Here is a 115,343-nt window from a genome sequence, read left to right as displayed (position 1 = left end):
TGTGGAGCGTGCCGGCGGCCTCGGCTAGAATGCTCCACGCAGGACGCGGACGCCGGTTCCACCCGCTGGACCCCGGATGATCGCTGTCCGGTGGGGTATGGTGTAATTGGCAGCACGACTGATTCTGGTTCAGTTAGTCTAGGTTCGAGTCCTGGTACCCCAGCGCAGTACAGATCACCGCAGCAGATACAATTCAACAGCCTGGCCCCGTCGTCTAGCGGCCTAGGACGCCGCCCTCTCAAGGCGGTAGCGCGGGTTCAAATCCCGTCGGGGCTACACCCAGAAATGCCGGACTCCTTCTCGGAGTGCGGCATTTCTGCGTTCGCGGCCTCGGGGCCGCAGGCCCTCGGGTGCGCGGCCATTGGCAGCTCCCATCAGGTGGTGGGCTCGGTGGTCGTGGGCTCGGTGGTGGTGGACTCGGTGGTCGGTGTCGGCTCGGTGGTCGGTGTCGGTTCCGTGGTCGGTGTGGGCTCGGTCGTGGGAGCCGGCGTCGGGGTCGGTTCCACCGGACGGGTCGGGCGGACCGGCTCAACGGGTCCCGGGTCCTGCGTGGGAGCGGGCTCGGTCGATGGCGTCGGGGTCTCCGCGATGCTCGTCTCCACCGGTGCAGCGGGCAGATCGGGCAGGTTGTCGACCGACGCGGACGGCTGCTGCGTCGGCACCAGCAGCACGGTCCCGATCACGGCCAGCGCCGCCGCGATCCCCCCGACCGTGACGAACAGGGTCGGGTTGCGCCGCGCGGGTGGCTCGGGCTGGTCGTAGTCCGCGTGGCCGTACGTCCCGCTGTCGGCCGACCCGCTGTCGGCCGACCGGCCCGGTCGGTCGCCGTACCCGGGCGGGGCCGGACGGGGCGGTGAAACGGCCCGGCTCGGACCGCCGGGCGACATCGGCGTGCGCGGGGCAGGCGGTCCGGCGGACTGCATCCCGCCGGACGCGGTACTCGATGGCCCGCGGGTGCCGGCCGCTGCCGAACCCGCTGCGCCGACTCCCGCAGCGCCGAGACCGGACGCGCCCTTACCCGGTGCACCCAGACCTGTCGCACCAACACCGGGCGCGCCCTTCCCCGGTGCGCCCAGGCTCGGTGCACCCAGGCTCGGTGCACCCAGGATCGGTGCGCCCAGGCTCGGTGCGCCCAGGATCGGTGCACCCAGCGCCGCCCCGACCGGGGCGGAACCGGGCCGCCGGGGCCCGCCCGGCCGCCCGCCCACGCGGGGGGCGGGGACGTGCGGCCCGGTGCCGGTGGACGCGACCGGGTCCAGCGAGAGCGCGGCCCCCATCGCGATCGCGTTCTTGGGGTCGGCGTCGACGGCGACGGGCCGCCCGAGCTGCTCGGACACGAGCTGGGCCACCAGCGGGATCCGCGACGAACCACCCACCAGCAGCACGGCCGTGAGCTGCTCGGGAGCCAGCCCGGCCGAACCGACCGCGCGGCGCAGCGCGGCGACCGTGTCCTCGATCTGCGGGCGGATCATCGACTCGAACTCGCTGCGGTGCAGCCGTACCGATCCCTGCGCCCCGGGCAGCAGCACCGGGATCGACACCTCGGTGTCGCTGCTCAGCGCCTCCTTGGCCTCCGAACACTCCCGTCGCACCCCGGCCACAGCGGCCAGCACGGACGGATCGGTGTCGTCGAGCTCGGCGAACGCCTCGGGCATGCCGGCACGGACGTGGTCGAACACGACCTGGTCGAAGTCGACGCCCCCGAGCCGCTCGATCCCCTCCGGCCGGCCCAGCAGGCCGAACCCGTGCGTGTCCTTGTGCACGACGGCCGCGTCGAACGTGCCGCCCCCCAGGTCGTAGACGGCGATCGTGGAGCCGGGGCCGAGGCGCTCGGTGGAGGCGTAGTGCAGCGCGGCGGCCTGCGGCTCGGCGAGGAACGACACCTGCAGGCCCTGCCCGGCCAGCGCGCCGCCCAGCAGCTCCTTCTTCAGCGCGCCCCACGACGCGGGATGGGTGACGGCCACGCGCGCCGCGGGCCCGCCCTCGCGCTCGGCCACCCGGTCGACGACCCAGCGCACCACCCGCGCCGAGAGCTCCTGCGGCGACCACGGCACCCCCGCGACGACCAGCGGCGTGGGATCGCCGATGCGGCGCTTGAACTCGCGCACCACGCGCGAGGGGTCGGTCAGGGCGCGGCGCTCGGCCGCCTCCCCGACGAGGACGCCTCCCTCGGCGCCCGCGTAGAACACCGAGGGGACGGCACTGGACCGGTCACCGAGGTTGACGACCTCGATCTCGCCGGACCGGGACGGGTGGGAGACCGCAGCCGACGTCCGCGTGGTGCCCAGATCGATCCCGAGCAAGTACGTCATGCGCCATCCGTCCTCGCCTGGCGCCGCGCGTCTCGTGGGTGCGCAGCGGTGCTGGGACACCGTTGCGCACCCACGGGCGCGGCAGCGCACTCACCCTGTGTCGAGACCGGCACACGGTAGCGGTTCGGCGTTCGCCTGCTCGTGCGGCCCTGGCCGCGCGTGTCGATCACAGACGGTGATGAAGCGCCTCCGCCGCGGCGAGCAGGTCGGCGGCCCACCGGACGCCGGGCCGGCGACCGATCCGGTCGACCGGGCCCGACACCGACACCGCGGCGACGACCTGCCCGGCCCCGTCGCGCACGGGGGCCGACACGCTGGCGACGCCGGACTCGCGCTCGGCGACGCTCTGGGCCCAGCCGCGGCGGCGGACGTCGACCAGTACGCGCTCGGTGAACGTGGCGTCGGCGAGCACCGCCCGCTGGACGCCGGGTTCGGCCCACGCGGCGAGCACCTTGGCTCCCGATCCCGCCGTCATCGGCAGCCGCGACCCGACGGGCACGGTGTCGCGCAGGCCGCTGGCGGGTTCCGCGGTCGCCACGCACACGCGCTGGCTGCCCTCACGGCGGTAGAGCTGGACGCTCTCGCCGGTGATGTCGCGCAGCCGGGGCAGGATGGCGGCCGCGGCCTCCAGCAGGGGATCGGCCCCGCCGCCGGCGAGCTCGGCCAGCGTGGGCCCGGGGCGCCAGCGCCCGTCCGACCCCCGGTGCAGGAGCCCGTGCACCTCCAGTCCGACGGCGAGGCGGTGCGCCGTGGCGCGGGGGAGCCCGGTGCGCTCGCACAGCTCGGCCAGCCCGCACGGGTCGGTGGCCACGGCGCGGAGCACACCCACGGCCTTGTCGAGCACGCCTATGCCGCTATGCTGTCTCACACCGCGATACTAGCGTCCCAACTGCTGGGAGAATCAACATGGCACGCACTCTGGCCGAGAAGGTGTGGGATCTGCACCTCGTCCGTACCGGGGACGGTGACGAACCCGACCTCCTCTACATCGACCTGCACCTCGTGCACGAGGTGACCAGCCCCCAGGCGTTCGACGGCCTGCGCCTCGCCGGCCGCACCGTGCGCCGTCCGGACCTCACGCTCGCCACCGAGGACCACAACGTCCCCACCAAGGACGTCGACCTGCCGATCGCCGACCCGGTGTCGCGCACCCAGGTGGAGACGCTGCGCCGCAACTGCGCCGAGTTCGGCGTGCCGCTCTACCCGATGAACCATGCCGAGCAGGGCATCGTGCACGTCGTCGGCCCGCAGCTCGGGCTCACCCAGCCCGGCACCACGGTCGTCTGCGGCGACAGCCACACCTCCACCCACGGGGCGTTCGGCGCGATGGCGTTCGGCATCGGCACCTCCGAGGTGGAGCACGTGCTGGCCACGCAGACCCTGCCGCTCAAGCGGTTCAAGACCATGTCGATCACGGTGAACAGCGCGGACGGCACCCTGCGCCCCGGCGTCACGAGCAAGGACGTCGTGCTGGCGATCATCGCGCAGATCGGCACCGGTGGCGGGCAGGGCTACGTGCTGGAGTACCGCGGCAACGTCATCGAGAACCTGTCGATGGAGGCCCGGATGACGATCTGCAACATGTCGATCGAGGCGGGTGCCCGCGCGGGGATGATCGCCCCCGACGAGACGACGTTCGCCTACCTGAAGGGCCGCGACCGCGCGCCGGCCGGTGACGCATGGGACGCGGCGGTCGCCGAGTGGCGCGAGCTGCGCACCGACGACGACGCCGTGTTCGACGCCGAGGTCACCGTCGACGGCGACGCGCTCACGCCGTTCGTCACCTGGGGGACCAACCCCGGCCAGGGGCTCCCGCTCGGCGACAACGTGCCCGACCCGGCCCGGATCGTCGACGAGAACGAGCGCGTCTCCGCCGAGAAGGCGCTGGCCTACATGGGCCTCACGGCCGGGCAGCCGCTGCGCGAGGTCGCCGTCGACACCGTGTTCGTCGGCTCCTGCACCAACGGGCGCATCGAGGACCTCCGCGCCGCGGCCGACGTGATCAAGGGACGCCACGTCGCCGACGGCGTGCGCATGCTCGTGGTACCCGGTTCGATGCGCGTGCGCTTCCAGGCCGAGGACGAGGGGCTGAACGACGTCTTCACCGCGGCCGGGGCCGAGTGGCGCTCCGCGGGCTGCTCGATGTGCCTGGGCATGAACCCCGACCAGCTCGCCCCGGGCGAGCGCAGCGCCTCGACGTCGAACCGCAACTTCGAGGGCCGCCAGGGCAAGGGCGGCCGCACCCACCTGGTGTCGCCGCTGGTCGCCGCCGCGACCGCCGTACGCGGCACCCTGAGCAGCCCGGAGGACCTTCTCTGATGGACGCCTTCTCCACCCACACCGGCATCGGCGTGCCGCTGCGCCGCTCCAACGTCGACACCGACCAGATCATCCCGGCGGTCTACCTCAAGCGCGTCACGCGCACCGGGTTCGAGGACGGCCTGTTCTCGGCCTGGCGCTCCGACGAGAGCTTCATCCTCAACCAGCAGCCGTTCGACCGCGGATCGGTGCTGGTCGCGGGATCGGACTTCGGCACAGGGTCCTCGCGCGAGCACGCCGTCTGGGCGCTGCTGAACTACGGGTTCCGCGTCGTCATCTCCTCCCGGTTCGCCGACATCTTCCGCGGCAACTCGGCGAAGGCGGGCCTGCTCGCCGCGCAGGTGGCCCAGCCCGACGTCGAGCTGCTGTGGAAGCTGCTGGAGAACCAGCCCGGCACCGAGGTCACCGTCGATCTCACCGAGAAGACGGTGCAGGCGGCCGATCTCACCGTGCCGTTCGAGATCGACGACTACACCCGCTGGCGGCTGCTGGAGGGGCTCGACGACATCGGCCTGACCCTGCGCCACGAGGCCGACATCACCACGTTCGAGTCCGCCCGGCCCGACCGGCTGCCCGTCACGACATAGCGCCTGCGCTACGGGGTGCGCCGGGTGGCCGAGGGGGAGTCCTTCACGGTGACCGTGCACGGGCGGAGGGTCGTCGACCTGGTGCCGTACCAGCGCGAGGCCGCACGGTCGCGGCTGGTGCCCGCGGAGCACGTCGACGAGATGTTCGCCGCGGCGGGGCCGGGCCCGATCCGCAGCAGTGGGAGCGCGACACGGCCGATGTCGGCTCGGCCTCGCGACGCGCAACGTCGAGGGCTTCCGACACCTGCAACGCGTTCTCGACATCATCGAGGTCCGGTGACCACCACCCGATCATCGTTGGGGCGCAACGGATCCGCCGACCCGATCCGGTGGATCCGTTGCCTGCCAACACATTTCTTGCGCGTGTGTGCTGGCGCAACGCCCTGACCGGCCCGTACGGTCGGCTGTCATGAACAAGACGCAGCTCGTGGACGCGCTCGCGGCCAGCCTCGGCGACCGGAAGACCGCGGCTGCCGCGGTGGACGGGATCCTCGCCACCATCGTCGACACCGTGAAGGGGGGCGACTCGGTGTCCATCACCGGGTTCGGGGTGTTCGAGCCCCGCGCCCGCGCCGCCCGGGTGGCGCGCAACCCCCGCACCGGTGATGCGGTGGACGTCCCCGCGACCACGATCCCGGCGTTCCGCCCCGGCGTCGGGTTCCGCACCGCTGTCGGCGGGTCCGCCCCGGCCCCGCGCGCCACCCCCGCCCGCCCCCGCCGCACCGCGGCCGCCTCGGCGGCGACCAACGGCGCGGCCCCGGCCACCACGGCGCGCAGGTCCGCGAAGGCCAAGGCCTCCTTCGCCGCGGAGCCCGCCGCCGCCCCGAAGACCGCAGCCGCCGCGAAGACCGCAGCCGCCCCGAAGCCGAAGGCCGCAGCGGCCCCGAAGAAGGGCACGAAGGCCGCCAAGGAGAAGGCCCCCAAGCCCGCCCCTGCACCGAAGGCTGCGGCCAAGTCCACGGCGAACGCCGACGGGAAGCCGAAGAAGGCCAAGGGCAAGAAGTAGGTCGGCAACGGGAGCGGAAGGCTCCCGGGACGCGGGGGCGACCCGTCCGGCCCGAGAGCCCGTGGACGCGTCTGCCGCCGCCCGCCGGCGTCGGCCTCCGGAGTCCGGTACCCGCCCACCGGGCGCCACGGGTGGGGTGAAGGATGTTGTCCGGTCCGCTGTAGCGTCGGGTCCCGGGTGTCCGGTGCCCTGCTCGTCCGCCCGACCACGAGGAGATCCCTGCCCATGTTCGCCCGTCGTATCGCTGTCGTCGGAACCGGCTACGTCGGGTTGACCACCGGGGCGTGCCTGGCCTCGCTCGGGCACCGCGTCATCTGCGCCGACGTCGACGAGGCCAAGGTCGAGCGGCTGCAGGCCGGGGAGATCGGGATCCGGGAGGACGGGCTCGCCGACCTCGTCGGCGAGGGTGTGGCGGCCGGCCGACTGTCGTTCGTCGTCGGTGCCTCGACCGCGCTGAAGGAGCTGGAGCGGGACGGGGCGCCGGTCGAGGTGATGTTCCTCTGCGTGCCCACACCGATGGGGGTCGGGGGGATCGCCGACCTCGCGGCGGTCGAGGCCGTGATCGAGGAGACGCGCGGCGCGCTGCCCGCGGGATGCGTGGTCGTCAACAAGTCCACGGTGCCCGTCGGGACCTCGCTCCGCACGGCCGAGCTGCTCGACCGCGACGACGTCGGCATCGTCAGCAACCCCGAGTTCCTCCGGGAGGGGTCGGCCGTACACGACTTCCTCAATCCGGACCGCATCGTCGTCGGTTCCGACCGGCCGGACGCGGCCGAGCGAGTGGCGGCGTTGTACGCGCGCCTCGGCGCGCCGACGGTGCTCACCGACGCGGCCAGCGCTGAGATGATCAAGTATGCGGCGAACTGCTTCCTCGCGATGAAGCTGTCCTACGTCAACGCCATCGCGGAGCTGTGCGAGCGCCTCGATGCCGACGTCGCGGACGTCACCGAGGGCATGGGCTACGACCGGCGGATCGGGCAGGCCTTCCTGTCCCCGGGGCCCGGCTGGGGCGGGTCATGCCTGCCCAAGGACACGAACGCGCTGCTGCAGGCAGCCGACTCGGCCGATTTCGAGTTCCGGCTCGTGCGCGCCGCGATCGAGACCAACACGCGGCAGTACCAGCGGATGGTCGAGAAGGTCCGGTTGGCGGTCACCGGCAAGCGCACCGGGTCGCTGTCGCGGCGGCGCATCGCACTGTTCGGACTGACGTTCAAGGCCAACACCGACGACCTGCGCGACTCGCCCGCGCTGGGGGTGGCTGCTCTGCTGAGGCAGGCCGGTGCCGACCTGGTGGCCTTCGATCCCGGGGTGGACGCGGCCACCGCCCGGATCGACACGTCGCTGCTCTCCGTGGTGGACGACCCGTACGAGGCCACCCGCGGTGCGGAGGCCGTGGTCGTGCTCACCGAGTGGGCGGAGTTCCGGGGGCTGGACTGGCCGCGGCTCGGCACCGGGATGAGCGCACGGCTGGTCGTCGACACCCGCAACCTGCTCGACCCCGACGTCCTGCGGCGGGCCGGGTTCACGTGGGTGGGTGTGGGGCGCCGGCAGCGGGAGCGGGCGGCGACCGGTACCGACGCCCCATCGGTGCCGTAGGGCCGGGTCGTGGTCCCCGGGCGCGCCGACCGGGCCGCCGGGCGTCCCACCGTCGCCCGGGCGCTGTGGGTGGGATCAGGCGCTGGGCCGCGCGTAGTAGTCCGCGGTGCGCAGGGCACCCGCCCGGAAGCCGAGCACCCATGTGCTGGCCTTGCGCGACGCGACGTCCGACGGGTCGATGCCGACATCGAACTCGGCGAGCAGTTCCCCCACCACGTCCGGGATCACGCCTCCCTGGCTGCACACCACGGTGACACCGGGGCGGGCGGCGACCTCCCGGAAGCGGGCCAGGCCCACCGCCGGGTGCACCCAGTAGCCGTCCTCCCCGAGCAGCGGCTCCACCGAGACCGGTAGGCCGAGCGAGGTGACGGTGTCGACGCAGCGGATCGGCGGGGCGCTGATCACCTGGTCGGGCCCGAACAGGCCGAGCAGGCCCGCGACGTGGCGCGCCTGCTCGCGGCCGGTCCCCGACAGCGGGCGCTGCTCGTCGGGGCCGTCCCACTGGGAGCGGCTGCCCGCCTTGGCGTGGCGCACGAATAAGACGACCGAGTCCGGGGCGCCGATCCGCAGGAAGTCGTCGAGCACGGCCATGTCGTGGCGGTAGGACAGCAGGCCGGCTGCGCGTTCGGGCGGGTACCAGCGCAGCTCGTCGGTCTCCGCGTTCGGGACGAACGCGCCGTCGCAGGCCTGCGCCGCCCAGTAGCGCACCGTCTTGGGCCCCTCGGGGACCGGGTAGTGCACGTCGCGCAGCCGGGCGCCGAGCCGGGCGGTGAACCCGGTCTCCTCGGCGACCTCACGCACGGCCGTGTGCGCCATCGTCTCGCCGCGGTCGAGCTTGCCCTTGGGCAGCGACCAGTCGTCGTAGCGGGGGCGGTGCACGAGCGCGACCTCGACGCCCGTGGGCGCCCGCCGCCAGAGCACAGCTCCTGCCGCGAGGATCGGCGCGGTCACTCCGACTCGGCCACGACGGCATGGCGCAGCATCATCTCCGCCTGGTGGTCACGGACGGGGGACACCGCGGAGTCCAGCGGGGGAGAGGGTTCCCAGCGGCCGTCGTCCTGCAGGGTCCAACAGCGGGTCGCCGGGTCCAGGCAGCCGTCGAGCATCTCGCCCAGCTGCTTGGCCGGTCCCGGGTCGGCCACCCGCAGCAGCACCTCGACGCGACGGTCGAGGTTGCGGTGCATCATGTCGGCGCTGCCGATCCAGTACTCGCCGACCGAGCCGAAGTGGAACACCCGGGAGTGCTCCAGGAACCGGCCCAGTATCGAGCGGACGTGGATGTTCTCGCTGAGCCCCGCCCGGCCCGGGCGCAGCGCGCAGATACCGCGCACGACGACGTCGACGGGCACGCCCGCCTGCGAGGCGCGGTACAGCGCGTCGATCACCTGCTCGTCGACCAGCGAGTTGACCTTGATGCGGACGCGCGCGTCGCCGTCGCCCTCGCGGTGCGCCTCGATCTCGTCCTCGATGCGCCGCACGATGCCGCGCCGCACGCCGTAGGGGGCCACCAGCAGCGACCGGTAGGAGGTCTGGCGGGAGTACCCGGTGAGCGAGTTGAACAGGTCGGTGAGGTCGGCGCCGATGGTGGGATCGGCGGTGAGCACGCCCACGTCCTCGTACAGGCGCGCGGTCTTGGGGTGGTAGTTGCCGGTGCCGATGTGGCAGTAGCGGCGGATCTGATCGCCCTCCTGGCGCACCACCAGCGAGGTCTTGCAGTGGGTCTTGAGCCCGACCAACCCGTACACGACGTGCACGCCCGCCTTCTCCAGCTCGCGCGCCCAGCGGATGTTGGCCTGCTCGTCGAAGCGGGCCTTGATCTCCACCAGCGCCACGACCTGCTTGCCCGCGGCCGCCGCGTCGACCAGCGCGTCGACGATGGGGGAGTCGCCCGACGTGCGGTAGAGGGTCTGCTTGATGGCCAGTACGTTCGGGTCGGCGGCAGCCTGCTCGATGAAGCGCTGTACCGACGTGGAGAACGAGTCGTAGGGGTGGTGCACGAGCACGTCGCCCTCGCGCAGCGTGGCGAAGATGCTGCGCGGGGTCTCGCCCTCGGCGAACGCGGGGTGCGTCGCCGGGACGAAGGGGTCGTCCTTGAGATCGGGCCGGTCGACCCCGTGCACGGTCCACAGCGCCGTGAGATCGAGCAGTCCCGGAACGGTGACGACGTCGCCGGGATGGACGTCCAGCTCGCGCAGCAGCAGCTCCAGCACGTGCTCGCTCATCGTGTCGGTGATCTCCAGGCGCACCGGTGGGCCGAACCGGCGCCGGGCCAGCTCCCGTTCGAGGCTCTGGAGCAGGTCCTCGTCGCGGTCCTCCTCCACCTCCACGTCGGCGTTGCGGGTGACGCGGAAGGGATGGACCTCGGCCACCTCCATGCCGGTGAACAGGTCGCCGAGGTGCGCGGAGATGAGGTCCTCGATGGGGAGGAAGGTGACGGCGTCGTCCTCGGCGTCGACGCGCACCAGCCGCGGCACGTTGTTGGGCACCTTCACCCGCGCGAAGCGCTCGGTGCGGCCCTCCGGGTCGCGCACGGTGACCGCGAGGTTCAGCGACAGCCCCGAGATGTAGGGAAACGGGTGCGCCGGGTCCACCGCGAGCGGGGTGAGCACCGGGAACACCTGGGCGGAAAAGTACGCCGACAGCCGCTCGCGCTGGGCCTCGGACAGCTCGTCCCAGCGCAGCAGCCGGATGCCCTCCTGGCGCAGCTGCGGTTCCACGTGGTCCAGGAACACCCGCGCGTGCGCGACCGCGATGGCCTGGCTGCGGATGCCGATGCGGGCGAGCTGCTCGCGCGGGGACAGGCCGTCGGCGCTGCGGACGGCGAGACCGGTGTCGGCGCGCCGCTTCAGCCCGGCGACACGCACCATGTAGAACTCGTCGAGGTTGCTCGCGAAGATCGCCAGGAACTTGGCGCGCTCCAGCAGCGGCTGGCTCGGGTCCTCGGCCAGCGCGAGCACGCGGGCGTTGAAGTCGAGCCAGGACAGCTCGCGGTTGAGGTAGCGGTCGTCCGGCAGGCCGGAGGAGGGCACGGGGGTGCGTGCGGGCGGGCTGACCGGTACCGCCGCGGCCGCCGAGCCGTCCGTCCGGGCCCCGGTGGGCGCGGCGGTCGGGCCCGGCTGCGCACCGTTCGGGCCCGCGTCGGTGGTGGCGGTGGCGGTGCCGCTGCCGGCGGACCGGGCTGCGGCGTGCACCCGCCGCGTCGAGGGCCGGGGTCGCGGTGCGCCCTGGGCGCGGGTGGACCGGCGCGTACCGCCGGACGTACCTCTGGAGCCGCTCACGTCATCACCCACGCGGGCATTGTTCCCCACCCACGCCGGTGCTGCGCGTACATCCGGGTGAACTCGGCCGCATCCGTCCTCGGGGGCGGTGTACCCGGTCACGGGGTCAGCGGTTCGGGGCACGGGGCGAGCACCGCGCGGGTGTGCTCGCCGAGTTCGAGCTCCGCCGCCGCGCGCAGGTCGGCGGAGGTGTCGACGTCGCGGCGCAGGCCGGGCCAGGCGCCGGTGAGCGCGACGGCGCCGCCGCGGGCGTGGTCGCGCGCCGATCCGACGCCGAACCGGGGCTCCAGGTGTTCCCCGGCCGCCACCATCAGCAGCGTGGTGCCGGTGCCTCCGGCGTCGGCCACGAACGCCCGGCGGCTCGCGGAGTTCGCGAACGCGGTGAGCGCCTCGTCCAGCTCCGCGGGCCGCAGCGCGGGCAGGTCGGCCTGCAGCGCCCCGATGGGGGTGGTGGGGTCCTCGGCGCGCAGCAGGGCCGCACCGTGGGCGTAGGCCGCGTTGAGGCCGGGTTCCGGCCCGTCCGGCACGACCCGCACGCCGACGGCGGCCAGTTCGGCCGCCACGGTCGGATCCGCGCTGACGACCAGCAGCCGCCGCACGAGGCGGGCCGCCCGCGCCGCGGCCACCGTGTCGTGGGCCAGCGCGAGGGCCAGGCGGGCGTGCGCGGCGGCGTCGCCGCCACCACCGTCGGCCGCCCCGCGCAGCCGCGACTTCGCCTCGTGCAACCGTTTGACCGGCACGACCAGATCCACGTCGGCCATAGTGCACCGGTGACGCCGCGCGCCGCCGCACCCGCCCTGTGGACCTGGTGGACCCGGGCAGGGAGACTGCCGCGGAGATCGGACATCGGGAGGTCCTTGGTGCGGCGTGAGAAGCGGGGATTCTGGATCGCGTTCTGCGCGATCTTCTTCTACCCGATCGGTTGGCTGACCGGGCGGGGCCGGTACGAGGGCCGTGAGCACATCCCGGCGCAGGGCGGCGCCTTGATCGTCGCCAACCACATCTCCCACCTCGACCCGATCTTCTCCGGGCTGATGCTGGACCGATCGGGCCGGGTGCCCCGGTTCCTGGCCAAGCACAGCCTCTGGAGCGTGCCGGTGCTCGGGCAGGCGCTGGCCGGCAGCGGGCAGATCGCGGTCTACCGCGAGTCCGCCGACGCCCAGCAGAGCCTGCGCGACGGCACCGCGGCCCTGCGGGAGGGCAAGACCGTGATCATCTATCCGGAGGGCACGATCAGCCGCGACCCCGACACGTGGCCGATGCACTCGCGCACCGGCGTGGCCCGGCTGGCGCTGACCGCCGACGTCCCCGTCGTCCCGATGGTGCACTGGGGCACCCACCGCGTGCTCGACGGCTACAACAAGAAGTTCCGGCCGCTGCCGCGCGGCCCCATCGTCGTGCGCTGCGGTCCGCCGGTCGACCTGTCCGCCTACCGCGGGCGCCCGATCGACGCCGGGCTGCTCCGCGAGGTCACCGACCTGCTCATGACCTGCGTGCGCGACCTGCTGGCCGACGTCCGCGGCGAGCCGGCACCTGCGACGTTCTACCGGAGGGCGTCATGAGCCGGGACGCCGTGGGACGACCGGGACGCTCGTCCCGTAGGTTCGGACGAAAGTCCCATTCGTCGGATCGGACGGGGTCGTGAACGACGTTCGCAGGGTCGCCGTGCTCGGTGCCGGATCGTGGGGCACCGCGTTCGCCAAGGTCGTCGCCGACGCCGGGCGCGAGGTCGTGCTGTGGGCGCGCCGGCCCGAGGTCGCGGAGTCGATCAATCTCCGGCACGTCAACGCCGACTACCTGCCCGCCGTCGAGCTGCCCGGGCTCCTGACGGCCACCTCCGACGCCGTGGCCGCCCTCGACGGGGTGGACGCGGTGGTGCTCGCGGTGCCGTCGCAGACGCTGCGCGCCAACCTGGCCGGCTGGCGGGGCCTGCTGCCGCCGGGGGCCACGCTCGTCAGCCTGGCCAAGGGGGTGGAGCTGGGCACGCTCAAGCGGATGAGCGAGGTGGTGATCGAGGTCGCGGGCGTCGACCCGAGCCAGGTGGCGGTGGTCTCCGGGCCGAACCTGGCCCGCGAGATCGCGGCCGCCGAGCCGACGGCCACGGTGATCGCCTGCGCCGACCACGACCGCGCGGTCGCTCTGCAACTGGCCTGCACCACCGGCTACTTCCGCTCCTACACCAACACCGACGTGGTGGGTTGCGAGGTCGGCGGCGCGGGCAAGAACGTCATCGCGTTGGCCACCGGCATGGCGGCCGGGATGGGTTTCGGCGACAACACGCGCGCGTCGCTGATCACCCGGGGGCTCGCCGAGATCGCCCGGCTGGGCGCCGCGCTGGGGGCCGATCCCATGACCTTCGCCGGGCTCGCCGGGCTCGGCGACCTGGTGGCCACGTGCTCGTCGCCGCTGTCGCGCAACCGCACCTTCGGTGAGCGGCTCGGCCGCGGCGAGACCCTCGCGCAGGCCGAGGAGGCCAACCACGGTCAGGTCGCCGAAGGCGTCAAGTCGTGCACGTCGATCTGCGAGCTGGGCGCCCGGCACGGGGTGGAGCTCCCCATCGCCGACGCCGTGCGCCGCGTCTGCCACGAGGGCCTGTCCGCGGCGGAGATGGGCAAGGAGCTGATCAGCCGGGCGCCCCGCCCGGAGTAGGTGGGGGCCGCCGGCCGGGTGCGTCGCCCGCGGCCGGTGCCGGGCAGGGTGCCGGCCGGGACGGCCACGGCCGGTGACCGGGCAGGGTGCCGGCCGGGGCACCGTCCGTATCGGCCGGGGTCCCGTCCGATGATCAGCGTTTCGGAACCGGTGGGCGTCCGTGGCCGGGGTTGATCGGCGTCGTGGAACCCGAGGGCGTGCATCCGACGCCTCGTGGTTCCGAGCCGATGATCTCGGGTGTCGGTGGGTCGACCGCAGGGCCCCCGCGGACTCCGTCGGGGATCGCGGGCGGGCCGGTCCGGGGGACTGGTCGATCGCCGTGTCGGAACCGCGGACCGTCCGTGTGCGGCGCCTCGCGGTACCGACACAGCGATCATGGCGGAGGGGCCCGGCACGCGGGCCGCCCCTGACCAGGCTGCGCCCCGCGGCCCCGCGGCCCCGCGGCCCCGCGACCCCGCGACTCTGCGGCCCCGCGTCCCTCCGACCCCGCGCCCCGCGCCTGGACCGGCCGTAGGGTGACCCCGTGATGGGCGACGGGACGCGGTGCGCGCACGGGGGGCACCGGCGGCCCGATCCGGGAGAGCCGCTGCACCCCGGGCCGGTGCTGTCCTCCACGTTCGAGCTGGGGACCGGCGGGTCGCTGCCCGGTGACTTCTACGGCCGCGCCGGCAACCCCACCTGGCGGGCACTGGAGGACGCGATCGGAGAGCTCGACGGCGGCGAGTGCGTCCTGTTCGCCTCCGGCATGGCGGCGCTGGGTGCCGTGCTGCGGCTGCGGGCCGCCCACGGCGCCCTCGTGCTCCCCTCCGACGGCTACTACCTCGCCCGCTCGCTCGCCCACGCGGAGCTGGCCCCGCTGGGTGTCGAGATCCGCGAGGTCCCGACGGCGGGTCCGGGGCCCTTCGGGGGGCGCACGCACACCCCGACTCCCGCGCACGCAGACCCCGCCCCCGACACACCGGGGCCCCGACTGGCGGGCACGCAGGACCCGACCCTCGCGGACGCCGGTCCCGACGCGGGCATACCGGGGTCCCGACTCGGGCGCACGCACACCCCGACTCGCGCGCACGCAGACCCCGACTCGCGCGCAGCGGGACCCCGACTCGCGCGCACGCAGGCCCCGACTCGCGGGGGTGCCGTGCTGGGCGGCGCCGCGCTGGTGCTCGTGGAGACCCCGTCCAACCCGGGGCTCGACGTCGTGGACATCGCCGACGCCGCGGCCGCCGCGCACGCCGCGGGCGCGCTGCTCGCCGTCGACAACACGACGGCCACGCCGCTGGGCCAGCGCCCGCTCGACCTCGGCGCGGACCTCACCGTCGCCAGCGACACCAAGGCGCTGGCCGGGCACGGCGACGTGGTGCTCGGGCACGTGAGCGTGCGCGACCCGGCTCTGGCCGCGGAGCTGCGGGAGGCCCGCTCGCGGGGCGGGGCCGTACCGGGGCCGATGGAGGTGTGGCTCGCCCACCGCGGCCTGGGCACGCTGGACCTGCGGCTGGCCCGCCAGGCCGAGAACGCCCGGGCCGTCGCGTCGGCGCTGCTCGGGCACCCGGGGGTCTCCGACGTCCGCTGGCCGGGCCTGGCGGGCGACCCGGCCCACGCGGTGGCGGCGCGGCAGATGCGGCGCTGGAACGGGGTGCTGCGGTTCACGCTGGCCTCGGAGACGGCGGTGGGGGAGTTCCTCGCCGCGTCGCGCCTGGTCGGCTCGGCCACCAGCTTCGGCGGTCTGCGCAGCTCCGCCGACCGCCGCGCCCGCTGGGGTGACGACGTGGCGCCCGGGCTGCTGCGCCTGTCCGCGGGATGCGAGGACCCCGCCGACCTCGTGGCCGACGTGCTCGGCGCGCTGCGGGCCCGTTCGGTGTGAGATCACACTCGCGCAGCCGGGGCCGTTGTGGTCTGATTCGGCTAGGAGGTGGTCGCGTGAAGCACCGACAACCCGACCCCACCGGTGCCGACCCCGATCCAGGGGAGGTACCGGGGATCGCGCCGAACCCGGGCGTGGTCCCGACGGGGTCCCGGGTCCTGCTCCTCAACGCCACCTTCGAACCGCTCGCCGTCGTCACGGCCAAGCGCGCGGTGGTGCTCATGCTCACCGGCAAGGCCGAGTGCGTCGAGGTGCTCCTCGACAGCGCGTTCCACTCCGAGAACCTCACCGTCCCCGCCCCCGCGGTGATGCGCCTGTCCCGCTACGTCCGTGTCCCGTACCGGCGCGCGGTACCGATGACCCGCTCCGGGGTGCTGCGCCGCGACGGTCGCCGCTGCGGGTACTGCGGCAAGCGTGCCGACACCATCGACCACGTCGTGCCGCGCAGTCGCGGCGGCGCCCACACCTGGGACAACTGCGTCGCGGCGTGCAAGGCGTGCAACTCCAGGAAGGCCGACCGGCTGCTCGAGGAGATCGGCTGGACGCTCGACGTCGTCCCCCGCCCGCCCAGCCGCGCCGCGGGCGGCATCCTCGTGCTCGCCGTCGAGCCGCACCCGGCCTGGGAACCGTGGCTGGGTGTGGCGGCCTGAGCATCGTCTAGCCTCGACCGGGGCGCCGAGCCCCGGACCCGAGGAGGCCTCGTGAGTACCACCGCCGAACCGCGCGTCGGACCGGCGACGCCGCAGCGTGCCGTCCGGCGCGGGATCGTCGACACCGACGTGCACCCCGTGCCGCGCGGCGTCGAGGAGATCAAGCAGTTCCTCCCGATGCCGTGGCGTGAGATGTACGCCGGGGAGCGGCGCGCGTTCTACAACAACCCGGTGCACGGCTCCCGGCTCGACAGCGTGCCGCCCGACGGCGGGCCCAAGGGCTCCGATCCGGACTTCCTGCGCCTGCAACTGATGGAGACCTACGGCGTCAGCCACCCCATCCTGGTGCCGCGCACGTTCTGCAACATCCAGCCCGACCCCGACTACGGGTCGGCCATCGCCGCGGCGTTCAACGAGTGGCTGATGGCCACCTGGCTCACCGAGTACAACCACGACGGCGCGTTCAAGGGCTCCATCACGATCAACCATCACGACCCCCAGCGCGCGGTCGAGGAGATCGAGAAGTGGGCCGGGCACCCGCACATCGTGCAGGTCGTCACCGACTCGGGGGCGCGGTTCCCGTTCGGCCAGCGCTTCTACCACCCGATCTACGAGGCCTGCCAGCGCCACGGCCTGCCGCTCGCGGTGCACCCGGGCACCGACGGGATGGGCGTCAACATCCAGCCCACCCCGGGCATGCCGACGCACTACATCGAGTGGCACTGCTCGATGTCGTTGGCCTTCCAGTCCCACCTGGTCAGCCTGCTCACCGAGGGTGTCTTCGAGCGCTTCCCCGGCCTCCGTATGGCGTTCCTCGAAGGTGGTGTCGCGTGGCTCCCGCCGCTGATGTGGCGGCTCGACGCCTACTGGAAGGCGCTGCGCCGGGAGATCCCGTGGGTGCGCAAGGCGCCGAGCGAGTACCTGCGCGACCACGTGCGCCTGGCGTCGCAGCCGCTGGAACGCCCGGCGAACGACAAGCACCTGCTGTCGATCCTGGACGCGATGGACGCCGAGCACATCCTGATGTTCTCCAGCGACTACCCGCACTGGGACTTCGACTCGCCCACCCGCGCGTTCCCGAAGCTGCCCGACGAGCTGTGGCGCAAGATCTTCGTGGACAACGCGAGCAGCTTCTACGGCCTGCCGACCTGATGGCCACCCACCCGGTCGCGCGGGTGAGCGAGCTCCCCCCGGGAGCCCGGAAGATCGTGGAGATCGACGGGCGCTCGATCGGCGTGTTCAACGTCGAGGGCCGCTTCTACGCGTTGCGCAACGCCTGCCCGCACCAGGGGGCTCCGCTGTGCCAGGGATCGCTGGACGGCACCTACACCTCCACGCGACCGGGGGAGTTCATCCGGGAGCGGGAGGGCGAGGTGCTCACCTGCCCGTGGCACGGCTGGGAGTTCGACGTCACCACCGGGCGCAGCGTGTTCAACCCGCACCGCATGCGGGTGCGCAGCTACGAGGTGAGCGTCGCCGACGCGGAGGACCCCGCGGCTCCCGCGGACCCCACCGTGCCGACGTTCCCGGTCACCGTCGACGACGGTGTGGTGCTGCTGCACGTCTGATCTGACACCTACAGCGTCCGGATCCGCGCGGCCTGCCCGGTGAGGCCGTACTCCGTGCAGAGGTCCGCCAGGTCCTCGAGCGTGGACTCCGCCATCGGCAGCCCGTCGGCCATCCGCTGCCGGGCCCGGGCCTCGCTCCCCTCGCCGGGGAACAGCACCCCGTCCGAGCCCGCGACCGGCAGCAGTGCGTGCAGCCGGTCGACCACGGCCTCCACCCGCGGCTCCGCCCGGGCACGCGCGTTGAGCCGCCAGGGGTCCAGCGCCCAGAAGACCTGGCCGACGTCCTGCGGGCGGTCGAAGTCGCGGTACATGGAGCCGACCTCGTCGTCGAACTGCGCGTCGCCGAGCATCCCGGCCAGCAGCAGCACGGCCAGCCCGAGCCCCGAGCCCTTCGGGCCGGCGACCGGAAGCACGCTGCCGGCCATCGCGGCCGCGGCGTCGGTGGTGGGCGCTCCGTCGGGGTCCAGCGCGACGCCCGCCGGGATCGGCGTGCCGGCCTCGGCTGCCATCCGGATTCGTTCGCGGGGGATGGCGCTGGTGGCCATGTCGAGGACGAACTCGCCGTGGCGGCCCAGCGGGATGCCGATCGCGATCGGGTTCGTGCCGAGGAAGTGGTGCGCCGCGCCGTGCGGCGCCACCCCGCTGGGGCCGTTGGACAGGACGATCGCCACGACCTGGCTCCGGGCGGCCCGGCGCGCGTAGAACCCGGCGGCCCCGAGATGGGTGGTGCGGCCCAGCGCGACGACGCCGGTGCCGTGCTCGCGCGCCAGCTCGACGGCGAGGTCGGTGGCGCGCACCGCGGCCGCCGGGCCGAGCGCGTAGGCGCAGTCGAGGCGGCGCGCCGCCCCGGACCCGCCCACCTGGGTCATCCCGCCCGTGCCGCCTGCGAGACCGGCGCGGACGCGACGCAGGTAGGCCGCGGCGCGGTAGACGCCGTGCGACTCGATGCCGCGCAGGTCGGCGTAGACCAGCACCTCGGCGACGGCGTCCGCGTCCGGGACGGGGACTCCGAGGCCGGCGAAGCAGTCCGACACCGCCGCCTGCAACGCGGGCGGGTCGACGAGCCGATGGTCGGTCACACCGGGACGGTGCCGGGGTCGATCGGGCAGCCCGCCGCGGCGAGCTGCTTGTCCACCCAGGCATTGCTGAACTCGCCCCGCTTCACCGCCGCCAGGTAGTCGGCGTTGCCGTCGACGTACCAGCGCAGGCGGCCGAGCAGCTCGTGGGCGTGGCTCTGCGGCACGACGACCACGCCGGCCGGGTCGGCCACGATGATGTCTCCCGGGTTGACCACGACGCCGCCGACCGCGATCGGGTAGTTGATCTCACCGGGACCGCGGTGCAGCGGGCCGATCGGGGTGGTGCCGCGGGCATAGACCGGCATGCCCAGCGGCTGGATGGCCGGCAGGTCGCGGATCAGGCCGTCGACGACGAAACCACCGATTCCGCGGTGCGTGGCCTTCGTGGAGATGACGTCGCCGAGCACCGCGTAGGAGCGGGAACCGTTGGCGGCGACCACCACGACGTCACCGGGCTTGGCCACGTCGAGCGACTTGTGCACCATCAGGTTGTCGCCCGGGTAGGCCCGCACGGTGCACGCCAGCCCGACCAACGGCCGATCACCCCCGCTCAGGCAACCGATCTCCGAGTCCAGCGCGTAGAGGCGGTTGAGCAGGTCGGAGATGTCGGTGGTGTTGAACTCGGTGAACGCGTTCACCACGTCGGGCGGCAACCGGGGGAATTCCAGCCGTACCCGGAACCCGGGCCCGGCGTGGATCGCGGCGGAGTCCGGGCTCTTGCGCCCGATGTTCACTTCCGGCTCGTTCGACACCGGCCGACCCTACAAGGAGGGTGATGGCTTAGCCTGCGCGGCGTGGAGACGGGTCCTACCAGACGGCTGCGGGTGGCGTTCGTCGAGTTCACCCCGTCGGGTGGCCTCTTTCAGTTCTCCGCGCAGCTCGGCGAGGCCATGGCCGCCGGTGGCGACGAGGTGCACCTGCTCACCGGGGCCGACCCGGAGCTGGCGTCCGGGCACCCGGACTTCCACGTCCGGCCGGTGCTGCGCAGCTGGCACCCCGCCGACCACGAAGCCGTGCACCCGCTGCGGCGCAAGGTCCGCCGGGCCGGGCGGGCCGGGTTGCGGCTGCTGTCCTGGTTCCAGGTGCTCGGGCACCTGCGCCGGATGGCGCCCGACGTCGTGATCTGGTCCAGCTGGAGGTTCAGCATGGACGCGCTGGGCGTGCTCGCCGTCGACCGGATCCTGCCCCGGGCCGCGCTGTCGATCGTCGCCCACGAGCCGCGGCTGCGTCGCCGCGGCGACACGACCGCCGACAAGCGCGGCCCCCTGCTGGACCGCGTGCTCGAGCGGGCGTGGCAGGCGATGGATGCCGTGTTCGTGCTGGGCACCGAGGCCCGCGAGCGGGTCCTGGAGCGGTGGGAACCCGGCGGTCCCGTCATCGTCATCCCGCACGGCGACGAGGCGGCCCTGCGCGGGCCGGACCCGGTGCCGCCCGCCGGGTCCACCGGGCCGGTCGTGCTGTTCTTCGGCAGCTTCACGGCGTACAAGGGCATCGACGTCCTCCTCGACGCGGTGCCGGTGGTGCGTCGCGAGGTGCCCGACGCGCGCTTCGTCGTCGCCGGGGCGGTGGCGGGCGTCGACCTGCCCGCGTTGCAGGCCCGTGCCACGGAGCTCGATGTGGACATCCGCGCGGGGTACGTCCCGAAGGACGGTGTGGCGACGCTGTTCGGGACCGCCCGGGTCGTCGTGATCCCCTACCGCAGGGCGACGCAGAGCGGTGTGGTGCATCTCGCGTACACCTTCGAGCGGCCGGTCGTCGCCACCGCCGTGGGTGACATCCCCGCCGTCGTGCAGGACGGGGAGACCGGGATCCTGGTCCCGCCGGCGGACCCGGAGGCGCTCGCCGGCGGCCTCGTGACGCTGCTCGGCGACGCCGACCGGGCCGAGCGGATGGGCATGGCCGGGGCGAAGTGGCTGGCCGCCGAGTCGTCCTGGGCCAGGGTTGCCTCAGCCGTGCACGGCGCGGTCGATGTGCCATCCTCCGGCGAGTGAGCATCCTCTGCTACCACTCCGTCGCCTCCGGTTGGGACGACCCGGTGTCGGTGGAGCCCGCGGACTTCGAGCGCCAGTGTGCCGTGATCCGGCGTCGCGGCGGCACCGTCCCGCTGAGCAGCGTCGTGGATCGGCTGGCGGCACGCGGCGCGACCCCGCGCGGCAGCACCGTCCTCACCTTCGACGACGGGTTCGCCGACTACGCCGAGCACGCCGTGCCGATCATGGAGCGCCACGGGCTGACGGCCACCATGTACATCGTCGCCGGTTCGGTCACCGGTTCCGGCGTCAGCGTGGACTGGATCACCGGGCTCGACCCGGCGGACGCCCCACCGCTGCTCACCCCCGAGCAGATCCGCGACCTGCACGCCCGCGGCTGGGACATCGGCAGCCACAGCATGGCGCACCGGGACCTGCCGACCCTGTCCGAGGCCGAGTGCCTCGCCGATCTGCGCGACAGCCGCGACCTGCTCTCCGACCTGCTCGGTGCCGCGGTCAGCACGCTGGCCTACCCGTTCGGGCACCACGCGCCGCACGTACGCCGGGCCGCGGAGCGGGCGGGCTACACGGTGGCCCTGGCGCTGCCCGACGGGCCGGAGGAGGCCGGCGCGTTCGCCGTGCCGCGCATCGGTGTCTACCGCGGTAACCCGGAGTGGAAGTTCCGGGTGAAGACCTCCGAGTGGTACCTCCGAACGCGTACCTCTGCGACGTACGGACGACTCCGGTCGAAACGCCGGCAGTAGTTCTGACGAACCTCTGACGTGACATCCCGTACGGCCGCAGCAGCCCGCCTCCTCACCGCCACGAGACTCGACCGACTGGCCCGCCTGAGCTGGCGCGGGCTGCTGGTCCTGAACTACCACCGCATCGGCCGCCCCGGCCCCGCGGACGACCCGGACCTGTTCAGCTGCACCGCCGAGGAGTTCGCCCGCCACGTGGAACTGCTCGCCGAGCGCTTCGAGATCGTTCCCGCCGGCAGCGACGACTGGCAGGTGGGTGGACCGGCCCGCCGCGTCGCGATCACCGTCGACGACGGCTACCGCGACCAGACCCAGGCCGCGGAGATCCTGGCCGCCCGCGGCCTGGCCGGGTCGTTCTTCATCACCACCGGCTTCGTCGACCGCCCCCGGCACGCCTGGTGGGACGAGATCGCCTGGCTCGCCGGCGGGGACCCCGTCGACCTCCCGCCGTCGCGGTGGATCCCCCGCGGTCTGCCGGCCTCGGTGGGCTCCACCCGCTACCGCAGGCGCCTCACCACCGCCTACAAGAACCTGGCCGGCGACGACGGCGAGCAGTTCCTCGACGACCTCGCCTGCTGCACCGGCCGCCCCCGGCTCGGTCGTGAGCAGGCCGCGGACCGGTGGATGACCTGGGACATGGTGCGCGAGCTCGACCGGCTCGGGATGGAGGTCGGGGCGCACAGCGTGACCCATCCCGTGCTCGCCACGCTCAGCGCTGCCCGCCAGCACGAGGAGATCGCCGGGTCGGTGCGCCGCATGCGTGAGGAGCTCGACGGCCCCGTCGACCTGTTCAGCTACCCCGTGGGGGCGCGCACGAGCTTCGACGAGACGACCAGGGCCGAGCTGGCCGAGCTGGGGGTGCGGCGCGCGTTCAGCTTCTACGGTGGCGTCAACGGGCGGGGCCACGACGATCCACTGGACATCGCCAGGGCCGGGGTGTTCCGGGACCACACACCCGAGGTGGTGGCCGCGATGGCGGCCGTGCCGGGCGTGCTGTGCGCGCCCTCCCGGCACGCCTGAACGAGCCCGGCCGGGTCAGGCCCGGGCGAGCCGCTCCAGCACCACCCGCGCGACGTCCACGGCACCGTCCCCGCCGTGGTAGTGGAACGCGAACCCCGGCGTCGTGTTGACCTCCAGGACGCATCCACCGGTGTCGGCGAGGGGGAGACCGGGGTCGGAGGTGACGACGTCCACCCCGACCAGGCGGGCGCCGACCGCGCTCGCCGCCAGCGCCCCCTGCTCGACGACGTCGGGGTGCAGCAGGTGCCGGGCGCTGCGGTTGTCGTCGAGCGCGTTGCCGTTGACGGTGGTCTTGAGACGCACCACGCGACCCGCCTCCGGCACCGATGCGAGCGTGAGCGACTGCAGCCCGAGCGTGCGGACCAGGTCGGTGTCGAGCGAGACGGTGCTCTCGCCGCGGTCGTCGGCGTGGCGCAGGCGACGGGCGTTGAGCCGGGCGACGATCTGGGCGACGGTGTGGGCACCGTCGCCCACGACCGTGGGGGCCATGCGGTGCACGGCGTCGACGAGCACGCCGTCGAGGTAGAGCAGCCGGTAGTCCTCGCCGGTGACCTGGCGCTCGATGAGCAGCGGCACCGAGCGCAGCTCGGCGAACTTCGCCCGCAGCCGCGTCGCGGGGGACCCGGACCGGCTGTTGCGCGCCGCCAGCGCCCCGGCGGCCGCCGCCGCGGCCGCCGCCGCGCGCAGGCCGCGTGCGTCGCCGACGTTCGTGGTCACGCCGTTGCCGGCCGAGGTGTCGCGGGAGGGCTTGACGACGCACGGACCGTCGGCGGCGGCGAGGAACTCCGCGGCGTCGGACAGCGTGGCCAGGGTGAACGAGCGGTGCTCGGTGATCGGGACGCCGCGCGCGGCGAGCAGCCGGTGCACGAGGGCCTTGTCACCCGCCCGGTCGAGCACGTCCTGCGGGTCCAGCGTGTTGGCCGCCCGGTGCACCTCGATCGTGCCCCCGTCCAGCGCGATCTCCAGACCGTCGCCGACGCGGCGGGTGGGGAGCTCGAGCGCGCGGGCGGCGTCGATCCAGAACTGCCGGTAGTGCCGGTCCCGGGCGCGCGTGGAGGCGCGCCGGTCCGGGGAGACCCGGCCGGCGACGAGCAGCCGGGCCAGCTCCGCGACGCCGCGGGCATTCGCGGCCTTCGACCCCGCGGAAGGGGCGGTGGCGGGCCGTGAGCGCTTCGGCGGTTCGGCGGTCAGCGTCATGGATCAAGTGTGCGGTGGCGCAGGTTAGCGGCAGGCAAGCCGATGGCCACCGCACTCCCAAACTTTCTGCCGATCCGGTGACGTCAGTCAAGGCGGTAGCCGAATCCGCGCAGCGTGACGATGCGGGGCGGGTCGGCGGTACCGTCGGCGGCGGCCTCCAGCTTGCGGCGCAGCACCGCGACGTGGACGTCGAGGGTCTTGGTGGGCCCCGACCAGTGCGCGTCCCAGACGTCGGCCATCAGCGTCTGCCGGCTCAGCGCGACGCCGGGCTCGGCGGCCAGCCGGGCCAGCAGGTCGAACTCCTTGGTGCGCAGGACCACCTCGTGGTCCCCGACGGTGACTCGGCGTCGGCCGGTGTCGACGGTGAGCGCGCCGATCGTGAGCGTGTTGTCGGTGGCCGGGCCGGTGCCGCCCCGTCGCAGGTGGGCCTGGACGCGGGCGAGCAGCTCGCCGAGCCGGATCGGCTTGGTGAGGTAGTCGTCGGCCCCCGCGGACAGGCCCACCACGACGTCCATCTCCTCGTGCCGGGCGGTGAGCATCACCACGACGCACGCCGGCTGGACCGCGCGCAGCCTGCGGCAGACGTCGATGCCGTCCATGTCGGGCAGCCCGAGGTCGAGCAGCACGAGGTCGACCTGCCGGGACTCCGCATGGTCGAGTGCGGCACCCCCGGTGTCGTGCCAGGTGACGTCGTGGCCTGCGGACGCGAGGCTGGACTCCAGCACCTTCCCGATGGTCGGGTCGTCCTCCACGAGCAACAGCAGCGCCATGCGCGCAGATTATCTAGGAGGTGAGCGTCGCGGCCTCCGCCTCCGGAGCCGGCCGCGCCCCGGTCGGCAGGAACGCCGTGAGCGTCGTCGGCGCGGAGCAGGTGAGCTGGAGCCGCCCACCCTCGGCCTCCACCAGACGCCGGGCCAGCGCCAGCCCGATGCCGTGACCGTCGGAGTCGGGCTCGCGCCGGTCGAACAGGTCGAACCCCTTCCCGGTGGGGACCCGGCCCTCGTCGGTGACGTCGACACGCACGGCCTCGTCGATGTCGTGCACACCCACCGTCACGGCGCCGGTTCCGTGCTCGACGGCGTTGCCCAGCAGCACGGTCAGCACCTGCCGGATCGCCGCGGTGGACGCCTCCACCACCGGGAGGTCGGGGTCCACGGTGAAGCGCAGCGCGCGTCCGCGGCTGCCCAGCCGGGGGCCCCACACCTGCTCCACCTCGTGCAGCAGGGCCGGCAGGTCGAGCGCGCCGCGTTGCCGGCTGCCACGGGCCAGCGCGAGGAGGTCGGTGATCGTGCGCTCCAACCGGTCGACCTCGGCGAGGCTGGCCTGGATCGCCGCGGTGTGGTCGGCGCGCGGGTTGCGCAGCGCCGCCTCCAGCCGCAGCTGCAGCCCGGTCAGCGGCGTACGCAGCTGATGGGAGGCCTCCGCGGAGAACGCGCGTTCGCGGGCGATCAGGGCGTCCAGCCGCCCGGCGGTGGCGTTGAGCGCGGAGCGGACCTCGTCGATCTCGACGATGCCGACGACCCGTTCCTCGGTGGTGAAGTCGCCCTCGCCCAGCCGCAGCGCCGCCCGGGCCAGCTCCTCCACGGGCCGGGCCAGCCGCGCGGCTTGGCGGCGGGCCACCAGCAGTGTCACGACCAGGACCACGACGGCGAGCGCCAGCATCTGCATCCACCGCTCGACGATCCGTGCGGTGGCCTCCCCGCGGGGCGTGCTGGCGCGCACGACGCCGACGATCTCACCGTCCTCGGAGATGGGGATGGCGACGATCAGCTCGTCCGGCGAGTCGCTCGTGTCGACGTAGCCCTCCTCGACCGCTTCCCGGACGGCGTGGTCGGCCAGCAGGGGCCCATCCCCGGTGAGCTTGGGTCCGGCGGGATCGTAGAGTGCGGCGGTGACGTCGTCCTGTATCCAGTCGGGGTAGGGCACCTCGCCGTCGCGGACCTGGTCGGAGATGTGGTCCACCACGAGGTGGGCCGACCGTTCCAGCTCGGCGAACTCGATCCTGGTGTAGAAGCGCTGGGCGACGACCGCGAGCGGCAACGCGAACAGGCTGATCGCCACCATCGACAGGGCGACGGTCAGCAGGACGATCCGGTTGCGCACGGTGTGATCCCTCCGGGTTGCCCTGCGAGGGTAGCCACCGCGAGTCGAAGGAGTGTCCGTGCAGTACACAGCGGTGCGACCGGCCGAGCTCGGCGCGGCGGAGCTGCGGCGGTGGACCGAGCTGCGCGCGGCCGCCCGGGGACCCCGCAACCCGTTCCTGTCGGCCGAGTTCGCCCGCGCCGTCGGCGCCGTGCGGCCCGCGGCGCGGGTGACGGTGCTGGAGGACGGGGGCCGGATCGTCGGCTTCTTCGCCCACGAGCGGCACGGCCGGGTCGCGCGTCCCGTGGGCGCCGGGCTGGCCGACGCCGAGGGGCTCGTCCTGGAACCCGGCGCCGAGGTCGACGTGGCGGCGCTGCTCGGGCGCAGCGGGCTCGCCGGCTGGGACTTCGACTGCCTCGTCGACGGCCAGGTCCCGCCCGGCGCCTACCGGACGCGGCGCGAGCTCTCGCCGGTGATCGACCTCGCCGGCGGCTACGACCCCTATCTCGCCGCGGTGAAGGAGCGGTCGAAGAAGTGGCTGGCGTCCACGTTCCGCAAGCAGCGCAAGCTGGAGCGCGAGGTCGGTGAGCTGCGGTTCGAGCCGCACAGCGACGATCCCGCGGTGCTGCGCACGCTGATGGGCTGGAAGTCCGCCCAGTACGCGCAGCTGGGGGAGTGGGACCGCTTCGCCGACCCCCGGATCGTCGGGCTGGCCGAGGACGTGAGCGGGTCCGGTGCGGCCGAGTGCACGGGCTTCTGCTCCGCGCTCCACGCCGGTGAGCACCTGGTCGCCGCACACCTCGGCCCCGCGTCCGGATCGGTGCTGTCGTGGTGGTTCCCCGGCTACGACGTGGCGTTCGGCCGCTACTCGCCGGGCATCCTGCTGCTGTTCCACCTGGCGCAGGAGGCCGCCCGGCGGGGCATCGTGCAGCTCGACCTGGGCCGGGGCCGGCACGACTACAAGGACGCGATGATGACCGGCGAGCTGGTGGTGCACACCGGCTCCCTCGACGCCGCCTCGGTCGGCTCGCTGCCGCGCCGGGCCCGCCGGATCGTGCGGGCCGGGCTGCGGCCGCTGGTGCGCGGCACCGGCCCCATCGGGCGGACCCTGCGGGCGGTCCGCTGAACCCTCGACGCCCGACCCGGGCGGGGGAGGCGGCGCCCGGTCGGGGTGCCGGCCCCGGTTAGGGTGACGGGATGTCGAGCCCACCGGTCATCCTCCTCGGTGGTGACACCACCGCGCTGTCGATCGCGCGCAGCCTCGGTCGCGCGGGAGTGGCCGTCCACGGCATCGGCGTCACCCGGTGGGCCGCGGCCTCCCGCCACATCTCGGTCATCGAGGTGCCGCCGGGGGCCGCCCCGGAGGACGCGTGGGCGCAGCTGCTGCTCGGGCCGGCCACCGAGGCCCTGCGCGGCGCGGTCGTGCTCGGCACGAGCGACGTCGGCCTGATGGTCCTGCTGCGGCACCGCACCGCCCTGCTCGAGCGGTTCCGGCTCGACGACGCCGACGTCACCGCGCAGATGGAGATGCTGGACAAGCTCTCCACCTACGAACGCGCCCGCGAGGCGGGGGTGCCCACCCCGCTGTTCTGGCGGATCGACACACCGGAGGACCTGGATCGGCACCGCGAGGCGCTCGTCTACCCGCTGATCGTCAAGCCGCTCCTGTCGCACGAGTTCAAGGCCAGGTTCCCCGGGCAGCGCAAGTTCCTGGTGGCAGCCGACTTCGCCGAGCTGAGGGCGGCCCACGCCGAGCTCGCCGCCGCCGGGCTCGCCGTGATGCTCGTCGAGAAGATCCCCTCCTCCGACGAGCAGCTGTGCAGCTACTCCACCTACATCGACCCCGGCGGGAACCCGACCTACGACTACACCAAGCGCGTGATCCGGCGCTTCCCGCCGAACGAGGGCATGGCCACCTCCCACGTCACCGACCGGAACGAGGAGGTCAAGGAGGTCGCGCTGCGCCTGGTCAAGCACGTCGGCCTCCGCGGGCTGGCGTGTGTGGAGTTCGTGCACGACCTGCGCGACGACCGCCTCAAGCTCATCGAGTGCAACGCCCGTTTCAGCGCGGCCAACCCGCTGGTGCAGGCGGCCGGGCTCGATCTCGCCCGGCACGTGTACGAGCGCGCGGCCGGCCGGCCCCACGAGCTGCCCGCCACGTACCGCACCGGGCTGCGCATGCTGTACCCGGTGGACGACTTCCGCTCGTTCCTCGTGCTGCGCAGGCGTGGGGAGCTGACGTTCGGGCAATGGGTACGCAGCGTCGCGCACCGCCAGGTCCTCCCGGTGTTCCGGGCCGACGACCCGCTGCCCGCCGTCGCCCGGGCGCTGTTGCGGGCCGCGAACATCCTGCGCCTGCCGGTGCGCGGCTGACCCGCGGTCACCGCCCGCCGCCCAGCCCGCCGAGCGTGTCCCCGACGGCCTCGGTCAGGGCGTTGTCGAGGAGCCGGAAGCCCTCGCGCTCGCCCGGCGGCTCGTCACCCCCGGTGAAGATGTTGCCGACGATGCGGTTCTCCCCGGAGAAGCTGTCGGTGGCGAACGTGATCGCCCCACGACCGTTGCCGGAGAAGCGGTTGTTCTCGACCGTGATGTTCGACATCGTGCCCGAGCCCTCGATCCAGAAGTCCACCCCCGCGCCGGCGTTGTCCTCGATGCGGTTGTCGCGGATGACGATGTCGGCCAGCCGCAGCGTGTCCGAGTAGTTCTCCACGGCCAGCCCGATGCCGGACTTGCTGGCCTCGGTCGCACCGGCCGCCAGGTTCCCGATCACCTCGATGTCGTGGGCGGAGTCGATGTAGATGTTGGGTCCGCGGTTACCGGTGGCCCGGTTGCCGTGGATGATGCCGTTGCGGGCCTCGTACTTGGCGTCGATGCCCTCCTCGCCGTTGTCGCGCACGTCGTTGCCGACGATCTCGAAGCCGTCGGTGTTGACGATGCTGAGCGCCTCGTTCGACGCGCTGGTGCCGCGGGCGTTGTTGCCGTGCACCTCGCAGCCCTCGACGAGCAGGTCGGTGCTGTCGAGGACCACGATGCCGCCGTCGCTGGAACCGGCCACCTCGCAGTCGCGCAGCACCACGTGGTCGGTGCCGGCGCCGTAGACGCCGTGCGTGTCGGAGCCCCGCACCGACAGCCCGATCAGCCGCAGGTAGGCGGCGCCGTTGATGTCGACGAGCCCCTGGTCGCTGCCGCCGCCGCCCTCGACGACCACCTCGGCGCCCTCCTCGGCCCGGATGGTGATCCATCCCTGCGCGGTGCCCTGCGTGTCGACGGAGAAGCCGTCGTAGGTGCCCTCGGCGATCTCCACGGTGTCGCCCGGTCCCGCGGCGTCGACGGCGTCCTGGATCGACGAGTGGTCGCCGCCGTCGCCGACGGTCAGGGTCGCACCGGTGGCATCGCCGGTGGGCTCGCCGATGTCGCGGAGGGGCTCGACGGTCGTGCTGCCGCTCCCGCCGGGCGTCGTGGACGGGGTGGGGTCGTCGCCGGTGGGCGGGATGCTGCGGGGCCGGTCGCCGCTGCCGGGGGCTCCGGGGTCGTCGTCCCGGGGCTCGTCGTCCCGGGGCTCGCCGCCACGTGGCTCACCGGTCGGCTCGTCGGCCCGGGGCTCGTCGCCGCGGGGCTCGTCGCTGCGGGGCTCGTCGCCGCGGGGCTCGTCGGCGGGAGCGGAGCGGGTGGGTGGGGGTGTGCCCGATCGCTCGCGGGGCTCGTCGGCCGGCCCCTCCGACGGGTCGGCGGGCGGGTCGGCGTCGGGCTCCTGGCCGCCGTTCCAGTCCTCCAGCACGCGCAACCGCTCCCACGGGATGCTCTCGAGCGAGGCGTAGTCGCCCTCGATGCCGGCGTCGGAGTACACCGAGGAGCCGGGCACGTACTCGAACAGGAACCCCATCCGGGCCCCGCCGTTGTCGCCGACGTAGGCGCCGTAGGTCTGCAGTGCGCGGGCGACGGTGAGCTCGCCCTCGCTCAGGCCCAGCGACTCCAGGTCGAGCGCCGGGTCGAGCTGCACCCGGGCCCCCTCGGGGATGGGGGTGTCGACACCGTCCATGTTGCTGCCGTCGGTCTTGGTGGCCGGGTAGCGCACCTCGTCCGGCGCGGCCATGTTGGTGGAGAAGAACAGCGCGTGCGGGATCTCGCCCGCCGCGATGTCCTCGGCCCGCACCACGGCGGCGTAGCGCGCGATCCCGGCGCCGGTGGAGCTGCCGTTCTCCTCGCGACCGTCGCCGTCGAGCGGCGTCATGGCCCCCCAGCCGGCAGTCCAGGACTCGCCGCCGTCCTGCGCCATCCACAGGTTGTAGACCATGTTCGTGATCGGGTCGGCGACGGCGAGGTGGCCGTCGGAGCCGGGGGCGATGGGGGTGTCCTCGGGGATGGGGATCGTCTCGCCTGCGAAGGGGTCCGGGCCCCAGTTCCCCTCCTGGGCGAAGGAGACCGGGAAGCGGGGGGTGTCCTCGGTGATGTCCTCGGTGTCGCGCAGCGTGACGCCGAAGTCGACGGTGTTGGCGATGTGGTCACCGGTGGCGAGGTGGGCGACCATGGCCTCGGACTGCGGATCGAGCGCGGGGTCCTCCGGTACCGGGTTCCACAGCCAGTCGGCCGCGTCGAAGTAGGGTCGCGCCGACCGCGTCGGGCCGTCGTCGGTGGGCAGGCAGTCCAGACCGACGCCGGTCGTGCCGGACTGGGCCCGGACGGCGGAGCCGACCAGCCCGTCCCCACACGGGACCGCCGCTGCGAACCGGCCGGCCACGGTGGCCTGTGCGGTGCCGTAGACGACGATCGTGACGACGGTGGCCACCGCCGCGGCGGCTACCGCGAGTCTGCCTCCAGAACGCGTGCGGGTCATCGGACTGCCTCCCCAGGTGTGCTGTGCTGTGACAGCTGATGCTGTTGAGCACAGGGAGTCCAGAGTTGCGCACGGGAATGCACCCGACCCGGTGGAACAGCCCCCTGATCGAGGCGACCGTGTCACGCAAGGTCAAGCGGCTACTACATACCGTGATCGGAGTCTGGCCGTCGGAGTGCACGGCCCGGCACTATCCCCGTCCGGCGTCGGATGCGTGGGGGTTTCGCAAAACCTCTCGCCGGGGAGCGCCGGTGCTCGGTGCCGATCCCGACGGGCCGCGGACCATCCTGTGATCGCAGCCACCTACACTGGCGCCGCTCTGGCGGTCACCCGCTCGTGGCGCTGGTGACTCGCCCGGGTGATCGCCGTCGTCGTCCGGCCCGCTCGGCCCCACAGGGCCCCCGGGTGTGCCGAGACGCCCGGCGGACCAGCACGGTCCGGGACTCGTTCGACCCCGCGGGTGTCGACCCTGAGATGGGAGAACAGCATGTCGGTCAGGTCCGTCCTGTCGCGTCCGGGCTTGCGCCGGGTGCGCAGACCCCTGCTGGACGCCAAGATCTGGTACGGGCTGATGAGGTCGCGGAACAAGGAGTTCATCCGGTACGCGCCGCCCGGGCACTTCTACTCGCCGATCCCCGACATCGACCACATCCGCAGCAACGCCGGTCGGGTGTTCGACCGGTCGGTCGACGACATCCCCGGCGTGGTCCTGCACGAGGAGGGCCAGCTGCGCCTCCTCGCCGACTTCGCCGAGCACTACCCGGAGATGCCGTTCGCCGAGCATCCGTCCGAGAGCTGTCGCTACCACCTGGACAACCCGTTCTACTCCTACGGCGACGGCGTCGTCCTCTACTCGATGATGCGGGTCTTCCGGCCCCGGCGGATCGTCGAGGTCGGTTCGGGCTTCTCGTCGGCCGCCATGCTGGAGGTCGACGACCGGTTCTTCGACGGGAACCTCGAGCTCACGTTCATCGATCCCTACCCGGAGCGCCTGCTGGGGCTACTGAGCGAAGCCGACCGGACGCGGTGTGCGGTCCTGCGGCAGCCCGTGCAGGAGGTGCCCGACGACGTCTTCACCTCGCTCGAGGCCGGGGACTTCCTGTTCATCGACTCCTCCCACCTGGCCAAGGCCGACAGCGACGTACTGCACCTGCTCTTCCGGATCCTCCCGTTGCTGCGGTCGGGTGTGATCGTGCACGTCCACGACGTGATGTGGCCGTTCGAGTACCCGTCGGGCTGGCTGGAACAGGGCAGGGCCTGGAACGAGGCGTACTTCCTGCGCGCCTTCCTGCAGTACAACGAGGCGTTCTCGATCGTGTACTTCAACTCCTACATGGCGCACAAGCACGCCGGGGCGGTGACGGAGGCCCTGCCGCTGGCGATGTGCGCGCCCAGCGCACGCAACACGATGGGCAACGCGAGCCTGTGGCTGCGGAAGGCCTGAGCCGACCACGCGGCGCGCGGCTCTAGTACCCGTTGCAGCGGTTGCCGACGGGCCGCGAGTCCCTGTCGCTCTGCGCCGGCAGGTCGAGCACCTGGAGGTGCTGAGTGGGGATGTTGCTCATGTCCAGCGACGTCTGCTGGGGGAGCAGGCCCGAGTACGCGCCGCCCCCGAGGCTCTGCGGGTGCTCGGCGTAGATCGTGAACGCGCCGCTCGTGTCGCCGAGGATCATCCCGTACCGCTGGATCGCCCGGGCGATCGTCAGCTCGGCCGGGTTCAGCCCGAACGTCGTGAGGTCGATCGACGGGTCGAGCCGCACACGGGCGCCCTGCGGCAGCGCCGAGGAGCTGTCGGTCCGGCCGTCGCTCTCCGTGGCGGGCGCGACCGGACCGCCGGACCGGGTGTCGGGGTAGGCGAACACCAGCGCGTGCTCGATGGACCCGCGGCGCAGCTCCTCGGCGGTGACCAGCCCGGCCGCGGCCGAGAAGCCGGAGGCACGCGTCGCCAACCCGGCGTCGTAGATCCCGTCGCTGTCGGCCGGGATCGCGTTGCCCCAGCGCGCCGACATGCCGCCACCCGATCCGGCTGCGCCCCAGAACTCGTAGACGCAGTCGGTGGAACGGTCGACGATGGTGAGGTGCGCGTCGTCCATCGGGTCGGCCCGGGCCTCGCTCGGGAGTGGAACGTCACGCAGCGTGCCGACCGGTGCCCAGTCGACCGTGAGCGGCACGTCGTGGCGCGGGGTGGAGGCGTCGGCGTAGTAGATGGGGATGGACCATTCCTCCATCGCCATCTTGAACGTCTCGGCGTTGAGCCCGCGCACGTACTCGGCGGAGTTCGGATCGAGCGGCGCGTTCGCGGCGAGGCGCTGCACCCACGGGCTGCTCGGACCGCCGAACAGCTCGGCGCTGCCGAGGCCCCCGCCCCCGCCGCCGCCGCCACCGGCGGCGGCGGACCGTGGTTCCGGGTCTGCGGCCGAGGGCGCGGCGGCAGAGGTCTCCGGGGCCGCTGTCTCGGTCGTGGGCGGGTCGAGCAGCGACTGCGGGAGGTCGGCGACGTCGGAGGGGATCTCGGGCACCACGACCGAGAGCTCCGACGCCCGGATCTCGGGGAGCTCGGGCTCGTCGGGTCCCTGTAGGACGGGCACGGCGAGGAGCATCCCGGTGAGCGCGGCCACACAGCCGATGGTCAGCAGGACGCTCGACAGGTCGTGCCGCCGCAGGGTGGCCGTGGCCGCGTGCCGCTTCGAGGCCGCTCGCCCGGGTGCGGCCGGCCTGGGGGTGTCCGGCGCTGCGTGCCGCCTGGGGGCCGGCGGCGCTGCATGTCGAGTCACGCGGCGTAGTCTCCCGGTTCGAATCGTTACCTCGATCGGATGACGTCGTTCTGTCGACGACGTGCATGCGTCCGTCGGTGACCGGCGCCCGGCAGTGCCGTGACCGTGGTGGTGCTCGGACCCGGGACCGTTCGTCGAGGACCTACTCGTCGTCGTCCCCGCCCTGGAGGGCGCCCTCGTTGCAGCGGTTGATCGCCGGTGGCCCGGAGTTGCGCTCGGTCTGGGAACCGACCGGAAGCACCTGCATGGACTCGAACGGGATCGCGCTGAGGTCCGCCCAGATGTCGGCCGACCAGCTCGGCGGGTACGGATAGTTCTCGTAGGTCTGCGGTGAGGCGGCGTTGAGGGCCATCCCGCCGCTGGTGTCGACGAGGATCATGCCGTAGGTCTGCAGCGCTTCGGCGATCGCCTCCAGCGCGGGGGACAGCCCCAGCGCCTCGATGTCGATCGACGGGTCGAGCCGCAGCCGGGCGCCCTCGGGCAGCGCGGTGTCGCTCTCCGTCCTGCCGTCACTCGCGGTGGCGGGAGGCACGGGGCCGCCGTCGCGGGTGTTGGGGTAGGCGAAGGCGAGCGCGTGGTCGATCTCGCCCGCCGCGAGCTCCTGCGGCCATATCAGCCCGGCGATCGAGGACAGCCCGCTCGCGCGGGAGCTGAGACCGTCGGGATAGATCCCGTCACCGTCGGTCGGCGTGGCGTTGGCCCAGGAAGCCGTCCAGCCCGAGCCTTCGCGCCGGGCCTGCCAGAACTCGTACACGCAACCCTCCTCGCGGTCGACGACCACCATGTGGCCGTCGTCCTGGGGGTCGGGAGCGGCGGCGTCGGGGATCGGCACGTCCTGCAGCGCCCAGCCGGGCAGGTAGTCCTCGGTGGGTTCGACCGTGTATCGCGGGGTGGAGGCATCGGCCTCGTAGACCGGGATCGTCCAGCCGTTCACCGACACGACGGGGTTCGAGTCGTCCTCGACCAGTTCGGCGACGAACTCCTCGGACCGGGGGTCGATCGGGGCGTCCACGGGGATCTCGGTGTACCAGGGGGAGTCGCCCTCGGCGAAGATCGTGGAGAAGTCGGGACCGATGATCGGCTGTGTCACCTCGTCGGACCCGTCTCCCGCCGCCGGGGGGTCGGTGGGCTCCGCCGAGCAGGCCGTGAGGGCCAGCGCGACTGTCACCACTCCCAGCAGCCACGACCGGGTACGGGAAGCACGCATGGGCCGAAGGTACTGGAGCGTTCGGATGCCCCGAGCAGCAGGCTTCGTGACGAACTACGTGAACCGGGCGCCCCGCCGTCCATGGTTGCGGAACCACGAGCAGCCCGCCACGACCAACCCGATCTGGAACAGCGTGGCCAGGGCGATGACCCGCAGCGTCGTGTTGCTCAGCGGCCGTTGCTCGGTGACCTCGTCGATCGCGATGGGAATGACGTCGTAGGCCGACCCCAGACCCTTCCCCTCGACGATCCCGTCCGCCTGGAGCACCGCGCTGTCGCGCAGAGCGACGGCCTCGGCCGGATCCGCCGCCACCGAGCGCACCGTCATCGTGCCGCGGTTCGGGTCCCCGGTGACGGTCGTGGCGGACTGGGCGAGGCCACCCTCGATGACGGCGGCGAACGTCGGCAGGAACAGCACGCGCCTGCGGACGTCGAGCGCGTACCCGGGATAGGTGTCGGCCGTCGCCTGCATCGTGAGTTCGGCCGTGGCCACGTAGGTGGGACGCTCCATCACCGCGTACAGCGCGGCGGCGACGACGCAGGCGAGCGCGGTGGTCAGGGCGGTGGCCACCATGCCGAACCGGAGTCCGACGGCGGCCGCGGTGGTCGCGTCGGCCGCGGCCGGGCGCCGTAGCGACGCCTCGCTGCGGGAGGTGCTGTAGATCCACCCGACGAACGCGCAGATGACCAGCAGCGTCCGGGAGTAGGACTGGTGCAGGAAGATGCTCGACGCGCCCCAGCCGATCAACGCGGCCACACCGGCTGCGGCGAGGGCCCGCGACGGCACGCCGTGCCTGCCGTCGCGCCTGCCGCCGGCGAGTCGCAGCACCGCGGACACCCCGAGCGCGACCACCCCGCCGTAGAACACGAACCAGCCCGCCAGGCCGACCAGCCCGGACTCGGAGGCGATCTCGAGGTAGAGGTTGTGGGTGGCCGTGATCGTGCCGGTGGGGCCGGTACCGGCGAGCGCCGCGTACTCGGTGATGACCGAGCCGAAGGAGCCGGGTCCGGTGCCCAGCAGCGGGTTCTCCCGGAACACCGAGATGGCCGCCTCGAGCACGTTGCCGCGCTCGATGATGGAGGCATCGGCCGCGTAGGCCGGGGTGGACAGCGTCTCGGTGATGGTGAGCAGCCGGTCACCGACACCCGGGATGAGCAGACCGACCAGCGCCGCCGGGGTGAGGTAGAGGGCGTACCGCCGCACCGTCGGGCCGCTGGCGATGATCCATACGAGCACCGCGACCGCCGCGGCCAGGAACGTGCCGCGGGACTGGGTCAGGTAGAGCCCGAGCCCGACCAGCATGGCCGCGCCGATCCACAGCACCTGGGCCAGCCGGTGACCGGCCTGACCCGCCCGGTGCACCAACGCCAACGCGAACGGCAGCCCGAGCACCAGGAACCGGCCCCAGAAGTTCGAGTCCGGGAGCGGACCCGCGTGCCGGGCCGCCGCGATGGACGCCCCGGCGGTGGAGGCGATGTTGGAGAAGCCGCCGAAGGTGGTGCCGTTGTCGTACACGTACTGGTTGATCGCGGTCAGCCCGGCGATCGGGGCGATCGCGAGCACGATCGCAGCGCCTACCATCCAGGGGCGGTTCGCGAGCTGCATCAGCAGCAGCATGACGGCGAGGAACACGCCATCCTTGATCATGTTGTCCAGCGAGTTGGCACTCGCCTCGGGCGCCGCGCTCTGCAACGTCGACGGCACCTGCGAGACCATGTACACGACGTACAGCGCCACCGGCAGCCACCATCGGGTGCGGATCCGGGCCCGGTACTGCGGCCGGGCGAGCGCGACGAGCGCCGACATGATGCCCAGCGCGAGCATCGCGGTGTAGATGCTGACCGGCGAGCGCTCCTCGAACACGCCACTGACGTTGGCGAACTCGAGCATCACCATCAGGCCCAGCGCCACCCACGGGACGACGAGCGCCACGACCGCGACCGCGGAGCCCACGAGCGCGGCGAGGAACAGCAGGCCCACCGACGGGCCCAGCACGATCCCGACGAACAGGGTGAAACCGCCGATCCCGGCGGCCAGCGCACCGGCCTGGCCCGGTGTGAGCCGCAGCGGGCGGGCGGGCTTGAGGAGTCGCTCGACGAACGAGGGCGCGGCCTCGGGCTCGCGGGCCGGACCGGGCGGGCCCCCGGCGGGCGGCCGGGTGGCGGCCGTGGTCACCGGGCCGACGGGTACCGGCCGGTGACCTGCTCCTCCACCGGGGCGCGCGGCCGGTAGTTGCTCGTGACGCGCTCCGGGATGGCTGCCGACCAGTCGTCGTCCACCACGGCGCCACGGTCGTCCTCGGGACGACGGCGGGCCCGCGTGACCAGCAGCGCGACCCCGGAGCCGACGAGCAACCCGCCCGCGAACACCACGATCAGCAGCTGCGTGGCCGACACGCCGGACGCCTCGGCCGTGCCCGCCGCGGGCTGGACGATGTCGAGCGCGTACGGGCCCGACACCCGCTGCACGGTGGGCGTGGCCGCGGCGATCAGCGCGTCGACGGCGACCTCGGCGCCCTCGGGGCTGGTGGTCTCGACCGTGACGTCGATCAGGCTCGTGGCGTCCACCACGCCGGCGGTGACCGTGACCGTCGCGGGATCGACACCGGCGACCGCGGCGGCCTGGTCGGCCCACTGCGGCTGCTGGAGGACCTCCGCGGCGATGCTGCCCGCCTGCCCGCCGCCGAGCGCCTCCCAGTAGGAGGGCACCTCCTCGGCCGGGATCCCGGCGGCAGGCACGAGCGCGACCTGCGCCTCGGCCCGGTACAGCGGGTCGCTCGAGCCGACGAGGTAGGAGGTGGCGGCCAGGGCGACCACGCCGGTGACGAGGCCGATCACGGCGATCCACAAGAGCTGCCGGCGGGTCAGCCGTTGCTCGTTCACGTCGACTCCTTCTGCTGCGGTGCTCGTGGCACCGCGGCGCGGTGGGGGTGGGCGTTGAGCGCGCCGTCGTACATCTCCGCCAGACGCCGGGCCCAGGTGCGGAGGTCGAACCGCTCGGTGGCGAGTCTACGTGCCGCCGAGCCGTACCGGGCACGGCGTTCAGGGTCCAGCAGCAGCTCGACGACCGCGCCGCCGAGCGGGACGGGATCACCGGGCGCGACGAGCAGCCCGGTGCGCCCGTGGTCGACGATCTCCGGGGTGCCGCCGACGGTGGTGGCGACGGTCGCGATGCCTGCGGCGGCGGCCTCGATGACCGAGGTCGGCAGCGCCTCGGTCAGCGACGGCAGCAGCGCGAGGGTGGACGCCCGCAGGATCGCCGGCACATCCTCCCGGGACCCGGCGAACACCACGCCGTCGCCGGCGACGGACTCCAGCGCCGCGCGGTGCACGCCGTCGCCGACGATCAGCAGCACGGCACCGGGCACCCGGCGACGCACCTCGTCCCACGCCCGCAGCGCCACCTCGTGGCCCTTGGCTGCGCGCAGCGCCGCGACGACGGACACGACCGGCACACCGGCGGGGACGCCGAGGTCCGCGGGCAGCTCGGGAGGCGGGCCGTGGTCCGCGGGCTCGAAGGCGGTGAGGTCGACGCCGTTGTGCAGCACCGTCCAGGACGGGCGCGCCGGGCCGTGGAGTCGCTCGGCGGCGTCGCGGGCGGCCCGGGACACGAAGATCAGGCCGGCGCCGCGCTCGGCGGACCGGATGCACAGCCGGGACTTGAGCCTGTCACGCCGTTCGGGCTGGCGGCGGGGGAGGTGGTGCAGCGTGCTGAAACACGGCACGCCGGCCAGCCGGGCCGCGAGCGGCACGAGGGTGGCCGACGTGCCGAGGTGGGCGTGCACGACGTCGCAGCCGGACTCCCGGATGGCCGAGACCAGCTTGGGCATGGCGGTCGGATCGAGCAGCTTGCGCACGCCGACGAAGCTCGGCCGCAGCCCCGCTGCCTGCAGCAGCGGGAGGCTGGCGGTGCGCTCGGGGGTGTGCGGGGAGAGGCTGGCGACGGTCAGGTCCAGCCCCGCCTGCGACGCGACCCCGTTCAGCGTGGCGAGCAGGCGCTCGGCCCCGCCGAACGAGAAGGAGTCGATGATCTGGAGAACTCGCATGGATGGGATGGCCTGACGTCGGCAGGTGAGAGGCGACGCCCCTCAGGCGCTGCGGCGGATGACGACCGTGGCCTCGCTGCCGGTGATCGTGGCGTCGGCCTGCCGCGCAGGCGCGACGTAGGGCAGCCGGACCGTGTCGGCGTCCACCGACGGGTCGATGTCGTCCATGGTCGGTGGGGCCGGCACGGGCAGGTGGGCCTCGGGCGAGCGGCGCGGGACGAGCTGGCGCACCGTCCAGACGGCGATCTTGAGGTCCAGCCACAGCGACCACGACTCGGCGTAGAGGTTGTCGAAGTGGGCGCGCTGGTGGATCGAGGTGTCGCCGCGCAGGCCGTGCACCGCGGCGTAGCCGGTGAGGCCGACGGGCACGCGGTGGCGGTAGCGGTAGCCGGGGATCGTCTCGTTGAACCGCTCCACGAAGTAGGGCCGCTCGGGACGCGGGCCGACCAGGCTCATGTCGCCCTTGAGGACGTTCACCAGCTGCGGGAGCTCGTCGAGGCTGCTGGCCCGGATGAACTTGCCGACCGGGCCCAGCCGGGTGTCGGTGTCGATGCTCCACCGCACGTCGCCCTCGCCCGCGGCGAGCTGCAGCGACCGGAACTTGAACAGCGTGAACGGCTCGCCGTTCAGGCCGATCCGCTCCTGCTTGAAGATGATGCCCGGGCCGGTCTCGCGGCGGACCGCGACGGCGATCACGGCGAGCGCCGGGGCGGCGACGAGCAGGGAGACGCCCGAGACCACGACGTCGATGACGCGCTTGAGCCGCCACGACGCGCTGCGGTAGGCGGGCCGGCGCAGCCGCGCCAGCGGGATCCCGTCGACGAGCTCGCTGGCCTGGTTGTGGTGGTGCATCTGGTGCAGCTCGTACATGCGCGGCACCACGTAGACCTCGACCGGCGACGCGCCGAGGTCCCGGACGGCGTCGACGACCTTGTCGTCGCTGTGCGCCCCGAAGCCGACCAGCACGAGGTCGACGCCGTGCTCGCGCACCAGCTCGGGCAGTGCCTCGACCGAGCCGAGCTTGGGGCCGAGGTCGGCGAGCAGCGGGCGGTCGTCGTCGACGTACCCGACGACGGTGACGCCGTAGCGGAGCTGGTGGGTGAGGGTCTGGCCGAGCCGGACACCGGTGTCGTCACATCCGACGACGAGGGCGCGGAGCTGGTCGCGGCCCGCGTTGCGGCGGCGCAGGATGACGGCGAAGACGACCGTGCGGGCGATGACGAGCAGCGTGAGCGTGCCGAGCCCGGTGACGATGGCGCCGGCCGGCTCCCCGTCCAGGACCGGTCCGAGCACGGCGGCGACGAGCCCGGTGGGGACCGCCACGATCAGCGCGGCGCTCGGCAGGTCGGTCAGTACCGACGGGGCGAAGCGCCAGGCGTGCCGGCGGGACACGGCGATCGCCAGCAGGGTCGTGATCCCGACCGCGATCGCGGGAACCGGACCGGCCACCCACACCCCGGCCGCGGTGCCCAGCGCAACGGCGACGAGGTCGGAGGTGGCGACCACCGCCCGGAACGTCGTGCGCGCGCGACCATCCCCCGGCTGGTCCGGGCGGGCCGGTGTGGCCCGGGCGACGGTCCGCCCCGATGAGTCGATCACTTCGGTCAAGACTTCCTCCTTACACGGCCCGGGTCCCCCGTAACGCATGCCCGGGCACTTGCGACGCCTATCGCCTCTCGGTCTAAAGACGTTTCAGGTCCGAGGATGTTGCGTCGGATGCCACATCCCTCGAACAGGTGAACAGGTCCACCCCTGGGTGAAATACGGTGACTGCGGGTCAGATAGTTCTTCACCCGCCCCGGGCGGTTCAAACACGACAGCGCCGAACGGGTGGGCCGTGGACCGGCCGCGTCGCTCCCGTAGGTCGCGGTGAGCGATCACGGGTCGCCCCGGGAGGGTCCGGGAGCCGACCAGTAAGGTCCTCTCGGCACTTCCGACCAGCTACTCCCGAGGTGGTGACGGCGACGCACGCCAGCACGAGCTCCATCATGACGGCCGATCGAGCGGTCGACGACCTGGTGACAATCATCATCCCGGCCCGCGACGAGTCCGGGTTCATCGGTGACTGCCTGGCGGCCGTGCAGGCCCAGGACTACGAGAACCTGCAGGTCGTCGTCGTCGTGGACGGAGCCACCACCGACGACACCGCCGACATCGTTGCCGCTGCCGCGAAGCTCGACCCGAGGGTCGAGCTGCACACCAACCCCCGCGGCGGCATCCCGGTGTCGCTGAACATCGCGCTCGCCGCGGCGCGGGGGCGCTGGCTGGTGCGCGTCGACTCGCACTCCACGATCGACGCGGGCTACGTCGGCACCGTCGTGGGCCTGCTGCGCGAGGGCGGCTGGGGCGGTGTGGGCGGGCGCAAGGACGGCCACGGCGTCACCCCGGCGGGCCGGGCGATCGCGGCCGCGCTGGGCAGCCCCTTCGGCGTCGGGGGGTCGGTCTACCACCACGGCGAGCGGCGCCAGGAGGTCGACCACATCCCGTTCGGCGCCTACCCCACGGCGCTCATCCGCGAGCTCGGCGGCTGGGACGAGGGTCTCGTCGCCAACGAGGACTTCGAGTTCGACTACCGGCTGCGCCGGGCCGGGCACCGCCTGCTGTTCGACCCGGCCGTGGCGATCCGCTGGCACTCCCGCCAGACCGTGGCCGACCTCTACCGCCAGTACCGCCGTTACGGGCGCGGCAAGGTCGCGGTGGCGGTCAAGCACCCCCGGTCGATGCGCCCGCGGCACGTCATGGTGCCCGCGTTCGTCGCCTACCTGGCCGGGGCGGCGGCGGTGGCGCTGCGGCGTCCCGGCGTCGCCGCCGCGATGGTGGCGCCCTACGCCGCGGCCGTCGCCGCCGCGACCGTGCACACCGCCCGCCCGCTCGGAGGGGCCGCGGAGCGGTCCTACGTCGCCCCGGCGTTCCTGGCGATGCACCTCGGGTGGGGGATCGGCTTCTGGGCCGGCGTCGGCGCCGCCGTGGCCGACCGGCTGCGCTCCGCGCGGAAGGAACGATGACCGCCCCCGTGACCGCCTCCCGCGCCGTCCCGCGCCGGCTCCGCGTCCTGCTGGTGGGCAAGGCCGCCCCCGACCGCGGCGGCATCCCGACGTTCCTGGAGATGCTGCGGGGCGGTGCGCTGGCCGACACCCACGAGGTGACCCTGCTCAACGTCGCGCACGCGGGCGTCCCCGAGGGCGGGCGGCTGACCGCGGGCAACCTGCGCCGTACGTTCGGCGACGCGCTGGCCGTGTGGCGCCGCGCGGCCGACCACGACGTCGTGCACATCCACTCGGCCCTCGCGCCGTCGGTGACGGTGCTGCGGGCCGCGCTGCTGGCCTGGGCGGCGCGGGCCAGGGGCTCCGCCGTGGTCGTGCACGCGCACGGCGGCAACATCGCGACCTGGCTCGGCGGCCGCGTCAACCGGGTGCTCATGCGCGCGGCGATGCTCCCCGCCCACCGCGTCGTCGCGGTGTGGACCGCGGGCGAGCAGGCGCTGCGCACGGTGCTGCCCGCGGGCAAGGTGTGCCTGGTCGACAATGGGGTGCCGCTCGGCGACCTCCCGCAGCGCGACGCCGCCCGCCGCCCGCCGCGCATCCTCTACGTGGGCCTGCTTACCCCCCGCAAGGGCGTGCTCGACCTGGCCGCCGCGTCGGTGATCCTGCGGGAGCGGGGCGTCGACCACGAGCTGCACCTGCTCGGCGGCACCCCCGACGAGGGGCCCGATGCGGAGGCCGCGGTGCGCGACGGCCTGCCGTCGTGGACCCGCCTGCTCGGCACCCGCGACCCGGCCGACATGGCGGCCGCCTACGCCGAGGCCGAGGTCTTCTGCCTGCCGTCCTGGTGGGAGGCCATGCCGCTGTCGGTGCTGGAGGCGATGGCGAGCGGCCTGCCGGTCGTCGCCAGCGACGTGGGCGACATCGGCCGTGCCGTCCAGGACGGTGCCACCGGGTTCGTCGTGCCGTCGCAGGATCCCGAGCGCCTCGCCGACGCGCTGGAGAAGCTGCTGGCCGACCCCGACACCCGCGCGGCGATGGGTGCGGCGAGCCGGGCGCGGGTGGAGGCCCACTTCTCCGCCGAGGTCACCGCGCGCGGGATCGACGGGCTCTACCAGCAGGTCGACGCCGGCCGCCGGTGAGCGGGCCCACCGCCCCGAACGGGGGATCGATCCCGCTGTGACCGGATCGGGTGACCTCGGTAGGGTTCCCGTCCGTGTCAGCGTTGACCATGGTGAAGGGCGTCCTGCGGCCGCTGCGTGACGGTTCCGCCGCGCTGGTCCGCCCCGTCGCCCGCACCGCCCTCCCCCGGCTGCGACGCCACACCCGGTACTCCACGCCCGAGTACTTCCTGGAGCAGTACCGGGCCGGGCGGTTCCTGTACGTGAACCGGTGGGGTGGCTCGAAGTGGGTCTCCCCGCGGCAGCGGGCGCTGGTACCGATCGACGAGGGGCTGCACATCCCGCGCAGCGTCGCCCGGTTGGTGCGCCGCGGCGACTTCGAGATCCGCTACGACACGGCGTTCGCGGACGTGGTGCGGCACTGCGCCACCGTGCGCGGCCGCGACCGCGTCGACGACTCGTGGCTGAGCCCCGACGCCCAGGAGGTCTACCTGCGGCTCCACGACCTCGGCCACGCCCACAGCGTCGAGGCGTGGCGCGACGGGCGTCTGGTGGGAGGTGAGCTGGGCGTCGTCGTCAACGGCATGTTCGCCTCCGACAGCACCTTCTACCTCGAGCCGAACGCCGGGAAGGTGGCCTTCGCCCACCTGCTGATGCGGCTGCGGTCCCGGGGCTTCCTGCTGTGCGACACCCACGGCGTCTCCGGTGCGACGCGGCCCTTCGCGCCCTACTGGGTACCGCGCGACGAGTACGAGACCCTGCTCGAGAAGGCCCTGGCCCTCGATGTCACCTTCGGCTGATCCGCACCCCCGCTCGCCGCTCGCCGCGCTCCGCCGTCGGGGCGGCGTGCCGTTGACGGTGGCCAGGGGCGTCAAGCGCGGGGCGGTGGCGACGCAGCGCCACGCCGAGGAGCTGGCCGACCCGGTGCTGCGCCCGGTGATCGCCACCGTCGCCCGGCTGCGGGGCGGTCCGACGGCCGAGGAGTTCCTGGACCACCTGCGGGCCGGGCGGCACATCACGTGCCACCGATGGGGTCGGCTGGGCTGGACGGCCCCGCGCCGGCGCGCCGTCATCCCGATCGACGACCGGCGCCACGTCCCGCGGACGCCGGCCCGCCTGCTGCGGCAGGGCCGGTTCGAGGTCACCACCGACAAGGCGTTCGCCGACGTGCTGCACCACTGCGCGACGGTGCAGGGCCGGACGACCTGCGGCCGGCCCTGGCTGGTGCCCCAGGTGCGGGAGGTCTACATGACGCTGCACGAGACCGGCCACGCGCACAGCATCGAGGTGTGGCGCGACGGGGAGCTGGTGGGCGGCGAGCTCGGGGTCGCGATCGGGGGCTTCTACTCCGGTGACAGCGTGTTCTTCCTGGAGAGCAACGCGGGCAAGGTCGCACTGGCGTGGTTGACCGGCCACCTGCAGGAACGCGGCTTCGTGCTCCTCGACACACTCATGGTGACGCCGATGAGCAGGCAGTTCGGTGCGTACCGCGTCCCGCGTGCCGAGTACCGGGCCCGGTTGCGCGAGGCGCTCGCCGCGGACGTCACGTTCTCCTGACCGCGGGGCGCACCGGGCGGGTGATTGGCGCCACCGGGCGAGCCGTCGGGCGCATGCCGGCGTGGGACTCCTGTCAGAATGGGGTCCCGACGCCGGTCCGGGGGATGTCCGGACCCGTTCGGCGGCCGACCGTAAGGACACCTGGTGATCATCGCTGGCCGACCCCCCGAAGGGGTCTGACCCGTGAGGCGACGACGCTTCAGCGCGGAGGCCACCCTCGAGGCGACGAGCAACCCGGACATCGGAGAGCTGTCCACGACGGTCCGCCGCGGCGCCGCCGTCTCCGCGGTCACCCTCGGTCTGGTCCAGATCGTCTCGCTGGTGCAAACGCTCATCCTGGCCCGTCTCCTGAGCCCGGAGGAGATCGGTCTGTTCGCCGCGGGCACCGTGCTGTCCGGCTTCCTCATCGGCTTCTCCGAGGGCGGGCTGCGCGGAGCGTTGATCCAGCGCGAGGACCGCGTGACCGACGCCGCGGACACCGTCTTCTGGGTCACCGCCGCCTCGGGCGCGCTGCTCGCCGTCGCGTCGCTGCTGGTGTCGCCGCTGGTCGGCGACTTCTTCCAGGACGACACGGCGGGCGTCATCGCGGCCGTGTCGTCGGGCACCCTGCTCATGCACGCGCTCACCAACGTGCCCGACGGCCTCATGCAGCGTCGGTTCAACTTCAAGCGGCGCCTCATCATCGAGCCCAGCCGGGTGCTCGCCTATGCCGTCGTCTCCGTCTCGCTGGCCGCCACCGGCTACGGGGTGTGGGCCCTGGTCATCGCCAACTACGCGGGCCTGACGGTCTGGCTGGTCGGCACGTGGTGGCTGGCGAGGTGGCGCCCCGGCGTCGGCAGGCCGACGTACCGGCTCTGGCGCGACATGGCCAGGTTCGCCGCCCCCCTCCTGGCGGAGGGCATGGTCGGGCGCATCCGGACCGGCGCGGAGACCTCGCTGGTCGGCCGGACGCTGCAGGCCGACACGCTCGGGCAGTACCGCTACGGCCAGCGGCTGTCGATGATCCCGGCGCTGGCGATCGTCCAGATCGGGTCCTACGTCCTGTTCCCCGCGTTCTCCCGGGTGGCGGGCGACCCCGAGCGGCTCAAGGCCGCGTTCCTGCGGTCGCTGCAGTGGATCTGGGTGGCGTCGATCCCGATCGCCGGGCTCACCCTGGCCGTCGGCGAGCCCGCCGTGGTGCTGCTGCTCGGCGAGGAGTGGCGGGGCGCCGGGCTGGCGGTCATGGCGATGTCCGGCTACGGCGTCGGGGTCGCGCTGCAGGCCTCGGGCAGCGAGGTGATCAAGGCGAGCGGGCGGTCCAGCCTGCTCAACTGGACCACGGTCACCAGCCTGGTGGTCGGGATCGGCCTGCTCGCCGCGCTGCTCCCGCTCGGCCTGCTCGGCGTCGGCCTGGCCATCTCGATCAGCGAGATCGTGATCGGCGTCGTGCTGCTGGTCCTGGTACGCCGCGTCGTGCCGTTCTCGGCCGGGCGGATGGCCTGGCTGCTCACACCCCCCACGATCGCGGCCGGTGTGGCGATGGTGGCCATCGGCGCGCTGGAGCGGCAGGTGCTCCGCGCCGACACGCACGGGACGTTCCTGGGGATCCTGCTGCTGTTCGTCGAGTCGCTGGCCTACCTGGTCGTCTACCTGCTCGTACTGGGCGTCATCGCCCCGTCGATGCGGCGCGCACTGGTCGCGGCGGTGCGGACCCGGCTGGCCAAGCGGCGCCGGGGAGCCGCCGTCTCCGACGACACCGAGGAGATCACGGACCACCGGTACGACATGGATGCGGCCACCACCTACTTCCGCCTGCCCGGTGACCTCGACGACACCATGCAGTTCTCCGTCGTCCGGCGGCGTGCACCGGCACCCTCGGGCGGCGGTCCGCGCCCCGACGGCGTCCCCGGCCCCGCCTGGACCAACGGGATGCGCCCGCCCCCGCCCGGCGGGATGCCGCCGCGTCCGCCGATCAGGCCCGGCATGCGCCCCCCGCCGGGCGGCCCCCACCGAGGCGGCGGTCCCGCTCCGGGCGACGGGCGAATGCGGCCGCCGCAACCGGGTCGGCCCCAGGTCGGGCCGCCGGGCCCGTACCGCGGCCCCGGGCCGGTGCCCGGTCGCGGACCCGCGCGTCCACCCGGGCAGCTGCCGCCCGGGTTCCCGCCGAACGGACCGGGCCCGGCCCCCGGGGCACCTCCTCACCCGCCCGGTCCGTCGGCACCGTGGCGAGCTCCCCCACCACCCGACCGTGCGTCGCCCGGCCCGCGTCCGCCGAGGCCCGTCCACCGGGCCGACGGAGGGCCGGCGGCCGGGAAGCCGATGCAGCCGGATCCGGCGGACGGCAACCGGCACAACGGCCGCCCCCCGAACGGCCGCCCGTCCTATGGCGCGCCAGGGTACGGGCCGCCCCGCAACACCCAACCGGGTAACGGGCACCTGTTCGACGGGAACCCGGCCGGGCGACGGGAGGCCGACGACGGCCCCGCCGCCGGACCCGCGTCCGGCGAAGCCCGACCGACCGGTCCCGCACCGACCGGCCGCGCACCCGGCGCCCCCCGGCCGCCCACGCCGACGCCGTGGCCACCCCCGCGCCCCGAACGGCCCAGCCCGCGCCCCCGGGCGAACGGGAACGGCGACGACGAACACCGTTCCGTCGACGAGCCGACGGCGGCGACGGGTCAGGCTGCGAGTTCCCGGGGGCCGGACCGCGACGGGGACCAGCAGGCCGACCCGACGCCGTCTCCCCGCAGCCGGGGGTGACGGGGGCAGTCCGACGAGGGTCGGGAGATCAGAACCACTCCTCCCACCGGTCGAACGCTCCGGCGAGGGCTGCGCGGAAGATGCGGTCGTCGTCGAACTTGGTCACGAACGTGCGCGGCACCGTACCGTCGGGACTGCGCTCCACCGACTGGGCGTACACCGTGCGGTATCCCGCCTCCTCGGCCGCGGCATGGGCGGCGGGTGTCCAGTTGCCGGACTGCCCGAACGGGATGGCGAACTCGGGCGTGTCGAGGCCGAGGTTCGTCCGCAGGGCGGCGCGGGACTGCTCCAGCTCGTCGACGATCTGACCGCCCGACAGCAGCCGGAAGTTCGGGTGGGTCACCGAGTGGCTGGCGATGGTGACCCCGCGCTCGGCGAGGCCGGAGATCTCGCGCCAGTCGAGGAAGTCGTCGTGGCCCTTGCGGCCCTCGGCGAACCCGCTGACCACGAACGCGGTCCACGGGATGCCGAGCCCGCGCAGCAGCGGCTCGACCGTGGTGAGGATGCTGCGGAACCCGTCGTCGAACGTGAGGGCCAGGCGCAGGTCCTCGCCGGGGGAGGGCAGGGGGTCGGCGGCGAGCTCGGCGGCAGGCACGAACCGGTAGCCGGCGTCCAGGGCCTGCTCGAGCTGGCGTTCGAGGCGTCGCAGGGAGACGTCGTTGACTCCCATCGAGGGCATGCCGACGGTGTGGTAGCACAGGATCCGGCTCGTGGGCGCGGTCCGGCGACCGGTACGGGCGATGACGGTCCGCTCACCGAACGCGCGGGCCTGCGCGGCCCGGTCGCGTGCGGCGTCCCGGCGCCACCGGGAGGAGTGGCGGGCCCGCTCGACGTAGGAGGTGACCCGACCGGTGGGCCGGGGTTCCACGTCGGGTCGGACGCCGACCGCGAACGCTCCCCATCCCAGGTGCTCGAGGCGGGCACGGAAGCCGAGGCGCTCCAGCATCGGGACGGCCTCGTCGTAGTGGTCCTGGATCTCGATCTTGATGCAGGTGACGTCGCGGGTCCAGTCGCCGTGCCGCAGCAGCTCGTACCAGGCGCTCTCGATGTTGACCAGCAGGTAGTCGACCGGCGGGCCGCCGGTGAACTCACGGAGCAGCCGGCCGGCGTCGACCGCGGTGATCGTCTCGGCGTCGTCCGCTCCGCCGGGGCCGACCTCGGCGAGGTCCAGGCCCCACGCGTCCTGGGTCCAGGTGACCGCGAGCTCGGCGTCGCAGTGCCAGACCGCGGTCTCGACGATCGTGGCGCGGTCGCCGAGATCGGCCACGTTGCGCCGGGCCAGCGTTGCGTTGTCCGGGTCGGGCTCGACACCGAGGAGGCGGGCGCTGGGGTAGCGCACGGCGAGGTCGGCGAGGGGCAGCCCGATGTTGGCGCCGAACACGGCGATCCGGGCGAGCGGCCCGTCGATCTCGGGCGGGGGGAGGTGCAGGCCCTCGTCGAAGACCAGCTCGAAGGCCTTCAGATCGCGCGAGCGGGGCCGCAGGGCGACGGTCGCGTCGTCGAGGTCGGACACCCGGACCTGGACGGCCGACCCCGCGCCGGGTCGCTCGAGCTCGGGGCGCACGAGCGACTGCCCGCCCAGGAGGGCGACCCGCAGCTTGCCGGCGCGGCCGCCGGCCCGGCCGACCGCCCGGCCGCGGTTGCGGACCTCGTGGATGCCCCGCATCAGCGGGGCGGGGAGCAGCCGCCCCGCGCCACGTCGCAGCAGCCTGAGGGCGTTCATCGTTCTCCCTACTCCACGGCGACCGTGGCACCGGCACTCGCCGCAGCGTATCCGGGCGCACCGGGGGCCCCGGGTGCCGGCCCGCGCCCGCCACGGTGGGTGCCGGTGTCAGGGAGCCGAGGAACTCGCCGAGGTCCCCGGTCACGCTGCGTAGGTGATTCACACCGCGTCGGCGCCGGTCCGCGCGAGGCGTGCTGGTCGCGGGCGGCTCCCGGCTGTTCGGAAGAGAGGTGCCGCAGCCGTGTTAACGACGTCCCGAGGGTTCGCGATACGGGGGAGTGCAGTCGGTCGTATATGAGAAGTCGCCCAAGCCCCCCGTCGCGAGGAGTCTGCCGTCCCGTCCTGTGCGGACGGGGGTGTGGCACACCACGGTCGAAGCCCCGGACGCGGTCGCGGCCGAGTGGGCCGCGCTGGCCGACCGGAGCGCGGCCGACCCGTTCGCACATCCCGACTGGTGGCTGCCCTGGGGGGCCTCGTTCGCGGAGGAGCGGTTGGCCGTGGTGACCGTGCGCGACGGCGCGGTGCTGCGGGCGCTGGCCCCGGTGCTCGTCGACGGCGACACGGTGCGCCTCGCCCAGAACGACCACGTGCCGTGGGTGGGGGTGCTCGCGGACGACGCGGCAGCGGCGGACGTGCTCGTCGCGGGACTGCTCGGAATGCGGCAGCCCGCGCTGCGGGTGGGGCCGACGGCCCTCGACGGCCCGCTCGCCTCGGCCGTCCGGCGCGCGGCCGCGCAGGCGCGCTGCCGCACGCTGGAGCGGCCCGTGCGGTACTCGCCCTACGCCGAGCCCTCCCGGGCCGCCGACATCAGCGAACTGCTCGACACGGGCTTCCGCAGGGACCTGCGCCGCCGCAGGCGCCGCCTGGAGGAACAGGGACGGGTGGAGGTCACCGTGCACCGGGGCGGGGCCGACCTCGCCGAGCGGCTGGACGAGGCGTTCGCCGTCGAGCTGCGCCAGTGGAAGGGTGCCGAGCGGACCGCGATCGCCAGCCGGCCCGAGACGCTGGCCTTCTACACGGACGTGGCCGAGGCGGCGTCCCGGCGCGGAGACCTGGAGCTGACCGTGCTCCGGCTGGACGGGCGCGCGATCTCGTTCACGCTGGTCCTGCGGCACCACAAAGCCCTCTACGGCCTCAAGACCGCCTACGACCCGGAGTACGCGCGCTTCTCCCCGGGGCAGCTGCTGCAGCGGGAGGTCTTCGCCGACGCCCAGCGCCGCGGGATCGACCGCTACGAGTTCCTCGGGCAGGCCGACCCGTACAAGCTGCGGTGGACCTCCGGCCGCCACGAGCTGGGAACGGTGGTCGTCTACGCGCGCACGTCGGCGGGCACCGCGGCCTACGTGACCCACCGCTACCTCCGCCCGGCGGCGGCACGCGTGCGCGACCGGCTGGCGGCGGCCCGCTCCCGGATCACGCGCCCCACCCGCTGAGGCGGCCCGCCGGATCCGCTCAGACCCCTTCGAGCCGGAGCCGGCGGTCCCGCCACGCCTGCCGCACCCGCCGCCCCGCCGCGGTCACGACCAGCGGGCTCAGCGCGGGCGCGAACCGCGGGCCCAGCGCCTGGCGCACCCGCAGCGACCGCCACTGGGGGAGCGTGGTGACGTCGTCGACGACCTCGGTGGCGAACGCCACGAGCTGGGCGTTGATCCGCTCGTCGACCCGGCCCTTGTCGTAGGAACGCCCGGCGAGCACCAGGGCCTCCTTGGCGAGGGTGCGCCGCATCCGGCGCTCCAGGTCGGCCGCGTCGGGGAGCGTGTCCCGGCCGTGGTCGACGGCGCTGAGCAGGGCGGCGAGACGCTGGGGCAGCGCGCGCACGCCCGCGTCCTCGCGTTCGAAGGGAGCCGACATGTTGGAGCCGTGGACCCGGATGTAGCCCTGGTCGACCCCGCCGACGAACCCGATGTCGGCGACGAGGGCGAACCGCATCCACATCTCGAAGTCGCTGGTGTGGTAGGTCTCCGGGTTGTAGCCGCCGACCGCGCGCTGTACCGCCGTGCGGAACACCGCGGTCGGGGTGGACACGACGTTGTCGGCGTGCACGAGCCGCCTGCGCAGCCAGGTGTGGCCCTCGTGCACGGCCCAGTTCGGGTCCGCCGCGATGTCGGCCGGTGGCAGCGGCTCGTCGTCGTGGAAGGTCTTGACGTTGCCGTAGACCAGGCCGACCGAGGGGTGGGCCTCCATTAGCGCGGTGGCCCGCGCCAGCGCGCCCGGGGTCAGCGCGTCGTCGGCGGAGATGAGCAGGCCGTACGCGGCCTCCGGCCACTCGACGGCGCCCTCGGTGAACGTGGCGATGTGCCCGCGGTTCTGCTCGTGGACCCGCACCGTGACGCGGTCGTCCTCGGCGGCGAGGCGGTGGGCGACGTCGGCACTCCCGTCGCCCGAGGAGTCGTCGATCACCAGGACGCGGACGTCGACGCCCTCCTGGTCCAGGATGCTGCGCACCGCGGTGGGCAGCATCTTCCCGTACTTGTAGCAGGGGACCGCGACGTCGACCGCGGGACTCATGCGGGGCTCCGGGGGCTGAGGAGGGTGCCGGTGGGGTCGAGCACGTACTGGTCTCCGCACGCGGGGCAGGCGAGCGTGTCGCCGAGGCGCTCACCGCAGCGGCAGACCCATCCCTTGTGCACGGCCGGGTTGCCGGCCACGAACGAGTATGCCGCGACGTCGCGGGTGACCACCGACCCGGCCCCCGCGAACGCGTACTCGCCGATCTCGGTACCGCACACGACGACCGTGCCGGCGCCGAGCGAGGCGCCCCGACGCACCGTGGTGGGCACGAGGTCCTCCGGGGCGACGCGGGCGGCCGCGCGGGGGCGCAGGTCGTTGGTGAACAGCACGTTGGGGCCGAGGAACACCTCGTCCTCGCAGGTGACGCCGCGGAACACCAGCGTGCCGTTCTTGACCGTCACGCGGTCGCCGAGCACGGCGCCGTCCTCGACGAACGCGCAGTCGCAGATGTTGCAGTCGCGCCCGACGCGGGCGCCGGGCAGCACGTGCGCGAACGCCCACACGCGGGTGCCCTCTCCGACGTCGGTGCTCTCGCACAGCCCCTGCGGGTGCACCCGCACCCCGGAGCTCACGCCTGGACCGCCCCGGCCAGCACCTCGACCACGCGTTCCTGCTGCGCGGGGGTGATCTCCGCGAACAGGGGGAGCGACAGGATCTCCCCGGCCATCGCCTCGGCCACCGGGAAGGACCCCGGCCCCAGGCCCAGCCCGGCGAACGCGCCGGTCAGGTGCACGGGGGTGGGGTAGTGGATGCCCGCGCCGATGCCCGCGGCGTTCAGTGCGGCCAGCACGCGGTCGCGCTCGGCGACCCGCACGACGTAGAGGTGCCACACCGGCTCGTTGCCAGGTGCCACCACGGGGAGTCGGACGCCGTCGACGCCGGCCAGCAGCGCGGCGTACCGGTCGGCGGCCGCCCGGCGGGCGGCGTTCCAGCCCGCGAGGCGGCGCAGCTTGGCCGAGAGCACCACGGCCTGGATCGCGTCGAGTCGGCTGTTGAAACCCAGCGTGGAGTGCTCGTACTTGCGGGGCGAGCCGTGCGCCGACAGCAGCCGCACGGCCGTGGCCAACTCCTCGTCCGACGTGACGACGGCGCCCGCGTCGCCGTACGCGCCCAGGTTCTTGCCCGGGTAGAAGCTGGTGGCCGCGATCCGGCCCAGCGAACCCGCGGGCTTCCCGTGCCGCAGCGCGCCCTGGCTCTGCGCCGCGTCCTCGACGATCGCCACCGAGTCCGGGAGGTGCTCGGCGAGCAGCTCCACCTCGGCGGCCTGACCGTAGAGGTGCACCGGCAGCACGGCCTTCGTGCGGTCGGTGACGGCCTTGCCCGCGGCGACGGGGTCGATCAGGGCCGTGTCGTCGACGCAGTCCACCAGCACGGTGGTGGCCCCCGTGCGGGCGACGGCCTCGGCCGTGGCGATGAACGTGTTGGCCGGCACGATGCACTCGTCGCCGGGCCCTGTGCCCAGCGCGCGCAACGCCAGCTCGATCGCGTCGGTGCCGTTGCCGACCCCGACGCAGTGCGCGGTGCCGACGAACTCGGCGTACGCGGCCTCGAACGCGGCGACGGCGGGTCCGCCGACGAACGCGGTGCGCGACAGGATGTCGGCCCAGCCTGCGGCGACCTCGTCGGCCACCTGCGCGTGCTGGGCGGCGAGGTCCACCAGGGGGATGTTCGTGGTCACGATGCTCCGGTGGCGGGGGTGAGGAGCAGCGCGGCGGCGAGGGCGTCGACGACGCGCTGCTGGTCGGCATCGGTCAGTTCGTGGTGCACGGGCAGGATCAGCGTGCGGGTGGTGAGGTGCTCGGTGACGGGCAGCGGCGCGTGCGGGTGCCCGGCGTAGGCGGGCTCGCGGTGCGCGGCCATGATCCCGCGCCGCGCGGAGACGCCTGCGGCGGCCAGCCCGGCCAGCACGTCGACCACGGCGGGGGCGCCGTCGGGCAGCTCCACCCAGAACGACTGGTGGTTGCTGGCGCCGAACTCCGGGTCCTCCACCGGCCGCACGCCCAGCGGGGCGAGCAGCTCGCGGTAGCGGGCCACCAGCTCGCGGCGCCGCGCCACCATGCCGGGCAGCCGGCCCAGCTGGACCAGGCCCATCGCGGCCTGCAGGTCGGTCATGCGGTAGTTGAACGCGGTCTCCGCGTACTCCTCGAGCACGACCTTCCCGCTCGCGTGTCGGTCTGCGGCCGAGACGGACATGCCGTGCTCGCGCAGCCTGCGCAGCCGCGCGGCCCACTCGGCGTCGTCGGTGGTGATCATCCCGCCCTCACCGGTGGTGAGCAGCTTGCGGGGATGGAACGACCAGGCGGCCAGCAGTGCACCCTCGCCCACCGGCCGGCCGCGCAGCTGCGAGCCCGCGGCGCAGGCGGCGTCCTCGATCACCGGGATGTCGCCGCATACCGCACGCAGCGCGTCGACGTCGCAGGGCTGCCCGCCCTGGTGCACGGCCATCACGGCCTTCGTACGCGGCGTCAGCGCGGCGGCCACCGCCGCGGGGTCGAGGTTGCCCGAGGAGCGGAGTACGTCGGCGAACACCGGCGTCGCACCGCAGTAGCGCACGGCGTTGGCGGTGGCGATGAACGAGAACGAGGGCACCACGACCTCGTCGCCGGGCCCGACCCCGAGCAGGACCAGGCTCAGGTGCAGCCCGGTGGTGCAGGAGGACACGGCCACGCCGTGCGCGGCGCCGACCGACGCGGCGAACGCCTTCTCGAACTCGGCGACCCGCGGACCCTGGGCCACCCAGCCCGAGCGGACGACCTCGGCGACCGCGGCCGCCTCCTCCTCGCCCAGCAGCGGGCGCATGACGGGGATCACGGGCCGCGTCACGGGCGCACCGCTGCCTGGTGGGGGGCCGGACAGCGGGTGAGATCGACGTGGTGGGGGTTGTGGCGCCCGGAAACCCCGATGGCGTCGATCTCACCTGTGGTCCGGCCGGGTGCGGGACCGCTCATGCCGGCGTCACCGCGTTCTCGGCGGCCCACCAGGCCACCAGGTCGCGTAGGCCGTCGCGCATCGCGATCTCCGGGCGCCAGCCCAGGTCGCGCTCGGCGGCGGAGATGTCGGCGAGGCGGCGAGTGACGCCGTTGACCGCGCGGGCCGGTCCGAACTCGGGCTCCAGGTCGGAGTCCATGGCGGCCAGCAGGTCGCGGGCGAGCCCCACCAGGCTGGTCTCCTGCGCGCTGGCGATGTTGTAGACCGTGTCGGTGACGTCGGCGCGGGCGGCGAGCAGGTTGGCGCGGGCGATGTCGTGGACGTGCACGAAGTCCATGGTCTGCAGCCCGTCGCCGAAGATCAGCGGGGGCTCGCCGCGGGCGATGCGCTCCATCCAGCGGATCAGCACCTCGGTGTAGACGCCGTGGGTGTCCATGCGCGGGCCATAGACGTTGAAGTAGCGCAGCGCGACGTAGTCCAGGCCGTTCATCGCGTGGAAGCTGCGCAGCATGCCCTCGTTGAACGCCTTCGCGGCGCCGTAGAACGTGTCGTTGTTGTACGGGTGGTGGCGCTCGGTGGTGGGGAAGGACTCGGCGAGCCCGTACACCGACGCCGACGACGACGCGACGATCTTCTTCACGCCGGCGGCCACGGCGGCCTCGATCACCGTGAACGTGCCGTCCACCAGCGACTCCAGCGCCAGCCGCGGCTGCTCGGCGCACTGGGTGATGCGCAGTGCGGCGAGGTGGAACACCACGTCGATCCCGGCGCTGAGCTCGGCCATCAGGGCGGGGTCGTTGACGTCGCCCTCGACGATGCGCAGCGTGCCGCCCGCGGCGGCGTCGGCCAGGTTCTCGCGGCGCCCGCGCGCGAAGTTGTCGACGACGACGATCTCGGCCGCACCGGCCGCCACGAGCTGGTCGACCACGGCCGACCCGATCGTGCCCGCGCCCCCGGTCACGAGCATCCGCCCGCCGGTCAGCTCCTGTGCGGCACTCATCGGTTCTCCTCCCGCTCGACCCCACGAATGGGTACGAGTGTGCCCTGCTTGCCCAGGCTCTCCGACGCCGCCTCCAGCGTGGCGAGCACGCGCAGACCCGACCAGCCGTCGGTCAGCGGCGCGCGTCCCTCGGTGATCGAGGCGGCGAACTCGGCCATCACCCCGCGCAGCGCCTCGCGGTCCTGCAGGGCGGGCGCCACCATGTCGCCGGTGCGGTAGGACACGATCGTCGCGGCGCGGCCCTCGGCGTCGAGCCGGTCCGCGCCCATGCGCTCCACGCCGCGGTCGTAGACCGACAGGCGCTGGGTGGGGCTCAGGTCGTCCCAGACCACCATCCGCGCCGAGCCGCCCACCATGATCGTGCGGACCTTGGTGGGGGAGAGCCAGTTCACATGTACGTGCGCCAGGCTGCCGTTGGACAGGTACACGGTGAGGTGCGCGACGCAGGCGTGGCCCGCGCCGACCGGGTCGGCGCCGTGCGCGGCCACCGACACCATCGTGACGTCGTCCGGGAGGATCGCGTCCATGATCGACAGGTCGTGCGGGGCGAGGTCCCACAGCACGTCCACGTCGGGTTGCACGAGACCCAGGTTGATGCGCACCGAGTCCAGGTACTGCAGGTCACCGATCTCACCGCCGCGCACCATCGTGCGCAGGTGCTGCACGGTCGGGGTGTAGCAGAAGGTGTGGTCGAGCATGAGGACGCGGCCGTGGCGCTCGGCGGTCAGCACCAGCTCGCGGCCCTCCTCGAACGTGGGGGCCAGCGGCTTCTCCACGAGCACGTGCTTGCCCGCCTGAAGCGCCGCCATCGCGACCCCGTAGTGGGTGGCGGCCGGGGTGGCGATCGCGACGGCGTCGACGGCCGGGTCGTCGAGGACCTGGGCCAGCGAGGCGGTGGTGGCGACGGTGGAGTAGTCGCCGATCACCCTCCTCGCCCGCGACTCGTCGAGGTCACAGAGGTACTGGAGGCGGAAGCCCGGGGTGGCCTGGGCGTTGCGGACCAGGTTCGGTCCCCAGTAGCCGGCGCCGATCACAGCGATGCCCAGGGGTTGGGATGGGGTGGTCACGATGTTCCTTCCTACGCCAAGCCGCCGCGTGACCACGCACTGGGGCTGACGATGCGCAACCGCGAACTGGTGCGGGCCGGAACCCGACCTCCCGCCGCTGTGCGAGGTCGGGTTCCGGGTGTTCAGCGACACCGACGAGGACGGCATCCTGCTGTTCTGTTCGCCGTCGTCGGCGCCACCGACCGGCGCTTCGTCGACATCGGTGCGTCGTCGCCGTGGGGGCGCAGCACCGCGAACCTCATCCGGCACCACGGCTGGACCGGGTTGCTCGTCGAGGGTGACCCGCGCACGGTCGCCGCCACGGCGCGCGCCTACGCCCGGGATCCCGACCTGCGTTACCCGCCCACGGTCGTGCACTCGTTCGTCACCGCGGAGAACGTGAACGACCTGCTGCGCGGGCACGGGATGACCGGCGAGATCGACCTGCTCTCGATCGACATCGACGGCATGGACTACTGGGTGTGGGAGTCGGTCGACGCGGTGGACCCGCGGGTCGTGGTGATCGGGTTCCAGGACATCCTCGGGCCCGACCGCGCCGTGACCGTGCCGTACTCGCCGGACTTCCCCCGCTCCCAGCACGCGGTCGACGCGCGGTCCAACGACTACGTCGGCGCGTCCCTGGCCGCGATGGTGAAGCTGGGGCGGCGCAGGGGCTGGGTGGAGGTCGGCGCGGATCGTTCCGCCAGCTCTGCCCATGACCGCGCCTCGAGGTCCCGCCTGCTGATGGCCTCGACGGGCAGCGGCCACCTGATGCCGAGGTCGGGGTCGTCGTAGCGGACCGACAGGTCCTCAGCGGGATCGTGCTCGCGGTCGATCCGATAGCACACGTCACTCTGGTCGGTGAGGGCCTGGAATCCGTGCAGGATCCCGGGTGGGACGTAGAGGTGGGCGAACGTGATGTCGTCCAGTGTCACCGACATCTGCTGGCCGAACGACGGCGATCCGGGCCGTGCGTCGACGAGCACGTCGTGCACGGCTCCACGAGCGCAACGCACGAGCTTCGACTCACCCCGGCCCCCCCTCCCGTGCAGGCCGCGCACGGTGCCCCGGCGAGACCGGGACTGGCTGTCCTGCAGGAACAGCTCCGGCCGTAGGCCGTGGGCCCGTGCCACGCCGACGTCGAAGGTCCGGGTGAAGAACCCCCGGTCGTCGTGGAACGGGGTGGGGAGAAACAGCAGCACCCCCGGGAGCGACATCTCGCGTGCCTGCATGCCGGAGTAGTCGGTCCACCGAGGGGAATCGTTATGCGCGCCGTCACCTGTCGCTTCTGCCGTTCGGACGCCGGCGATCTGGTGTTGGACCTCGGGATGCAGCCCGCCTGCGAGTACTTCCCGCCGCTGGACGACCCGGTGACCGATCCGGTGTTCCCGCTTCGGTTGTGGCTGTGCGCGGCGTGCGGTCTGGCGCAGCTCGCCGACGATGCCGAGATCCCTGACGAGCCCGAGGGGCTGGAGCCTGCGGCGCTCGCCAGGCAGCGGGCCGACGCCGTCGCGACCGCGCACGCCGCGGGTCTGCTGCCCGTGGGCGCCACGGTGGCGGAGGGCGCCACGCCGCACGGCGGCTCCTGGCAGGCGGAGCTGGAGAGTCTCGGGCTGCGGTTCGTCGCGGACGACACCGTGGCCGACGTGGTCGTCGACGGGACGTTCGGGATGATGCACGCGACGGACCAGGCGGCGGCCCTCGACCGGCTGGTCGACCGGCTGGCGCCCGACGGTGTGCTCCTGTTCCAGTTCCACTCGCTCGCGGCGATCCTGCGGGAGGAGCAGTGGAACGCCGTCCGGCTGGGCCACTACGCGTACTACTCCCTGCCGGCGCTGCTGGGCATGCTCGAGGTGCGCGGTCTGGGCGTCACCAGCGCATGGTCGTTCCCGCTCTACGGCGGCACGGTGATGATCGCGGCGCGGAGAGGGGCGGTGGCGGACACGTCCGTCGCCAGGATCGTCGATGACGAGCTGGCATCCGGGGTGCTCGACGCCCGGGCACTGCAGAAGCTCCAGGAAGGTGTGGACACGTCGACCGCAGCGTTGCGACAGCTCGCCGAGGATGCGAGCGGGGCCGGCCAGCGTGTGTACGCCTACAGCGCCGCGTCCCGAGCGGTCGCGCTGCTCTATCTCGCGGACCTGCACGACGACCTGCTGCTCGGAGTTGCGGATGCGGCGCCGGCCAAGCATGGCTGCCGCATGCCCGGAACCACTGTCCCCATCATCTCTCCGTCCGACCTGATCGCCGCGGGACCGGACGTAGTCCTGATGTTCGTCACCGACCTGCTGCCCGAGGTGCGCCGCGCGCTTCCCGAGATCGAGGCATGCGGCGGGCGCTGGATGGACGCGGGTTCCGGGGCGGTTGCGACGGCCACGACGTGATCGGACGCGTCGCCCTGTAACGAGCACCCGGGGTCGGTACGAGTGTGTACCTCGACGGGTCAGCGGGGTGACCTCACCAGAGCGGTCGCGCGGCGCGGGGCGGCGGGCGGCGGTGGTTGTGGAACTGGAACGAGGGATTCATGACGTCTCATCTCGGGCTCGGCAAGGCCGCGTCGCGCACCCCGGTCCCCGATGGGGGGCGCGGCCCGTCCGCCGCGCGGGGTGTTGACCGCGCGGAGCCGTTGACCGTCCGCGATCGATGGCAGACCCGCTACACCGTCGCAACCATCGCGAACGACGTCGTCGCCGTGCTGGTCTCGGTCCTGCTCGGCTACCGGCTCGGGTTGGGGAGTGTGATCCCGCAGTTCGGTGACGTGGCTCCCGGTGTCGGGGTGCTGGCGGGCGCCCTCATCCTGTTCGGCCTGGTCATCGGCCGGGCCTGGGACCCCCATGTGCTCGGTCAGGGCTCCGAGGAGTTCAGCCGGGTGATCCGCGCCGTCGTCACCGCCGCCGTGGTGCTGGGCCTGCTCAGCCTCGCGTTCGAGGCGACTGCTGCCCGTCCCTGGGTGTTCGGCCTGATGCCGCTGGCGGGGGCGCTCGCGGTCGCCGGGCGCTTCGTCCTGCGGTCGCGGCTGCACCGCATGCGCGCCAGGGGCCGCTGCGCGCTGCCGGTGCTCGCGGTCGGCACCGTCGATTCGGTGACCGACCTGATCGACCGGACCAGGCGCGACACCAAGCGCGGGTGGGTGATCTCCGGGATCTGCACGCCGACGGGGGTGGCGGACGCGGGCGGGGCGGATATTCTCGGCGTCCCCGTCCTGGGCGACCTCGACTCGGTCGCCGAGACGGCCCGCCGCGGCGGGCACCGGGTCGTGGCGGTCTGCCCCACCCCGGGATGGACGTCGCGGCGGCTGCACCAGCTGGCCTGGAGCATCGAGGATCTGACCGCGGAGCTCGTCGTCGACCCGGGACTGATGGACGTGGCCGGCCCGCGCCTGCACGTAGACCCCGTCGACGGCCTCCCGCTGCTGCGGCTCACCCGGCCGACGTTCACCGGAGTGCCCTGGGTCGCCAAACACATCATGGACCGGCTCGGGTCGGCGCTACTTCTCCTGCTCGCCGCACCGCTGGTGCTGGCCATCGCGATCGCGGTCAAGCTCGACGGCGGGCCGGTGTTCTTCCGGCAGACGCGCGTCGGCCGGCACGGCCGCGAGTTCTCGATGCTGAAGTTCCGCTCGATGATCGTCGATGCCGAGCAGCAGCTCTCCGACCTCGTCACCCACGACGAGGGCGCCGGACCGCTGTTCAAGATGAGGCGGGACCCGCGGATCACGCGCGTCGGTGCATTGCTGCGCCGGTTCTCCCTCGACGAGCTGCCGCAGCTGGTCAACGTGCTGGGCGGGTCGATGTCGCTGGTCGGGCCGCGGCCGCCGCTGCCGCGGGAGGTCGCGACCTACGGTCGGGAGGCGAGCCGCCGGCTCCTGGTCAAGCCGGGCCTGACCGGGCTGTGGCAGATCAGCGGGCGCAGCGATCTGTCCTGGGAGCAGTCCGTCCGGCTGGACCTGCGGTACGTGGAGAACTGGAACCTGGCGCTCGACGCACTGATCCTCTGGCGGACCTTCGGTGCTGTCGTGTCGTCCCGTGGCGCCTATTGACGGACCCCGGCGGAATCGCCCGTAACGCCCGAGGGGTGCGCCACGAGAACCATTCCACGGCCCTCCATCGCGCCGTTCGACCGCCCTTCTCGACATTCGGAAGGTCCCATGCGCCTGCGATCCTCGGAAATCTCGACCCGAGTCCTCGGTGACGAGACGATCGTGCTCCATCTGCCGACGTCGAAATACCTGACGATCAACGGGGTCGGCTCCCGGTTGTTCGAACTGCTGGCCGAGGAGCGATCGGTCGACGAGCTGGTCTCGACCATCGTCGCGGAGTACGAGGTCGACGCCGGGGCGGCGCGCCGCGACATCGACGGCTTCCTCACCGGCATGCGCACCGCGCAGCTCCTCCAGTGACGACGGGCGGCGTGGGGTGAGGGCCGCCACGGTGCTCGTCGGTTCCGTGGAGGTGCTGCGGGCCCTCACGGCGATGGTCGTGATCGAGGTCCGGCTGCGCACCGGGGATCTCCCGACGACATGCGGCCGCCTGGGCGTGCGGCTGGACCTCGCCAGCGGCGAGCCGGCAGGCGAGCCCGCCGTGCTGCCCCGGTGGTCGCGGCCCGCGGTCCGCGTCTCGCACGCCGTCGTCGCGGTGTGGCCCGGGGGCAGCTGCCTGCGCCGTTGCCTGCTCGTGGGTCATCGGCTGCGGACGCTGGATCCCGTGCTCCGCATCGGTGTCCGGCGCGACGGCGCGCGCTTCGCCGCGCACTCCTGGCTCGAGATCGACGGCAAGAGCCTCGACCCCACGGCCACCGACTTCCCCGTGCTGGCCGCGCCCGGTGCGCACCCGGATCCGTCATGACCCGTCACTACCGTGCCCACGGGCTGGCGATCCGGAGCGACCTGGAGCTCCCCCTGCCGCCCGACCCCGCGCCCGGCGGGGCGCTGGACCTCCAGCTGCGACGGGGTGGGGACCGCGCGGTCCCGGCGCGACGGCCGCCGGGGGAGGCACTGGCGCAGCTCGACGACGGCGCGGGAGCGACCTTCTACAGCTTCGCGCGCGACGCGGCGAGTACGACGCTGCGCTTCCCGGGACTCTGCGAGTTCGTGGGGGAGCGGTGTTTCACCGACGTCACGGTGCACCTGCACCCCGGCGTCGACGCCGGGATCCTGCCGGTGCTCGCGGCGGGCACCGTGCTCGCCGTGCACCTGAAGCTGCGCGGCGAGCTCGTGCTGCACGCCAGTGCCGTGGAGGTCGACGGCCGGGCCGTCGCGTTCGTCGGCGCATCGGGCATGGGCAAGTCCACGCTGGCCGCCCTGATGTGCACGGCCGGAGCCCAGCTGATGACCGATGACGTGCTGCGGGTCGCGGGGCTGGACGACGCCGCCCCGCGGGCCTACCCGGGCAGCACGGAGAGCCGGCTGCGGGAGGGAGCGCGCAGCCTTGCCGACGACGCGACATGGGCCGCGGCGGGTCCCACGGCGGACGGCCGGCTCGCCGTCCGGGCGCGGTCGCACCTGACTGAGCCGCTGCCGCTGGCCGCCTGCGTGATCCCGCTGCGATCCCCTTCGGTCGAGGAGGTCTCGGTCCAGCGCTACCCACCCGCCGTCGCGCTCCGCGTGCTGCTCCGTTTCCCCCGGATACGGGCCTGGACGGAGCCGATCACCACCGAGCGCGAGTTCCACGCGCTCGGTGACCTCGTCGAGCGGGTGCCGGTCTTCGGCGCGGCGATGCCCCCCGGGCCACCGTTCGGGCCGCACGTCGTCCCCGCGCTACTCGAGGGCGTGGTCGCGCAGGCGCTTCAGCGGTAGGTCGAGGACTGCAGGGTGTAGAGCTCCGCGTACTGGCCGCCGCGCGCCATCAGCTCCTCGTGGGTACCCGACTCGACCACCCGCCCGGAGTCGAGCACGTAGATGCGATCGGCCAGCCGGGTGCTGGAGAACCGGTGCGAGATGAGCAGCGCGGCCCGCCCGTCCAGGACCGCGCGCACGTCGGAGAACAACTCGTACTCCGCCCTCGGGTCCAGGGCGGCGGAGGGCTCGTCGAGCACCACGAGCGGGGTGTCGCGGTACAGCGCACGGGCCAGCGCCAGCCGCTGCCACTGTCCCCCCGACAGGTCGACTCCCTCGTCGAGGTCGCGCCCGAGCATCGTGTCCAGCCCGTTCGGGAGCCCGTCGGACGTCCCGAGCACCCCGGTGCGGTGGGCGGCGGACAGCGCGGCGGTGTCGTCGACGGGCCGCTGGTCGTCGCTCAGGGTGATGTTGTCGCGCACCGTCATCTGGTACCGGACGAAGTCCTGGAAGATCACGCTGACCGATGCACGGACGTCAGCCGGCGGCGTGCCTGCCTCACCGTCCCAGATCAGTTGTCCCTCGTGCGGCTCGTAGAGCCCGGCGACGATCTTCGCGAGCGTGGTCTTCCCGGAGCCGTTCTCCCCGACCAGCGCGACCACCTCGCCCGCATCGATCCGCAGGTCCACCGCGTGCAGTGCCGGCCGGTCCCGCTCCGGGTAGGTGAAGCCCACCCCGCGCAGCTCGACGGTGTGGGTCAGGGGCCGCCGTTGCCCCGCAGGCGGCGCCGCCCGGCCGTCGGTGACGAACCGGTCGAGGTCGGCGAGGAACGGGGCGGACTCGACCAGCCCGGCGAGCGCGGTGAACACGCCGCTGAGCTGACCGGAGAGCAGCCGTACCGCGATGGCGGCCGCACCGGCCTCGGCCAGGTCCAGCCGCCCCACACGGACCAGCTCCACGATGGCGAGCAGGGCTGCCGCCAGCGCGGCGGCCACCCCCAGGGTGGTGAGCACCGCGATCAGCTGGCGGCGCCGGACCTGGTCCCGGACTGCCGCGTTGACCTCGCCGTTGAGGACGTCGTGGCGGCGGCGCAGCGATCGTCCGGCGTCGAAGGCGCGCAGTTCGGCGGCGTAGGGCCGCGTGGTCAGCAGCTGCCGGAGATACGTCCGGCGCCGCGCCGTCGCCGTCAGGCGGGTGGCGAGGTCGAACTCCGTGCGGCTCGCCCACCGCGCCAGCAGCACCGCGGGCAGCCCGGCCGCGAGCAGTAGAGGGACCAGGAGCGGCTCGAACCCGACGAGGACAGCGGAGAGCGTGACCACCCCGAGCAACCCGCCGCTGAGCCCGAACAGCGCGGTGGTCACGGCGAACGGCCGGGTGAGGGCGTTCTGCAGCACGCGCTCCAGGGTCGTCGCGAAGCCGGCCGACTCGTAGTCGACCAGGTCGGCGCGCGCGGTGCGGTCGATGACCCGGTCCCAGACGCGCTGGGAGACGCGCTCCCCGAGCATGCGCTGCTGCTGGGCCTGCAACGGGCCGATGGCACCGGAGAGCGCCGTCATCAGAGCCAGCGCGAGCAGCGCGGGCGCAAGACCGAGTGCGGCCCGCTCCGGGGTGAGGATCGCGTCGAAGGTGAGCTTGGCCGTGGCCACGACGCCCAGCACCGCGACGGCGCCGATGATCTGGAGCGCGCCCGCGGAGATCATTCCCGAACGGTCGGCGCGCGCTACCTCGCGCGCCGCGGACACGATGAGTCGCGGCGCCGTCCTTGTGACGCGGCCGACCGAACCAGTACGCACGTCCGGACTCTAGCGGTGGGTATCGGTTCGGTGCGAAACCCGTAACGAGGTCGCTGCTCCTGACGACCGTCCGGAGGAACGGGCGCTGCGCCTCGTTCATCGCTGACCACGAGAGGGGGTGAGAGATGAAGAAGGAATACACACCCCCGACTGTCGAGGACCTCGGCTCGTTGCGTGAGTTGACCCTGGCTGGGACCGATGGGGACCGGCTCGACATGACGTTCAACGCCGGCACGAGCCGCGGGGATCTCACGTTCTCGTAGGAGTGGTTCGGGTGTCACCGGGATCGGGCCGATCCCGGTGGCCTCCGCCGATCGGATCGGTGGAAGGGGCTGTTCGGCGGTCCGCCAACTGCTAGAGTTGTCGCAGGTCGGGGACACCTTGAACGGAACAGGAGTCCACCATGCGCGAGCAGTACCAACCACCGCAGATCACCGAACTCGGATCGGTCGCCGAGCTCACCCAGGTCGACGCGTTCGCCCCGGGATCGGACTTCACGCTCATCGGGATCGACCTCAGCGGTCCGCTCGGGCCGGCCTTCTCCTGACCGATGTTCCCGGGCCGGCGGCGCGCGCCGCCGGCCCGGGCCGAGACCGAGGGACCCGTGCCGGTGTATCGGATGGATCCACTGGAGATCGCCGGCGGGTGGGTCTTCGGTTACGACCCGCTGCCACTGCCACCGGGCCCGCATCCCCACCCCCGCGAGGCGCTCGACCGGGTGCTGCGGCGGTGCCTGCTCCGGACGCCGTGCGTGATCGCGTTCTCCGGCGGCCGGGACTCGTCGGCTCTGCTGGCCGCCGCGGTCACCGTCGCCCGCCGCGAGGGTCTTCCGCTCCCGGTCGCGATCACCATGTCCTATCCGGACGTCGCCGACGCCGACGAGACCGAGTGGCAGCGACAGGTGCTCGACCACCTGGGCGTCGTCGACCGCGTCGTGATCAGTGTGCGCGACGAGCACGACCCGCTGGGTCCGATCGCCGCCCCGTTGCTGCGCAGCCACGGCGTCATGTGGCCGCCGAACTTCGCCCCGATACGTCACCTGATGGACAGCGCACGCGGGGGGGCGCTGCTGACCGGGGAGGGCGGTGACGAGATCTTCGGGATCAAGCGGATCACGCCGCTGACCAAGCTGGTGCGGTCCCGCGGGCGCGGGGACCGCAGGCTGTACCCGATGGCCGTGCGGGCGCTCGCACCGCGCCGGGTGCGACGCCGGGAGGTGGGTGGGGTCTACCGGCCGCCGTGGCTGCGCGAAGCCGTGCAGGAACAGCTGGTCCGGATGCACGCCGAGGATCTCGCCGAGACCGCCCTGCACTCCGGGCACCACGCCTGGCAGCTGGCCGTCCGCACCGGCACGCGGCGCGGTTACGAGACGCTGCAAGTGCTCGGAGCGGAGGTCGACGTCGAGCACGTGCAGCCCTTCCACGACCCGGGCTTCGTCGCCGCGTACGCGGCCGTCTCCGGTTTCTGGGGTTGGCCCGGCCGTACCTCGGCGATGCGTCACCTCTTCGACGACGTGCTGCCCCGCGCGGTGCTCGAACGGCAGACCAAGGCGTTGTTCAACAACGCCGTGTTCACCGAGCGGACCCGCGGCTTCGCCCGCGAGTGGGACGGCAGCGGCGTCGATGCGGACCTGGTCGACCCGGACGCGCTGCGCGAGCACTGGCTCTCGCCCGTGCCGCACGGGCCCTCGATGCTGCTGTTGCAGCAGGCGTGGCTCGCGGCCGACGCGGGCGCGTCGATCCCGGGGTGAGTAGCCGCTACCGCGCCCGGCCGCGGCGCGCCTCGCCGATCGCGAACCGGAACCGAGCCAGCGGCGACGCGTGCCGCCCCTGCGTGTATGCGGCGTCCGGCAGGACGAGCGCCCGGGCGTACGCGGCCTTGTCCCGCCACCGCGGGATGGTCCGCAGGGTCGACAGGGCCTGCGCGGTGAAGGTCTTGTCGGGGTGGGTGTGCAGCGCGAGCTGCGCCACCTCCCGGCGGGTGGGCGCGTACCGGCGGGCCCACGACGACAGGTCGGTGTCCTGTTCGAGGCCGAGCAGGCGCCACGCGTCGGAGACGGCCGAGGCGACCACCGCATCGATCCCCCACCGTGCGGCGATCGCGCGGAGCGCCGCGGCGTCCGGCTCGAGCGCGACAGCCATCTGGGCCACGTCGCGCAGGGAGAGCAGCCGCAGCGGCCAGTCTCCCAGCGCGGCGTGGTAGCAGGCGTGCACGAACCGGTTGTGGCGCGAGAGGGCCCGCAGCGGACGACCACCGACGACGAACTCCTCGCCCCCGTCCCACAGACCCTCGATGTCGACGAGCACGCCCCAGGGACCGAGTACGAACGTGCGGTGGAGGTCGAGGCCGTACCCGGTGGGGTGTCGCAGTGTCACCCCCTTGTCGAATCGGCGGTCGAAGCCGGTACGTGGCTCGGCAAGGGTTCGCCGGAACCCGGCGCCCATGAGCGTGGCCACCGCGCTGTCGATGGCATCGGGACGCACGGCGATGTCCAGGTCGGTGAACGGGCGCAGTACGGGATCCGAGTAGTCCAGGTTCGCGACGGCTGACCCCTTGAGCACGAGGATCTCGATCCCGGCGGCCGCGAGCAGGGCCGCCACGTCCAGCAGTTCGCTCTCCAGAGCCAGCGCCCTCAGCATCGACGTTCGGTGCGCCTGGTTGGCGGCTCTGGCCTGGGGCGGGGTCACGACCAGGAGCTCCTCGTCGATCACCTTCTGCAGAAAGCCGGTCATCCGGTGCGAGAGCGCGCCCGCCAGCATCCCGTTCCACTCCGTTGTTCCCAGCGGCGCCGACGGGAACGGCCTGCCGGCGCCCGGTAGGCCGTTCGCCGCGACGGCGAGTAGAGCCGGCGGGTAGTGCTCCTCGCCGCAGATCGCCCTGCTGGTTCCAGAGGCCGATCCGCCCTGTTGCTGAGTCGTCACGAGACTCGCGCCCTCCCCGTCGGCCGGCTCTACGTCGATCGTTCGATGGGGCACGACACATCGTTACAGGGCGAGACAGATCGGCTCCGGGTAACGGGACGACCGCATGGGACGACCCACACCGCGAAGATGCCCAGGACCGGGCGGGAACGGCTGTGCGGCACTCGCTGACGTGGTTCGTCGTCGGGTCACAGATCAGCAGGGGGACATGGAATGGCGGGTGGCCGATGCCGTACCCGGCGGTCGGGGTGGCTACACGTGCGCGGCCCGGAGGGCGCCGGATGACGAACGATCAGGTCATCAACCTGTCCGCTGTCGGCCACCAGCTACGTCGGCGATGGCGGCTGCTGGTGGCGCTCGCGATCGTCGGGGCACTCCTCGGCCTGATCATCGCCCTGATCGTTCCGCCGCGGTTCTCCGGTGTCACCAGGGTCTTGATCCAAGGTGTCTCCGAGCCGGAGGCGGTCGTGGCGGAGACACAGATCGCAACCAGCCTCATCGTGATGGACCGGGCGGCTGCGCAGCTCGACAGGGGGACAGGTGGTGCCTACCTCCGGAACTCGGTCGCGGTGAGAGTGGCCGACGGCTACGTGCTCGAGATCCAGGCGACGGGCCCGACGCCCGCCGCGGCCGCGCAGGCCTCCACCGCTGTCACCGAGCAGTACATCAGGTTCTCCGGCGAGATCGCGGCCGACGCTGCGGGTCAGGTGAACCTGCTCCTCGGGCAGCTCCGGGGGGTGCTCGACGTGCAGGCCGTCGACGTCGGCGACCGGATCGCCCTCCTGCAGGCCGCTGATGCGGCCACTGGCGCAGCTCCGGGTGAGGAGCTCGGACGCCTGCAGACGCAGCTCGCCGAGTTGACGGACGGGGTGGAGGCCGTCGACGCGATCCTGAACGAAACCGGGACCGGGGCCAGGGAGGGCCTCAGCGTGATCGAGCCTGCCGTGGAGTCCACCGACCCCATCGCCCCCACCCCGGTGCACCTCGTCGGTGGCGGGGCCGTGTCGATGGTCGGACTCGGCGCGCTGTTCACCGTTCTTGCCCGTCGACGGGACGACCGGCTGGAACGCAACACGGACATGGCGGCAGCGCTCGGTGCCCCGGTCGTCGGCAACGTCGCGATCGCGCGCGGACAAGGCTCCGATGACGCGGCCGAGCGGGCAGCACGCCGACGATGGACCCGGCTGCGACATCTCCTCCGCGAAGATCCGCGTTGGGACCCGGGCTCAAGTACGACCGGTATGCACGGGATTTCGACTGACGAGGGATACAGGCGGCTCGTCGAGCGGCTGGGTGCAGGGGTCGACCCCACCGTCCCCCCGTTGGTGGTCGTCCCCGCCGACGACACGGTCGGCCGGCTCGCGGTGGGTGGACTGGCGCGTGCGGCCGCTGCGACCGGCAGATCCGTGTCGGTGCTGACCGACAGCCCCGTGTTGCAGGCCGTCATCGATGCCGCGATCGGTGGAGCTTCCCAACACGCCACCGACGGGGAGCCGCCCGGGCAGGCTCACGGAGGTGTCCTGGCTGGGGGTATCGCGCCGATCCTGATCGCTGAAGTGGTTCCCGCGCGACCGATCGTGCCCCGGTGCGGACCGACGACCGGTGCCGTGGTGGTGGCCGGATCGGCGACGAGGACCGGATGGGAGCTGGTCGCCCTGGGCCAGGCCTGCGACATGTCCGGCCATCCCGTGATCGGTGTGATCGTCGCCTCGCCGGACTCGAACAGGTCGGACGACGCTCCGCCGCCGACGGCGGTCGTGCCGCCGGCGGTGCGGGGACAGCTGAACGGTGTCGCCGCACCGGGAGGGACGCCGTGAGGCCGGATCAGCCGCTGATCGACCTGCACGGGCTCGTCGCAGGAGTCAGGCGGCAGCGCCACCTCTGGTGGTCGTGTGCGCTGGTCGGGCTGCTCGCAGGGGCGCTGTTCGGGACGCTGTTCCCGGCTCCACCATCCGCGACGGTCCGGGTGCTGATCGTCCACGAGGAAGGCCAGAGCAACACGTCCGAGGGCAATGCCAGCGACCTCGCGCTGCTCGATACCTCCAGGATCGCGGCAGCCGCGATCGAGTCGCTCGGCACCGGCGAGCGCCCCGAGGAGTTCCGGGCGGGCGTCGTCGCGAGCAGCCTTGCCCCGGGAATCATCGAGATGACCGTCGACGGGGAGAACCCGCAGGACGCCGTTGCTCGCGCGCAGGCGCTCGCCGACGCCTTCATCACCGATCACGTCAGCCGTTCGGAGGCGGTGGCCAACGCCGAGGCCGACGCCGTGCGCGAGCGGCTCACGGAGGCCGAGCAGGAACTGGCCGAGATCGACACGACGATCGCGTCCGCGGGTCCTGCGCCGGGGGCCGATCTCGTCACCGACCGTGCGGTGACTCTGGCGCGCATCTCGGAACTCAGAGACCAGGCGGGCACAGCTCGGATCGGGGCGCCGCAGGCTGCTGCCGGCACGCAGATCGTGGATCCCCCGCAGCCGGTGATCGATTCCCTTGCCGAGAGCGTGGAGTTCGCGGTGGTCGGTTTCGTACTGGGTTTCGGCGGGGGATTGGTTCTGGCGTTGGTGACCACCGTCGTGCGCGATCGGCCGGTGCTGCGGCGCGACATCGCCGAGCACCTCGGTGCGTCGGTGATCGCCCAGCTGCCCGCGCCACGACGGGGGGTCGCACGGCTGCGGCCACGACGGGCCTCGAGCGAGCGGAAGCGGTTGGCTGCCGCGCTGGCCCACATGGTGCGGGAAGGCTCGGCTCCGATCTCGGTCCTGGGGCTCGGGTGCCCGCGGGCCGCCGCCGCGCTCGCGGTGGACCTCGTCGAGGAACTCGCCCAAGAGCAGGCGGTCGTCCTCGTCGATGACCTCCCCGGGCGGGTGGCTACCCGATCGGTCGCCGGCCGGAACGACTCCATCACCGTGGTCGAAGGGTCGGAGAACCTCACGCGTCGACGGTCGTCGGCACCGGCTGGTGAGCGTCAGATCGGGGTTGGGTCGATCCAGCCGGGCACGTCGTGGCTCGAACTACCGTCGCTGGGCACGGAGACCATCCTCGTCGTGCAGGCCGGACGAGCCGCCGCGACGTGGCTGCACACGGTTGCCCGACAGCTGCTGGACCTGGGCATACCGATCATCGGCCTGGTGCTGGTGGACCCCGATCCGCGGGACCGGACCGACGGCACACTCTGGGACGGGCTGCACGCCGCGCTGCGCGGGAGGGCCGGGGGGGCGCCGCCTCCGCTGGGGGTGATGTCGGCCGCCGCTGTCGTCGGCAGTACGGCCAATGGCAGTACGGCCAACGGCAGTACGGCCAACGGCAGCGTCTCGTTCGCGGCTCCTGCCGGTGACCTCGGGCCTTCGGCCTACCGGACCCACGACACCGTCCAGCCGGTCCCGCCCCCTGCGGGAGGTAACGGTCGCGCACCAACCGGCGAGCGACACAGCACCGGGAAGCCGTCGCCGGTTCGGCGCACCGATGTCGGCCGTCCGAAGCCCTCTCCGAGCCCGCGCCCCGCACCCGCCAACTCCACGGAGGTCACGTGAACGTCACCCTCTTCGGGCTCGGGTACGTGGGGTCCGTCACCGCCACCTGCCTCGCGGCCCGCGGGCACCGGGTCGTCGGAGTCGACACCGATCCCGGCAAGGTCGCCACCGTCAACTCCGGACGCCCCACCGTCATCGAGCCGGGCCTCGACGAGCTGGTCGTCGAGGCCGTCACGTGCGGTGCGCTGCGGGCCACCGAGTCGGTACGGGACGGTCTGGTCGACTCGGATCTCTCGCTGGTCTGCGTCGGCACCCCGTCGGCCGCCCACGGCGGCACCGACCTGCGACAGGTCGAGCGGGTGGTCGGCGAGATCGGCGCCACGCTGGCCGGTTCGGTCCGCCCGCACACCGTGGTGATCCGCTCGACGGTGCCGCCCGGCACGGTCGAGGACATCGTCGTCCCGCTGCTGGAGGCCACGTCGGGCCGCACGGTGGGCGGCGACCTCCAGGTGGCGATGTGCCCGGAGTTCCTCCGCGAGGGCTCCAGCGTGGCCGACTTCTTCGACCCGCCGTTCCTCGTCGTCGGCGGCTCCCCGGCCGCGGCCGCCGCGGTGCAGCAGCTGTTCGGCTTCCTGACCTGCTCGGTGCACGTCGTCCAGACCCGCTCGGCGGAGAGCGTCAAGTACGCGTCCAACGCCTTCCACGCGCTCAAGGTGTCCTTCGCCAACGAGCTCTCGCGCCTCTACCGGCTGCTCGACGTCGATTCCCGCGAGGTCATGGAGGTCTTCGTCCAGGACCGCCAGCTCAACATCTCACCCGCCTACCTGCGGCCCGGCTTCGCCTTCGGCGGGTCGTGCCTGCCCAAGGACGTCCGGAGCCTGCTGCACCTGGCGCGGATGAACTCGGTGGACCTCCCGGTCCTGCAGGGCACGCTCGCGTCCAACGAGATGCTGGTGCGCGAGGTCGCCGACCGGGTCCTGCACGCTGTCGAGGACGACGGCGGCACCAACCGGCGCGTCGCCCTGCTCGGCCTGTCGTTCAAGCATCTCACCGACGACCTGCGGGAGAGCCCGAACGTGGCGCTCGCCGAGATCCTCATCGGCAAGGGCATCGAGGTCAGCGTGCACGACCCCGTCGTCAACATGGCACACCTGTCCGGTGCCAACCTGCGCTACGTCCAGGATCGGCTGCCGCACCTGCAGAAGGTGCTGCACGACGACCCGGCCGACGCGCTGCGCGGTGCGCACGTGGCGATCGTGTCCTCGGCCGACCCCGCGGTCGTCGCAGCCGTCGAGGCCGCCGACCCGCCGGTGGTCATCGACCTCAACGGCCGGCTCGGGGACGGGTTCGAGGCGCTCGCCGGGTACCGGGGGGTGGGCTGGTGAGGTTCGTCAGGGGACGGCACGGCCGGCACATCTGCATCGTCGTGCAGAACCTGCCGGTGCCCTTCGACCGCCGCGTCTGGCTGGAGTGCCAGGCGCTGCGCGACGCGGGCTACGAGGTGTCGGTGGTGTGCCCGAAGGGCAAGGGCGACCCCGCCTACGCCGAGCTCGACGGGGTGCACCTGTACAAGTACCGGGCCTTCCCGCCGATCACCCGGCAGGTCATGTTCGTCGCCGAGTACGCCTGGTCGATCCTGGCGACACTGGCCTGCCTGGTGCGGGCCTGGGGACGCCGGCCGTTCGGGGTGGTCCAGGTGTGCAACCCGCCCGACGTGCTGTGGGCCGCGGTGTTCCCGTTCCAGGTCCTGTTCGGCGTCAAGCTGGTCTTCGACCAGCACGACCTGTGCCCCGAGCTGTACCGCTCCCGGTTCGACGAGCCCGCCGAGCTGCCCTACAAGGCGCTGCTGCTCACCGAGCGGATCACCTACCGGCTCTCGGCGCAGGTCGTGTCCACCAACGAGTCCTACCGCCGGGTGGCGCAGGAGCGCGGGGGCAAGCGGCCGGGCGACGTCACGGTGGTGCGGACCGGGCCGAACCCGGACCGCATGGTCCGCGGCGAACCGGACGACGCGCTGCGCCGCGGCCACCGCCACCTGCTCGTCTACATCGGCGTGATGGGCCCGCAGGACGGCGTCGACCTCGCGCTGCGGGCGATGCATCACATCGTGCACGTGCACGGCCGTACCGACGTGGCGCTCACCCTGATCGGCGACGGCGACGCCGGGGCCGACCTGCGCCGCCTCGCCGTGGAGCTCGACCTCGGCGCGCACGTCGAGTTCACCGGCCGGGCACCCGACGAGCTGGTCACCCGGGTGATGTCCACCGCCGACATCGGCCTGTCCCCGGACCCGAAGAACCCGCTCAACGACGTGTCCACGATGAACAAGACGATGGAGTACATGGCATTCGAGCTGCCCGTCGTGGCGTTCGACCTGGTCGAGACGAAGGTGTCGGCGCAGGACGCGGCCGTCTACGCCGAGCCCAACAAGGTCGACGAGTACGCCGACGCCGTGCTCGACCTGCTCGACGACGAGGTCCGGCGCAAGCAGATGGGCGCGGCCGGCCGCCGCCGCGTCGAGGACGTGCTCGCGTGGCGCAACCAGGTCCCGGCGTACGTCGGTGTCTACGACCGCCTCACGGCGAACCTGTAAGGAACCCGGATACCCATGTGCGGCATCGCAGGCACCTACCTCTGGCCCGACGGCGGCCCGCTGACCGACCGGCTGACCGAGGCCGTCGCCCACCGCGGGCCCGACGGCTCGGGTCGCTACTCCCACCGCGCGGGGGGCGGCGACGTGCACCTCGGGCACCGGCGGCTCTCGATCGTCGACCTGTCGCCGACCGGTGCCCAGCCGATGGTGTCCGACGGGCTCGCCCTGACCTACAACGGCGAGCTGTACAACGCCCCCGAGCTGCGCCGCGAGTTGGAGTCGGCGGGCGTACGGTTCCGCGGCACCTCCGACACCGAGGTGCTGCTGGAGGCCTGGCGGCGCTGGGGCACCGACTGTCTGCGCCGGCTGCGGGGTATGTTCGCGTTCGGCGTGTTCGACGAGCGCACCGGCGAGCTGGTACTGGTCCGCGACCAGCTCGGCATCAAGCCGCTGTTCCTCGTGCGCCGTGGGGACGCGGTCGTGTTCGCCTCGGAGCTGAAGGCGCTCGCCGGCTCGCTCGGGTCGTCGCTGCACGTCGACGACGCCGCGTTGGTGGCGTCGCTGCTCTACTACTGGGTGCCCGACAGCCGGTGCGCGTTCTCCGAGGCCGAGAAGCTGCCACCGGGTTGCTGGGCCCGGTTCCGCCCCGACGGCCGCGTCGAGCGGGGCAGCTTCTGGTCGCTGCGCGAGGTCGCCGAGGAGGGCGCGCACGCGCAGGACCTGCCCGACCTGCACGAGATCGTCGCCGACTCCACCCGCCGGCACCTGATCTCCGACGTCCCGGTGGCCACGTTCCTGTCCGGGGGCCTGGACTCCAGCTACCTGACCGCGCTCGCGGCGCAGAGCCGGCCGGGGATCTCGGCCTACACCATCGGCTTCCGCGCCGAGGACGCGAAGTTCGAGGCCATGCCCGACGACCTGCGCTACGCCCGCCAGGTGGCCGCGCGGTTCGGGGTGGACCTGCACGAGATCGAGATCGCGCCGAACGTGCTCGACCTGCTCCCGCTGATGACCTATCACCTCGACGAGCCGATCGGCGACCCGGCGGCGATCAACAGCTATCTGATCTGCACCGCCGCCCGCGACGCCGGCGTCAAGGTGATGCTGTCCGGGATGGGCGCCGACGAACTGTTCGGCGGGTACCGCAAGCACCTGGCCAACGTGCTCGCGCAGCGCTACCAGCAGGTGCCCTCGATGTTGCGCCGCCCGGTGCACGCCGCCGTCGACCGGTTGCCGGTGGCGAGTGCCACCCGCGGCTACCGCTCGGTGCGCTTCGCCAAGCGCTTCCTGTCCTTCGCCGACCTGCCGGAGGAGACCGCGTTCCGGCGCAGCTACACGATGTACGACCGCGCCGAGCTGCTCGCCCTGCTCAACCCGGACCTCGCCGCCACAGTGGACGACGTGCTCACCGAGCACACCGACACCTACGACGACAATGCGCTCACCGACCACGTCAACCGGATGTGCCTGGCCGACTCGCGGCTGTTCCTGCCCGGGCTGAACCTGGCCTACACCGACCGGTCGAGCATGGCCGCGTCCACCGAGGTGCGGGTCCCGTTCGTCGACGTCGAGGTGGTCCGGGCCGCGTTCCGGGTGCCGGGCGACCGCAAGGTCTTGGGGCGCAAGGGCAAGGTCGCGCTCAAGGAGGCCGCGCTCTCGATCCTGCCGCCGGAGATCGTGCACCGGCCCAAGGGCCTGTTCAGCGCCCCGCTGCGGGCCTGGATGAGCCGCGACCTCGCCCCGCTGGTGCGCGAGGTCGTCAACGACGGGGTGCTGGTGTCCTCGGGCTTCCTGCAGCGCGAGGCGCTGCAACGGCTCGTCGACGAGGACGCGGCCGGGCAGCAGGACCGGTCCAAGCACCTCTGGCACGTCCTGACCCTGGAGTACTGGTACCGCAGCGCCACCGCTGCGGGCGCCGGCGAAGTCCGAGCTGCGTAGCCGTGGGAGAACTCGTGAAGCAAGTGGTGCAGAACTACAAGTCCGGCGAGCTCGCCCTGCTCGACGTCCCGGTGCCCGCCTGCAAGGCCGGCGGGGTGCTGGTGCGCACCCGGTACTCGCTGATCTCGACCGGCACCGAGCTGATGAAGGTCGGCGAGGCCAGCATGTCGTTGCTGGGCAAGGCCCGGGCCCGGCCCGACCAGGTCGCCAAGGTGCTGCAGAGCGCGTCGACGGTCGGCGTGGCCGCCACCTACCGCAAGGTCACCAGCAAGCTCGACTCCTACACCCCGCTGGGCTACTCCCTGTGCGGGGTGGTCGAGGAGGTCGGGGACGGGATCCAGGACGTCAAGGTCGGCGACCTGGTCGCGTGCGCGGGCAACGAGCACGCGCTGCACGGCGAGCTGAACTGGGTGCCGCAGAACCTCTACAGCCGCGTCCCGGAGGGCCTCGCCGCCGAGCACGCCGCGTTCGGCACGGTCGGCGCGATCGCGATGCAGGGCGTCCGGCGCGGCGAGCCCGCGCTGGGCGACGTCGCGCTCGTGATCGGGCTCGGCCTGATCGGGCAGCTGGTCGTGCAGCTGCTCGCCACCGCGGGTGTGCGGGTGGTCGGTGTCGATCCCGACGAGGAGCGCTGCAAGCTCGCCGAGCGCCTCGGCGCGCTGGTCTGCAGCCACCCGGCCTCAGGGGTGGTCGACGCCGCCGTCGCCGAGATCACCGGCGGGCACGGCGTCGACCAGGTCTACCTGGCCGCGGGCGGGTCCAGCAACGAGCCGGTGGAGCTGGCGGCCACGCTCAGCCGCGACCGCGGCCGGGTCGTCGACATCGGCAAGTGCCGCCTGGACCTGCCGTGGAACGCCTACTACGAGAAGGAGCTCGACGTCCGGTTCTCCCGTTCCTACGGGCCGGGCCGCTACGACCCGTCCTACGAACTGGAGGGCCGCGACTACCCGATCGGCTACGTGCGCTGGACCGAGCGCCGCAACCTGGAGTGCTTCCTCGACCTCGCCTCGCGCGGTCGGGTCGACGTCGCCCCGCTGATCAGCCGAGTCGCTCCGTTCGACACCGCGGTCGAGACCTACCGGGCCCTCGACGCGGGGGAGCTCAAGGCCGTCGCGGTGCTGTTCGAGTACCCGGGTCAGCCCGCGCCCGACACCGCCCCGGTGCTCGCCGTGCCCGCGACGGCCCCGGCCACGCGCACGGCCGGGGCTGCGCGGCCCGGGCAGGCCGTCCGCGTGGCGTTCGTGGGAGCGGGCAACTACGCGTCGTCGATGCTGCTGCCGCACCTGACCGAGCGGCGCGACGTCGAGCTGCGCACCGTGGTCACCACCTCGGCCCTGTCGGCGGCGAACGCGCAGCGCAAGTTCGGCTTCGGCGCGGTGTCCACGGATCTCGACGCCGTGCTCGAAGACCCGTCGATCGACGCCGTCTTCGTGGTCACGCGGCACAGCTCGCACGCCGAGCTCACCCGGCGCGCCCTGCTGGCCGGCAAGGCCGTCTTCGTCGAGAAGCCGCTGGCGCTCTCGGCCGAGGAGCTGGACGCGGTGCTCGCCGCGGTGCGCGAGTCGGGCAACGACCGCCTGCAGGTCGGCTTCAACCGGCGCTTCGCCCCCCTGCTGGGGGAGGCGAAGGGCAGGCTGGGGCGCCGGGTCGGGCCCGCGTCGGTGCGCTACCTCGTCAACGCCGGGCAGCTGGACGCGCAGAGCTGGTACAACCAGCGCTCGAGCGAGGGCTCGCGGTTCGTGGGCGAGGGCGGGCACTTCGTCGACACGGTCGGCTGGCTGCTCGACGCCGACCCGGTGTCGGTGTACGCGAGCGCCACCCCGGGCCACCAGGACCTGCAGATCCTGCTCACCTACCCCGACGGCTCCACCGCGGTGATCACCTACGCCACCTCGGGTGCCACCGGGTTCCCGAAGGAGACCATCGACCTGCTCGCCGACCGCAAGGTCCTGCGCTTCGACGACTTCGCCCGCGCCTCGGTGTACGGCCGCAAGCGCTGGTCCTCGTCGCGCATCCCGCGCGGCCGGGACAAGGGGCAGGCCGCGCAGCTCGACGCGTTCGTCGCCGCGGTCGCCTCCGGTGGGCCGATGCCCGTCGCGCTCGACTCGCTGACGGCCACGACGCTGGCCACGTTGGCCGTCGACACGAGCCTGGCCACCGGTGCCCCCGTCAAGCTCGAGGCCGCCGGGTTCGAGGTCGCCGGGTCCGGGGTCGCGGAGGGCGGGCAGGGATGATGGGCCCGGGCTGGTACCTGCGCAGGCTGTCCCGGATGGGGCCCCGCGAGATCGCGGGCCGCGCCGTGACCGCTGTGCGGGTCCGCCGCTGGCGCGCCGTCCTCGACGCCCCCGCACCCGCCACGCCGCCGTGGTCACCCGCCCGCCGCTTCACCGCGGTGCTGCCCGGCGGCGCACTCGCGGGCGTGTCGGCTCCCGCCGCTCAGCGCCTCGTGGCCACCGCGGACCGGCTGATGGACGGCTACGCCGAGTTCTTCGGCCACACCCGCGACGACATGGTCAGCCCGGACTGGGCGCACGACCCGCGCACCGGTCGCCGGGCGCCCGAGGTCTACGCCTTCGACGTGCCCTACCGCGACGAGGACGCCGTCGGCGACATCAAGCAGATCTGGGAACCCTCGCGCCACCAGCACCTCACCGTGCTCGCCGCGGCGTACGCGCTCACCGGCGAGGACCGCTACGCCGCCCGGGTGGCCGACCACCTCAAGTCGTGGTGGGCGGCCAACCCGCCGATGCGCGGCGTGCACTGGGTGAGCGGCATCGAGCTGGGCATCCGGCTGCTGTCGTGGGTGTGGGTCCGCCGCCTGCTCGACGGGTGGCCGGGGGCCGCGGGGCTGTTCGAGGACAACGAGGAGGCGCTGCACCAGATCCTGCACCACCAGCGCTGGCTCGCCGCCTTCCCCAGCCGCGGCTCCTCGGCCAACAACCACGTCATCGCCGAGGACGCGGGCCTGCTCGCGGCCGCCTGCGCGTTTCCGTGGTTCCCCGAGTCCGCGGGGTGGCGAGCCCGGGCGTCGGCGTCGCTGGACGACCAGCTGCACCGCAACACGTTCCCGTCGGGGATCAACCGCGAACTGGCCTCGGAGTACCACGGCCTGGTGCTGGAGCTGGGCCTCGCCGCCGCCGTGGAGGCGGACCTCGCGGGGCACCCGATGCCGGAGCGGACCTGGCGCACGCTGCTGCGGATGACCGACGCACTCGCCGCGATGGTCGACTCGACCCTCGCGCCGCCGCGTCAGGGCGACGCCGACGACGGCCGCGGCCTGGTCGTCGACGGCGACGCCACCGACCGCTGGGTCTCGCTGCTCGCCACCGGGGACGCGCTGTTCCGGCGGCTGGAGTGGTGGCCGTCGGTCGAGACCGGCGATGTGCGCACCACGCTGCTGGCCGCGCTGGCGAACGAGCACCGCCCGGCGGTCGCCCGCCCGGCCGCCCGGCCCGCCCACGTCGCCGACGCCGGCATGACGATCCTGCGGGCGGCCGACCGGGACGGCACGGAGATCTGGTGCCGCTGCGACGGCGGCCCCCACGGGTTCCTGTCGATCGCCGCCCACGCCCACGCCGACGCGCTGTCGCTGGAGGTCCGCCACGGCGGCGTCGACATCCTGGCCGACCCGGGAACCTACTGCTACCACGGCGAACCCCGGTGGCGGGCCTACTTCCGGTCCACGCTGGCGCACAACACGCTGGAGCTCGACGGGCGGGACCAGTCCGGGTCGGGCGGGCCGTTCCTGTGGACCCGGCACGCCCGCAGCCGCGTGCTCGTCGCCCACGCGAACCCGGGCGGGACCTCGCGCTGGAGCGCCGAGCACGACGGGTACGGCCACCGCGGAGCCCCGGTCGTGCACCGGCGGACCGTGGAGCTCGACACGGGAGCAGGGGAGCTGCGCGTCGTCGACGAGGTGGTCAGCGACCGCCGGCACCGGTGCCGACTGGCCTTCCACCTCGGTCCGGCGGTCCGGGTGGAGCTCGACGGTGCCCGTGCCCGGCTCACCTGGCCCGGCCGGGCCCGCCCCGGTACCGCGGACCTGATCCTGCCGGAGGAGCTCGACTGGACGGCCCACACAGGCGAGACCGACCCCCTGCTGGGCTGGTACTCGGCGGGTTTCGGGCGGAAGGCGGCGGCGACGACGCTGCTCGGGGCCGGGACCACGGCGTCCGGCACCGGGGTGTTGCAGACGGTTCTGCGCCTCGCGGGACCGGAATGACCGGAAGGCGGGATCTCTTGTGAGCACCTCGACCGAGTTGCGCCGCGGGGCGCCGGTCGTCGCCCTCGTCGTGCTGTGCCTGCTGCTGGCGGGCTGCGTCGGGTCGGTCCCGGCTCCGGGCCCCACGACCGGGGGTGCCGAGGGCGCCCCAGACCCGGTGCCCCCCGTGGCCGGGATCGGCGCGGTCTGCGACAACACCGAGCCCGGCCCGGCCACCTCGCCGGAAGGGGCAGTCGTGGTCGACCCCGCAGTCGACCGGGACCTGTTCGACAAGACCAGGGCGAACCCGCCGGGTACCACGTTCTGGCTCATGCCCGGCACGCACACGCTGGGCACCGACGAGTTCGGCCAGGTAATACCGAAGGACGGCAACACCTACCTGGGGGCTCCGGGCGCGATAGTCGACGGGCGCGAGCTGAATCGGTTCGCCTTCATCGGCAAGGCCGAGAACGTGGCGATCCGCCACCTCACCGTCCGCGGGTTCGTGCCGCCGACCGATCAGGGCGTGGTCAACCACGACTCCGGAAACGGCTGGGTGATCGAGCACAACACCGTCGAGGAGAACCGCGGCGCCGGCCTGAGGGCCGGCGCCGGGCAGCAGGTCCGGGGCAACTGCCTGCGCAACAACGGCCAGTACGGGATGAACGCCTACCAGCCGGAGAACGGGATCGTCGACCTCGTCGTGGAGGGCAACGAGATCGTCGGGAACAACACCGACGACTGGGAGGCTCAGATCCCCGGATGCGGTTGCACCGGAGGGATCAAGTTCTGGTCGGTCGACGGGGCCGACGTCCGCGGCAACTGGGTCCACGACAACCGCGGACCGGGGCTGTGGGCCGACACGAACAACAACGACTTCCTGATCGAGGGCAACCTGATCGAGGACAACGACGGTGAGGCGGTCTTCTACGAGACGAGCTACAACCTCGTGTTGCGCGACAACGTGGTACGCAACAACACGGTCGTGGCGGGCCGGGTGTTCTCCGACCGCGGCAACGGGTTCCCGGTCGGCACGGTGTACCTCAGCGAGGCCGGAGGCGAGCCACGCGTCCCCGCCCGCACCGACCGCGTCGAGATATACGGCAACGTGTTCGAGAACAACTGGTCGGGCATCACCGTGTGGGAGAACGCCGACCGGTTCTGCGGAAGTGCCGCCAACACCTCGACCGGTAGTTGTACGCGGCTCGTGCCCGACGTCGACGAGTGCGCACAACCGGAAATCGCCAGCGAACCCCTGTACAGCGACTGCCGGTGGAAGTCGCAACGGATCGACATCCATGACAACGAGTTCGCCTTCTCCCCGGCGGTCGTCGGGTGCGCGCCGGGATTCGCGGGGCGGATGGCTGTGCTGTCGAACTACGGCACGTTCCCGGACTGGTCGCCGTACATGGGCGAGGTCGTCCAGGAGGCGATCACCCTCGAACAGGACGTCCGTTGGAGGGCCAACACCTACACGGGTCCGTGGACGTTCGTCATGGGCGACGTCGGCACCTCCTCGCAGATCGACGGCTGGCAGGCCGAGCCCTACCTGCAAGACGTCGACAGCACCTTCGGTGCGGATGCGGCTGAGCCGAGCTGCGAGACTGCGCAGTGACCGCGCCGGGTGTGCGGGGCGACGGTGATCCGGCGTCGGCGTGGGGCACCGTCACCGTGGCTGGCGCCCGGGCCGAGCCCACCCCTCCGCCCCCCCGACTGATCGGGATGGTCTGGGGCCTCATGCTGGTCAACACCTTGGGGTTCACCAGCCTCGACCTGATCATCCCGTTCCCGCACCAGTTCGGCCAGGTCATCACGATGGCAGCCTTGGCACTAGCGTTCGGGCTGGCTCTGGTGCTGAACCCACGGATCCGGCTGCGCCCCAACGCGTACCTGCTACTGCTCACTTTGATCGTGATCGTGAGCGTGGCCTCCAGCCTGCAGATGGAGTCCGGGACCGGGTCGCTGCTTCGGTGTATGCGCCTGATCCTCTTCGTCTGCACGCTATGGTTGCTGACGGCCTGGTGGCGCGGTGATCTGACATTCGTCCGCCACCACATCAAGGCACTCTGCCTGATCCTGCTGACCGTGGTTGCCGGGCTGATCATCTCGCCCGGTTCGGCCTTCTCCGGTCCGGGTGGGCGGCTCGTCGGGGCGATCTGGCCCATCCCGGCACCTCAGGTTGGCATGTACAGCGCCGTCGCGATCGGCCTGTGCGTACTGCTCTGGACCACTCGACGTCTCGACGGCCGGAGTGCGGTGCTGGTGACGGTGCCCGCCGTCGCGCTCCTGCTGCTCAGCCACACCCGCACCGCGCTTCTCGGTCTGGTCGTCGGGCTCGCTGTCGCCGGACTGAGCCTGGTGCTCACGACGGTCCGGGCGCGACGCACGCTTCTCGGGGCCGTCGCGGCCGGCGTCGTCGGGCTCGCGGTGTTCGGCCAGACCATCGAGGAATGGCTCGCTCGCGGGCAGAAGACCGAGGATCTGGCCAACCTCACGGGCCGGACCAAGGTGTGGGACGAGCTGCTCGCCAAGCACCGCACGGTCAGCGAGGAGGCGTTCGGGGTGGGGCTCACCGACAAGTCCTTTGGTGGCCTGCCCATCGACAACGCCTGGCTCACGATCTACAACGAGCAGGGCTGGATCGGGATCACGCTCGTGGCCGGGTTCCTCCTCACGATGCTGGTCGCCGCGATGCTTCGCCCCTCCTCGCCGCAGCGGGCGTGCGCGCTGTTCATCGTCATCTACTGCATCACGGTGTCCTACACCGAGGGCGGTCTCGGCGACGCCTCGCCGTACCTGCTCGCGCTGGCGGTGGCCGCGTCGCTCCTGGCCACCCCGGTGTCCGCAGCCGCGCAGTCCCGGTCGGTGCCCCGGTGACCGCCGCGCTGAAGGTTCTCGTGGTCCACAACCGGTACCGGTCCGAACAGCCCAGTGGTGAGGATCGGGTGGTCGACCAGGAGGTGGAGTTGCTGGCTGGTTCCGGCCACGAGGTCGCCGTGTTCGAGCGGCGCAGCGACGACATCGCGGCCATGTCCCCGCTGCGCAAGGCGGTCATCCCGCTCGGTGTGCCCTGGAACCCGGTGGTGCGCCGCGAGCTGGCCGCGCGGTTGCGGACGGACCGGCCCGACGTCGTGCACGTCCACAGCACCTTCCCGCTGCTGAGCCCGTCGGTCGTGGCGGCCTGCGCGGACGCCGGGGTACCCGTGGTCGCGACCCTGCACAACTACCAGGCCGTGTGCCCGACCGGCACGCTCTACCGCGACGGCCGGATCTGCACCGAGTGCGTGGGAGCGGCTGCCGTCCCGGCGGTCCGGCACGGCTGCTACCGAAGCTCGCGACTCGCCTCAGCCCCGCTGGCCGCCAGCACGGTCGTCGCCCGGCGCTGGTGGGACGGCGTGGCCCGGTTCTTCTGCATCTCCGCGGCCCAGCGCCAGGTGCTCGTGCAGTCCGGGATGCCCGCCGAGCGCCTGTCGGTCAAGCACAACTTCGTCGTCGACCCCGGAACGCGACGGGTCGGCCCGGGCGAGCACCTGCTCTACTTCGGCCGGCTCACCGAGGAGAAGGGTGTCCGGCTGCTGATGGCGGCCTGGGACCTGCTCCGGGCTTCGGGGCCCGCACCCGTGCCGCTCGTGCTCGCGGGGGCTGGTCCGATGCACGACGAGGTGGTCGCCTGGGCCGCCGGGCGCGCCGACGTGCGCTGCCTGGGGCTGCAGACCAGGGCGGAGTGCACCGACCTGGTCCGGCGGGCCGTGGCGGTCATCGCACCGTCGGTGTGGCTGGAGGCGTTCGGGCTCGTGGTCGTGGAGTCGATGGCCGCCGGTGTGCCGGTGGTCGCGGCCGCACACGGTGCCTTCATCGAGCTCGTCGACGACGGCGTGACCGGCCTGCTGCACCGACCGGGCGACGCCGCATCCCTCGCGCGGTGCCTGCGGCGGATCGCTGGCCCAGGCAACGGCGACCTGGGGGCGGCTGCTCGTCGACGCTACGAAGCAGGGTTTACTCCGGAGGTGGGTCTTGCCGGACTGGTCGCCGGGTACGAGGCGGCCATTGCCGGTGCTGGGACCTGTGAGCCCTTGTGAGCTGTCGACAACGTGGACCGCACCGTCCGCGATGGCCTGACCCGCCCATCTGTGAAGCGAGTTCAGCTGAAGCGACGGAAGACCGGTCGGACCGGGCGCCCGCTGAGCCACGGTGTCGGATCCCCTGCATCGAGTGCCTTTCGGTACACGGCACACGCGCGCTCGACCACTGCAACGGTCTGGTCGATGTCGGAGTCGGTGAGTGCACTGGACACCACGAACGACGGTGCCAAAACACCACCGCTGATCAGCTGCCGGAGGAAGAGCGTCCGATAGGCTTGTGACGCCTCGCCATTGCTGTCCAGCGTGCCGAAAACGAGGTTGCTGGGTCTGCCGTGAACCAGCAGGTGCTCCCCCACACCCATCGAGCGGGCAACCTCACGCACCCCGCTGGCAAGGCGCTCGCCGAGCGCATGCAGTTGTGCGGATACGCCCTCCTCGACGTAGGTCTGCATCACGGCCATCGCTGCCGCGAGTGAGTGGGTCTCCGCGCCGTGTGTGGTCGAGAGCAGGAACACCCGTTCTCGGCGATCGCGGATTCCGCCCCTCTCCATGAACTCACGTCGCCCGGCGAGCGCGGAGACAGCAAACCCGTTTCCCAATGCTTTGCCGAACGTCGACAGATCCGGGACCACTCCGTACAAGCCCTGCGCACCAGCCGCGGACCACCGAAAACCTGTGATCATTTCGTCGAAGACAAGCAGGCAACCGGTGCTATCCGCGAGTTTCCGAAGATCTGTGAGATATCCGGGAGGTGGCTCCTTCACTCCTCCGGGCTCGAGCACCATGCAAGCGATCTGGTCCGCATGTTCGGTCAGGAGGGCCTTTGTTGCGGCGATGTCACCGAAGGGAAACCCAATTGTCAGTTCCCTAATCTGTCGAGGAACTCCGGCCGACATTGGTGTTGTTGCAATGAACCAGTCATCGGTCGAGAAGAACGGTTGATCTCGGCAGATGGCGACCAGGGGTCGTCCTGTGACTGCCCTCGCCAGGCGCACCGCCGCTGTCGTGACATCTGATCCGTTCTTCGCAAACTTCACCATTTCGGCCGTTGGAACTGTTGTCAGGAAACACTCGGCGGCGTCGACCTCGAGGACGCTGGGACGTACGAAGTTCGCGCCGCGATGCAGTTCCCGGGTCACTGCCTCTACGACCCGCGGATGGGCATGGCCCAGACTGACGGACCGGAGCCCAGCGCCGAACTCGACGTAGTCGTTGCCCTCGACATCCCAGACATGTGCGCCGCGACCATGCGATATGACGGGAGCTAGTCCGGCCGGATACTGATCGTCGCCCTTGGCGTAGGTGTGGGCACCGCCTGGAACCATGTGGTGCAGCCGCGCATTCAGCGCGTCTGATTGTGGGAGGAATCCGTCACTGGGCGTCATGTGAGTATCCTTGAGTAGTCGTACTGGTTCCACCGGCTCGCGTCTCGGCGTGTTGAGATTCGTTTACCCTACGCTCGCAACTTTCCGAGTTACTCCAGCTGGGTCCGATCGTCGTCCGGTTCGCAGTGCTATTCCGCCTATTCGGACAACGGGCGTCTGGGGTCCATCGCCGCGGCGCCAATTGATCAGGTTTGTCGATGTTCGTCACCGCTCGTCATTCGTGCTCGTGACCGGTTCGGATAGCGTCGGGTGTATGATCTCGCGTTGCCCTGGGCAGGCCTCGGGTCGACCTGAACGCCGTACAACTCGACTGGCCAGGTACCGCAAAAGGGCCAAGAAGCACCTCCACTTGTCTGCTGTCGACATCGGGGCGCGAAGCACGGCGCCAGCGAAGCCCCACACGTACTCGCCAAGTAGACGTGCAGTCGGGTGTCGCAGTCTGTCAGCGCGGCGCGGATCGTGTTTCACGCACCACTCGCGGACGGTTTGATCCGGTCCTCCGGCGCGACCAGGCAGGTCGCGTCGGAAGTAGAGGGTCTCGGGGACTCGGTGGAAGCGGCCGTGCAGAGCTAGTTCCGCCACGAGGGTTCGATCTGAGTGGTAGTAGCTACCGGTGAGAGGCGTACGGACCAGCACATCGGTACGGATTACTCCGTAGTCGTCATCGCCCGCAACGGCGAAGAGCAGTGCGCGGAAGCGTTCGGGTGCCCGCGGCGACGCCGTGGCAGCCGGTGATCGATCCACGGTGTCGACGACCTCACCTGCTGCATCAATCACTGCCGCATGGCATGTAGCAAGTACGACATCTGGATTTCTGTCGAGCACCTCCACGCATCGTTGCAGCAGGTCTCGGCCGTAGAGGTCGTCATGTGCGGCCCATTTGAAGAGTTCACCCCGAGCATGACGAACGACTATGTTGTGGTTCTCCGCTGCGCCGATGTTGCGGGGCTGTCGGAGGTAGCGGATCCGACTGTCTACTGCGGCGAAGCGGCGGCAGATGGCCTCGGTCCGGTCGGTCGAGGCGTTGTCGGAGATGATTAGTTCGAAGTCCTCGAAACTCTGGGTTAGTAGCGTGTCGACCGAATCGGCCAGGTATTCCTCTCCGTTGTAGACCGGCAGGCCGATGCTCAGTCGCGGAACGGCACTCATGATGTAGTCCTCATCTCCCGGTGGAGGGTGAGTTCGGGGCTGAGAGGGTGACCCGTTGCCGCCGGTGGCGACCGCGGGGCACAGCGGTTACCTGGTCGCGAAGCCCGGAGCGCAGCTCGCGCCACCAGACGGCCGCAGCGACCAGCGTGGCAGCGGCGACGCCCCAGCTGGACCCCAACGCTCCGGCCATGACGGCGCCGGTGATGCCGCCGGTCGCGTAGAGCACCGCGGCGATCAGCTGGGCCCGCAGGCTGCGGCGGGAGGCCCCCAGCGCGCGGAGGCCTGCGGCTGCGCCCGTGGAGAGGCTGGCGTTCATGACGGACAGGGTCGCGGGGATGATCAGGGCTGAGGCGGTGACCCAGACCGGCCCGAGCACGTAGCGCCCGACCGCGTCCGGCAGCAGCAGGAGCAGGGCCGCACCCCATGCCGCGGCGGCGAGCGCCTGCCCGCCGCCCAGGAGCAGGCAGAAGGCGGGCAGGCGGTGCGGTGCCTGCCGCAGCAGCCGTGCTGCCTCCGGAACCGCAACCATGCTCAGTCCCATCAGGACGGCGAGGAACGGGCCGACCAGCAGCTCGCCGCCACGCACGGTGCCGACCGAAGCGAGTCCGGCGACGGCGCCCAGCCCGTACATCCGGATCTGTGCCGCACCGCTCATGCTCACGTTCTCGATCATGTAGCGGGCACCGAGGTCGCGGTGGGTCCGAGCCCAGAGGCGCACCGCGCCCAGGTCTGGACGTACCCGCGTCTGCACCCACCCGAAGGCGGCGGCGGCTGCGGCTGAGAGACCCCAGGCCAGCACGAACCCGAACACGCTGCCCGTCAGCGCAGCGAGGGCCAGCGCGGGTACGAGGACAACCGCCCACACCACGTCGTTCGTGAACGCCCTGCGGCCCTGGGTCCCGGCGAAGAACGCGTACCTCCAGCTGTCCTGTAGAAGCAGGGCCGGCATCACAAGTCCCAGCGCGACGAACGCCGTACCGACCGAACCCCCGGCAACGAGACCCGCCAGGACACACACCGCACCGGTAGCACAGCCGACGGCCAGGGCCGTGCCCGACGAGCTCGCCACCGCCCTGCGCCAGGCCGTGATCGGCACGCCGCTGAAGCGGACGACAAGTGGATCGGTCGCCAACCCCCGGGACAGGTTCAGCGCCACCCCGTAGGTGACCCACGCAAGGCTGAAGCTGCCGAAGTCGGCGACCCCCAGAGAGCGGGCGACGATGATGCCGACGGCGAAGTTGGTCAGGCTGGAGACGGCCTGGTCGGCGAGTCCCCAGCTCAGCCGCCCAGCGAGGGAGCGTGTGGCGCTCAGCGCCGGGCTCGCCATACGTCCTCCGTGGTCGTCCGTTCCGCGGGCTCGGGCCGACTCGCCGATCGACGCCCCGAGGGAGGACTCGTGCCCCGTGCCCCACCCGTTACGGGGATGTCGATCTCGGCCGGGCCGACCGGTCGACCGCGACTGCAACGAGCGTGACCACCGCGAACGCCGCGCAGAAGCCGCCCACGGTGTCGGTGGAGTAGTGGGCGTCGAGGGTGATCTGGGACCACGCCATGACGCCACCGGCCGCACTCGTGACCGACACGACGAACACCATCTTGGCCGGCGTCCCGGCGCGCAGGAATTCGACGACCAGCAGTGCCGAGACGAGCGCAAGTGCCGTGACGGCGGCGGTGTGCCCGCTGGGGTACGCGAGGAAACCCTCGTGGATCGTGCGGCCGGTGACGGGCTTGAGCACCGTGGTCACGACCCCGGTGAGTACGGGGCCGGCGACTGCGACGAGGGCGAGCCGCCGACGACCCAGCCACAGGCAGATCCCGGTGAGGACGAGCATGAGCACGCCGACGACGCGAGGGTCGCCCACGATGTCGATCCGAAATGCTGTGCCCACGTCGAGCGGGAGCAGGTCCAGGACGGTCGACCGCGCCCAGCGGTCGGCGCCATCGGGGGCCGTCGATCCTGCGTACAGCACCGCGAGGGCCACGAGTGTGGCAGCGCACGCCGAGGCGATCACGATCATCGGGATGCGCAGGGCGGTGGGCACCACCGGCGGACCGGTCTGGCGAGGAGCGATGTCGGTCTGCACCTCGGCTACTCGGGCCACCCGACGGGTTCGTTACCGATGCGGCTCGTGCGGCGTAACGGGTTGCTGACGACCTCCGACACCAACCCGGTGACGACAACAGCGGACTTCGGTCCCCGGGTCGGCCTGTTCGGCCTACTCGGTTCGGGGAACATCGGCAACGACGGCTCACTCGATGCGGTCCTGGCATACCTGCGGACCGCGCACCCGGACGCTGTCCTCGATGCGATCTGTGACGGTCCGGCCGAGGTCACCAGGCGGTTCGGCATGCCCGCCACCCGCCTGCACTGGAACCGTCGCGAGTACGAGACCGCCGCGGGCTTGCCGGCCATCGCCCGTAAGGCGCTCGGCAAGGTCGTCGATGCCTTCCGGATCGCCGCCTGGGTGCGCCGGCACGACGCCGTGATCATGCCGGGCATGGGGGCGTTCGAGGCGACGCTGCCTCTGCGTCCGTGGGGCACGCCGTACTCGCTGTTCCTGCTGTGCACGTTCGGGCGCTGGTTCGGTACCCGGGTGGCGCTGGTCAGCGTCGGAGCGAACGTCGTACGCAACCCGGCCACCCGCCGGTTGTTCGTGGCGGCAGCCCGACGCGCGCACTATCTGAGTTTCCGGGACGAGTACTCGCGCGACGCGATGCGGGAGATGGGGCTGGCAGAGCGAGGCGACCCGGTCTACCCCGATCTCGTCTTCTCCCTGCCCACCCCGGCGGTTCCCGGGACCCGGACGGGTGCGGTCGGCGTCGGAGTACTCGACTACCACGGTGGTGACGACGACCGGGCCCGGGCCGACGAACTACACGACCGATATGTCGGGAGCATGTGCCGGTTCGTACGCTGGCTGCTCGACGGCGGTCGCGATGTTCGGCTGCTGACCGGGGACCGCGTGGACGAGACAGTGGTGCAGGAGATCCTCGCCGATCTGCGCGAGAGCCGCCCTGACCTGGAGCCGGGGCAGGTCCAAGCCGATCCGGTGGACTCGTTGCACGAACTGATGACGCAGATGGTCGGCCTGGACGTCGTGGTGGCCACCCGGTATCACAACGTGGTGTGCGCGCTGAAGATGGCGAAGCCGACGATCTCGATCGGCTACGCGGTCAAGAACGACATCGTGATGGCGGAGATGGGATTGGAGGAGTACTGCCAGCGCGCCGGATCCGTCGACGTCGACCGCCTGATCAGCCAGTTCACCGAGCTGGAGTCGCGTCGCGCGGAGCTCACCGCGACCATGGCTGCGACACTGGCGGCCAACCGCGCGCGGCTCGACGAGCAGTTCGTCGAGCTCAGCGCCTCGCTGCTGCCCGGCTCCACCGCCCGCCGTCCGGGAGTTCCCACCCCCGCGGCGTGACGCCGGCCCGCGTCATGTCGGATCCCGAGCGCGCGACGCCCACCGACACAGGTGCACCGGCCGGATCATCCCCGCGAGCCGGGATGTGGACCGGATCCGCCGGGATCGGGCACGGTGCGGGATCATCGCTCGACCGCGGCCGGGCTCAGTCGAGCGATCGCGGCCTGGAGCGGGTCGCGACCCTCGGCGTGGTTCCACAGCATCCAAGGGCACAACCCGGAGCGGTAGGCCGCCTCCAGTGCTGTCCGCTCCTTCACCGTGTCCGCCGGCCGCCAGAACCCGCGGTAGCGGTAGGCGAGCATGCGGCCCTGTGCCGCGAGTGGCATGCACGCATCGGCGATGAGGTCGCCGTTCTCGGGCAGGAAGTCGAAGATCTCCGGGCGCAACGCGAAGTAGCCGCCGTTCTCCCAGAGAGGCATGTCCTGCAGGGTCCGGATGGAGGCGATGCGGTCGTCGTCGCCGTTGAGATCGACGCAGTGGAAGGCGGACTGCGGCGGCACAGCCAGCAGGGACCCGACGGCGTCGCTCGCCTTGAAGGTGTCGATCATGTCGTTGAGGGGGAGATCGGTGAGGACGTCGGCGTAGTTGGCAAGGAACATCTCCTCGTGTTCGACGTGCTCCCGCACGCGGCGCAGGCGCTCGCCGATGGGCGAGTCGAGGCCGGTGTGCACGAAGGTGATGTTCCAGTCCTGGATGTCCGAGCCGAGCAGTTCGACCTGTCCGCCGCGGAGTACGAAGTCGTTCGACGCCGTCTCGGCGTAGTCGAGGAAGTAGTCCTTGATGTGGTGTGCGCCGTAGCCGAGGCACAGGACGAAGTCCTTGTGGCCGAAGTGCGCGTAGTAGCGCATGACGTGCCAGATCAGGGGGCGCGGCCCGACGGTCGTCATGGGCTTGGGCACGTCGGACTGCCCGTCGCGCATCCTCATGCCGTATCCGCCACAGAACAGGACGACCTTCATCGGGAGCCTCTCAGGATCGGAGCAGTCCATCGCGATGTGTGCTCGTGCTGTCGGCACGCCGCGTTAACACCGTGGCGCGCCGGGACCGCGGAGGTAACGACGGCCGGTTCATCTGCGAGCCACGAGGCGAGCCCGGGGCCACCACGTCAGCCCTCGGTCGAGCAGAGTTGGAGATCAGCGTCGTGACCGTGCTCGTCGAACGCAAGCTGCGGGACCAGGAACGGGAAATGGGCCTGACGTGCCGCCTGTGCGGGTCCGCGGAGCTGCGCAGCTTCCTGGACCTGGGTGCGACGCCCCCCTGCGAGCTGTTCCTGACTGCCGAGGCGGCGGAGGCCGCCGAGGTGACGTACCCCCTGCACGTGCGGGTGTGTGACGGCTGCCTGCTCGCGCAGTTGCCACCGTTGATCACACCGGAGGAGACGTTCACCGAGTACGCCTACTTCTCCTCTTTCGCCACGTCGTGGGTGGAGCACGCCCGGTCCTTCGTCGACGGTGCGGTCGGGCGGCTGGGGCTCGGCGCGGGCTCCTTCGTCGTCGAGGTGGCCAGCAACGACGGGTACCTGCTGCAGCACGTCGTCGAGAAGGGGATCCGCTGCCTGGGCGTGGAGCCCTCGGCGAACGTCGGACAGGCGGCGCGGGACAAGGGGGTGCCGACGACGACGGCGTTCCTGAGCCCGGAGACCGGAGCGGACGTGCGGGCCCAGCACGGGGCGGCCGATCTGGTCGTGGCCAACAACGTCTACGCCCATATCCCGGACGTCGTCGGCTTCACGGAGGGCCTGCGCGCGCTCGTGGCCGACGACGGGTGGGTCTCGATCGAGGTGCAGCACCTGCTGACGCTGGTGCAGCGCACCCAGTTCGACACCGTCTATCACGAGCACTTCCAGTACTACACCGTGCTCACCGCGCAGCGCGCGCTCGCGTCGGGCGGGCTGGCGCTGGTCGACGTCGAGCTGCTCGACACCCACGGCGGCTCGATCCGGCTGTGGGCCCGTCCGCTGGAGTCGGCCGGCGAGCCCTCGCCGCGGGTGGCCGAGGTGCTCGCCGCGGAGGCGGCGGCCGGTCTGCACACGGCGGAAGGCCACGACGGGTTCGCCGAGGCGGTGTCGCGGGTGCGTGACGACCTCGTCGCGTTCCTGATCGAGGCGCGTCGCGCGGGTAAGCGGGTCGTCGGCTACGGGGCTCCGGGCAAGGGAAACACGCTGCTCAACTACTGCGGTATCCGACCCGACCTGCTCGCCTACACGGTCGACCGCAACCCCTACAAGCACGGCCGGTTCACCCCGGGGACCCGGATCCCGGTGCTCCCGCCCGAGCAGATCGCCGCCGACCGCCCCGACTACGTGCTCGTACTGCCCTGGAACCTGCGCGACGAGCTGACCGAGCAGCTGTCGTACGTCCGGGACTGGGGCGGCCGGTTGGTCTTCCCGATCCCGACGCTCGAGATCGTCTGAACCCACCTCGACACGGTAGGAGTCCCACCTTGCGCGTACTGCTGACCGGACATCAGGGCTACCTGGGGACGGTGATGGCCCCGATCCTCACCGCGGCCGGGCACCAGGTCACGGGACTCGACAGCGGGCTCTTCGCCGACTGCGTGCTCGGCTCGCTCGACGTGCCCGACGTCCCCGGGCTCGCGGTCGACCTCCGGGACGTGACCGTGCAGCAGCTGCGCGGCTTCGACGCGGTCGTGCACATGGCCGCGCTGTCGAACGATCCGCTGGGGTCGCTGGCCCCCGAGATCACCTACGAGATCAACCACCATGCGTCGACGCGGCTCGCGCGGCTGGCCAAGGAGGCCGGCGTCCGGCGGTTCGCCTACGCCTCGACCTGCTCGGTGTACGGCGCCCAGTCCGGTGAGAACCTGGTCGACGAGTCCGCGCCGCTCAAGCCGGTCACTCCCTATGCGGAGTCCAAGGTCCGTGTCGAGGACGATCTCGCCGAGCTGGCCGACCAGGACTTCGTGCCCGTCTCCCTTCGCAACGCCACGGCCTTCGGCTTCTCGCCGCGCCTGCGTGCCGACATCGTCCTGAACAACCTCGTCGGCCGGGCGATCCTGACCGGAAAGGTCACCGTTCTCTCCGACGGCACCCCGTGGCGACCGCTCGCGCACGCCGAGGACATCGCCGGTGCTGTGGCCGCCGCACTCGCCGCACCGGCCGACGACGTGCGGGCACAGGCGTTCAACGTCGGTACCGAGGCCAACAACTCGACCGTCGCCGAGATCGCGCAGGCCGTCGTCGAGGCCGTCCCCGGTTCGGTTCTGGAGATCACCGGCGAATCGGGCGGCGACCCCCGCTCGTACCGGGTCGATTTCAGCAGGGCCCGCAAGGTGCTCGACTTCGAGGCGCGGTGGACGATCCCGGACGGAGCGCGCCAGCTCGCCGACGCCTACCGTGCCCGGGGGCTCACCCAGGAGGCCTTCGACGTGCGCTTCACCCGGCTCGCGGCCCTGTCGGCGCGGCAGGCCGTCGGCACGCTCGACGCCGACATGCGGGTGATCGGCTGATCCCGGGCCGCGCGATGTGGTAGACCCGCCGCGTGAGCGCGCCGCACGACCTGACCGCCCGTGACCAGGCCGCGGCGCTGCGCCGCGGCGACCTGTCCTCGGCCGAGCTGGTCGAGCACACGCTGCGCCGGATCGCCGCGAGCGACCCGGGCGCGTTCGCCACCGTCACCGCCGACCGCGCGCTGGAGCAGGCCCGGGCCGCGGACGAGCGCCTCGCACAGGGCGACCCGGCCCCGTTCCTCGGCGTGCCGACCGCGATCAAGGACCTGGCGCTGACGGCCGGCGTCCCGACCGGGTTCGGGTCGCGGGTGTACGAGGGCTACGTCCCCACCGTCGACGACGACGCGGCGCGGCTGCTGCGCGAGGCGGGGGCGGTGAGCGTGGGCAAGACGGCCACACCGGAGTTCGGGCTGCCGCCCTACACCGAGCCCGCCGGACGCCCGCCGGCGGTCACGCCGTGGGACGTCTCGCGGCTCGCGGGCGGGTCCAGCGGGGGAGCGGCGGCGGCCGTCGCCGGGGGCCTGGTGGCGTTCGCGCACGGCACCGACGGGGGCGGGTCGATCCGCATCCCGGCCGCCTGCTGCGGCCTGGTGGGGCTCAAGACCACGCGCGGGCTGGTGTCGCGCGGCCCGACGGGCGGGGACCCGCTGGGGATGTCGGTGTCCGGGCCGCTCGCCCGCACCGTCGACGACGCCGCGGCGATGCTCGACGTGCTGGCCGCCGTCGTCCCGGGGGAGCCCTACCCGCTGCTCGCACGGCCCGCCGAGACCTACCTGGCGGCGGCGCTGCGGGCGCAGCCGCGGCGGCTGCGGATCGGGCGCTACTCGACGCCCCCCGTACCCGACGCCGTCCTCGACCCGGCCTGCGTGGCCGCCTACGACCGTGCCACCGAGCTGCTGGCCGGGCTCGGGCACGACGTCGTCGAGTACGACCCGGGTCTGGACGAGGACTTCCTGCCCGTCTTCGAGGTGCTCTGGGCGGTGCTCGCGCACGGACACCCGGTGCCGGCCGACGCCGAGCCGCTGCTGGAGCCGCTGACCCGGTGGTGGCGCGACCGCGGGTCGGCGATCTCGGGCCCGCAGTACCTCGGGGCCACCCAGTCCGCGATCGCGCTGACCCGACGGGTGGTGGGCGCGCAGGCCGCGGCCGGTGTCGACGTGGTGCTCACCCCGATGCTCGCGCAGCTGCCGCGGCCGGTGGGCTGGTTCACCGCGGGCGGCGACCCGGCGCAGGACTTCGAGCGGCAGAAGCGGTTCACCCCGTTCACCGCCACCTACAACCTCACCGGCCAGCCCGCGCTGAGCCTGCCGGTCACGTCCGGGCGCCCCGCCGACGGCCCGGCAGACGGGCCCGCGCTGCCGGTGTCGGTGCAGCTGGTCGGCCGGGCGGGCGACGACGCCCTGCTCCTGGAGCTGGGCGCCCAGCTCGACGCCGCGAGCGGCCGCGACCGGACCGCCCGGCCGCCGTCCTGGTGACCGCCGACCGCATCCGAGCTGCAGGTACATCCGGGCGCGCCCGTCGTGGGCCGGACGGCGCTGCTGCGTCTACCCCCCGTAACGGGCGTGCGTGCCGTACGAGACGATTCGGAGGATCGGGCGGGATCCGACCACGTCCTCTGCGGTTCGTCGACGCGGTCCACCCCGTACCCGCCGTCCGTGGGAGGAGCCGCTGTGAGCAGGTCGAGTGCGTGGACGACCCTGCGGGACCGGGTCGTGCGGGCCGTGCGGCCCGACCGGTCGGCGGAGCTGCGGCAGGGTGAGCACGTCGACCCGGCCGCGCCCGGCGCGCCCGCCCCGGACCCGACGGTGTGGGATGCCGACCTGCAGGCGGCGTGGCACAGCAGCGAGATGGACGACTTCCGGTCCGCGCTGCGGCGCGACGGCCGCTCGGTGCGGGAGTCCGTCGTCGGCGACCTCGCCACCTTCTACGGGCTCAGCGACGACGAGGTCGTCCGCCGGTGCATCCACTGGGAGGAGCTCAGCGTCGAGGAGTGGCAGGCGGAGGAGCGCAAGGGCGAGGACGGCCTGCTGCGGTTCTACCGCAGCACGACGTCCTGGAGCTTCGACCTCCTCTGGTACGCCTACCTGCAGGCCGAGGGTCACCACCGCCCGGTCAGCGTCGCCGCGCTGCGCTGGGCCGAGGCGCGTACCGGCGGGCGCAGGCATCTGGACTTCGGCTCCGGCATCGGCGCCACCGGCGGGCTGTTCGCCCGCCGCGGGTGGGAGTCGACCCTGGCGGACGTGTCGTCCACGCTGCTCGACTTCGCCCGGTTCCGGCTGAAGGGACTCGAGCCGTCCCCTCGGTTCGTCGATCTCACGGCGGAGGACCTGCCCGCCGGGGCCTACGACGTCGTGACCGCCATCGACGCGCTCGGGCACGTCCCGGACATCGCCGCGGCGGCGCGGACGCTGCACCGGGCCCTCGCGCCGGGCGGCTACCTGCTGGCCAACATCGAGGTCCGGCCACCGAGCCTGGAGAACGCCCTGCACCTGCACGTCGACGAGCGCCGGGAGCGGTACCTCCTGCTGCGGTCCGGGTTCCGGCAGGTCGCCATGGTGGGCGACCTCGTGGCCTACCAGCGGATCGACGGCGGCGGGCCGGCGGAGCTCCTGCGCCGGGCGGGTCTCTGGGCCCGCCTGGCCAGCCCGCCCGGCCGATGGGCCCGGACGGCACGCCGCGTGGTGCGCGGGCTGCGCTGACCGCGCCGGTCCCGATCCCGCGTCAGGAGACGCTGCGGACCCAGTCCAGCGTGGCGCGCAGGCCGTCGGTCAACGGCGTCGGCGCGGGTAGGCCCAGCTCCGTGCGGGCCAGCGTGACGTCGAGGCAGCTGCGCAGCACCTCGCCCGCCCGGGCGGGTTGGTGCTCGGGCGCGAACGCGGCGGGGTCGACGTCGGCGGCGCGGGCCACGGCGTCGACCAGCTCGAGGATGTCGACCTCGGTGCCGGTGCCCACGTTGTAGACGGCGTGGGCCGGGGCGGGCGCGTCGGCGGCGAGCAGGTTGGCCGCCACGATGTCGCCGACGAACACGTAGTCGCGGGTCTGGCGACCGTCGCCGAACACCGTGGGGGCGCGGCCGGTGAGCACCCGGTCGCAGAAGATCGCGATGACGCCCGCGTCGCCCTTGGGATCCTGGCGCGGGCCGTAGACGTTGCCGTAGCGCAGCGTCAGCACGTCGAGGCCGTGGGTCTGGCCGAACCAGGCGCCGTACTCCTCGACGGTGCGCTTGCCCAGGCCGTACGCCGACAGCGGGCGGGCGGGGGCCGTCTCCGGGGTGGGCACCTGCGTGGTCTCGCCGTAGATCGCACCGCCCGTGGAGGTGTTGACGACGCGGCGCGCACCCGCGGCCAGCGCGGCGGTGAACACGTTGAGCGAGCCCAGCACGTTGGTCTGCGCGTCGCGGGCGGGCTCGACCATCGAGGTGCGCACGTCGATCTGGGCGGCCATGTGGAACACGACCTCCGGCGCGAACGCGGTGAGCTCGCCGTGCACCGCCTCGGCGTCGCGGATGTCGACCTTCGCCAGGCGCGCGCCCCGCTCCTGCGCCGCGGCGAGGTTGGCCTCGCTGCCGTGGCTGAGGTCGTCGAGGACCAGCACCTCGTCCCTGCGGGCCGTCAACCCGTCCACGAGGTTCGATCCGATGAAGCCGGCTCCGCCGGTGACCACTGCGCGCACGGGACGCCACGCTAGACCACGGACCTCCATCGGCTAGGTTCTCCTACCGTGGACGTGTTGGTGTCGATCCTCTGGTACGCGGTGCCCTCGGCGGCGTTGTACCTGCTCATCGCGGTGCTGGTCGCGGGTCCGAAGATGGCGCGCAGGCCGCGCTACCGCGTCGGGCAGCCGTGGCCGCACGAGCCCCTGTGGTGGACGGCGAACCCGGCCGGCGCGCAGCTGCCGGCCGCCGACGGTCACGCCGTGGCCGGGGAACGAGGAGGTGCCCGTGGCAGCTGGTAGCAGCAGCACGCCGGGAAGCACGACCGACCTGCACGGCGACGGGCAGGCCCTGGTCCGACCCGGGTCGGAGGACCTCCCCGAGGGATCGGTGATCACGGCGTCCGGCCGGGTGTCCACGGCCGAGAACTTCGTCGAGCCGTCCCCGGCCGACCACCCGTTCTCCCCGGTGCAGCTGGCCCGTCTCGACGAGGCGCTCACGCTGACCAGCCGCGACACCGGCCTGCGGTTCTCGATCTACCTGGGCGACCTCGGCGGGGACCCGACCGCCCGGGTCGCCGAGCTGCACGGCGGGCTGGAGGGTCCCGGCGAGGCCGTGCTGGTCGCGGTGAGCCCCGAGCAGCGCGTCGTCGAGGTCGTCACCGGCGCCGAGGCGCGGGTGCGGCTGCCCGACCGGGGAGCGAAGCTGGCCGTCATGAGCATGGTCACGTCGTTCCGCGAGGGCGATCTGCTGGGCGGGCTGCTGTCGGGCCTGCGGATGCTCGCCGACCAGGCCGGGGGCCGGCGGCGCGCGCACTGACCGGGCCGGGGGTGGCGATGGACGACCGGACGCTGCTGCGCCGCGCCGTCGCGCTCGCCGACCGGTGCCCGCCGTCGTCGACGTTCCGGGTGGGCGCGCTGGTCGTCGACGCGGGCGGCGCCGTGCTCGCCGAGGGCTGGTCGGGCCGGCGTGACCCGCACGACCACGCGGAGGAGAGCGCGCTGGCCGACCTGGCGGGTTCCGACCTGGCGGGAGCCACGGTCTACAGCTCGCTGGAGCCGTGCAGCTCCCGTGCCTCGCGCCCGGTGTCGTGCACGGGGTTGATCCTGGGCTCGGGCATTGCGCGGGTCGTCTACGCCTGGCGGGAGCCCGCGCTGTTCGTCGACGGCCGGGGTGACGAGGTGCTGCGGGCCGCCGGGTGCGAGGTGGTCGAGATCGCCGACCTCGCCCCGCTCGTGCGCCGGGCCAACGCCCACCTGCCGGGAGTGGCTCCCTGATCGGGGATCACACGACCAGGCCGGCGATCCGCCGTGCGAACGCGTCCAGGTCGTCCAGGCCCCCGTGGCGGACCGATCGGGCGAGCCGCTCGTCGTCGACCTCGGCGTAGAGGTGGACGATGAGGTTGCGGGCACCGGCCAACGACACCATCCGCTCGGCCAGATCGGGGTCCAGGACACCGACCTCGGCGAGCACGCGGAAGGCGTCGCCGTAGTCCCGCGGGACCCGGTGACCGGTGCCCGCCGAGGGCTGGTCGGGCCGGCGTGACCCGCACTGTTCGAGCTGCGCATCCTCCAGCCTCCCGCGCATGTCGGGACGTGCGCTGCTGACCACAGGATGCGCAGCTCGAACGGCCGAGGGCGCGGCCGGCGAGCACGCTCAGGACCGGTCGAACTCCCGCGCCCCCAGCGCCCGGACGATGCCCGCCCGGCCCTCGGACACCAGCCGACGCAGGGGCGCCGGGTGGCTGTCGTCGGCCAGCCAGGCGTCCGCGGCGTCGACGGTGGCCTTGTCGACCGCCCAGGACGGGAACAGCCCGATCACCACGGACTGCGCCCGCTCGCTGGTGCGCCGCTCCCACACGTCGGCGACCTCGGCGAAGTAGCGCTCGACGTAGGGCGCGAGCAGCGGCCGCTGCGCCGGGTGCGCGAACCCGGCGATCACCGACTCGGCGACCGCGTTAGGCAGCTCGTCGTCGTGCACCGCGCGCAGCCACGCGCGTTCCTTGGCCTGCGCCGTGGGGATCAGGGCGCGGGCCCGCTCGGCCTGGCGCTGCCCCGTGGACGTCGGGTCCTGGGCCAGCTCCTCGTCGATGCGCGTTTCGCCGGCCTCGCCGTGCGCGACCAGGGCGTGCAGCAGCCGCCAGCGCAGGTCGGTGTCGACGGTGAGGCCGTCGGGGACCTCCACGTCGGACAGCCAGCCGCGCATCCGGTCCAGCGTGGGGCGGGGCAGGACGCTGCCGGCCAGCGAGTTCACCACGGCCAGCTGCGCGTCCGAGCCCGCGGGGGCGGTGTCGAGGCGGAAGCGCAGGGCGTCGGTGAGCAGTGGCCAGCCCCGCTCGGCGGCCCACTGCTCGTCGGCGTAGGAGGCGACGGCGGTCTGGGCCTGCAGGAGCAGCCGCTGCAGGACCGTGACCTCCGACTCGCCGCCGAACCCGCCCGCCACGAGCGCGGTGAAGTCGCGGGCCTTGAGCTCGGCCTCGCGCGTCATCTCCCACGCCGCCGACCAGCACAGCGTGCGGGGCAGCGGCTCGGCGATGTCACCGATGCGGTCGATCAGCGTGACCAGCGAGTCGGGGTCCAGGCGCAGCGCGCAGTAGGTGAGGTCGTCGTCGTTGACCAGGACGAGCTTGCCCCGCGACACCCCCACCAGGTCGGGAACGGGCGTGCGCTCGCCGGTGACGTCCACCTCGACCCGCCGGGTGCGCACCAGCTGCCCGGAGCCGTCATCGTCGTAGACACCGACCGCGATGCGGTGGGTGCGCAGCTCGCCCGCGCCGGGACGGGCGCCGCCCTGCACCACCTCGAACCGGGTGAACGCCCCGTCGGCGTCGAGGTCGAACGAGGGCCGCAGCATGTTCAGGCCCGTGGTGCGCAGCCACTGGGCCCCCCAGCCCGACAGGTCGCGGCCCGAGGACTCCTCCAGCGCGCCGAGCAGGTCGTCGAAGGTGGCGTTGCCCCAGGCGTGCGCGGTGAAGTAGCTGCGCAGCCCGGCGAGGAAGGGCTCCAGCCCGACGTAGGCCACGAGCTGCTTGAGCACGCTCGCGCCCTTGGCGTAGGTGATGCCGTCGAAGTTGACCTCGACCGCCGCCAGGTCCGGGATGTCGGCGGCGACCGGGTGGGTGGAGGGCAGCTGGTCCTGGCGGTACGCCCAGCTCTTCTCGATGGTGGCGAAGGTGGTCCACGCCTCGGTGTACTCGGTGGCCTCGGCCTGGCAGATCACGCTGGCCCAGGTGGCGAACGACTCGTTGAGCCAGAGATCGTCCCACCACGCCATGGTGACGAGATCGCCGAACCACATGTGCGCCATCTCGTGCAGCACGGTCTCCGCGCGCCGCTCGTAGACCGAGCGGGTGACGCGGGAACGGAAGACGTAGTCCTCCAGGAACGTGACCGCGCCCGCGTTCTCCATCGCACCCGCGTTGAACTCCGGGACGAACAGCTGGTCGTACTTGCCGAACGGGTACCGCACGCCGAACGCGCGGTGGAAGAAGTCGAAACCCTGCTTGGTCTCGGTGAACAGCCGCTCGTGGTCCATGTGGGGGGCCAGCGACGCGCGGCAGAAGATGCCCAGCGGGATGCCGTCGTGCTCATCGCGCCACACGGCGTACGGGCCGGCGATGAGCGCCACCAGGTAGGTGCTCATGATCTCGGTGGTGGCGAAGCGGTGCACGCCGTCGGTGACGCTGTCGGCGGCCGCGTTGGAGACCACCTGCCAGTCCGGCGGCGCGGTGACCGTGAGCGTGTAGCGGGCCTTGAGGTCGGGCTGGTCGAAGCAGGCGAACATGCGTTTCGCGTCGGCCGTCTCGAACTGGGAGTACAGGTAGACGCTCCCGTCGACCGGGTCGACGAATCGGTGCAGGCCCTCGCCGGTGTGCATGTAGCGGCCGGTGGCCTCGACGCGCAGCTCGTTGTCGGCGGCCAGGGCGGGCAGCGCGATGCCGTCGGACTCGCGGTAGCCGGAGACGTCGAGCGCGGTGCCGTTGAGGGTGGCCGAGGCGACCTCGGCGGCGACCAGGTCGATCCAGCTGTCCGCGCCGGGGTCGGCGCAGGAGAAGCGGACCGTGGTGAGGGTCGGGAACGTCTCCACGCCCGGTTTGCCTCCGCCGTCGGTCAGGTCGATCTCGACGCGGTAGTCCGCCACCGTCAGCAGCGCGGCGCGGCGTTCGGCATCGGTTCGGGTGAGGTTGGGCGGAGCCATGGGCGAGGAGTCGACCTTCTCTCGGAGGGCAAAGGAGCATCCCATCACACGGAACCGGTCGGCGCCCGGGAATCGGGCCCGGCGGCCCGCGGTTGTGCCGGGTATGACCACTCCCGCCACCCCGCACGTCGACTTCTGGTTCGACCCGCTCTGCCCGTTCGCCTGGATCACCTCCCGCTGGATGCTCGAGGTCGAGAAGGTGCGCGACATCGACGTCGACTGGCACGTGATGAGCCTGGCCGTGCTCAACGAGGGCCGCGACCTGCCCGACGAGTACGTCGAGGTCATGAAGAAGGCGTGGGGCCCGGTCCGCGTCGCGGTCGCGGCCGCGCAGGAGAAGGGCCCGGACGTGCTGCTCCCGCTCTACACCGCGATGGGCACCCGTATCCACAACCAGGGCGTCAAGGACCTCGACGTGGTGATCGCGGAGTCGCTGGCCGAGGTGGGGCTGCCCGAGTCGCTGGCCGAGGCCGCCACCAGCACCGAGTACGACGAGGAGCTGCGGGCCGGCCACCACCGCGGCATGGACCCGGTCGGCATGGACGTGGGCACGCCCACGATCCACATCGACGGCGTGGCGTTCTTCGGGCCCGTGCTCACCCGCATCCCGAAGGGCGAGGACGCCGGAACGGTGTTCGACGGCGCCCGCCTGCTCGCCGGCTACCCGCACTTCTTCGAGCTCAAGCGCACCCGGACCGGAGACCTGGTCTTCGACTGATCCGGCAGACCGCCGCAGGACAGCCGGATCGCTCGAACGGAACACCATTGCTGTTCGCGGCCGGGCGAACAGCAATGACGTTCCGCTCGCGTGTCGAGTGCCAGCGGCGTGGCGCCGTGGTCCGGTTCCCGGCGCCGGGTGGGTTGCCGGGCTCGGTGCGCGGGCGTCCGTGTGTTGGGATGGCGGCATGGCTGCACCGACAGGGACACGGACCGGGGACACGAGCGGGCACTGGATCGGCGGGTCGCCGGACGCGGGTGAGGGCGAGCGGATCGAGGTGATCGACCCCGCCACCGGGCAGGCCGTCGCGTCCGTCCCGGCGGGTTCCGCGAACGATGTGGACCGGGCCGTCGCGGCCGCACGGACCGCGTTCCGGGAGTGGTCGCAGGTGCCGGTCGCCGAGCGCGCGGCCGTCGTGACGCGGATCTCCGAGGGGCTCAAGGCGCGCGGCGCCGACATCGCCGCCGCCGTCACCTCCGAGATGGGCTCGCCGATCACGTTCTCGCGTGCCGTGCAGGCCGGGCTGCCCGTCCACACCTCGGCCGGGGTCGCATCGCTCGCCGGGTCGTTCCCGTGGAGCGAGGAGATCGGCAACTCGCTGGTCGTCCGGGAGCCGGTGGGGGTGGTCGGGGCGATCACCCCGTGGAACTACCCGTTGCACCAGATCGTGGCCAAGGTCGCGCCCGCCCTGCTCGCCGGCTGCACCGTCGTGCTCAAGCCCTCGGAGATCGCTCCCCTCACGGCCGCGATCCTCGCCGAGGTCGCCGCCGAGGCCGGGCTGCCCGCGGGGGCGTTCAACGTCGTACACGGCCACGGACCGGTGGTCGGCGAGGCGATCGCGGCGCACCCCGGTGTGGACATGGTGTCGTTCACCGGCTCCACCCGCGCCGGCAAGCGGGTGTCGGTGGTGGCGGCCGACACCGTCAAGCGGGTGGCGCTCGAACTCGGCGGCAAGTCCGCCAACGTGATCCTCGACGACGCCGACCTGGGCAAGGCGGTCAAGGTCGGGCTGGGCAACGCCTGGATCAACGGCGGGCAGACCTGCACCGCGTGGAGCCGCATGCTCGTCCCGGCCACCCGGCACGACGAGATCGTGGAGATGGTCGCCGCCGCGGCCGCGAGGTACACCGTCGGCGACCCGACGCAGGACTCCACCCGGATCGGGCCGATGTCGTCGGCCGCGCAGCAGCAGCGCGTGAACGGCTACATCGAGCGCGGCACCGCCGACGGCGCCACGGTCGCCTTCAGCGGCGAGGCCGTGGACTCACCGGGTGCGTTCGTCCGCCCGACCGTGTTCGCCGGTGTGGCCCCGGACGCCGTCATCGCCCAGGAGGAGATCTTCGGGCCGGTGCTGTCGGTGATCCCCTACGCCGACGAGGAGCAGGCCGTGGAGATCGCGAACAGCTCGATCTACGGGCTGGCGGGCGCGGTGTTCGGCGAGCCCGAGCACGCGCTCGCGGTGGCGCGGCGGCTGCGGACCGGGCAGGTCGACGTCAACGGCGGCGCGTTCAACCCGATGGCCCCCTTCGGCGGGTACAAGCAGAGCGGCAACGGCCGCGAGCTGGGCCGGTTCGGGCTGGAGGAATTCCTGGAGGTCAAGTCCATCCAGCGGTGAGCACTTTTCTCGTTTCGGCCCGCGCGACGGGGGTGGCTCTCTAGGGTCCGCCGCCATGCCCGAGACGCGCCCTGCCCTGCCTCTGGTCGCCGCACTGGCGGTGGTCGCGGTCCTCGCCGCCGCGCTGCTGTGGACCGACCTGCGCCGCGTCGCCGACGAGTTCGACGACTGCCTCGCCGGCGCGGCGGGTTGCCGGGTCGGTGACCCGGTGCTGCAGGTGGCGGGGGGCTCGCTCCTGCGGGACGGGCAGCCGTTCGTGTGGCTCGCCGACGACGCGCCGGCGCTGCTCGGTGCGCTCAACCGCTCCGAGGTCACGCGCTACCTCGACACCCGCGCCGACCAGGGCTTCACCGTCGTGCTGGCCTCGCTCGACGTGCCCGTCGGACCGTACGGTGACGGGCCGTTCACCGCGGACGGCGACGCGGCGGTGACCCCCGGGACGGACCCGGACGACGACGCGGCCTACGACTTCTGGGACCACCTCGACTTCGTCAACGCCGAGGCACGGGCGCGGGGCCTCGTGCTAGCCCTGGAGCCCGGCTCCGGCGGCTACGGGCCGGCGCGCGACGTCGTGCGGGTCGACGAGGACGGCTTCGACGTGCGGCCCGAGGACACCTGCGACCCCACCGACACCGACCCCACCGACCCCGACCCGCCCGCCGACCGCGCCTACGTCGAGGGGGAGGTGCGCGAGGACGTCCCCACCTGCGACGGCGGCCGGGCGTCGGCACGGGACGTGCGCCGCGACGCGTGGGACGCCGTGCTCGGCGAGGCCGCGGGTTACACCTACGGGCACGCCACCGTCGCCGAGTTCCTGAACGGCTGGACGACCTCGGACGAGGGCGCCCGCGGCACCTGGCAGGACGCGCTCCACGCGCCCGGCGCGGCACAGATGCGCTACCTGCGGGAGCTGCTGGAGTCCCGGCCGGGCGACTCGGGTGCCACCGTGCTCGAGTACTCCGGCGGTGGCGAGGAGGTCGCCGTCGACCTCGACGAGCTGCCCGGCGACACCGCCCGGCCCTGGTGGTACGACCCGCGCACCGGGGACGCCACCGAGCTCGACCCGGTCCCGAGCGAGGGCACGCGGACCTTCCCGGTGCCCGACGAGGAGGATGACTGGGTGCTCGTCGTCGACGACGCCGACTCCGACCTCGGCGAGCCCGGCGACGTGGACCTGGGTCGCGAGGGCGACCCCGACGCCGCGGAGTCGCTCGTCGCGCCGGAATCCCTGGACGGCGGCTGGACCGGGGTCGACGGGCAGGACCCGGGCGCCGGCGAGGACGGCCCGGGAGACGACGGTGAGCCGAGCAACACCGACGGCTCCGGAACCGACGGCTCCGGAACCGACGGCTCCGACACGGGTGGCTCCGACACGGGTGGCGAGGGCTCGGCCGGCAGGGAGCCGGGAGCCGGGGACCCGGGAGAGGGGGAACCCGGATCCCGGGACGGCGACCCGGACGACGCCGGCGCGGGCACCGGGGACGCGGGGCAGGGCGATGCCGGGCAGCCGGGGGACGGCGCCGCGCCCGAACCTGCCCCCGAGCCCGAGCCCGAGCCCGAGCCCGAGCCCGAGCCCGAGCCCGAGCCCGAGCCCGCACCGGCACCGGCCGCGGGGCCCTGGGACGAGCTCGCGCAGTGCGAGTCCAGCGGCGACTGGGCGATCAACACGGGCAACGGCTACTACGGCGGCCTGCAGTTCGACAACGCCACCTGGGGCGACTACGGCGGGCCCGAGTTCGCGCCGCGGGCCGACCAGGCGACGCGCGAGCAGCAGATCGAGGTGGCGACCCGGGTCCGCGACGACCGCGGCGGCTACGGCTCCTGGCCCGCCTGCGCGCGGAAGCTGGGCCTGCCCCGATGAGGACGCACCCCTCGCTCGCACACACCTCCGCGGCCCCGCACACAGGGCCGGACCTGTGTGCGGGCCCCGCAACCCGTGTGCGAGCGGGCCGGTGCGGGGTACTCCGGGCGCCCGGCGTGATGCTGGTCGCCCCACCGTCCACGGGTGCGGGAGCTCTCACCATCGCTCGCTACCCTTGCGGGTGATGACTGCGCCCGAGGACCCGCCGACCCGTATCGGTAACCGCTACCGGCTGGGGGAGCGGATCGGTGCCGGAGCGATGGGCGCGGTCTGGCTCGGCACCGACGAACTGCTCAACCGACCCGTCGCGCTCAAGGAGCTCCTCACTGCGGCCGTGCGGACCGAGCCCGGCGTCGACGGCGTCGAGGAGTCCCGCCAGCGCCTCATGCGCGAGGGCCGGATCGGTGCGCGCCTGCAGCACCCGCACGTCATCAGCATGTTCGACGTCGTCATCCACGACGAGCGGCCATGGCTGGTGATGGAGTACCTGCCGTCGCAGTCGCTGGCCGCGGTCCTGGCGACCAAGGGCCCGATGGAACCCCGCGAGGCCGCCGAGATGGGCCGCCAGGTCGCCGACGGGCTCGCCGCGGCCCACGACGCCGGGGTCGTGCACCGCGACGTCAAGCCGGGCAACGTGCTGATCGGCGAGGACGGCCTGGTCAAGCTCACCGACTTCGGGGTGTCCCGCGCCGTCGACGACGTGCAGCTCACCCGCACCGGGCTGATCGCAGGCACCCCCGCCTTCCTCGCCCCGGAGATCGCGCGCGGACGCGAACCGAAGGCACCGTCGGACGTCTTCGCGCTCGGTGCCACGCTGTACGCCGCGGTCGAGGGCGTCCCGCCGTTCGGCCTGGACGAGAACGCGTACGCGCTGCTGCACAAGGTCGCCACCGGCGAGGTCGACCCGCCGCAGCAGGCCGGGGAGCTCGCCCCGGTGCTGCTGTCACTGCTCGCCGCGGAGCCCGCCGACCGGCCCACCGCGGCGCAGGCCCGCGACGCGCTGGCCCTGGTCGCGGCCGGTCAGGCCGCCGGCCTGCCCCCGACCGTCGCCGCCGCGGCGGCGCCCCGTGCGGCGGCGGCGACGCCCGCGTCCGGTGGCGGCCCGGCCACCGTCGTCACCGCCCCGGCCACCCCGTCCGACCCGCAGCGGCGCCGCCGGCTCCCGGTCGTCCTGGTGGCGGTGCTGCTGGTGCTGCTCATCGGCGGTGGGGTGGTCGCCGCGCTGCTGGCCGCCGACGCGGGCGGCGGCGACGCCCCCGTCGCGCAGCCCCCGGCCACCAGCGCGCCCCCGACCACCGCCGAGCCCACGACGGCGCCGCCGACGACCGCTCCCACCACCACTCCCGCGCCGACCACCACCACCGAGGTGCCGACCACCGAACCGGCCGCCCCGGCCGCCGACCCCGTGGCGTTCATGCAGGGCTACTACGGTCTGCTGCCCGGCAACACCGACGCCGCCTGGGCCCAGCTCAGCCCGCAGGCGCAGGCCGCCTCCGGAGGCCGGGGCGGGTTCGACAGCTTCTACGCCCGGCTCGCGTCGGTGGAGCTGCAGAACGCGCGGCTCGTCGGGGAGAACACCGTCGAGGGCACGGTGCTGTTCGTCCCGAACGACGGCGCCGCGCCGACGAACGAGCCCTACCGGTTCGTCCTGTCCACCGAGGGCGACACCACGATCATGCAGTCGTTCAGCCAGCTGTAGCCGGGGACCGAAGGGTCGACGACGTCGCCTCGGGACGGGTGGGACCAGGGCCCCGCCCGTCTCCGAGCAGCGGCCCGGCCACCCAGCGCAGCGACGAACACCGCCCGGTTCTCGACGCCGCGCACCTCGTGGCCCTCGCCGTCGAACAGCAGGTAGCCCGGTGCCCTGCCGTGCGCGCGCAGCGCCGCCACCACCTGCTCGGCCTCCCCGACCGGCACGTTCGTGTCGTCCACGCCGTGGACGACCAGCAGCGGCGCGACGATGCGGTCCGCGCGGTGGATGGGGGACAGCTCGTGCAGCAGCGCGGCGTCGTCGTCCGGGTCGCCGTACTCGGTGGTGGCCGCGGCCCCGATCCACGCCTCGGTGCCGGCGTAGAAGGTGTGGAGGTCGGCGATCCCGCAGACGTCGACGCCGACGCGGAACAGCTCGGGATGCCGGGCCAGCGCCGCGAGGGTGAGGTAGCCGCCGTAGGAGCGACCCCCGACGCCGACGCGCTCGGGATCGGCGTGCCCGGCGTCGACGAGGAACCGGACGGCGGCGCGCACGTCGGTGATGGACACCTGCCGCAGCGGTCCGTCGTCGGCGGCGACGAACGCGCGGCCGTAGCCGCCCGAGCCGCGCACGTTCGGGGTGAACACCGCGATCCCGGCGGCCACCAGCGCCTGGAACAGCGGCTGGAACGTCGGTCGCTCCTGCGCCTCCGGGTCCCCATGCAGCCACAGCAGCACCGGCACCGGGTCCGGACGTCGCGTCGGGCGGAACAGCCACCCCGACAGCGGCAGGCCGTCCTCCCCGTCGAACGTCTCCCGGTCCGGCTCGACCAGGCCCTCGGGCGCCGGGTCGGCCAGCAGCGGGGTCGACCCCGTCGCGTCCAGCAGCGAGATCCGCGGCGGCACCGTCGGGCCCTCGCTGCCGACGAGCAGGACGTCGGGATCGCGGGTGAACGACACCGCTGTGACGACGCCACCGGGCGGGTCCCCGACCGGCACCGACCGGCCCGAGCGCAGGTCGAGGCGCTCGAGCTCGCTGCGCCCCTCGACGTTCCACACCAGCAGCACGCGCGCGGACCCGGGATCCAGCGCGACGAGGTCGAGATCGGCGTCGGCGCGGGCGGCGACGACGCGCACGGCCGAGCGGCCGCGCAGGTCCACCGCGAGCAGGGCGGGGCGGTCGCGCCCGGCGTCGGTGTGGACGTAGAGGCGGTCGCGGTCGAACCGGGCGTCCGCGACGACCGCCCCACCGCCGGGCAGCAGGGGGATCCGCAGGCCCGAGCGCAGGTCGACGAGCTCCAGCTCGCGCGCACCGCGCCGGCCCAGGCGGACCACGGCGCGCCGGCCGTCGCCGCTGACCGCGCAGACGTGGGCGGCGGGGCCGGAGCCGAGCACGGTGGACGTGCCGTCGCGGACGTCGACCAGGCAGGCCTGCCCGTCCCCCGACCGCTCGCCGAGGATCGTGACGCCCAGCCGCTGGCCGCCGGGCGACCACGCCCCCAGCGTCACGGCGGCCGCGCCGGGTGCGATGTCGACGACCTCGGAGCCGCCGGGCCCGACCAGGCGCACCCGGGTGCGCTCGCCGCCACCGGACGCGAGCTGCGCGGCCAACCATCGGCCGTCCGGGGACCAGCGCAGCGCCGCAACGTCGTCGTCGAACGCCTCGACCGGCCGCGCGGCGTCAGGGGAGTCCAGCGGGGCCGTCCACGCCCGCGGGCGCCCGGAGCGGTCGGAGATCCAGGCCACGGTGCTGCCGTCGGGTGCCGGGGCGACCCCGGTGTAGCTGACCGGTGTGATCAGATCCTCCTTTCCTGCACCACATCCCCGGCAACGCTACGTGCCACGGCGCGTCGGAGCCCCGGTTGGTACGGGTCGTGTCCGGGTCGGCGAGCATCCCGTCGATCCAGTCCCGGCGGACCAGCCCGCGGCGCGTCGTCACTCGTCCGTGTGAACGGGCGAGACACGAATCAGCGGCGGTAGATGTCCCGGCGGTGGCTCACGGCCACGACCCGGACGAGCAGCTCCGCGTCGTGAACCTCGTAGACGATCCGGTAGTCGCCGGTGCGCACGCGCCACTCGCCTGCGCCACCGACGAGCTGGGTGGCAGCCGGGGGCCGTGGCTCATCGGCCAGCAGTTCGATCGCCGCCTGGACGCGGCGTCGCGCGGGGGGATCGAGTTTGCGGAGCTGGCGCACTGCCCGCGGCACCACCTCGATCCGGAGCGTCACAGGCCTAGCTCGGCCTTGACCTCGTCCCAGGGGATCGGCTGCTCGCCCGTCTCGCGAATCTCGTCACGGGCCGCCTGGGCTGCCCGTACATCGGCCATGTCCTCGGCCAGATCGACGAGGCGGTTCAGGTCGTCCGCGTCGATCACGGCGGCCACGCGGCGTCCTCGTCGGGACAGAAAGACGGGTCGGTGCTCGGTGCGCGCCCGATCAACGACAGCGGCTAGTTGCTCCCGCGCCTCGGAGATGCTGACCGTTGACTCGTCCTTCATAGCACTAGCGTACGTGAGACGCTGCAAATGTACAGAACGTACATTTGGGCGAATCACCCCTGCCAGAGTTCCAGCTCGTCCGGGGGCAGTGGCTCCGCAAAGTCGTCGGTGACCGCGCCGCGAACGAAGCCGACCGGGCGAGGTGTTTCCACCGGGGTGAGGCGCGCGATCGGTATCCCGTCGCGGGTGATCACGACGTCCTCGCCGGCCTCGGTGCGGGCTAGGAGATGTGACAGCAGCTCTGCTGCGTCCCGCACGTCCACCTGGACCGTCATGACCTGAGTCTGCCGCGTCCGACTACATCACCGCGAGACCCAGGTGTCCTTCGCACCCCCGCCCCGCGACGAGTTGACGATCATGCTGTGCCACCCGCCCGGCCCGGCCCGTGCGATCTCACTGCAGGCGGATGCGCAGGGCCGCGACCAGGGCGGCCCGGTTGGAGGCCGCGAGCTTCTGACGCAGCCGGGCCACGTGCTGCTCCACGGTCTTCGGTGAGATGTAGAGGCGGGCGCCGATCTCCTTGTGCGTGAGCCCGTCGACGACGAGGGCGCCGACGTCGCGCTCCCGGTCGGACAGGTCGTCGGTGGCCGCCGCGCGGCGGGGCCCCGGAGCCGGGCGCAGGCGGCGGGCCGTGTCGAGGACGACGCGGGCCACGGCCGGGTCGGAGGTGCGGGCGGCGGTGGCCCGGCAGAGCTCCACCGCCTCCCACGGGTGCCCGGCGGCGTCGAGGGTCGTGGCGGCGGCCGACACCGCCTCGGCGTCGGCCCGCCCGCGGAGCACCGCGGCCCAGGTCGTGGCCCCGGTGGCGCGCGCCCGCAGGATGGGGCGGGCCGCCGCGAGGTCGGCCAGGGCGGCGGCCGCGGCGGACGTCGCGTCCACGTCCTCGACCACGGCCGCCCGGTGCAGCTGCCACCAGTGCTCGGAGGCGACGGCCCACCACGGCGACCCTGCGGTGACGACGGCCTGGTGCATGGACGCCGCGAGGGCGTCGCGGTCGTCGGGCGACACGCGCGCGGCCGCCACGGACAGCTCGCCCCACGCGTCGAGCAGCAGGATCTCGACGTCGGCGCCGGCCATCACCGGGACGGCGCGGTGCCAGGTGGTGAGCAGCGTGTCCTCGTCGGCCGCGCGCCGGGCGAGCCCGCCGCCGACCGCGGCGGCGAGCACGGCGTTGCGGCGCAGCACCGGGGTGCCGGCGATGCTCGCGAGCCCCTCCCGTGCGGCGGTCAGCTTGCCGGCCCGCATGTCCAGCCAGGCCGCGAGCAGCCGGCTGCGGGTCGCCGCCGGGCCCGCGACGGGCGACAGCATCGCCCGGGCCGCGCGCGCGTGCCCGCCCGCGGCCGCGACGCTCGCGGCCAGGTCGCCCCACGGCTCGGGGGCCAGCAGGTCGCCGGGCACGGTGGCCGCTGCCAGGCCGGCGAACCGGCGGGCGGCCGGGTCGACGTCGCCGCGCAGTGCCTCCAGCACGGCGTCCGCGCCGTCGACGAGCACGGTGAGCCCGCGAGGGGCCGGGTCGGGCAGCAGGTCGCGGGCCGCGGCGAGATCGCGGGTGGCGGCGTCGACGTCACCGGTCAGGCCCGCGGCGAGCGCGGCGCGGGCCGCCGCCCCGGCCGCCGCCGCGCCGTCGAGGCTGCCGGAGATGCTGCGCCAGCGTCCCGCGGCGTCGGTCAGCGCGCCGTCGGCGGTGGCCGCGGCGGCGGCCACACCCGCGGCACGGCACTCCGGGTCCTCCTCCGCGGCCAGGGCCCGGTCGGCGGCCGCGATCGCCGCGAGCACGTCCCCGTCGCGCCACGCCTGCTCGGCCATCTGCGCGTCGGCGCCCGTCATGTCGTCCAGTGTGGATTCGGTCATCATCGGTCCTGCCATGGTCACCCCTGGTGGTCCGGGCAATTCTGTTCCCGAGCGAGCCCGCCGGGAATGTCTGTGGACACAGTCGGATGTGGGTTGTGCCGTATGCCGTGTGCGAGGGCTCCGACCGGCCCAGATGAAGGAGCGGTGACCTGGTCCGGTGATACGTCGTCGGCGTGAACGCTGGGAAACCGCATGTGCCTCCTCGGATCCGGCGGACTCCCCGGGTCAGCGGTACATCGGGCGTGCGGCGTCGGGACGGGGTGCCAGCTCGGCCAGGATCCCCTCGCAGGAGCGGATCACGACGTTGCAGGCGTCGGTGGTGGCCCGGGCGAACATCGGGTTGGCCGCGTTTCGTTGCCAGCGCTCCAGCGCCTCGAACGCGGCGTTGCGCAGCTCGGGGAGCGGGGCGTCGGGCGGTAGCCCGAGGCGGGTCTGGGTGGCCGCCCCGGCGTCACCGAGCAGCCGCTCCGCCTCGGCCGCCGCCGCGCGGGGGAGCGCGATGACCCCCGAGCGCAGCGCGCCGAGCAGGCGCAGCTCGGCGAACTCGTGCGCACCCGCGAGGATCCGCTCCACCTCGCGGGCCAGCGGGCCGTCCCGGGGGCCGTGCAGGCCATCGAGCGCGAGGAGCGCGGAGCGGGCCTTGAGCAGGTCCCGACGTCCGGTGAACTGGGTGTGCAGCACGGTCTGCAGCTCGGTGAGCCCGCTGCGGGACACCAGCTCGGCGGCCAGCGCGTCGGGGTTGTCGGTGCCCTGGCGGATCAGCGTCGCCGAGAGGCGCACCCCGAACAGGCCGAAGCGGCGCACCAGGCGGTCGCGGACCTCGGTGGACAGGTCGCCACCGGCCTGGCGGAACCGGCTCACCGACAGCAACGTCGAGTCGAGCTCCTCGCGGGGCAGCGCGGCGAGCCCGGCGAGCGCGGTGTACTCGGCGTGCCGCAGCGTCCGGCCGGTCTGGGCCAGCAGCCCCGCGACGGCCACCACGTTCTGGCACAGCCCGCGCACGGTCGGGTCGGTGCGGTAGCGCTGGGCGATGCCGCGGGCGGAGAACATCGCGTCGGCCCGGCCGCCGCCGATCTCGTCGGCGCGGGAGATCACGGCGACGGTGTTGACCGCGGTGGCCCGGGCGACGCCGCGGTCGCGGAAGGACTCCAGGAACTCCGCGTCGGCGGCGTGCAGGTGGCGCATGAGGTAGACGACGGCGTCGGCCTCGGTGGGGGTCTCGTCGTCGGGGTCGAGGAACGCGACCGTGCGTTGGGAGACGGCGGTGGACGTGGACGCGATGCCCGGGGTGTCGATCAGGGTGGCCACCCGCAGGCTCTCCGAGGGCCAGTCCACGACGAGGCGCTCGACGTTCTCGGGAGGGGTGCCGTCCAGGTCCACGACCAGCGCGCCCTCCTGGCGGCGTACGGTCAGCGGCTGGGGCGTGCCCTCGTGGGGGTGCAGCACGATCCGCGGCACGTGCCCGTCGCGGTACCAGGTGACGACCCGCGTGCACTCCCCGGCGTCGGTCGGGGCCACCTGCTCGCCGACGAGCGCGTTGAGCAGGGTCGACTTGCCGGCCTTGACCTTGCCCGCGATCGCCACGCGCAGCGGCTCGTCGAGGCGGCTGACCTGGGCCTCCAGCGCGGCGACGGCGGCCGGATCGTGACGGTGGGTGTCGAGCGCGAGCAGCAGCACGCGGCGGGTGGCGGCGAGCAGGTTGCTCATGCCGTGGCCCCCGCCGTGGTCGCGACGGCCTGAGCGGCCTGGGCCGGCACGGCCGGGGCCGCGCGGGGCAGCAGGGCCCGCGCCCGGCGGCGCACGACCTCCAGGGCCTCCAGCTCGGCGGCGATCTCCGCCTTGCGCGCCTCCCGCTCGCTCTGCGAGGCCTTGACGGCCCGCTCGGCCGCCTGCTGGGACTCCTGCAGGGACCGCTTGAGCTGCTCGGCCTGCTCGGTGAAGTGGTTGCGCAGGTCGCGCTGCACCTGCCGCAGCCGGTCGCGGGAGTCCTTGCCCACCTGGAACTGGACGTCGTCGACGTAACGGCGGGCCGCGGTCTTCGCCTCGTTCTGGCGCTTGGTGATGATGCGCTTGCGCTCGTCGCCGACGGTCTTGCCGCCCATCACGATGCCGGCCGCCACACCGAGCGGGTTGATCAGGGAGGCGAAACCGATGAACGTACCCAGCATGCCGAACATGAGCATGCCCATGTAGCCGCCCTTCATGCCGGTCAGCGCCTTGTTGCCGAGGCCGAACCCCTCGTCCTTGGGCGCGGCCATCTGCCGCACCGAGCGCAGCGCGTCGGACGGGTCGTTGCGCAGCGCGGGCAGCATCTGGTCGCGGTCGGTGGAGAAGTGCTCGGCCACCTGCCCGGCGAGGTAGCGCACCCGCTGGGTGGCCCAGACGAAGTTCGCGGCCGCGGCGTTGGCCACCTCCTGCTGCACCCAGCCCGCGAACTGTTCCCACACCTTGGTCGGGTCGCCCACCGCGGCCAGCTCGTCCTCGGCGAGGCGGGTGATCTCGCGGAAGCGGTCGCGCAGGTCGTAGTCGATGTCGGCGTTGAGGTCGGCGACGCCGTCGTTGAGCGTCTGCTGCCACCGGGCCGACTTCTCCTTCAGCGCGGTGGCCTTCTCCTGGGCCGCGGTGAGCCCCCTGAGCAGCTCGGCGACGGACTCCGGGTTCTGCTGGGCCATCAGCTCGGCGCGCAGCGACCCCGCGATCTGGTCGGTGACCGCGACGACGTCGTGGACGACGCCGCGCCGCGCGATCCGGTCGGCCTGGCCCAGCACCCGCTTGCGCAGGTAGCCCACCAGCGCGGGGAACCCGGACTCGGTGTTGGCGGAGGAGTCGCTCTGCAGCACCGCGTGCCAGCGCAGGGTGGACGACACCGGGAACATCTCGGTGGTGATCCCGACCGCCGCGAGGTGGCCGCGATTGAGCTCGGCGATGCGCTCCCACTCCGGGTACAGGTCGTTCTTGGTCATCACGCAGGCCACGGTCGGGCACACGGACACGGCGTGGCGGAGGAACTCCATCTCCGGGGCCGTGTACTCCTGCGAGCAGTCCGACACCAGCAGCACGGCGTCGGCCGAGGGCAGCGCGGACATCGTGGCCGCGCCGTGCACGGACGACAACCCGCCGACGCCCGGGGTGTCGACGAGCTCGAGGCCGCCGTCGAGGATCGGACGCGGCACCCCCACCTCGACGTGGTTCCACCCCTCCCGGTTGCCCGGGTTGCCCTGCTCGCAGACGTGGTCGGCCAGCTCCTCGGCCGGGATCTCGACCCGCTCCGTCCCCCGCACGAGCGTGATCGTCACCTTGTCGGCGTGCCGGACGACGGTGGGCACCGCGGTGGCGATGTCGTCGAACGTCGGGCACACCGGTGCCCCGACCAGGCCGTTGACCAGCATCGACTTGCCCTGCTTGAACTCGCCGACGACCAGCACCCTGGTGCGACCGTCCATGGCCCGCGTGCGCGCCTGGCGCAACCGTTCGTCGAGGTCGGTCCGGCCGTAGCGGGCGATCGCGGCGAGCGCCACGTCCACCGCCTCGACCGGGTCGGTGCTGGTCATCGCGGTACCTCTTTCCGGCGGTGCAGAGCCAGTCCGCAGCAGAGCCACTTTACTGCCGGGAGGGGCGGCAAAGTGGCTCTACTGCCTTGCGGTCGTGCGACTACTCCTCAGACGGCGGCGGCGTCGATCGGCTCCTGCTCGGCGTCGTCCGTCTCCACCTCCGCCTCCGGTTCCTCGTCGACGATGTCGTCGGTGGCGATGCCGTCGTTAGGGGGACCGTCGCCGTCCGTTCCGGTGATCTCGGTGTCGTTGTCCTCGATCTGGACCGTGTCGTTGTCGTTGATCACGGTGTCGTTGTCGTTGATGATCGTCGTGTCGTTGTCCTGGATCGCGGTGACGTCGTTCTCGACCGTCGTGTTGAACGAGTCCTCGGCGTTGATGACGGTCGTGTCGTTGTCCTGGATCGCGGTCACGTCGTTGTTGAACGAGTCCTGGATGATCGTCACGTCGTCGTCGGAGTTGAACGAGTCGTTGATGATCGTGTCGCGGTCGTCGATCTTGATGAAGTTCTGCTCGGTGACGTGGAACGTCGCCGTGGTGTGCTGGATGGCCGAGACGGCATCGCCGCCGCCGCCGCCACCACCACCGCCACCGCCGCTTCCGCCGCCCCCGCCGCCCCCGCTGGGGCTGGCCAACCCGCGGTCGGCCATCTCGAGCCGGGCGTCGCAGACGTCCTGCCCGGTGATGCCGTCGAGCCCGGCGGCGGTGAGTGCGCCCTCGGGGTTCTCGTTGAAGGCGGCCAGCTTGGCGTCGTCGCCCATCAGGCCCAGCAGGAAGTCGATGATGCTGTTGAGTGAGATCACGGCCGTTCACCTCCGTTGTGCGGGCACCGGCCCCGCCTCGTGGAGACGGAGGCGGGGCCGGTGGGATGGGCTCTCAGTTGAGGAAGCTGTCGATGTCGATGTCGGTGTCGGCCTCGTTGTCCTGATCCGAGTCGTTGTCCTGGTCGGAGTCCTGGTCGTTGTCCTGGTCGGAGTCGAAGACCTGGCTGGCCACGGCGTCGACGTCGACGTCGGAGTCGGCGTCGCCACCGTCGCCGCCGGAGGCGTCGGCGTTGCCGCCGGTGCCGCCCGCGCCGCCCACCCCGACGCCGTTCGCGTCGCCGGTGTCGCCG

95 protein-coding genes, 2 tRNA genes and 4 pseudogenes (1 of these 101 running past the window's edge) are annotated in these 115,343 nt (G+C 72.9%); 56 read left to right on the top strand and 45 right to left on the bottom strand.

Annotation, left to right across the window (positions count from 1 at the left end):
• From gltX to Q1K26_RS21855, 3 genes are all read left to right on the top strand, one after another.
• On the top strand, positions 1 to 28 hold the final stretch of the coding sequence (gene gltX / locus Q1K26_RS21865; protein WP_300016183.1) for a glutamate--tRNA ligase. 1,469 nt of this gene lie to the left of the window's left edge; 28 of the gene's 1,497 nt are visible here — the last part of the coding sequence; its start codon lies off the left edge, out of view; the stop codon is at positions 26 to 28.
• A 63-nt stretch (positions 29 to 91) separates the two neighbouring features.
• Positions 92 to 163: transfer RNA gene (locus Q1K26_RS21860), tRNA-Gln, on the top strand.
• A 40-nt stretch (positions 164 to 203) separates the two neighbouring features.
• Positions 204 to 276, top strand: a tRNA-Glu gene (locus Q1K26_RS21855).
• Positions 277 to 374: 98 nt separating this feature from the next.
• Here the strand turns inward: Q1K26_RS21855 and Q1K26_RS21850 are convergent.
• Both Q1K26_RS21850 and Q1K26_RS21845 read right to left on the bottom strand, forming a co-directional pair.
• Complete coding sequence (locus Q1K26_RS21850; RefSeq protein ID WP_300016180.1) at positions 375 to 2,312, bottom strand: Hsp70 family protein; 1,938 nt, start codon at positions 2,310 to 2,312, stop codon at positions 375 to 377.
• A 166-nt stretch (positions 2,313 to 2,478) separates the two neighbouring features.
• A complete protein-coding gene (locus Q1K26_RS21845; protein WP_300016177.1) occupies positions 2,479 to 3,180 on the bottom strand; it encodes an IclR family transcriptional regulator in 702 nt (233 codons plus the stop codon).
• 38 nt (positions 3,181 to 3,218) lie between these two features.
• Between Q1K26_RS21845 and leuC the strand changes: the two genes are divergently transcribed.
• The 4 genes from leuC to Q1K26_RS21825 all read left to right on the top strand — a co-directional run bounded on the left by leuC (position 3,219) and on the right by Q1K26_RS21825 (position 7,820).
• Entirely contained in the window at positions 3,219 to 4,631 is a 1,413-nt protein-coding gene (gene leuC, locus Q1K26_RS21840; RefSeq protein WP_300016174.1) for a 3-isopropylmalate dehydratase large subunit, read from the top strand.
• On the top strand, positions 4,631 to 5,218 hold the full coding sequence (gene leuD / locus Q1K26_RS21835) for a 3-isopropylmalate dehydratase small subunit (RefSeq protein WP_300016171.1): 588 nt from the start codon (positions 4,631 to 4,633) through the stop codon (positions 5,216 to 5,218). Before leuC ends, leuD begins: the two co-directional genes overlap by 1 nt.
• A gap of 409 nt (positions 5,219 to 5,627) precedes the next feature.
• Positions 5,628 to 6,224, top strand: a complete 597-nt coding sequence (locus Q1K26_RS21830; RefSeq protein WP_300016168.1) for an HU family DNA-binding protein — start codon at positions 5,628 to 5,630, stop codon at positions 6,222 to 6,224.
• Positions 6,225 to 6,449: 225 nt separating this feature from the next.
• Entirely contained in the window at positions 6,450 to 7,820 is a 1,371-nt protein-coding gene (locus Q1K26_RS21825) for a UDP-glucose/GDP-mannose dehydrogenase family protein (RefSeq protein WP_300016164.1), read from the top strand.
• Between the two features lie 75 nt (positions 7,821 to 7,895).
• On the opposite strand, the gene Q1K26_RS21820 is transcribed toward Q1K26_RS21825, so the two are convergent.
• The 3 genes from Q1K26_RS21820 to cofC all read right to left on the bottom strand — a co-directional run bounded on the left by Q1K26_RS21820 (position 7,896) and on the right by cofC (position 11,859).
• Positions 7,896 to 8,771, bottom strand: coding sequence for an NUDIX hydrolase (locus Q1K26_RS21820; protein WP_300016161.1), 876 nt, complete (start codon positions 8,769 to 8,771; stop codon positions 7,896 to 7,898).
• A complete protein-coding gene (locus Q1K26_RS21815) occupies positions 8,768 to 11,098 on the bottom strand; it encodes an RNA degradosome polyphosphate kinase (protein WP_300016158.1) in 2,331 nt (776 codons plus the stop codon). The genes Q1K26_RS21820 and Q1K26_RS21815 overlap by 4 nt, the downstream gene beginning before the upstream one ends.
• A 98-nt stretch (positions 11,099 to 11,196) precedes the next feature.
• Complete coding sequence (gene cofC, locus Q1K26_RS21810) at positions 11,197 to 11,859, bottom strand: 2-phospho-L-lactate guanylyltransferase (protein WP_300016154.1); 663 nt, start codon at positions 11,857 to 11,859, stop codon at positions 11,197 to 11,199.
• 99 nt (positions 11,860 to 11,958) lie between these two features.
• On the opposite strand from cofC, the gene Q1K26_RS21805 reads away from it, so the two are divergent.
• From Q1K26_RS21805 to Q1K26_RS21780, 6 genes are all read left to right on the top strand, one after another.
• A complete protein-coding gene (locus Q1K26_RS21805) occupies positions 11,959 to 12,660 on the top strand; it encodes a lysophospholipid acyltransferase family protein (protein WP_300016151.1) in 702 nt (233 codons plus the stop codon).
• A 79-nt stretch (positions 12,661 to 12,739) separates the two neighbouring features.
• A complete protein-coding gene (locus tag Q1K26_RS21800; protein ID WP_300016148.1) occupies positions 12,740 to 13,747 on the top strand; it encodes an NAD(P)H-dependent glycerol-3-phosphate dehydrogenase in 1,008 nt (335 codons plus the stop codon).
• Positions 13,748 to 14,273: 526 nt separating this feature from the next.
• Positions 14,274 to 15,608 (top strand): PLP-dependent transferase, encoded by a 1,335-nt coding sequence (locus tag Q1K26_RS21795; protein ID WP_300016284.1) that lies wholly within the window; start codon positions 14,274 to 14,276, stop codon positions 15,606 to 15,608.
• Positions 15,609 to 15,664: 56 nt separating this feature from the next.
• Entirely contained in the window at positions 15,665 to 16,258 is a 594-nt protein-coding gene (locus Q1K26_RS21790) for an HNH endonuclease (protein ID WP_300016145.1), read from the top strand.
• Positions 16,259 to 16,309: 51 nt separating this feature from the next.
• Positions 16,310 to 17,410: an amidohydrolase family protein gene (locus Q1K26_RS21785; protein WP_300016119.1), complete on the top strand. Its 1,101-nt coding sequence runs from the start codon at positions 16,310 to 16,312 to the stop codon at positions 17,408 to 17,410.
• Positions 17,410 to 17,826, top strand: coding sequence for a Rieske (2Fe-2S) protein (locus tag Q1K26_RS21780; RefSeq protein WP_300016116.1), 417 nt, complete (start codon positions 17,410 to 17,412; stop codon positions 17,824 to 17,826). The genes Q1K26_RS21785 and Q1K26_RS21780 overlap by 1 nt, the downstream gene beginning before the upstream one ends.
• 8 nt (positions 17,827 to 17,834) lie before the next feature.
• On the opposite strand, the gene Q1K26_RS21775 is transcribed toward Q1K26_RS21780, so the two are convergent.
• The gene (locus Q1K26_RS21775; RefSeq protein WP_300016113.1) at positions 17,835 to 18,905 is read right to left on the bottom strand and encodes an Ldh family oxidoreductase; all 1,071 of its coding nucleotides are present in this window, start codon (positions 18,903 to 18,905) and stop codon (positions 17,835 to 17,837) included.
• Positions 18,902 to 19,657, bottom strand: a complete 756-nt coding sequence (locus Q1K26_RS21770; RefSeq protein ID WP_300016110.1) for an RraA family protein — start codon at positions 19,655 to 19,657, stop codon at positions 18,902 to 18,904. Before Q1K26_RS21770 ends, Q1K26_RS21775 begins: the two co-directional genes overlap by 4 nt.
• Positions 19,658 to 19,699: 42 nt before the next feature.
• Here Q1K26_RS21770 and Q1K26_RS21765 point away from each other — a divergent pair, with 42 nt between their 5' ends.
• From Q1K26_RS21765 to Q1K26_RS21755, 3 genes are read left to right on the top strand one after another with little or no spacing between them, the layout of a single operon-like run.
• Positions 19,700 to 20,896 (top strand): glycosyltransferase family 4 protein, encoded by a 1,197-nt coding sequence (locus Q1K26_RS21765; RefSeq protein ID WP_300016108.1) that lies wholly within the window; start codon positions 19,700 to 19,702, stop codon positions 20,894 to 20,896.
• Entirely contained in the window at positions 20,893 to 21,639 is a 747-nt protein-coding gene (locus Q1K26_RS21760) for a polysaccharide deacetylase family protein (RefSeq protein WP_300016106.1), read from the top strand. Before Q1K26_RS21765 ends, Q1K26_RS21760 begins: the two co-directional genes overlap by 4 nt.
• A gap of 18 nt (positions 21,640 to 21,657) precedes the next feature.
• Positions 21,658 to 22,656, top strand: a complete 999-nt coding sequence (locus tag Q1K26_RS21755; protein WP_300016103.1) for a polysaccharide deacetylase family protein — start codon at positions 21,658 to 21,660, stop codon at positions 22,654 to 22,656.
• 15 nt (positions 22,657 to 22,671) lie between these two features.
• On the opposite strand, the gene Q1K26_RS21750 is transcribed toward Q1K26_RS21755, so the two are convergent.
• The 3 genes from Q1K26_RS21750 to Q1K26_RS21740 form a co-directional block, all read right to left on the bottom strand.
• A complete protein-coding gene (locus tag Q1K26_RS21750) occupies positions 22,672 to 23,853 on the bottom strand; it encodes a hypothetical protein (RefSeq protein WP_300016100.1) in 1,182 nt (393 codons plus the stop codon).
• 83 nt (positions 23,854 to 23,936) lie between these two features.
• Complete coding sequence (locus tag Q1K26_RS21745; protein WP_300016097.1) at positions 23,937 to 24,623, bottom strand: response regulator transcription factor; 687 nt, start codon at positions 24,621 to 24,623, stop codon at positions 23,937 to 23,939.
• A 13-nt stretch (positions 24,624 to 24,636) separates the two neighbouring features.
• Positions 24,637 to 25,956 carry a HAMP domain-containing sensor histidine kinase gene (locus Q1K26_RS21740; RefSeq protein WP_300016094.1) on the bottom strand — a complete coding sequence of 440 codons (1,320 nt, stop codon included), beginning with the start codon at positions 25,954 to 25,956 and terminating at the stop codon, positions 24,637 to 24,639.
• Positions 25,957 to 26,014: 58 nt separating this feature from the next.
• Between Q1K26_RS21740 and Q1K26_RS21735 the strand changes: the two genes are divergently transcribed.
• Together Q1K26_RS21735 and Q1K26_RS21730 are read left to right on the top strand one after the other, a co-directional pair.
• A complete protein-coding gene (locus tag Q1K26_RS21735) occupies positions 26,015 to 27,061 on the top strand; it encodes a GNAT family N-acetyltransferase (RefSeq protein ID WP_300016091.1) in 1,047 nt (348 codons plus the stop codon).
• A 71-nt stretch (positions 27,062 to 27,132) separates the two neighbouring features.
• Complete coding sequence (locus Q1K26_RS21730) at positions 27,133 to 28,308, top strand: ATP-grasp domain-containing protein (protein ID WP_300016088.1); 1,176 nt, start codon at positions 27,133 to 27,135, stop codon at positions 28,306 to 28,308.
• Positions 28,309 to 28,315: 7 nt separating this feature from the next.
• On the opposite strand, the gene Q1K26_RS21725 is transcribed toward Q1K26_RS21730, so the two are convergent.
• The gene (locus Q1K26_RS21725) at positions 28,316 to 30,721 is read right to left on the bottom strand and encodes a right-handed parallel beta-helix repeat-containing protein (RefSeq protein WP_300016085.1); all 2,406 of its coding nucleotides are present in this window, start codon (positions 30,719 to 30,721) and stop codon (positions 28,316 to 28,318) included.
• A gap of 535 nt (positions 30,722 to 31,256) precedes the next feature.
• Between Q1K26_RS21725 and Q1K26_RS21720 the strand changes: the two genes are divergently transcribed.
• Positions 31,257 to 32,213 carry a class I SAM-dependent methyltransferase gene (locus Q1K26_RS21720; protein ID WP_300016082.1) on the top strand — a complete coding sequence of 319 codons (957 nt, stop codon included), beginning with the start codon at positions 31,257 to 31,259 and terminating at the stop codon, positions 32,211 to 32,213.
• 22 nt (positions 32,214 to 32,235) lie between these two features.
• On the opposite strand, the gene Q1K26_RS21715 is transcribed toward Q1K26_RS21720, so the two are convergent.
• The 6 genes from Q1K26_RS21715 to Q1K26_RS21690 all read right to left on the bottom strand — a co-directional run bounded on the left by Q1K26_RS21715 (position 32,236) and on the right by Q1K26_RS21690 (position 40,394).
• The gene (locus Q1K26_RS21715; protein WP_300016079.1) at positions 32,236 to 33,387 is read right to left on the bottom strand and encodes a hypothetical protein; all 1,152 of its coding nucleotides are present in this window, start codon (positions 33,385 to 33,387) and stop codon (positions 32,236 to 32,238) included.
• 298 nt (positions 33,388 to 33,685) lie between these two features.
• Positions 33,686 to 34,750, bottom strand: coding sequence for a hypothetical protein (locus Q1K26_RS21710; RefSeq protein ID WP_300016076.1), 1,065 nt, complete (start codon positions 34,748 to 34,750; stop codon positions 33,686 to 33,688).
• Between the two features lie 54 nt (positions 34,751 to 34,804).
• Positions 34,805 to 36,925, bottom strand: coding sequence for an O-antigen ligase family protein (locus Q1K26_RS21705; RefSeq protein WP_300016074.1), 2,121 nt, complete (start codon positions 36,923 to 36,925; stop codon positions 34,805 to 34,807).
• The gene (locus Q1K26_RS21700; RefSeq protein WP_300016071.1) at positions 36,922 to 37,632 is read right to left on the bottom strand and encodes a hypothetical protein; all 711 of its coding nucleotides are present in this window, start codon (positions 37,630 to 37,632) and stop codon (positions 36,922 to 36,924) included. The genes Q1K26_RS21705 and Q1K26_RS21700 overlap by 4 nt, the downstream gene beginning before the upstream one ends.
• Positions 37,629 to 38,795 carry a glycosyltransferase gene (locus tag Q1K26_RS21695; protein WP_300016068.1) on the bottom strand — a complete coding sequence of 389 codons (1,167 nt, stop codon included), beginning with the start codon at positions 38,793 to 38,795 and terminating at the stop codon, positions 37,629 to 37,631. The genes Q1K26_RS21700 and Q1K26_RS21695 overlap by 4 nt, the downstream gene beginning before the upstream one ends.
• Positions 38,796 to 38,837: 42 nt before the next feature.
• The gene (locus Q1K26_RS21690; protein ID WP_300016281.1) at positions 38,838 to 40,394 is read right to left on the bottom strand and encodes a sugar transferase; all 1,557 of its coding nucleotides are present in this window, start codon (positions 40,392 to 40,394) and stop codon (positions 38,838 to 38,840) included.
• 389 nt (positions 40,395 to 40,783) lie between these two features.
• Between Q1K26_RS21690 and Q1K26_RS21685 the strand changes: the two genes are divergently transcribed.
• The 5 genes from Q1K26_RS21685 (at position 40,784) to Q1K26_RS21665 (ending at position 47,193) form a co-directional block, all read left to right on the top strand.
• The gene (locus tag Q1K26_RS21685) at positions 40,784 to 41,800 is read left to right on the top strand and encodes a glycosyltransferase (RefSeq protein ID WP_300016065.1); all 1,017 of its coding nucleotides are present in this window, start codon (positions 40,784 to 40,786) and stop codon (positions 41,798 to 41,800) included.
• On the top strand, positions 41,797 to 42,918 hold the full coding sequence (locus tag Q1K26_RS21680) for a glycosyltransferase family 4 protein (protein ID WP_300016062.1): 1,122 nt from the start codon (positions 41,797 to 41,799) through the stop codon (positions 42,916 to 42,918). Before Q1K26_RS21685 ends, Q1K26_RS21680 begins: the two co-directional genes overlap by 4 nt.
• Before the next feature lie 74 nt (positions 42,919 to 42,992).
• On the top strand, positions 42,993 to 43,697 hold the full coding sequence (gene aat / locus Q1K26_RS21675) for a leucyl/phenylalanyl-tRNA--protein transferase (RefSeq protein WP_300016059.1): 705 nt from the start codon (positions 42,993 to 42,995) through the stop codon (positions 43,695 to 43,697).
• A complete protein-coding gene (gene aat / locus Q1K26_RS21670) occupies positions 43,681 to 44,454 on the top strand; it encodes a leucyl/phenylalanyl-tRNA--protein transferase (RefSeq protein ID WP_300016056.1) in 774 nt (257 codons plus the stop codon). Before aat (Q1K26_RS21675) ends, aat (Q1K26_RS21670) begins: the two co-directional genes overlap by 17 nt.
• A gap of 183 nt (positions 44,455 to 44,637) precedes the next feature.
• On the top strand, positions 44,638 to 47,193 hold the full coding sequence (locus Q1K26_RS21665) for an oligosaccharide flippase family protein (RefSeq protein ID WP_300016054.1): 2,556 nt from the start codon (positions 44,638 to 44,640) through the stop codon (positions 47,191 to 47,193).
• A 28-nt stretch (positions 47,194 to 47,221) separates the two neighbouring features.
• Here Q1K26_RS21665 and Q1K26_RS21660 read toward each other — a convergent pair whose 3' ends face one another.
• A complete protein-coding gene (locus Q1K26_RS21660; RefSeq protein WP_300016051.1) occupies positions 47,222 to 48,916 on the bottom strand; it encodes a polysaccharide deacetylase family protein in 1,695 nt (564 codons plus the stop codon).
• Between the two features lie 356 nt (positions 48,917 to 49,272).
• Here Q1K26_RS21660 and Q1K26_RS21655 point away from each other — a divergent pair, with 356 nt between their 5' ends.
• Positions 49,273 to 50,349: a GNAT family N-acetyltransferase gene (locus Q1K26_RS21655; protein ID WP_300016048.1), complete on the top strand. Its 1,077-nt coding sequence runs from the start codon at positions 49,273 to 49,275 to the stop codon at positions 50,347 to 50,349.
• A gap of 19 nt (positions 50,350 to 50,368) precedes the next feature.
• Here Q1K26_RS21655 and Q1K26_RS21650 read toward each other — a convergent pair whose 3' ends face one another.
• The 7 genes from Q1K26_RS21650 to Q1K26_RS21620 form a co-directional block, all read right to left on the bottom strand.
• The gene (locus Q1K26_RS21650) at positions 50,369 to 51,424 is read right to left on the bottom strand and encodes a glycosyltransferase family 2 protein (protein WP_300016045.1); all 1,056 of its coding nucleotides are present in this window, start codon (positions 51,422 to 51,424) and stop codon (positions 50,369 to 50,371) included.
• On the bottom strand, positions 51,421 to 51,999 hold the full coding sequence (locus Q1K26_RS21645; protein WP_300016042.1) for an acyltransferase: 579 nt from the start codon (positions 51,997 to 51,999) through the stop codon (positions 51,421 to 51,423). Before Q1K26_RS21645 ends, Q1K26_RS21650 begins: the two co-directional genes overlap by 4 nt.
• Positions 51,996 to 53,105: a DegT/DnrJ/EryC1/StrS family aminotransferase gene (locus tag Q1K26_RS21640; RefSeq protein ID WP_363320517.1), complete on the bottom strand. Its 1,110-nt coding sequence runs from the start codon at positions 53,103 to 53,105 to the stop codon at positions 51,996 to 51,998. The genes Q1K26_RS21645 and Q1K26_RS21640 overlap by 4 nt, the downstream gene beginning before the upstream one ends.
• The gene (locus Q1K26_RS21635) at positions 53,102 to 54,250 is read right to left on the bottom strand and encodes a DegT/DnrJ/EryC1/StrS family aminotransferase (protein ID WP_300016039.1); all 1,149 of its coding nucleotides are present in this window, start codon (positions 54,248 to 54,250) and stop codon (positions 53,102 to 53,104) included. The genes Q1K26_RS21640 and Q1K26_RS21635 overlap by 4 nt, the downstream gene beginning before the upstream one ends.
• 121 nt (positions 54,251 to 54,371) lie before the next feature.
• Positions 54,372 to 55,355 carry an NAD-dependent epimerase/dehydratase family protein gene (locus tag Q1K26_RS21630; protein WP_300016036.1) on the bottom strand — a complete coding sequence of 328 codons (984 nt, stop codon included), beginning with the start codon at positions 55,353 to 55,355 and terminating at the stop codon, positions 54,372 to 54,374.
• Positions 55,352 to 56,422 (bottom strand): Gfo/Idh/MocA family oxidoreductase, encoded by a 1,071-nt coding sequence (locus tag Q1K26_RS21625; RefSeq protein ID WP_300016033.1) that lies wholly within the window; start codon positions 56,420 to 56,422, stop codon positions 55,352 to 55,354. The genes Q1K26_RS21630 and Q1K26_RS21625 overlap by 4 nt, the downstream gene beginning before the upstream one ends.
• Positions 56,423 to 57,024: 602 nt before the next feature.
• Positions 57,025 to 57,633: a dTDP-4-dehydrorhamnose 3,5-epimerase family protein gene (locus tag Q1K26_RS21620; RefSeq protein WP_300016031.1), complete on the bottom strand. Its 609-nt coding sequence runs from the start codon at positions 57,631 to 57,633 to the stop codon at positions 57,025 to 57,027.
• A gap of 96 nt (positions 57,634 to 57,729) precedes the next feature.
• Between Q1K26_RS21620 and Q1K26_RS21615 the strand changes: the two genes are divergently transcribed.
• The 5 genes from Q1K26_RS21615 (at position 57,730) to Q1K26_RS21595 (ending at position 62,195) form a co-directional block, all read left to right on the top strand.
• Entirely contained in the window at positions 57,730 to 58,785 is a 1,056-nt protein-coding gene (locus Q1K26_RS21615) for a transferase (RefSeq protein ID WP_300016028.1), read from the top strand.
• A gap of 140 nt (positions 58,786 to 58,925) precedes the next feature.
• Positions 58,926 to 60,440, top strand: coding sequence for a sugar transferase (locus Q1K26_RS21610; protein ID WP_300016023.1), 1,515 nt, complete (start codon positions 58,926 to 58,928; stop codon positions 60,438 to 60,440).
• A 162-nt stretch (positions 60,441 to 60,602) separates the two neighbouring features.
• A complete protein-coding gene (locus tag Q1K26_RS21605; RefSeq protein ID WP_300016020.1) occupies positions 60,603 to 60,800 on the top strand; it encodes a PqqD family protein in 198 nt (65 codons plus the stop codon).
• Positions 60,801 to 60,816: 16 nt separating this feature from the next.
• Positions 60,817 to 61,245 (top strand): lasso peptide biosynthesis B2 protein, encoded by a 429-nt coding sequence (locus Q1K26_RS21600; protein ID WP_300016017.1) that lies wholly within the window; start codon positions 60,817 to 60,819, stop codon positions 61,243 to 61,245.
• Complete coding sequence (locus Q1K26_RS21595) at positions 61,242 to 62,195, top strand: hypothetical protein (protein WP_300016014.1); 954 nt, start codon at positions 61,242 to 61,244, stop codon at positions 62,193 to 62,195. The genes Q1K26_RS21600 and Q1K26_RS21595 overlap by 4 nt, the downstream gene beginning before the upstream one ends.
• Here Q1K26_RS21595 and Q1K26_RS21590 read toward each other — a convergent pair.
• A complete protein-coding gene (locus tag Q1K26_RS21590) occupies positions 62,186 to 63,874 on the bottom strand; it encodes an ATP-binding cassette domain-containing protein (protein WP_300016011.1) in 1,689 nt (562 codons plus the stop codon). The two genes, Q1K26_RS21595 and Q1K26_RS21590, sit on opposite strands and share 10 nt — an antisense overlap.
• A gap of 218 nt (positions 63,875 to 64,092) precedes the next feature.
• Between Q1K26_RS21590 and Q1K26_RS21585 the strand changes: the two genes are divergently transcribed.
• The 3 genes from Q1K26_RS21585 to Q1K26_RS21575 all read left to right on the top strand — a co-directional run bounded on the left by Q1K26_RS21585 (position 64,093) and on the right by Q1K26_RS21575 (position 65,717).
• Positions 64,093 to 64,230, top strand: coding sequence for a lasso RiPP family leader peptide-containing protein (locus Q1K26_RS21585; protein ID WP_300016008.1), 138 nt, complete (start codon positions 64,093 to 64,095; stop codon positions 64,228 to 64,230).
• A gap of 140 nt (positions 64,231 to 64,370) precedes the next feature.
• Positions 64,371 to 64,514 (top strand): lasso RiPP family leader peptide-containing protein, encoded by a 144-nt coding sequence (locus tag Q1K26_RS21580; RefSeq protein ID WP_300016005.1) that lies wholly within the window; start codon positions 64,371 to 64,373, stop codon positions 64,512 to 64,514.
• Positions 64,515 to 64,586: 72 nt separating this feature from the next.
• The gene (locus tag Q1K26_RS21575) at positions 64,587 to 65,717 is read left to right on the top strand and encodes an asparagine synthase C-terminal domain-containing protein (RefSeq protein WP_300016002.1); all 1,131 of its coding nucleotides are present in this window, start codon (positions 64,587 to 64,589) and stop codon (positions 65,715 to 65,717) included.
• 7 nt (positions 65,718 to 65,724) lie between these two features.
• On the opposite strand, the gene Q1K26_RS21570 is transcribed toward Q1K26_RS21575, so the two are convergent.
• Positions 65,725 to 66,888: a nucleotidyltransferase family protein gene (locus tag Q1K26_RS21570; protein WP_300015999.1), complete on the bottom strand. Its 1,164-nt coding sequence runs from the start codon at positions 66,886 to 66,888 to the stop codon at positions 65,725 to 65,727.
• Between the two features lie 737 nt (positions 66,889 to 67,625).
• Here Q1K26_RS21570 and Q1K26_RS21565 point away from each other — a divergent pair.
• From Q1K26_RS21565 to Q1K26_RS28875, 10 genes and pseudogenes are all read left to right on the top strand, one after another.
• Complete coding sequence (locus Q1K26_RS21565; RefSeq protein ID WP_300015996.1) at positions 67,626 to 68,705, top strand: hypothetical protein; 1,080 nt, start codon at positions 67,626 to 67,628, stop codon at positions 68,703 to 68,705.
• 149 nt (positions 68,706 to 68,854) lie between these two features.
• Entirely contained in the window at positions 68,855 to 70,417 is a 1,563-nt protein-coding gene (locus tag Q1K26_RS21560) for a polysaccharide biosynthesis protein (RefSeq protein WP_300015993.1), read from the top strand.
• Positions 70,414 to 71,742: a nucleotide sugar dehydrogenase gene (locus tag Q1K26_RS21555; RefSeq protein WP_300015990.1), complete on the top strand. Its 1,329-nt coding sequence runs from the start codon at positions 70,414 to 70,416 to the stop codon at positions 71,740 to 71,742. The genes Q1K26_RS21560 and Q1K26_RS21555 overlap by 4 nt, the downstream gene beginning before the upstream one ends.
• Positions 71,739 to 72,950 carry a glycosyltransferase family 4 protein gene (locus Q1K26_RS21550; protein ID WP_300015987.1) on the top strand — a complete coding sequence of 404 codons (1,212 nt, stop codon included), beginning with the start codon at positions 71,739 to 71,741 and terminating at the stop codon, positions 72,948 to 72,950. Before Q1K26_RS21555 ends, Q1K26_RS21550 begins: the two co-directional genes overlap by 4 nt.
• Positions 72,951 to 72,965: 15 nt before the next feature.
• Entirely contained in the window at positions 72,966 to 74,888 is a 1,923-nt protein-coding gene (gene asnB / locus Q1K26_RS21545) for an asparagine synthase (glutamine-hydrolyzing) (protein ID WP_300015984.1), read from the top strand.
• 14 nt (positions 74,889 to 74,902) lie between these two features.
• The gene (locus Q1K26_RS21540; RefSeq protein ID WP_300015981.1) at positions 74,903 to 77,122 is read left to right on the top strand and encodes a bi-domain-containing oxidoreductase; all 2,220 of its coding nucleotides are present in this window, start codon (positions 74,903 to 74,905) and stop codon (positions 77,120 to 77,122) included.
• A complete protein-coding gene (locus Q1K26_RS21535) occupies positions 77,122 to 79,110 on the top strand; it encodes an alginate lyase family protein (protein ID WP_300016275.1) in 1,989 nt (662 codons plus the stop codon). Before Q1K26_RS21540 ends, Q1K26_RS21535 begins: the two co-directional genes overlap by 1 nt.
• Before the next feature lie 19 nt (positions 79,111 to 79,129).
• Positions 79,130 to 80,704, top strand: coding sequence for a right-handed parallel beta-helix repeat-containing protein (locus tag Q1K26_RS21530; RefSeq protein ID WP_300015978.1), 1,575 nt, complete (start codon positions 79,130 to 79,132; stop codon positions 80,702 to 80,704).
• The gene (locus tag Q1K26_RS21525; RefSeq protein ID WP_300015975.1) at positions 80,701 to 81,966 is read left to right on the top strand and encodes an O-antigen ligase family protein; all 1,266 of its coding nucleotides are present in this window, start codon (positions 80,701 to 80,703) and stop codon (positions 81,964 to 81,966) included. Before Q1K26_RS21530 ends, Q1K26_RS21525 begins: the two co-directional genes overlap by 4 nt.
• Positions 81,963 to 82,568 (top strand): annotated as a pseudogene (locus tag Q1K26_RS28875) (glycosyltransferase); the annotation flags it as partial. The gene Q1K26_RS21525 and the pseudogene Q1K26_RS28875, both read left to right, overlap by 4 nt.
• Here the strand turns inward: Q1K26_RS28875 and Q1K26_RS28870 are convergent.
• Positions 82,564 to 82,611: pseudogene (locus Q1K26_RS28870) on the bottom strand (hypothetical protein); the annotation flags it as partial. The pseudogenes Q1K26_RS28875 and Q1K26_RS28870 sit on opposite strands and share 5 nt — an antisense overlap.
• Here Q1K26_RS28870 and Q1K26_RS28865 point away from each other — a divergent pair.
• Positions 82,602 to 83,168 (top strand): annotated as a pseudogene (locus tag Q1K26_RS28865) (glycosyltransferase); the annotation flags it as partial. The pseudogenes Q1K26_RS28870 and Q1K26_RS28865 sit on opposite strands and share 10 nt — an antisense overlap.
• A gap of 62 nt (positions 83,169 to 83,230) precedes the next feature.
• Here the strand turns inward: Q1K26_RS28865 and Q1K26_RS21515 are convergent.
• From Q1K26_RS21515 to Q1K26_RS21500, 4 genes are all read right to left on the bottom strand, one after another.
• Positions 83,231 to 84,556, bottom strand: coding sequence for a glutamate-1-semialdehyde 2,1-aminomutase (locus Q1K26_RS21515; RefSeq protein ID WP_300015972.1), 1,326 nt, complete (start codon positions 84,554 to 84,556; stop codon positions 83,231 to 83,233).
• 204 nt (positions 84,557 to 84,760) lie between these two features.
• On the bottom strand, positions 84,761 to 85,705 hold the full coding sequence (locus Q1K26_RS21510) for a glycosyltransferase family 2 protein (protein WP_300015969.1): 945 nt from the start codon (positions 85,703 to 85,705) through the stop codon (positions 84,761 to 84,763).
• Positions 85,706 to 85,715: 10 nt separating this feature from the next.
• Positions 85,716 to 87,032, bottom strand: coding sequence for a hypothetical protein (locus Q1K26_RS21505; protein ID WP_300015966.1), 1,317 nt, complete (start codon positions 87,030 to 87,032; stop codon positions 85,716 to 85,718).
• An 88-nt stretch (positions 87,033 to 87,120) separates the two neighbouring features.
• Positions 87,121 to 87,807, bottom strand: coding sequence for a phosphatase PAP2 family protein (locus Q1K26_RS21500; RefSeq protein WP_300015963.1), 687 nt, complete (start codon positions 87,805 to 87,807; stop codon positions 87,121 to 87,123).
• Between the two features lie 69 nt (positions 87,808 to 87,876).
• Between Q1K26_RS21500 and Q1K26_RS21495 the strand changes: the two genes are divergently transcribed.
• A complete protein-coding gene (locus Q1K26_RS21495; RefSeq protein WP_300015960.1) occupies positions 87,877 to 89,130 on the top strand; it encodes a polysaccharide pyruvyl transferase family protein in 1,254 nt (417 codons plus the stop codon).
• 122 nt (positions 89,131 to 89,252) lie between these two features.
• On the opposite strand, the gene Q1K26_RS21490 is transcribed toward Q1K26_RS21495, so the two are convergent.
• Complete coding sequence (locus Q1K26_RS21490) at positions 89,253 to 90,089, bottom strand: glucose-1-phosphate cytidylyltransferase (RefSeq protein WP_300015957.1); 837 nt, start codon at positions 90,087 to 90,089, stop codon at positions 89,253 to 89,255.
• 227 nt (positions 90,090 to 90,316) lie between these two features.
• Between Q1K26_RS21490 and Q1K26_RS21485 the strand changes: the two genes are divergently transcribed.
• From Q1K26_RS21485 to Q1K26_RS21470, 4 genes are all read left to right on the top strand, one after another.
• Positions 90,317 to 91,543 carry a class I SAM-dependent methyltransferase gene (locus Q1K26_RS21485; protein ID WP_300016269.1) on the top strand — a complete coding sequence of 409 codons (1,227 nt, stop codon included), beginning with the start codon at positions 90,317 to 90,319 and terminating at the stop codon, positions 91,541 to 91,543.
• 29 nt (positions 91,544 to 91,572) lie between these two features.
• Positions 91,573 to 92,598 (top strand): SDR family oxidoreductase, encoded by a 1,026-nt coding sequence (locus Q1K26_RS21480; RefSeq protein WP_300015954.1) that lies wholly within the window; start codon positions 91,573 to 91,575, stop codon positions 92,596 to 92,598.
• Positions 92,599 to 92,630: 32 nt separating this feature from the next.
• Positions 92,631 to 94,073: an amidase gene (locus Q1K26_RS21475; RefSeq protein WP_300015951.1), complete on the top strand. Its 1,443-nt coding sequence runs from the start codon at positions 92,631 to 92,633 to the stop codon at positions 94,071 to 94,073.
• A 195-nt stretch (positions 94,074 to 94,268) separates the two neighbouring features.
• A complete protein-coding gene (locus Q1K26_RS21470; RefSeq protein WP_300015948.1) occupies positions 94,269 to 95,297 on the top strand; it encodes a methyltransferase in 1,029 nt (342 codons plus the stop codon).
• A gap of 22 nt (positions 95,298 to 95,319) precedes the next feature.
• On the opposite strand, the gene Q1K26_RS21465 is transcribed toward Q1K26_RS21470, so the two are convergent.
• Entirely contained in the window at positions 95,320 to 96,270 is a 951-nt protein-coding gene (locus tag Q1K26_RS21465) for an NAD-dependent epimerase/dehydratase family protein (RefSeq protein WP_300015946.1), read from the bottom strand.
• A 48-nt stretch (positions 96,271 to 96,318) separates the two neighbouring features.
• Between Q1K26_RS21465 and Q1K26_RS21460 the strand changes: the two genes are divergently transcribed.
• The 3 genes from Q1K26_RS21460 to Q1K26_RS21450 are packed head-to-tail and all read left to right on the top strand — an operon-like array spanning position 96,319 to position 97,527.
• Positions 96,319 to 96,552, top strand: coding sequence for a hypothetical protein (locus Q1K26_RS21460; RefSeq protein ID WP_300015943.1), 234 nt, complete (start codon positions 96,319 to 96,321; stop codon positions 96,550 to 96,552).
• Between the two features lie 28 nt (positions 96,553 to 96,580).
• Positions 96,581 to 97,069 carry a DUF5130 family protein gene (locus Q1K26_RS21455; RefSeq protein WP_300016266.1) on the top strand — a complete coding sequence of 163 codons (489 nt, stop codon included), beginning with the start codon at positions 96,581 to 96,583 and terminating at the stop codon, positions 97,067 to 97,069.
• Positions 97,070 to 97,080: 11 nt separating this feature from the next.
• Positions 97,081 to 97,527, top strand: coding sequence for a dCMP deaminase (locus Q1K26_RS21450; RefSeq protein WP_363320516.1), 447 nt, complete (start codon positions 97,081 to 97,083; stop codon positions 97,525 to 97,527).
• 7 nt (positions 97,528 to 97,534) lie between these two features.
• Here the strand turns inward: Q1K26_RS21450 and Q1K26_RS21445 are convergent, their stop codons facing one another.
• Together Q1K26_RS21445 and pepN are read right to left on the bottom strand one after the other, a co-directional pair.
• Positions 97,535 to 97,837 carry a HepT-like ribonuclease domain-containing protein gene (locus tag Q1K26_RS21445; RefSeq protein WP_300015940.1) on the bottom strand — a complete coding sequence of 101 codons (303 nt, stop codon included), beginning with the start codon at positions 97,835 to 97,837 and terminating at the stop codon, positions 97,535 to 97,537.
• A gap of 69 nt (positions 97,838 to 97,906) precedes the next feature.
• Positions 97,907 to 100,447, bottom strand: coding sequence for an aminopeptidase N (gene pepN / locus Q1K26_RS21440; RefSeq protein ID WP_300015937.1), 2,541 nt, complete (start codon positions 100,445 to 100,447; stop codon positions 97,907 to 97,909).
• 103 nt (positions 100,448 to 100,550) lie between these two features.
• Between pepN and Q1K26_RS21435 the strand changes: the two genes are divergently transcribed.
• The 4 genes from Q1K26_RS21435 to Q1K26_RS21420 all read left to right on the top strand — a co-directional run bounded on the left by Q1K26_RS21435 (position 100,551) and on the right by Q1K26_RS21420 (position 106,340).
• Positions 100,551 to 101,165: a DsbA family protein gene (locus tag Q1K26_RS21435; protein WP_300015934.1), complete on the top strand. Its 615-nt coding sequence runs from the start codon at positions 100,551 to 100,553 to the stop codon at positions 101,163 to 101,165.
• A 187-nt stretch (positions 101,166 to 101,352) separates the two neighbouring features.
• Positions 101,353 to 102,780, top strand: coding sequence for an aldehyde dehydrogenase family protein (locus tag Q1K26_RS21430; RefSeq protein WP_300015931.1), 1,428 nt, complete (start codon positions 101,353 to 101,355; stop codon positions 102,778 to 102,780).
• A 55-nt stretch (positions 102,781 to 102,835) separates the two neighbouring features.
• Positions 102,836 to 104,641, top strand: coding sequence for a DUF4038 domain-containing protein (locus Q1K26_RS21425; protein ID WP_300015928.1), 1,806 nt, complete (start codon positions 102,836 to 102,838; stop codon positions 104,639 to 104,641).
• Positions 104,642 to 104,825: 184 nt separating this feature from the next.
• Positions 104,826 to 106,340 (top strand): serine/threonine-protein kinase, encoded by a 1,515-nt coding sequence (locus Q1K26_RS21420; RefSeq protein ID WP_300015926.1) that lies wholly within the window; start codon positions 104,826 to 104,828, stop codon positions 106,338 to 106,340.
• On the opposite strand, the gene Q1K26_RS21415 is transcribed toward Q1K26_RS21420, so the two are convergent.
• From Q1K26_RS21415 to Q1K26_RS21375, 9 genes and pseudogenes are all read right to left on the bottom strand, one after another.
• The gene (locus Q1K26_RS21415) at positions 106,277 to 108,076 is read right to left on the bottom strand and encodes a prolyl oligopeptidase family serine peptidase (RefSeq protein ID WP_300015923.1); all 1,800 of its coding nucleotides are present in this window, start codon (positions 108,074 to 108,076) and stop codon (positions 106,277 to 106,279) included. The two genes, Q1K26_RS21420 and Q1K26_RS21415, sit on opposite strands and share 64 nt — an antisense overlap.
• Before the next feature lie 221 nt (positions 108,077 to 108,297).
• Positions 108,298 to 108,558 (bottom strand): type II toxin-antitoxin system RelE/ParE family toxin, encoded by a 261-nt coding sequence (locus Q1K26_RS21410; RefSeq protein ID WP_300015920.1) that lies wholly within the window; start codon positions 108,556 to 108,558, stop codon positions 108,298 to 108,300.
• Positions 108,555 to 108,827, bottom strand: coding sequence for a type II toxin-antitoxin system Phd/YefM family antitoxin (locus tag Q1K26_RS21405; protein ID WP_300015917.1), 273 nt, complete (start codon positions 108,825 to 108,827; stop codon positions 108,555 to 108,557). The genes Q1K26_RS21410 and Q1K26_RS21405 overlap by 4 nt, the downstream gene beginning before the upstream one ends.
• 53 nt (positions 108,828 to 108,880) lie before the next feature.
• On the bottom strand, positions 108,881 to 109,102 hold the full coding sequence (locus Q1K26_RS21400) for a type II toxin-antitoxin system prevent-host-death family antitoxin (protein WP_300015914.1): 222 nt from the start codon (positions 109,100 to 109,102) through the stop codon (positions 108,881 to 108,883).
• A 118-nt stretch (positions 109,103 to 109,220) separates the two neighbouring features.
• Positions 109,221 to 110,678: a helix-turn-helix transcriptional regulator gene (locus Q1K26_RS21395; RefSeq protein ID WP_300015909.1), complete on the bottom strand. Its 1,458-nt coding sequence runs from the start codon at positions 110,676 to 110,678 to the stop codon at positions 109,221 to 109,223.
• Positions 110,679 to 110,903: 225 nt separating this feature from the next.
• Positions 110,904 to 112,385: a dynamin family protein gene (locus Q1K26_RS21390; protein WP_300015906.1), complete on the bottom strand. Its 1,482-nt coding sequence runs from the start codon at positions 112,383 to 112,385 to the stop codon at positions 110,904 to 110,906.
• Positions 112,382 to 114,229 carry a dynamin family protein gene (locus Q1K26_RS21385; protein ID WP_300015903.1) on the bottom strand — a complete coding sequence of 616 codons (1,848 nt, stop codon included), beginning with the start codon at positions 114,227 to 114,229 and terminating at the stop codon, positions 112,382 to 112,384. The genes Q1K26_RS21390 and Q1K26_RS21385 overlap by 4 nt, the downstream gene beginning before the upstream one ends.
• Positions 114,230 to 114,336: 107 nt before the next feature.
• Complete coding sequence (locus Q1K26_RS21380) at positions 114,337 to 115,032, bottom strand: IniB N-terminal domain-containing protein (protein ID WP_300015900.1); 696 nt, start codon at positions 115,030 to 115,032, stop codon at positions 114,337 to 114,339.
• A 73-nt stretch (positions 115,033 to 115,105) separates the two neighbouring features.
• A pseudogene (locus tag Q1K26_RS21375) lies at positions 115,106 to 115,343 on the bottom strand (hypothetical protein); the annotation flags it as partial.

Origin of the sequence: Pseudonocardia sp., from assembly GCF_029263155.1 — a bacterium.
Lineage (GTDB): Bacteria > Actinomycetota > Actinomycetes > Mycobacteriales > Pseudonocardiaceae > Pseudonocardia.
The sequence above is the reverse complement of the archived record's forward strand: the minus strand, read 5'-3'. Positions and strand labels throughout refer to the sequence as shown.

Excerpts from the sequence above, each read along its gene's own strand:
- Q1K26_RS21730 (WP_300016088.1), top strand. The coding sequence starts at position 27,133 with ATGTCGAGCCCACCGGTCATCCTCCTCGGTGGTGACACCACCGCGCTG.
- aat (WP_300016056.1), top strand. The coding sequence starts at position 43,681 with ATGTCACCTTCGGCTGATCCGCACCCCCGCTCGCCGCTCGCCGCGCTC.
- Q1K26_RS21585 (WP_300016008.1), top strand. The coding sequence starts at position 64,093 with ATGAAGAAGGAATACACACCCCCGACTGTCGAGGACCTCGGCTCGTTG.
- Q1K26_RS21830 (WP_300016168.1), top strand. The coding sequence starts at position 5,628 with ATGAACAAGACGCAGCTCGTGGACGCGCTCGCGGCCAGCCTCGGCGAC.
- Q1K26_RS21385 (WP_300015903.1), bottom strand. The coding sequence starts at position 114,229 with ATGACCAGCACCGACCCGGTCGAGGCGGTGGACGTGGCGCTCGCCGCG.
- Q1K26_RS21850 (WP_300016180.1), bottom strand. The coding sequence starts at position 2,312 with ATGACGTACTTGCTCGGGATCGATCTGGGCACCACGCGGACGTCGGCT.
- Q1K26_RS21580 (WP_300016005.1), top strand. The coding sequence starts at position 64,371 with ATGCGCGAGCAGTACCAACCACCGCAGATCACCGAACTCGGATCGGTC.
- Q1K26_RS21780 (WP_300016116.1), top strand. The coding sequence starts at position 17,410 with ATGGCCACCCACCCGGTCGCGCGGGTGAGCGAGCTCCCCCCGGGAGCC.
- Q1K26_RS21615 (WP_300016028.1), top strand. The coding sequence starts at position 57,730 with ATGCAGCCCGCCTGCGAGTACTTCCCGCCGCTGGACGACCCGGTGACC.
- Q1K26_RS21680 (WP_300016062.1), top strand. The coding sequence starts at position 41,797 with ATGACCGCCCCCGTGACCGCCTCCCGCGCCGTCCCGCGCCGGCTCCGC.
- Q1K26_RS21485 (WP_300016269.1), top strand. The coding sequence starts at position 90,317 with ATGGGCCTGACGTGCCGCCTGTGCGGGTCCGCGGAGCTGCGCAGCTTC.
- Q1K26_RS21695 (WP_300016068.1), bottom strand. The coding sequence starts at position 38,795 with ATGCGAGTTCTCCAGATCATCGACTCCTTCTCGTTCGGCGGGGCCGAG.
- Q1K26_RS21505 (WP_300015966.1), bottom strand. The coding sequence starts at position 87,032 with ATGGCGAGCCCGGCGCTGAGCGCCACACGCTCCCTCGCTGGGCGGCTG.
- Q1K26_RS21420 (WP_300015926.1), top strand. The coding sequence starts at position 104,826 with ATGACTGCGCCCGAGGACCCGCCGACCCGTATCGGTAACCGCTACCGG.
- Q1K26_RS21720 (WP_300016082.1), top strand. The coding sequence starts at position 31,257 with ATGTCGGTCAGGTCCGTCCTGTCGCGTCCGGGCTTGCGCCGGGTGCGC.
- Q1K26_RS21430 (WP_300015931.1), top strand. The coding sequence starts at position 101,353 with ATGGCTGCACCGACAGGGACACGGACCGGGGACACGAGCGGGCACTGG.
- Q1K26_RS21400 (WP_300015914.1), bottom strand. The coding sequence starts at position 109,102 with ATGACGGTCCAGGTGGACGTGCGGGACGCAGCAGAGCTGCTGTCACAT.
- Q1K26_RS21660 (WP_300016051.1), bottom strand. The coding sequence starts at position 48,916 with ATGAACGCCCTCAGGCTGCTGCGACGTGGCGCGGGGCGGCTGCTCCCC.
- Q1K26_RS21650 (WP_300016045.1), bottom strand. The coding sequence starts at position 51,424 with ATGAGTCCCGCGGTCGACGTCGCGGTCCCCTGCTACAAGTACGGGAAG.
- Q1K26_RS21425 (WP_300015928.1), top strand. The coding sequence starts at position 102,836 with ATGCCCGAGACGCGCCCTGCCCTGCCTCTGGTCGCCGCACTGGCGGTG.
- Q1K26_RS21445 (WP_300015940.1), bottom strand. The coding sequence starts at position 97,837 with ATGCGCGGGAGGCTGGAGGATGCGCAGCTCGAACAGTGCGGGTCACGC.
- Q1K26_RS21405 (WP_300015917.1), bottom strand. The coding sequence starts at position 108,827 with ATGAAGGACGAGTCAACGGTCAGCATCTCCGAGGCGCGGGAGCAACTA.
- Q1K26_RS21435 (WP_300015934.1), top strand. The coding sequence starts at position 100,551 with ATGACCACTCCCGCCACCCCGCACGTCGACTTCTGGTTCGACCCGCTC.
- leuC (WP_300016174.1), top strand. The coding sequence starts at position 3,219 with ATGGCACGCACTCTGGCCGAGAAGGTGTGGGATCTGCACCTCGTCCGT.
- Q1K26_RS21795 (WP_300016284.1), top strand. The coding sequence starts at position 14,274 with ATGGGCGACGGGACGCGGTGCGCGCACGGGGGGCACCGGCGGCCCGAT.
- Q1K26_RS21575 (WP_300016002.1), top strand. The coding sequence starts at position 64,587 with ATGGATCCACTGGAGATCGCCGGCGGGTGGGTCTTCGGTTACGACCCG.
- Q1K26_RS21590 (WP_300016011.1), bottom strand. The coding sequence starts at position 63,874 with ATGATCTCCGCGGGCGCGCTCCAGATCATCGGCGCCGTCGCGGTGCTG.
- Q1K26_RS21750 (WP_300016100.1), bottom strand. The coding sequence starts at position 23,853 with ATGACGCTGACCGCCGAACCGCCGAAGCGCTCACGGCCCGCCACCGCC.
- Q1K26_RS21825 (WP_300016164.1), top strand. The coding sequence starts at position 6,450 with ATGTTCGCCCGTCGTATCGCTGTCGTCGGAACCGGCTACGTCGGGTTG.
- Q1K26_RS21490 (WP_300015957.1), bottom strand. The coding sequence starts at position 90,089 with ATGAAGGTCGTCCTGTTCTGTGGCGGATACGGCATGAGGATGCGCGAC.
- Q1K26_RS21745 (WP_300016097.1), bottom strand. The coding sequence starts at position 24,623 with ATGGCGCTGCTGTTGCTCGTGGAGGACGACCCGACCATCGGGAAGGTG.
- Q1K26_RS21510 (WP_300015969.1), bottom strand. The coding sequence starts at position 85,705 with ATGAGTGCCGTTCCGCGACTGAGCATCGGCCTGCCGGTCTACAACGGA.
- Q1K26_RS21685 (WP_300016065.1), top strand. The coding sequence starts at position 40,784 with ATGACGGCCGATCGAGCGGTCGACGACCTGGTGACAATCATCATCCCG.
- Q1K26_RS21710 (WP_300016076.1), bottom strand. The coding sequence starts at position 34,750 with ATGCGTGCTTCCCGTACCCGGTCGTGGCTGCTGGGAGTGGTGACAGTC.
- asnB (WP_300015984.1), top strand. The coding sequence starts at position 72,966 with ATGTGCGGCATCGCAGGCACCTACCTCTGGCCCGACGGCGGCCCGCTG.
- Q1K26_RS21595 (WP_300016014.1), top strand. The coding sequence starts at position 61,242 with ATGACCCGTCACTACCGTGCCCACGGGCTGGCGATCCGGAGCGACCTG.
- Q1K26_RS21535 (WP_300016275.1), top strand. The coding sequence starts at position 77,122 with ATGGGCCCGGGCTGGTACCTGCGCAGGCTGTCCCGGATGGGGCCCCGC.
- leuD (WP_300016171.1), top strand. The coding sequence starts at position 4,631 with ATGGACGCCTTCTCCACCCACACCGGCATCGGCGTGCCGCTGCGCCGC.
- Q1K26_RS21620 (WP_300016031.1), bottom strand. The coding sequence starts at position 57,633 with ATGCAGGCACGCGAGATGTCGCTCCCGGGGGTGCTGCTGTTTCTCCCC.
- Q1K26_RS21515 (WP_300015972.1), bottom strand. The coding sequence starts at position 84,556 with ATGACGCCCAGTGACGGATTCCTCCCACAATCAGACGCGCTGAATGCG.
- cofC (WP_300016154.1), bottom strand. The coding sequence starts at position 11,859 with ATGGCCGACGTGGATCTGGTCGTGCCGGTCAAACGGTTGCACGAGGCG.
- Q1K26_RS21395 (WP_300015909.1), bottom strand. The coding sequence starts at position 110,678 with ATGACCGAATCCACACTGGACGACATGACGGGCGCCGACGCGCAGATG.
- Q1K26_RS21390 (WP_300015906.1), bottom strand. The coding sequence starts at position 112,385 with ATGAGCAACCTGCTCGCCGCCACCCGCCGCGTGCTGCTGCTCGCGCTC.
- Q1K26_RS21610 (WP_300016023.1), top strand. The coding sequence starts at position 58,926 with ATGACGTCTCATCTCGGGCTCGGCAAGGCCGCGTCGCGCACCCCGGTC.
- Q1K26_RS21630 (WP_300016036.1), bottom strand. The coding sequence starts at position 55,355 with ATGAGTGCCGCACAGGAGCTGACCGGCGGGCGGATGCTCGTGACCGGG.
- pepN (WP_300015937.1), bottom strand. The coding sequence starts at position 100,447 with ATGGCTCCGCCCAACCTCACCCGAACCGATGCCGAACGCCGCGCCGCG.